This is a genomic window from Curtobacterium sp. VKM Ac-1393, assembly GCF_015350995.1.
Lineage (GTDB): Bacteria > Actinomycetota > Actinomycetes > Actinomycetales > Microbacteriaceae > Curtobacterium.
The window spans coordinates 486,111-599,650 of record NZ_JADKRW010000001.1; the positions used below are offsets into that span (position 1 = coordinate 486,111).

The 113,540-nt window shown below is 70.2% G+C and carries 110 protein-coding genes and 4 tRNA genes (1 of these 114 only partly in view); 55 read left to right on the top strand and 59 right to left on the bottom strand.

All coding sequences use genetic code 11. From position 1 onward, the window contains the following. Positions 1-38 precede the first annotated feature (38 nt). Positions 39-521, top strand: coding sequence for a redox-sensitive transcriptional activator SoxR (soxR, locus tag ITJ59_RS02295; protein ID WP_194649515.1), 483 nt, complete (start codon positions 39-41; stop codon positions 519-521). Here soxR and ITJ59_RS02300 read toward each other — a convergent pair. Then, entirely contained in the window at positions 518-958 is a 441-nt protein-coding gene (locus ITJ59_RS02300; RefSeq protein ID WP_228510760.1) for a MarR family winged helix-turn-helix transcriptional regulator, read from the bottom strand. The genes soxR and ITJ59_RS02300 overlap by 4 nt on opposite strands. Positions 959-1,004: 46 nt before the next feature. Here ITJ59_RS02300 and ITJ59_RS02305 point away from each other — a divergent pair, with 46 nt between their 5' ends. Then, positions 1,005-2,246 carry a multidrug effflux MFS transporter gene (locus ITJ59_RS02305; RefSeq protein ID WP_194649516.1) on the top strand — a complete coding sequence of 414 codons (1,242 nt, stop codon included), beginning with the start codon at positions 1,005-1,007 and terminating at the stop codon, positions 2,244-2,246. Positions 2,247-2,327: 81 nt separating this feature from the next. Here ITJ59_RS02305 and ITJ59_RS02310 read toward each other — a convergent pair whose 3' ends face one another. Continuing rightward, a complete protein-coding gene (locus tag ITJ59_RS02310) occupies positions 2,328-3,026 on the bottom strand; it encodes a phosphatase PAP2 family protein (protein WP_194649517.1) in 699 nt (232 codons plus the stop codon). 89 nt (positions 3,027-3,115) lie between these two features. On the opposite strand from ITJ59_RS02310, the gene poxB reads away from it, so the two are divergent. Then, positions 3,116-4,840 (top strand): ubiquinone-dependent pyruvate dehydrogenase, encoded by a 1,725-nt coding sequence (poxB, locus tag ITJ59_RS02315; protein ID WP_194649518.1) that lies wholly within the window; start codon positions 3,116-3,118, stop codon positions 4,838-4,840. Positions 4,841-4,906: 66 nt separating this feature from the next. Here poxB and ITJ59_RS02320 read toward each other — a convergent pair whose 3' ends face one another. Continuing rightward, positions 4,907-5,590 (bottom strand): SDR family NAD(P)-dependent oxidoreductase, encoded by a 684-nt coding sequence (locus tag ITJ59_RS02320; protein WP_194649519.1) that lies wholly within the window; start codon positions 5,588-5,590, stop codon positions 4,907-4,909. A 101-nt stretch (positions 5,591-5,691) separates the two neighbouring features. On the opposite strand from ITJ59_RS02320, the gene ITJ59_RS02325 reads away from it, so the two are divergent. The 4 genes from ITJ59_RS02325 to ITJ59_RS02340 all read left to right on the top strand — a co-directional run bounded on the left by ITJ59_RS02325 (position 5,692) and on the right by ITJ59_RS02340 (position 9,143). Further along, positions 5,692-6,534 carry a helix-turn-helix transcriptional regulator gene (locus tag ITJ59_RS02325; RefSeq protein WP_194649520.1) on the top strand — a complete coding sequence of 281 codons (843 nt, stop codon included), beginning with the start codon at positions 5,692-5,694 and terminating at the stop codon, positions 6,532-6,534. 80 nt (positions 6,535-6,614) lie between these two features. After that, positions 6,615-7,658 carry a type IV toxin-antitoxin system AbiEi family antitoxin gene (locus tag ITJ59_RS19530; protein WP_194649521.1) on the top strand — a complete coding sequence of 348 codons (1,044 nt, stop codon included), beginning with the start codon at positions 6,615-6,617 and terminating at the stop codon, positions 7,656-7,658. A 1-nt stretch (position 7,659) separates the two neighbouring features. Then, positions 7,660-8,172, top strand: a complete 513-nt coding sequence (locus ITJ59_RS02335; protein WP_194649522.1) for a hypothetical protein — start codon at positions 7,660-7,662, stop codon at positions 8,170-8,172. A gap of 8 nt (positions 8,173-8,180) precedes the next feature. Then, positions 8,181-9,143 (top strand): NAD-dependent epimerase/dehydratase family protein, encoded by a 963-nt coding sequence (locus ITJ59_RS02340; RefSeq protein WP_194649523.1) that lies wholly within the window; start codon positions 8,181-8,183, stop codon positions 9,141-9,143. A gap of 175 nt (positions 9,144-9,318) precedes the next feature. Here ITJ59_RS02340 and ITJ59_RS02345 read toward each other — a convergent pair whose 3' ends face one another. Both ITJ59_RS02345 and ITJ59_RS02350 read right to left on the bottom strand, forming a co-directional pair. Further along, on the bottom strand, positions 9,319-9,663 hold the full coding sequence (locus ITJ59_RS02345) for a Dabb family protein (RefSeq protein WP_194649524.1): 345 nt from the start codon (positions 9,661-9,663) through the stop codon (positions 9,319-9,321). A 17-nt stretch (positions 9,664-9,680) separates the two neighbouring features. Further along, positions 9,681-10,568: an SDR family oxidoreductase gene (locus ITJ59_RS02350; protein WP_194649525.1), complete on the bottom strand. Its 888-nt coding sequence runs from the start codon at positions 10,566-10,568 to the stop codon at positions 9,681-9,683. Positions 10,569-10,753: 185 nt separating this feature from the next. Between ITJ59_RS02350 and ITJ59_RS02355 the strand changes: the two genes are divergently transcribed. Together ITJ59_RS02355 and ITJ59_RS02360 are read left to right on the top strand one after the other, a co-directional pair. Continuing rightward, the gene (locus tag ITJ59_RS02355) at positions 10,754-12,520 is read left to right on the top strand and encodes a hypothetical protein (protein ID WP_194649526.1); all 1,767 of its coding nucleotides are present in this window, start codon (positions 10,754-10,756) and stop codon (positions 12,518-12,520) included. A 17-nt stretch (positions 12,521-12,537) separates the two neighbouring features. After that, positions 12,538-13,371 carry a family 16 glycosylhydrolase gene (locus tag ITJ59_RS02360; RefSeq protein WP_194649527.1) on the top strand — a complete coding sequence of 278 codons (834 nt, stop codon included), beginning with the start codon at positions 12,538-12,540 and terminating at the stop codon, positions 13,369-13,371. Positions 13,372-13,468: 97 nt separating this feature from the next. On the opposite strand, the gene ITJ59_RS02365 is transcribed toward ITJ59_RS02360, so the two are convergent. The 3 genes from ITJ59_RS02365 to ITJ59_RS02375 all read right to left on the bottom strand — a co-directional run bounded on the left by ITJ59_RS02365 (position 13,469) and on the right by ITJ59_RS02375 (position 19,220). Further along, complete coding sequence (locus tag ITJ59_RS02365; protein ID WP_194649528.1) at positions 13,469-14,200, bottom strand: S1 family peptidase; 732 nt, start codon at positions 14,198-14,200, stop codon at positions 13,469-13,471. Positions 14,201-14,340: 140 nt separating this feature from the next. Then, positions 14,341-16,362 (bottom strand): ArnT family glycosyltransferase, encoded by a 2,022-nt coding sequence (locus ITJ59_RS02370; protein ID WP_228510762.1) that lies wholly within the window; start codon positions 16,360-16,362, stop codon positions 14,341-14,343. Positions 16,363-16,436: 74 nt separating this feature from the next. Next, on the bottom strand, positions 16,437-19,220 hold the full coding sequence (locus ITJ59_RS02375; RefSeq protein WP_194649530.1) for a hypothetical protein: 2,784 nt from the start codon (positions 19,218-19,220) through the stop codon (positions 16,437-16,439). Positions 19,221-19,368: 148 nt separating this feature from the next. Here ITJ59_RS02375 and ITJ59_RS02380 point away from each other — a divergent pair, with 148 nt between their 5' ends. Further along, positions 19,369-19,845: a hypothetical protein gene (locus ITJ59_RS02380; RefSeq protein WP_194649531.1), complete on the top strand. Its 477-nt coding sequence runs from the start codon at positions 19,369-19,371 to the stop codon at positions 19,843-19,845. Between the two features lie 15 nt (positions 19,846-19,860). On the opposite strand, the gene ITJ59_RS02385 is transcribed toward ITJ59_RS02380, so the two are convergent. The 3 genes from ITJ59_RS02385 to ITJ59_RS02395 form a co-directional block, all read right to left on the bottom strand. Next, positions 19,861-20,898 carry a carboxypeptidase regulatory-like domain-containing protein gene (locus ITJ59_RS02385; RefSeq protein WP_194649532.1) on the bottom strand — a complete coding sequence of 346 codons (1,038 nt, stop codon included), beginning with the start codon at positions 20,896-20,898 and terminating at the stop codon, positions 19,861-19,863. A 362-nt stretch (positions 20,899-21,260) separates the two neighbouring features. After that, positions 21,261-23,396 carry an Ig-like domain repeat protein gene (locus ITJ59_RS02390; protein ID WP_194649533.1) on the bottom strand — a complete coding sequence of 712 codons (2,136 nt, stop codon included), beginning with the start codon at positions 23,394-23,396 and terminating at the stop codon, positions 21,261-21,263. Between the two features lie 114 nt (positions 23,397-23,510). Next, on the bottom strand, positions 23,511-24,788 hold the full coding sequence (locus tag ITJ59_RS02395) for a HupE/UreJ family protein (RefSeq protein ID WP_194649534.1): 1,278 nt from the start codon (positions 24,786-24,788) through the stop codon (positions 23,511-23,513). Between the two features lie 123 nt (positions 24,789-24,911). On the opposite strand from ITJ59_RS02395, the gene ITJ59_RS02400 reads away from it, so the two are divergent. Further along, the gene (locus tag ITJ59_RS02400; protein ID WP_194649535.1) at positions 24,912-25,628 is read left to right on the top strand and encodes a hypothetical protein; all 717 of its coding nucleotides are present in this window, start codon (positions 24,912-24,914) and stop codon (positions 25,626-25,628) included. Between the two features lie 12 nt (positions 25,629-25,640). Here the strand turns inward: ITJ59_RS02400 and ITJ59_RS02405 are convergent, their stop codons facing one another. From ITJ59_RS02405 to ITJ59_RS02425, 5 genes are all read right to left on the bottom strand, one after another. Beyond that, positions 25,641-26,564 (bottom strand): ROK family protein, encoded by a 924-nt coding sequence (locus tag ITJ59_RS02405; protein WP_323749372.1) that lies wholly within the window; start codon positions 26,562-26,564, stop codon positions 25,641-25,643. Then, positions 26,561-28,303: a dipeptide ABC transporter ATP-binding protein gene (locus tag ITJ59_RS02410; RefSeq protein WP_194649536.1), complete on the bottom strand. Its 1,743-nt coding sequence runs from the start codon at positions 28,301-28,303 to the stop codon at positions 26,561-26,563. Before ITJ59_RS02410 ends, ITJ59_RS02405 begins: the two co-directional genes overlap by 4 nt. Then, entirely contained in the window at positions 28,303-29,196 is an 894-nt protein-coding gene (locus ITJ59_RS02415; protein WP_194649537.1) for an ABC transporter permease, read from the bottom strand. The genes ITJ59_RS02410 and ITJ59_RS02415 overlap by 1 nt, the downstream gene beginning before the upstream one ends. After that, complete coding sequence (locus tag ITJ59_RS02420) at positions 29,193-30,152, bottom strand: ABC transporter permease (RefSeq protein WP_194649538.1); 960 nt, start codon at positions 30,150-30,152, stop codon at positions 29,193-29,195. Before ITJ59_RS02420 ends, ITJ59_RS02415 begins: the two co-directional genes overlap by 4 nt. A 96-nt stretch (positions 30,153-30,248) precedes the next feature. Continuing rightward, positions 30,249-32,042 carry a peptide ABC transporter substrate-binding protein gene (locus tag ITJ59_RS02425; RefSeq protein ID WP_194649539.1) on the bottom strand — a complete coding sequence of 598 codons (1,794 nt, stop codon included), beginning with the start codon at positions 32,040-32,042 and terminating at the stop codon, positions 30,249-30,251. Positions 32,043-32,259: 217 nt separating this feature from the next. Between ITJ59_RS02425 and ITJ59_RS02430 the strand changes: the two genes are divergently transcribed. The 3 genes from ITJ59_RS02430 to ITJ59_RS02440 are packed head-to-tail and all read left to right on the top strand — an operon-like array spanning position 32,260 to position 35,718. Further along, the gene (locus ITJ59_RS02430) at positions 32,260-33,444 is read left to right on the top strand and encodes an ROK family protein (protein WP_194649540.1); all 1,185 of its coding nucleotides are present in this window, start codon (positions 32,260-32,262) and stop codon (positions 33,442-33,444) included. After that, positions 33,437-34,981, top strand: coding sequence for a M81 family metallopeptidase (locus ITJ59_RS02435; protein ID WP_194649541.1), 1,545 nt, complete (start codon positions 33,437-33,439; stop codon positions 34,979-34,981). Before ITJ59_RS02430 ends, ITJ59_RS02435 begins: the two co-directional genes overlap by 8 nt. Next, positions 34,978-35,718 carry a copper homeostasis protein CutC gene (locus ITJ59_RS02440; RefSeq protein WP_194649542.1) on the top strand — a complete coding sequence of 247 codons (741 nt, stop codon included), beginning with the start codon at positions 34,978-34,980 and terminating at the stop codon, positions 35,716-35,718. The genes ITJ59_RS02435 and ITJ59_RS02440 overlap by 4 nt, the downstream gene beginning before the upstream one ends. 13 nt (positions 35,719-35,731) lie before the next feature. On the opposite strand, the gene ITJ59_RS02445 is transcribed toward ITJ59_RS02440, so the two are convergent. The 5 genes from ITJ59_RS02445 to ITJ59_RS02465 form a co-directional block, all read right to left on the bottom strand. After that, positions 35,732-36,919 (bottom strand): Fic family protein, encoded by a 1,188-nt coding sequence (locus tag ITJ59_RS02445; RefSeq protein ID WP_194649543.1) that lies wholly within the window; start codon positions 36,917-36,919, stop codon positions 35,732-35,734. A gap of 162 nt (positions 36,920-37,081) precedes the next feature. Next, positions 37,082-38,422: an ABC transporter substrate-binding protein gene (locus ITJ59_RS02450; RefSeq protein WP_194649544.1), complete on the bottom strand. Its 1,341-nt coding sequence runs from the start codon at positions 38,420-38,422 to the stop codon at positions 37,082-37,084. Positions 38,423-38,488: 66 nt separating this feature from the next. After that, positions 38,489-39,439 carry a carbohydrate ABC transporter permease gene (locus ITJ59_RS02455; protein ID WP_323749373.1) on the bottom strand — a complete coding sequence of 317 codons (951 nt, stop codon included), beginning with the start codon at positions 39,437-39,439 and terminating at the stop codon, positions 38,489-38,491. Beyond that, positions 39,436-40,347, bottom strand: coding sequence for a carbohydrate ABC transporter permease (locus ITJ59_RS02460; protein ID WP_194649545.1), 912 nt, complete (start codon positions 40,345-40,347; stop codon positions 39,436-39,438). The genes ITJ59_RS02455 and ITJ59_RS02460 overlap by 4 nt, the downstream gene beginning before the upstream one ends. After that, entirely contained in the window at positions 40,344-42,377 is a 2,034-nt protein-coding gene (locus ITJ59_RS02465) for a beta-galactosidase (RefSeq protein ID WP_194649546.1), read from the bottom strand. The genes ITJ59_RS02460 and ITJ59_RS02465 overlap by 4 nt, the downstream gene beginning before the upstream one ends. 215 nt (positions 42,378-42,592) lie before the next feature. Between ITJ59_RS02465 and ITJ59_RS02470 the strand changes: the two genes are divergently transcribed. From ITJ59_RS02470 to ITJ59_RS02485, 4 genes are all read left to right on the top strand, one after another. Next, entirely contained in the window at positions 42,593-43,615 is a 1,023-nt protein-coding gene (locus tag ITJ59_RS02470; protein ID WP_194649547.1) for a LacI family DNA-binding transcriptional regulator, read from the top strand. Positions 43,616-43,694: 79 nt separating this feature from the next. Further along, positions 43,695-44,714, top strand: coding sequence for a Gfo/Idh/MocA family protein (locus ITJ59_RS02475; RefSeq protein ID WP_194649548.1), 1,020 nt, complete (start codon positions 43,695-43,697; stop codon positions 44,712-44,714). Beyond that, positions 44,711-45,739 (top strand): Gfo/Idh/MocA family protein, encoded by a 1,029-nt coding sequence (locus tag ITJ59_RS02480; protein ID WP_194649549.1) that lies wholly within the window; start codon positions 44,711-44,713, stop codon positions 45,737-45,739. The genes ITJ59_RS02475 and ITJ59_RS02480 overlap by 4 nt, the downstream gene beginning before the upstream one ends. Positions 45,740-45,788: 49 nt before the next feature. After that, positions 45,789-47,030, top strand: coding sequence for an MFS transporter (locus ITJ59_RS02485; protein ID WP_194649550.1), 1,242 nt, complete (start codon positions 45,789-45,791; stop codon positions 47,028-47,030). A 15-nt stretch (positions 47,031-47,045) separates the two neighbouring features. On the opposite strand, the gene aztA is transcribed toward ITJ59_RS02485, so the two are convergent. After that, the gene (gene aztA / locus ITJ59_RS02490; RefSeq protein ID WP_323749374.1) at positions 47,046-47,678 is read right to left on the bottom strand and encodes a zinc ABC transporter ATP-binding protein AztA; all 633 of its coding nucleotides are present in this window, start codon (positions 47,676-47,678) and stop codon (positions 47,046-47,048) included. Between the two features lie 50 nt (positions 47,679-47,728). On the opposite strand from aztA, the gene aztB reads away from it, so the two are divergent. From aztB to ITJ59_RS02510, 4 genes are read left to right on the top strand one after another with little or no spacing between them, the layout of a single operon-like run. Continuing rightward, positions 47,729-48,619 carry a zinc ABC transporter permease AztB gene (gene aztB, locus ITJ59_RS02495; RefSeq protein WP_194649551.1) on the top strand — a complete coding sequence of 297 codons (891 nt, stop codon included), beginning with the start codon at positions 47,729-47,731 and terminating at the stop codon, positions 48,617-48,619. Next, positions 48,616-49,821, top strand: a complete 1,206-nt coding sequence (locus ITJ59_RS02500; protein WP_194649552.1) for an ABC transporter — start codon at positions 48,616-48,618, stop codon at positions 49,819-49,821. Before aztB ends, ITJ59_RS02500 begins: the two co-directional genes overlap by 4 nt. Continuing rightward, on the top strand, positions 49,818-50,726 hold the full coding sequence (locus tag ITJ59_RS02505) for a metal ABC transporter substrate-binding protein (protein WP_323749375.1): 909 nt from the start codon (positions 49,818-49,820) through the stop codon (positions 50,724-50,726). Before ITJ59_RS02500 ends, ITJ59_RS02505 begins: the two co-directional genes overlap by 4 nt. A 29-nt stretch (positions 50,727-50,755) precedes the next feature. Further along, positions 50,756-51,934, top strand: coding sequence for a hypothetical protein (locus tag ITJ59_RS02510; RefSeq protein ID WP_194649553.1), 1,179 nt, complete (start codon positions 50,756-50,758; stop codon positions 51,932-51,934). Positions 51,935-51,974: 40 nt separating this feature from the next. Here ITJ59_RS02510 and ITJ59_RS02515 read toward each other — a convergent pair whose 3' ends face one another. Beyond that, a complete protein-coding gene (locus ITJ59_RS02515; RefSeq protein WP_194649554.1) occupies positions 51,975-52,331 on the bottom strand; it encodes a VOC family protein in 357 nt (118 codons plus the stop codon). A gap of 177 nt (positions 52,332-52,508) precedes the next feature. Between ITJ59_RS02515 and ITJ59_RS02520 the strand changes: the two genes are divergently transcribed. After that, positions 52,509-52,967, top strand: a complete 459-nt coding sequence (locus ITJ59_RS02520; protein WP_194649555.1) for a DUF4383 domain-containing protein — start codon at positions 52,509-52,511, stop codon at positions 52,965-52,967. 181 nt (positions 52,968-53,148) lie between these two features. On the opposite strand, the gene ITJ59_RS02525 is transcribed toward ITJ59_RS02520, so the two are convergent. Continuing rightward, a complete protein-coding gene (locus tag ITJ59_RS02525; RefSeq protein WP_194649556.1) occupies positions 53,149-53,478 on the bottom strand; it encodes a hypothetical protein in 330 nt (109 codons plus the stop codon). A gap of 74 nt (positions 53,479-53,552) precedes the next feature. Then, on the bottom strand, positions 53,553-54,014 hold the full coding sequence (locus ITJ59_RS02530; protein WP_194649557.1) for a DUF4265 domain-containing protein: 462 nt from the start codon (positions 54,012-54,014) through the stop codon (positions 53,553-53,555). A gap of 294 nt (positions 54,015-54,308) precedes the next feature. On the opposite strand from ITJ59_RS02530, the gene msrA reads away from it, so the two are divergent. Next, complete coding sequence (gene msrA, locus ITJ59_RS02535; RefSeq protein WP_194649558.1) at positions 54,309-54,830, top strand: peptide-methionine (S)-S-oxide reductase MsrA; 522 nt, start codon at positions 54,309-54,311, stop codon at positions 54,828-54,830. A 144-nt stretch (positions 54,831-54,974) separates the two neighbouring features. On the opposite strand, the gene ITJ59_RS02540 is transcribed toward msrA, so the two are convergent. After that, complete coding sequence (locus ITJ59_RS02540; RefSeq protein WP_194649559.1) at positions 54,975-55,976, bottom strand: aldo/keto reductase; 1,002 nt, start codon at positions 55,974-55,976, stop codon at positions 54,975-54,977. A 175-nt stretch (positions 55,977-56,151) separates the two neighbouring features. Between ITJ59_RS02540 and ppk2 the strand changes: the two genes are divergently transcribed. From ppk2 to ITJ59_RS02600, 12 genes are all read left to right on the top strand, one after another. After that, positions 56,152-57,060 (top strand): polyphosphate kinase 2, encoded by a 909-nt coding sequence (ppk2, locus tag ITJ59_RS02545; RefSeq protein ID WP_194649560.1) that lies wholly within the window; start codon positions 56,152-56,154, stop codon positions 57,058-57,060. Positions 57,061-57,146: 86 nt separating this feature from the next. After that, the gene (locus ITJ59_RS02550; protein WP_194649561.1) at positions 57,147-57,728 is read left to right on the top strand and encodes a hypothetical protein; all 582 of its coding nucleotides are present in this window, start codon (positions 57,147-57,149) and stop codon (positions 57,726-57,728) included. Beyond that, positions 57,725-58,231 (top strand): DUF6611 family protein, encoded by a 507-nt coding sequence (locus ITJ59_RS02555; protein ID WP_194649562.1) that lies wholly within the window; start codon positions 57,725-57,727, stop codon positions 58,229-58,231. Before ITJ59_RS02550 ends, ITJ59_RS02555 begins: the two co-directional genes overlap by 4 nt. Positions 58,232-58,370: 139 nt before the next feature. Next, complete coding sequence (locus ITJ59_RS02560) at positions 58,371-60,011, top strand: APC family permease (protein ID WP_194649563.1); 1,641 nt, start codon at positions 58,371-58,373, stop codon at positions 60,009-60,011. Positions 60,012-60,026: 15 nt separating this feature from the next. Next, positions 60,027-60,866, top strand: a complete 840-nt coding sequence (locus ITJ59_RS02565; RefSeq protein ID WP_194649564.1) for an urea amidolyase associated protein UAAP1 — start codon at positions 60,027-60,029, stop codon at positions 60,864-60,866. Then, a complete protein-coding gene (locus ITJ59_RS02570) occupies positions 60,866-61,570 on the top strand; it encodes an urea amidolyase associated protein UAAP2 (RefSeq protein WP_194649565.1) in 705 nt (234 codons plus the stop codon). The genes ITJ59_RS02565 and ITJ59_RS02570 overlap by 1 nt, the downstream gene beginning before the upstream one ends. Before the next feature lie 32 nt (positions 61,571-61,602). Next, complete coding sequence (gene uca, locus ITJ59_RS02575; RefSeq protein ID WP_323749376.1) at positions 61,603-65,286, top strand: urea carboxylase; 3,684 nt, start codon at positions 61,603-61,605, stop codon at positions 65,284-65,286. Next, a complete protein-coding gene (gene atzF / locus ITJ59_RS02580; protein ID WP_323749377.1) occupies positions 65,283-67,049 on the top strand; it encodes an allophanate hydrolase in 1,767 nt (588 codons plus the stop codon). Before uca ends, atzF begins: the two co-directional genes overlap by 4 nt. A gap of 23 nt (positions 67,050-67,072) precedes the next feature. Further along, positions 67,073-67,765, top strand: a complete 693-nt coding sequence (locus ITJ59_RS02585; RefSeq protein WP_194649566.1) for a TetR/AcrR family transcriptional regulator — start codon at positions 67,073-67,075, stop codon at positions 67,763-67,765. Between the two features lie 45 nt (positions 67,766-67,810). Further along, positions 67,811-68,404: a biotin transporter BioY gene (locus ITJ59_RS02590; protein WP_194649567.1), complete on the top strand. Its 594-nt coding sequence runs from the start codon at positions 67,811-67,813 to the stop codon at positions 68,402-68,404. A 79-nt stretch (positions 68,405-68,483) separates the two neighbouring features. Beyond that, positions 68,484-68,909 carry a hypothetical protein gene (locus ITJ59_RS02595; RefSeq protein ID WP_194649568.1) on the top strand — a complete coding sequence of 142 codons (426 nt, stop codon included), beginning with the start codon at positions 68,484-68,486 and terminating at the stop codon, positions 68,907-68,909. A gap of 67 nt (positions 68,910-68,976) precedes the next feature. Further along, complete coding sequence (locus ITJ59_RS02600) at positions 68,977-69,396, top strand: MauE/DoxX family redox-associated membrane protein (protein ID WP_194649569.1); 420 nt, start codon at positions 68,977-68,979, stop codon at positions 69,394-69,396. A 64-nt stretch (positions 69,397-69,460) separates the two neighbouring features. On the opposite strand, the gene ITJ59_RS02605 is transcribed toward ITJ59_RS02600, so the two are convergent. From ITJ59_RS02605 to ITJ59_RS02620, 4 genes are all read right to left on the bottom strand, one after another. After that, positions 69,461-71,296, bottom strand: a complete 1,836-nt coding sequence (locus ITJ59_RS02605) for an acid phosphatase (protein ID WP_194649570.1) — start codon at positions 71,294-71,296, stop codon at positions 69,461-69,463. A gap of 148 nt (positions 71,297-71,444) precedes the next feature. Next, the gene (locus tag ITJ59_RS02610; protein ID WP_194649571.1) at positions 71,445-71,696 is read right to left on the bottom strand and encodes a hypothetical protein; all 252 of its coding nucleotides are present in this window, start codon (positions 71,694-71,696) and stop codon (positions 71,445-71,447) included. Between the two features lie 198 nt (positions 71,697-71,894). Next, entirely contained in the window at positions 71,895-72,059 is a 165-nt protein-coding gene (locus ITJ59_RS02615) for a hypothetical protein (protein WP_194649572.1), read from the bottom strand. Between the two features lie 125 nt (positions 72,060-72,184). Next, positions 72,185-73,347, bottom strand: a protein-coding gene (locus ITJ59_RS02620; protein WP_194649573.1) for an IS3 family transposase whose coding sequence is annotated in 2 segments (ribosomal slippage) — positions 72,185-73,065 and positions 73,065-73,347 — 1,164 coding nt in all. Because the reading frame shifts where the segments join, the coding sequence is not laid out codon by codon here. A 74-nt stretch (positions 73,348-73,421) separates the two neighbouring features. Here ITJ59_RS02620 and ITJ59_RS02625 point away from each other — a divergent pair. Continuing rightward, positions 73,422-73,733 carry a hypothetical protein gene (locus ITJ59_RS02625; RefSeq protein ID WP_194649574.1) on the top strand — a complete coding sequence of 104 codons (312 nt, stop codon included), beginning with the start codon at positions 73,422-73,424 and terminating at the stop codon, positions 73,731-73,733. A 213-nt stretch (positions 73,734-73,946) separates the two neighbouring features. Here ITJ59_RS02625 and ITJ59_RS02630 read toward each other — a convergent pair whose 3' ends face one another. Further along, on the bottom strand, positions 73,947-74,795 hold the full coding sequence (locus tag ITJ59_RS02630; protein WP_194649575.1) for a hypothetical protein: 849 nt from the start codon (positions 74,793-74,795) through the stop codon (positions 73,947-73,949). Positions 74,796-74,994: 199 nt separating this feature from the next. Between ITJ59_RS02630 and ITJ59_RS02635 the strand changes: the two genes are divergently transcribed. The 3 genes from ITJ59_RS02635 to ITJ59_RS02645 all read left to right on the top strand — a co-directional run bounded on the left by ITJ59_RS02635 (position 74,995) and on the right by ITJ59_RS02645 (position 76,898). Continuing rightward, positions 74,995-75,189, top strand: coding sequence for a hypothetical protein (locus ITJ59_RS02635; protein WP_194649576.1), 195 nt, complete (start codon positions 74,995-74,997; stop codon positions 75,187-75,189). A gap of 244 nt (positions 75,190-75,433) precedes the next feature. Further along, positions 75,434-76,081: a recombinase family protein gene (locus tag ITJ59_RS02640; RefSeq protein ID WP_194649577.1), complete on the top strand. Its 648-nt coding sequence runs from the start codon at positions 75,434-75,436 to the stop codon at positions 76,079-76,081. Between the two features lie 316 nt (positions 76,082-76,397). Further along, positions 76,398-76,898, top strand: coding sequence for a hypothetical protein (locus ITJ59_RS02645; RefSeq protein WP_194649578.1), 501 nt, complete (start codon positions 76,398-76,400; stop codon positions 76,896-76,898). A gap of 63 nt (positions 76,899-76,961) precedes the next feature. On the opposite strand, the gene ITJ59_RS02650 is transcribed toward ITJ59_RS02645, so the two are convergent. From ITJ59_RS02650 to ITJ59_RS02665, 4 genes are all read right to left on the bottom strand, one after another. After that, positions 76,962-77,606: a hypothetical protein gene (locus tag ITJ59_RS02650; protein ID WP_194649579.1), complete on the bottom strand. Its 645-nt coding sequence runs from the start codon at positions 77,604-77,606 to the stop codon at positions 76,962-76,964. Positions 77,607-77,682: 76 nt separating this feature from the next. Then, entirely contained in the window at positions 77,683-78,762 is a 1,080-nt protein-coding gene (locus tag ITJ59_RS19535) for a tyrosine-type recombinase/integrase (protein WP_323749378.1), read from the bottom strand. 16 nt (positions 78,763-78,778) lie between these two features. After that, on the bottom strand, positions 78,779-79,099 hold the full coding sequence (locus ITJ59_RS02660; protein WP_194649581.1) for a hypothetical protein: 321 nt from the start codon (positions 79,097-79,099) through the stop codon (positions 78,779-78,781). Between the two features lie 115 nt (positions 79,100-79,214). Beyond that, positions 79,215-79,304: transfer RNA gene (locus ITJ59_RS02665), tRNA-Ser, on the bottom strand. A 143-nt stretch (positions 79,305-79,447) separates the two neighbouring features. On the opposite strand from ITJ59_RS02665, the gene ITJ59_RS02670 reads away from it, so the two are divergent. Both ITJ59_RS02670 and radA read left to right on the top strand, forming a co-directional pair. Continuing rightward, complete coding sequence (locus tag ITJ59_RS02670) at positions 79,448-80,413, top strand: SGNH/GDSL hydrolase family protein (protein ID WP_228510766.1); 966 nt, start codon at positions 79,448-79,450, stop codon at positions 80,411-80,413. A 10-nt stretch (positions 80,414-80,423) separates the two neighbouring features. Continuing rightward, on the top strand, positions 80,424-81,785 hold the full coding sequence (gene radA / locus ITJ59_RS02675; protein WP_194649583.1) for a DNA repair protein RadA: 1,362 nt from the start codon (positions 80,424-80,426) through the stop codon (positions 81,783-81,785). A 4-nt stretch (positions 81,786-81,789) separates the two neighbouring features. Here radA and ITJ59_RS02680 read toward each other — a convergent pair whose 3' ends face one another. Then, positions 81,790-82,173 carry an SseB family protein gene (locus ITJ59_RS02680; RefSeq protein WP_194649584.1) on the bottom strand — a complete coding sequence of 128 codons (384 nt, stop codon included), beginning with the start codon at positions 82,171-82,173 and terminating at the stop codon, positions 81,790-81,792. Positions 82,174-82,454: 281 nt separating this feature from the next. Between ITJ59_RS02680 and ITJ59_RS02685 the strand changes: the two genes are divergently transcribed. Both ITJ59_RS02685 and ITJ59_RS02690 read left to right on the top strand, forming a co-directional pair. Continuing rightward, a complete protein-coding gene (locus ITJ59_RS02685; protein ID WP_194649585.1) occupies positions 82,455-82,661 on the top strand; it encodes a cold-shock protein in 207 nt (68 codons plus the stop codon). 74 nt (positions 82,662-82,735) lie between these two features. Further along, on the top strand, positions 82,736-83,467 hold the full coding sequence (locus tag ITJ59_RS02690) for a DUF3800 domain-containing protein (protein WP_194649586.1): 732 nt from the start codon (positions 82,736-82,738) through the stop codon (positions 83,465-83,467). A 93-nt stretch (positions 83,468-83,560) separates the two neighbouring features. On the opposite strand, the gene ITJ59_RS02695 is transcribed toward ITJ59_RS02690, so the two are convergent. Together ITJ59_RS02695 and ITJ59_RS02700 are read right to left on the bottom strand one after the other, a co-directional pair. Then, positions 83,561-84,241, bottom strand: coding sequence for a hypothetical protein (locus tag ITJ59_RS02695; protein WP_194649587.1), 681 nt, complete (start codon positions 84,239-84,241; stop codon positions 83,561-83,563). A 64-nt stretch (positions 84,242-84,305) separates the two neighbouring features. Continuing rightward, a complete protein-coding gene (locus ITJ59_RS02700) occupies positions 84,306-84,848 on the bottom strand; it encodes an amino-acid N-acetyltransferase (RefSeq protein ID WP_194649588.1) in 543 nt (180 codons plus the stop codon). A 98-nt stretch (positions 84,849-84,946) separates the two neighbouring features. On the opposite strand from ITJ59_RS02700, the gene ITJ59_RS02705 reads away from it, so the two are divergent. From ITJ59_RS02705 to ITJ59_RS02725, 5 genes are all read left to right on the top strand, one after another. Beyond that, positions 84,947-85,399 (top strand): SRPBCC family protein, encoded by a 453-nt coding sequence (locus ITJ59_RS02705; RefSeq protein WP_194649589.1) that lies wholly within the window; start codon positions 84,947-84,949, stop codon positions 85,397-85,399. Positions 85,400-85,611: 212 nt separating this feature from the next. Next, positions 85,612-86,055 (top strand): hypothetical protein, encoded by a 444-nt coding sequence (locus tag ITJ59_RS02710; RefSeq protein ID WP_194649590.1) that lies wholly within the window; start codon positions 85,612-85,614, stop codon positions 86,053-86,055. Further along, on the top strand, positions 86,052-86,510 hold the full coding sequence (locus ITJ59_RS02715) for a hypothetical protein (RefSeq protein ID WP_194649591.1): 459 nt from the start codon (positions 86,052-86,054) through the stop codon (positions 86,508-86,510). The genes ITJ59_RS02710 and ITJ59_RS02715 overlap by 4 nt, the downstream gene beginning before the upstream one ends. Beyond that, a complete protein-coding gene (locus ITJ59_RS02720) occupies positions 86,507-87,457 on the top strand; it encodes a hypothetical protein (RefSeq protein WP_194649592.1) in 951 nt (316 codons plus the stop codon). Before ITJ59_RS02715 ends, ITJ59_RS02720 begins: the two co-directional genes overlap by 4 nt. Next, entirely contained in the window at positions 87,454-88,476 is a 1,023-nt protein-coding gene (locus tag ITJ59_RS02725) for a hypothetical protein (RefSeq protein ID WP_194649593.1), read from the top strand. The genes ITJ59_RS02720 and ITJ59_RS02725 overlap by 4 nt, the downstream gene beginning before the upstream one ends. A gap of 255 nt (positions 88,477-88,731) precedes the next feature. Here ITJ59_RS02725 and ITJ59_RS02730 read toward each other — a convergent pair whose 3' ends face one another. Together ITJ59_RS02730 and ITJ59_RS02735 are read right to left on the bottom strand one after the other, a co-directional pair. Then, positions 88,732-91,251, bottom strand: a complete 2,520-nt coding sequence (locus tag ITJ59_RS02730) for an ATP-dependent Clp protease ATP-binding subunit (protein ID WP_194649594.1) — start codon at positions 91,249-91,251, stop codon at positions 88,732-88,734. Between the two features lie 222 nt (positions 91,252-91,473). Next, positions 91,474-91,968, bottom strand: a complete 495-nt coding sequence (locus ITJ59_RS02735) for a Clp protease N-terminal domain-containing protein (protein WP_194649595.1) — start codon at positions 91,966-91,968, stop codon at positions 91,474-91,476. 52 nt (positions 91,969-92,020) lie between these two features. On the opposite strand from ITJ59_RS02735, the gene ITJ59_RS02740 reads away from it, so the two are divergent. After that, positions 92,021-92,953, top strand: a complete 933-nt coding sequence (locus ITJ59_RS02740) for an NAD(+)/NADH kinase (protein ID WP_131844940.1) — start codon at positions 92,021-92,023, stop codon at positions 92,951-92,953. Positions 92,954-93,104: 151 nt separating this feature from the next. Here ITJ59_RS02740 and ITJ59_RS02745 read toward each other — a convergent pair whose 3' ends face one another. The 14 genes from ITJ59_RS02745 to tilS all read right to left on the bottom strand — a co-directional run bounded on the left by ITJ59_RS02745 (position 93,105) and on the right by tilS (position 105,742). Continuing rightward, complete coding sequence (locus tag ITJ59_RS02745) at positions 93,105-94,163, bottom strand: sigma-70 family RNA polymerase sigma factor (protein WP_194649596.1); 1,059 nt, start codon at positions 94,161-94,163, stop codon at positions 93,105-93,107. Between the two features lie 378 nt (positions 94,164-94,541). Next, positions 94,542-94,673 carry a hypothetical protein gene (locus ITJ59_RS19340; protein WP_267238334.1) on the bottom strand — a complete coding sequence of 44 codons (132 nt, stop codon included), beginning with the start codon at positions 94,671-94,673 and terminating at the stop codon, positions 94,542-94,544. A 139-nt stretch (positions 94,674-94,812) separates the two neighbouring features. Continuing rightward, positions 94,813-95,016 carry a hypothetical protein gene (locus ITJ59_RS02750; RefSeq protein WP_194649597.1) on the bottom strand — a complete coding sequence of 68 codons (204 nt, stop codon included), beginning with the start codon at positions 95,014-95,016 and terminating at the stop codon, positions 94,813-94,815. 29 nt (positions 95,017-95,045) lie between these two features. Then, the gene (gene lysS / locus ITJ59_RS02755) at positions 95,046-96,572 is read right to left on the bottom strand and encodes a lysine--tRNA ligase (protein WP_194649598.1); all 1,527 of its coding nucleotides are present in this window, start codon (positions 96,570-96,572) and stop codon (positions 95,046-95,048) included. 84 nt (positions 96,573-96,656) lie between these two features. Next, the gene (locus ITJ59_RS02760; protein WP_323749379.1) at positions 96,657-97,349 is read right to left on the bottom strand and encodes a Rossmann-like and DUF2520 domain-containing protein; all 693 of its coding nucleotides are present in this window, start codon (positions 97,347-97,349) and stop codon (positions 96,657-96,659) included. Next, entirely contained in the window at positions 97,346-99,118 is a 1,773-nt protein-coding gene (locus ITJ59_RS02765) for a PH domain-containing protein (RefSeq protein WP_194649600.1), read from the bottom strand. Before ITJ59_RS02765 ends, ITJ59_RS02760 begins: the two co-directional genes overlap by 4 nt. An 8-nt stretch (positions 99,119-99,126) precedes the next feature. Next, on the bottom strand, positions 99,127-99,648 hold the full coding sequence (locus ITJ59_RS02770) for a PH domain-containing protein (RefSeq protein ID WP_194649601.1): 522 nt from the start codon (positions 99,646-99,648) through the stop codon (positions 99,127-99,129). A gap of 58 nt (positions 99,649-99,706) precedes the next feature. Further along, complete coding sequence (locus ITJ59_RS02775) at positions 99,707-100,195, bottom strand: DUF3180 domain-containing protein (protein WP_194649602.1); 489 nt, start codon at positions 100,193-100,195, stop codon at positions 99,707-99,709. Continuing rightward, positions 100,192-100,779 carry a 2-amino-4-hydroxy-6-hydroxymethyldihydropteridine diphosphokinase gene (folK, locus tag ITJ59_RS02780; RefSeq protein WP_194649603.1) on the bottom strand — a complete coding sequence of 196 codons (588 nt, stop codon included), beginning with the start codon at positions 100,777-100,779 and terminating at the stop codon, positions 100,192-100,194. The genes ITJ59_RS02775 and folK overlap by 4 nt, the downstream gene beginning before the upstream one ends. Further along, entirely contained in the window at positions 100,776-101,165 is a 390-nt protein-coding gene (gene folB / locus ITJ59_RS02785; protein WP_194649604.1) for a dihydroneopterin aldolase, read from the bottom strand. The genes folK and folB overlap by 4 nt, the downstream gene beginning before the upstream one ends. Next, the gene (gene folP / locus ITJ59_RS02790) at positions 101,162-102,028 is read right to left on the bottom strand and encodes a dihydropteroate synthase (RefSeq protein WP_194649605.1); all 867 of its coding nucleotides are present in this window, start codon (positions 102,026-102,028) and stop codon (positions 101,162-101,164) included. The genes folB and folP overlap by 4 nt, the downstream gene beginning before the upstream one ends. Before the next feature lie 9 nt (positions 102,029-102,037). Next, on the bottom strand, positions 102,038-104,026 hold the full coding sequence (ftsH, locus tag ITJ59_RS02795) for an ATP-dependent zinc metalloprotease FtsH (protein ID WP_194649606.1): 1,989 nt from the start codon (positions 104,024-104,026) through the stop codon (positions 102,038-102,040). 135 nt (positions 104,027-104,161) lie between these two features. Next, positions 104,162-104,713, bottom strand: coding sequence for a hypoxanthine phosphoribosyltransferase (gene hpt, locus ITJ59_RS02800; RefSeq protein ID WP_111086933.1), 552 nt, complete (start codon positions 104,711-104,713; stop codon positions 104,162-104,164). Positions 104,714-104,722: 9 nt separating this feature from the next. Further along, entirely contained in the window at positions 104,723-105,742 is a 1,020-nt protein-coding gene (gene tilS, locus ITJ59_RS02805) for a tRNA lysidine(34) synthetase TilS (RefSeq protein ID WP_194649607.1), read from the bottom strand. Between the two features lie 64 nt (positions 105,743-105,806). Between tilS and ITJ59_RS02810 the strand changes: the two genes are divergently transcribed. Continuing rightward, positions 105,807-106,298 carry an inorganic diphosphatase gene (locus tag ITJ59_RS02810; protein ID WP_194649608.1) on the top strand — a complete coding sequence of 164 codons (492 nt, stop codon included), beginning with the start codon at positions 105,807-105,809 and terminating at the stop codon, positions 106,296-106,298. Positions 106,299-106,397: 99 nt separating this feature from the next. Here ITJ59_RS02810 and ITJ59_RS02815 read toward each other — a convergent pair whose 3' ends face one another. Together ITJ59_RS02815 and ITJ59_RS02820 are read right to left on the bottom strand one after the other, a co-directional pair. Continuing rightward, positions 106,398-107,870, bottom strand: a complete 1,473-nt coding sequence (locus tag ITJ59_RS02815; protein WP_194649609.1) for an NlpC/P60 family protein — start codon at positions 107,868-107,870, stop codon at positions 106,398-106,400. Between the two features lie 33 nt (positions 107,871-107,903). Continuing rightward, a complete protein-coding gene (locus tag ITJ59_RS02820) occupies positions 107,904-109,181 on the bottom strand; it encodes a M23 family metallopeptidase (protein ID WP_194649610.1) in 1,278 nt (425 codons plus the stop codon). A 257-nt stretch (positions 109,182-109,438) separates the two neighbouring features. Here ITJ59_RS02820 and ITJ59_RS02825 point away from each other — a divergent pair. From ITJ59_RS02825 to ITJ59_RS02835, 3 genes are all read left to right on the top strand, one after another. Beyond that, positions 109,439-109,511: transfer RNA gene (locus ITJ59_RS02825), tRNA-Glu, on the top strand. Positions 109,512-109,603: 92 nt separating this feature from the next. Beyond that, a tRNA-Asp gene (locus ITJ59_RS02830) sits at positions 109,604-109,680 on the top strand. Position 109,681: 1 nt separating this feature from the next. Further along, positions 109,682-109,754: transfer RNA gene (locus tag ITJ59_RS02835), tRNA-Phe, on the top strand. Positions 109,755-109,843: 89 nt separating this feature from the next. On the opposite strand, the gene ITJ59_RS02840 is transcribed toward ITJ59_RS02835, so the two are convergent. Beyond that, positions 109,844-110,854: an aldo/keto reductase family protein gene (locus ITJ59_RS02840; RefSeq protein WP_194649611.1), complete on the bottom strand. Its 1,011-nt coding sequence runs from the start codon at positions 110,852-110,854 to the stop codon at positions 109,844-109,846. Between the two features lie 126 nt (positions 110,855-110,980). On the opposite strand from ITJ59_RS02840, the gene ITJ59_RS02845 reads away from it, so the two are divergent. Continuing rightward, positions 110,981-111,973, top strand: coding sequence for an SDR family oxidoreductase (locus ITJ59_RS02845; protein WP_194649612.1), 993 nt, complete (start codon positions 110,981-110,983; stop codon positions 111,971-111,973). A gap of 84 nt (positions 111,974-112,057) precedes the next feature. Here ITJ59_RS02845 and rocD read toward each other — a convergent pair whose 3' ends face one another. Both rocD and ddaH read right to left on the bottom strand, forming a co-directional pair. Then, positions 112,058-113,281, bottom strand: a complete 1,224-nt coding sequence (gene rocD / locus ITJ59_RS02850; protein ID WP_194649613.1) for an ornithine--oxo-acid transaminase — start codon at positions 113,279-113,281, stop codon at positions 112,058-112,060. Next, a protein-coding gene (ddaH, locus tag ITJ59_RS02855; protein ID WP_194649614.1) for a dimethylargininase crosses the window boundary here: on the bottom strand, positions 113,281-113,540 show its 3' end. It continues 634 nt past the right edge of the window; only the last 260 of its 894 coding nucleotides appear in the window; its start codon lies beyond the right edge, outside the window — the gene reads right to left on this strand; its stop codon occupies positions 113,281-113,283. The genes rocD and ddaH overlap by 1 nt, the downstream gene beginning before the upstream one ends.

Here is a 113,540-nt window from a genome sequence, read left to right on the forward strand (position 1 = left end):
GTTCCGTCACCTGCAGCGCCGCACGTAGGATCTCGACCATGGTCGAGATCCAGCCGCCCCGCCCGACCGATCTGCTCCCGATCGGCGAGATCGTCCGACGCACCGGCGTCGCCGCGTCGGCCCTGCACTTCTACGAGCGCAAGGGCCTGATCCGGCCCGAGCGCACCGACGGTGGCACCCGGATGTACCCGCGGCACGTCGAGCGCCGGATCGCGATCATCCAGGTGGCGAAGCGCCTCGGGATCCCGCTGAGCGAGGTCGCCGAGCAGTTCGGCACGCTGCCGGCCGACCGGATGCCGTCCCTGCGCGACTGGAACCGGCTGAACGAGCGGTGGCGGGCACGGTTGCGGGCCCGTCAGCTCGAACTCGAGCGGCTGCAGCAGGAGATGACGCAGTGCATCGGGTGCGGCTGCGTCTCGCTCGGGGCGTGCTCGGTCGTGAACCCCGGTGACACGCTCGGTGACGAGGGACACGGTGCCCGGCGACTGCTGCCGATCGAGGACGACGCAGCACAGGACTAGACCCGTCGGAGCCCCTCGTCGATCCGGTCGAGCAGCGCGAGCGCTCCGGGCAACCCGGCGTCGTCGTCGCCGAGCGCGTCGCGGAGCTTGCCGGCCCAGTGCGCGCGGAGGCGTCCGATGCTCTCCCGTGCCACATCGGTCGAGTGCAGCTGCACGGTCCGCGCGTCGGCCGGGTCCTGCCGACGTTCGACCATCCCCTTCGCCACCAGGGACCGCAGCGCGACGCTGAGGTTGCTGCGCTTGAGTGCCGTCGCGTCGGCGGTCGCGCTCGGTGAGGTGCCGGGGTTGCGTTCGACCCAGCGCATCACGAGTGCCTCGGTCCCGGTGAGCGGCACGATGTCGAGCGCCCCGGCGCCGTGCGGGTCGATCTCTCGCGAGATCCGCAGCACGACGTCGGCGAACTCGGCGAGGACGTGGTCGGTCACGACGGAGGGCATGGCCGTACTGTACCGCCGGACGGCAATGAGTTATGCTTTCATAACAATGACCACGGACACCGGAACCATCCGCGCGCACGTCGCGACACCCACGACCAGGCAGCAGGGCATCACGACCCCGCTGCTGCTGGTGCTCGGCCTGCTCAGCGCCGTCGCCCCCTTCGCCACCGACCTGTACCTGCCGGCGTTCCCGCAGATGACCACCGAGCTCGGTGCGAGCGCCACGACCGTGCAGCTCACGCTGACCGCGTTCCTGGTCGGTGTGACCGCCGGGCAGCTCGTCTTCGGACCACTGTCCGACCGGTTCGGCCGCGTGCCGCCGCTGATCGCGGGGGCGGCACTGTGCGTGCTGGCGAGCGTCGCGGCCGTGTTCGCACCGAACATCGGCGTGCTCATCGTGGCCCGGCTGCTGCAGGGCCTGGGCGGCGCGGCCGGCATGGTGATCAGCCGTGCGGTCATCTCCGACCTGGCGACCGGCAAGCCCGCCGCCCGCGCGTTCTCGCTCATGATGATCGTCGGCGGGGTCGCACCCGTCGTCGCACCGCTGCTCGGCGGCCTGCTCACCGGCCCGATCGGCTGGCGCGGCCTGCTGTCGATCGTGCTCGGTCTGTCGGTGGTCATGCTCATCGCGGTCCTCGCCGTCATCCGCGAGACCCACCTGAAGGCGCACCGCGACGTGCTGCGTCTGGAGCGACAGGGGTCCGGTTCGCCGCTCCGCGCCCTGCGCTCCCGCACGTTCCTCGGCTACATCGCCGTGTTCGGCTTCGCGTTCGCCGTGATGATGGCGTACATCTCGGCCTCGCCGTTCCTGTACCAGGACATGATCGGGCTCGGCACCGTCGGCTACGGCCTGGCGTTCGGCCTGAACGCGCTCGCGCTGATGGGGGTGAGCATCGTCTCCGCCAAGCTCACCGAGACCCGCTCCGTGACCGGCGTGCTGTCACTCGGCATCGCCCTGGTCTTCGCGTCGACGGTCGCGTTCGCGTTGCTCGTCGTCTTCTCGGCGCCCGTGTTCTGGCTCGCCGTGCCGCTGTTCACCGCGGTCGGGTCGCTCGGCCTGGTGCTCGGCAACGCGACGGCGCTCGCACTCGGTGCGGTCCCCGCTGCTGCCGGCAGTGCTTCAGCCGTGCTCGGGGCGCTGCAGTTCGGGCTCGCGGCGCTGGTGTCCCCGCTCGTCAGCATCGGCGGGTCGGCGACGGCTGCGCCCCTGGCGATCGTGATGCTCGCGTCCGCGGTGGTGGCCGTCGTGGCGCTGCTCGTCGCCCGGGGGCGCACCCGCCTCGCCTGAGCCGGTCGGAGCCGACCCGGAACGACAACATCGACGTCGCACGACAACGAGGACGTCGTTCCGAGTCGGCGGCCCCGTCGACTACCGCCCCCGCAGGAACGGGATCCGCGGCATCAGCCAGTCGACCCACACCACCCGCGCGCCCGGGGCCACGGCGAGCGCCCACAGGATCGAGGCGGCGGCGTCGGTCGGGTAGTGCACGGCGTCGATCGACACCGAGAAGAACACCACGACGATCGCGATGACCCCGAGGGTCAGCGCCAGCCGGTGCCACCGGGTCTCGCGGAGCAGCCAGATCATCGCGACCACGAACGCCGTGATGTAGACGGTGTGCCCGCTCGGGTACCCGGGGTCCGGCTGCACCGCGAACGGGTGCGGCAGGACGGCCACGTCGGGGCGCGCACGGTGCACGATCTCCTTCACGACGGCGGACGGCACCCACGTGATCGCGATCGTGCCGCCGAACGCCAGGGCAGGACGGAGGCTCCGGGTGCGCCACCAGATCACGGCCACGACGACGACGGTGATCCCGATCGCCGGTGCCGGACTGATGACGTGGTAGACCGCCGTGGTGAACGCCCCGACGGCGCCGGTGTGCAGGGCGTTCAGCGCCTTCGACAGTCCGAGGTCGACGGTGCCGAGGGCGAACCCGACGAGCGTGATGACGACCACCGCGATGACCGCGATCGCGACCGAGGCGAGCGGGTACGGCGACGGCTCGAGGATGCCGTTCGCCTCGGGCTCTCGTCGGCGGGGGCGGAGCAGCGGCGCATCGGTCATCCGGCCATCGTCCCAGCCCCGACTGCGACCGCGGCCCCGGCGAGCCTCTGAAAGCACTCAGCGCAGCCGCCCCCGAGTAGACAGGAGGCATGCCAACCGTTGCCGAGAACATCGTCGCCACCCTCCGCAAGAACGACGTCGCCCGCGTCTACGGCCTGCCGGGGGACTCCCTCAACGGCTTCACCGACGCCCTGCGCAAGGACGGCACGATCCGGTGGGAGCACGTCCGCCACGAAGAGGCCGCAGCGTTCGCGGCGAGTGCCGAGGCCGAGCTCACCGGTGAGCTCGCGGTCTGCGCCGGCAGCTGCGGCCCGGGCAACCTGCACCTGATCAACGGCCTGTTCGACGCGAACCGCTCCCGGGTGCCGGTGCTCGCGATCGCCGCGCACATCCCCACCGCGGAGATCGGATCCGGCTACTTCCAGGAGACCCACCCGCAGGAGCTGTTCCGCGAGTGCTCGGTCTACGTCGAGTACGTCGCCGACCCGACCCAGATGCCCCGCCTGCTCGAGATCGCGATGCGCGAGGCCGTCGAGAAGCGCGGGGTCGCGGTGCTCGTGATCCCCGGCGACGTGCTGCTCGCCGAGGCGAAGGACGACCGCACCACCCGCATCGAGCGCACGACGCCGCGCATCGTGCCGAGCGAGGCCGAGCTGCTCCGCACCGCCGAGCTGCTGAACGGCGCCGACAAGGTCACGATCCTCGCCGGCGCCGGTGTCGCCGGGGCCCACGACGAGGTCATCGCGCTGGCCGAGCGCCTGCAGGCTCCGATCGTGCACGCGCTGCGTGGCAAGGAGCACATCGAATGGGACAACCCCTACGACGTCGGCATGACGGGTCTGCTCGGCTTCGCGTCCGGGTACCGCGCGATGGAGGACGCCGACGTCGTGCTCATGCTCGGCACCGACTTCCCGTACCAGCAGTTCTTCCCCGCCAAGGCGAAGCACGTGCAGGTCGACATCCGCGGTTCGCAGCTCGGTCGCCGGCACCCGGTCGACATCGGCCTGGTCGGCACCGTCAAGGACACCGCGCTCGCCCTGATCCCGCTGCTCACCGGTTCGCACCCGACGAAGCACCTCGAGGACTCGCTGAAGCGCTACCGGAAGACCCGCGAGAAGCTCGACGACCTGGCCGTCCCCGCGGGCAAGAAGAAGCCGCTGCACCCGCAGTACGTCGCCCGGGTGCTCGACCGGATCGCCGCGCAGGACGCCGTGTTCATCCCGGACGTCGGCTCCCCCGTCGTGTGGGCGTCGCGCTACTTGACGATGAACGGCAAGCGCCGCCTGATCGGCTCGTTCGTGCACGGCACGATGGCGAACGCGGTCCCGCAGGCGATCGGTGCGCAGACGGCGTTCCCGGACCGCCAGGTGATCGCGCTCGCGGGTGACGGTGGGCTGACGATGCTGCTCGGCGAGCTCATCACGATCGTGCAGAACAAGCTGCCGGTGAAGATCGTCGTGTTCGACAACTCGTCGCTGAACTTCGTCGAGCTCGAGATGAAGGCCGCCGGGTTCGTGAACTACGGCACCGAGCTGCAGAACCCGGACTTCGCCGCGGTCGCCGAGGCGATCGGCATCAAGGGCTTCAAGGTCGACGTGTCCGACGACTTCGAGGACGCGATGGCCGCCGCGCTCGCGCACGACGGCCCCGCGCTGGTCTCGGTGCGCGCGAACCGGCAGGAACTGTCGATGCCCCCGGCGGTCACCCTCGAGCAGGCGAAGGGCTTCACGCTCTACGCCATCCGCACGGTGCTGTCCGGTCGCGGCGACGAGCTGCTGGACCTCGCGTCGACCAACGCGCGCCAGCTGCTGTAGACGCAACCGGCTGACGGCCTGGAGGCCCGTGGCGACGCCGCCACGGGCCTCCAGGCCGTCACGACGTCACCACCCGAGCGGCTGGCCGTCCTCCAGGAACACGCCGGTCGGGCCCTCCGGGCCCACGCTCGCGGCAGCCGCGACGGTCGCCGCGCTCACCTCGACGGGGCGACCGTGCGGGTTCGGCACCCCACCGAGCTCGGTCGCCGTGTAGCCGGGCTCGAGGACCACGAAACGCACTTCGGGTGCGATGCGGGCGTACTGCACCGTGAGCATCGAGACGGCCGACTTGCTCGCGCCGTAGACCGCGGCCTGCACGGTCGACGCCGCGCTGTCCGGGTCGTGGACCGCCGTGAACGAGCCGAGCGCGCTGCCGACGTTGACGACGAGGGGGCGCTCCGAGCGGCGCAGGATCGGCAACGCGGCCTCGGTCGTGCGGACGATGCCGACGGCGTTCGTGTCGAAGACGGCGAGCGCGTCCGGACCGTTCAGACCCCACATCGCGATGCCGGCGTTGTTCACCAGGACGTCCAGGCCACCGTTCGCGTCGATGTGCGCGAACGCGGCGGCGACGGACGCGTCGTCGCGGACGTCGAGCTGCACGGAGCGTGCGCCGATCTCGGCGGCGACGGCCGCGCCTTGGGCGGCGTCGCGGGCGCCGATCCAGACGGTGTGGCCAGCTGCGACGAGTTGGCGGGCGGTTTCCTTGCCGAGGCCACGGGTGGCGCCGGTGATGAGTGTCGTTGTCATGGCCCCAGCGTCACGCTCGACGATCGTTGCAGGGAGTCGCCCGGTTGTCGTAGGACTGGTGGGGCCAGGACCCGGCGGCGGCGGGCGCGCAGACTGGTGGCATGGCGGACACGGACTTCGGGCACACCCTGCGACGGCTCCGCGACCACGTGACCCCGGCTGCGGCCGGCATGACCGTCGGGCCACGACGTCGGGCGGCCGGGCTTCGGCGCGAGGAACTCGCGAGCCTCGCGGGGATCTCCGCCGACTACCTGACCCGCCTGGAGCAGGGACGCGCGACGTCGCCGTCCGCCCAGGTGGTCGAGGCGCTGACGCGTGCTCTCCGGGTCTCGGACGCCGAACGTGAGCTGCTCTACCGGCTCGCCGGACACGCAGCGCCGGGTGCCGAGGTCGTGCCGTCGCGGATCCCGCCGAGCGTGCAGCGGCTGCTCGACCGGCTGGCGGACACCCCGGTCGCGGTGCTCGACGCCGCCGGGAACCTGCTCGTGGCCAATGCTCCGCACGAAGCCCTGATGGGGCCGATCGGCGGGATGCGTGGGAACGAGCGGAACACCGCGTGGCGGCACCTGGTCGGCGCGGGCAGCCGTGCGGTGCACACGCCCGCGGAACAGGCGGCGTTCGAGGAGAACCTGGTCGCCGGACTCCGGATGACCGTGGCCCGCTACCCGCTCGACCGGCAGTTGCAGCAGCTCGTGCGGGACCTGCGGGCGGCGAGCCCGCGGTTCGTCGAGCTGTGGGACTCGGGCGCGACCGCGCTGGGCGAGATGGCCCGCCGCAAGGTGATCGACCACCCGGACGTCGGGCGCATCACGCTCGACTGCGACACCCTGGTGGTCGGGCCGGAGGACCTGCGGATCCTGGCGTACACGGCGGTGCCGGGGTCGGTGGACGCCGAGCGGTTGGCCCTGGCGATCGTGCTGGGGACGCAGTCGTTGGTGGAGTAGCCGGAGCTCGGCGGGGCCCGGGAGTTCGGCGTGGCCAGGGTTTCTCAATCGAATGGCGTTTCTCACTGTACAGTGAGAAAGTGCCCTCGACTGAGAAACTCGCGCTGCAGCTCGTGCGATCCGCCTTGCCGCAGGCGGGTGTGCGTGTGCTCACCGGAGACTCACGCGCCAACGCGGTCATCGAGCTGCCGCCCGGGGCGAGCATCCCGATCCAGCTGCGGTGGGCCGGCGCCGGCTTCCCGCGTGACGTCGAGCGAGCGATGCGCGATGCGCGCCTCGACGGCGCCGTGCCGATCGTCGTCGCAGCACGGGCGATCTCCCCCGGTGCGCGCGCGATGCTCGACGCCGACGACGTCAGCTGGCTGACCGAGTCCGGTGGCGCCCACCTGCACCTCGGCAGCATCGTCATCGAACGGAACCAGACGGAGACCGCACGCCGTCCGACGCGGGACGACGACGCTCCACGGTGGACGCCGGCGATCGCCGCGGTGGCGGAGACGATACTCACCGGGTACGTGCACACGCGCGCAGAGGGCATCCCCCGGACCACGACGTTGGCAGCACGATCAGGACGGTCCCTGGGATCGGTGACCGCGGCGCTGCAGGAGTTCGACCGCATGCGCTGGACGCAGCCGCCGCCGGTCAGTCGCGGTCCGTCCGCACGACGCCACCTGCTCGATCCGACCACCATGCTCGACAGGTGGGCCGAACAGGCGAGCCGTGCGGATCAGGCCACGCGGTACCACTCCTTCCACCGCGCGTCGGAGCGGACGGCGCAATCCATCAGCGATGCGTTCGCCGGCGATGCGGCGTTCGGCGGTCGGTTCGCTGCGGATCTCATCGCACCGTTCTCGTCCGTCCTGGGACCGCTCCGCTGCTACGTCAGCGACGCGGTCGAGGGCCGAGACCTGCAGGACCGCCTCACCGCTGCCGGCCTCACGCGAGCCGACGAGTCGAACCGTGTCGAGATCATCCACGCACCGCAGAACGTCATGTCCGGGGTCGAGCAGCGCGGTGGTCACCCGATCGCATCGCCGGTGCGCGTCTACGCTGACCTGCTCCACGACGGCGTGTGCGGAGACGATGCAGCCCAGCACCTTCGTGACGTCGCCGTAGGGTTCTGAGATGGCATCGGACGAACTCCGCACACGGCGAAGCCGTGACCGTGCCGCCGAGGCCTACGCGCTGCTCCTCGACGCAGCCGGAGAGCGGTGGCGGGACATGGTGCTCGTGGGAGGGCTGGTTCCCGAGACCTTGGTCGACAGCGACGAACCCCATCAGGGCACGCTCGACGTCGACGTGCTGCTGCCGTTGGCGTTGCAGTACGACCGCGATGCGGATAGCTTCGGGTGGCTCGAATCCGCTCTGGGCCGGGCTGCGTTCGTGCCGGTCCACGAGAACACCGGCTGGCGATGGTTCGTCAGCATCGACGGAGCACCGGTCGTCGTGGAGTTCCTCGCCGCGGTCCGGGAGTACGTGGGGCCCGATTCCGCAGGTGCGGTCACCTACGCCACCGAAGCGATCACGGCCGGTTCAGAGGAGACACGGTTCGACCTCGCCGCTGATGCGGTCGCCGCCGTCGCCGCCTTCGCGGTGGCTTTCCGGACCGCCGCGCACCGCGCTCATCGAGACGGTTGACTGGCTCCATGCGACGCGTCCTGGTGCTCGGGGGAACCGGTTGGCTCGGACGAGCGATCGTCGATGCACTGATCGCCGAAGGCGCGGAGGTCGTGTGTCTCGCCCGGGGAACGTCCGGTGCGGTGTCGGACGGCGCCCGACTGGTCGGAGTCGACCGTCGATCGCCCGGGGCGTACGAACAGGTCCGCGGCGACTGGGACGAGGTGATCGAGCTCACCCACGAGCCCGAGATGGTCCTCCCCGCGCTCGATGCCCTCGCCGACCGCGCGGCGCACTGGACGCTGATCTCGTCAGTCTCGGTGTACGCACGGAACGACGAAGTGGATGCCGACGAGACCGCAGCGCTCGTCGACCCGCTCGACCTGGTGCAGTACGCCGACGCGAAGGTCGCCGCGGAGCAGGCGGCGTCCACCCACCTCTCCTCCCGACTGCTGATCGCGCGGCCCGGACTCATCATCGGTCCAGGAGACCCCAGCGACCGGTTCGGGTACTGGCCCGCGCGGTTCAGCCGGAGCGGCCCGGTGCTCGTGCCGACCACCGCGGGCCGCTTCGTCCAGGCCGTCGACGTCCGCGACCTCGCACGCTGGGTGGTGCGAGCCGCAGGTGCCGGGCGGGTCGGCGTTGTCAACGCAGTCGGGGCTGCGATCCCCATGGGCGACTTCTTCCGAATGGTGGTCGACGTGACTGGCCACGACGGCGAAGTCGTCGAGGTCGAGGATGACGCACTGCTCGAGCAGGACGTGGCCTATTGGGCAGGTCCTCGGTCGTTGCCGCTGTGGCTGCCGATGTCGGACGTCGGGTTCGCCCAGCGCTCGGGCCACGCGTTCCACCAGGCCGGCGGTCTGGTGCGACCGCTGCCGGAGTTGTTGGCCGACGTGCTCGCCGACGAGCGTGCACGAGGCGTCGACCGGACACGCCGTTCCGGCCTCACCGCGCGAGAAGAAGCGGCCGTCCTACGCAGCATCCGGTAGCGGACTGCGCGCTTTCCGCCGCTGCTGCCGACGCACCGCTCCGAGCATCCGCGCACCAGGCACTGGCTGTCGCCGACGCCCGACTCCGAGTCGACGGAGGGGGCATCGCTCCCACGACGCTCCCGGGTGAGGACGAACAAGGGCGTCTCTGACTCCGCCAAGATCGCCAGCGCGATCAGCCGGTGCTCAGCCGAGCGCACCGCGTGTCCGTGCCCGACGCCTCCGGCTCGTCCTCGACGTCGAACACCACGACCCGGGCACTCGCCCCACCGATGAACTCCGCGACCGGCTGGTGCTCCGGGTGCGGCAGGTACCCGGCAAGCGCCGCACGGTCGCGGAACCGGACCACGAGCATCCAGTGGAACCCGCCCTCGAGCCCTTCGGTGCTCACGCTCGTCCCCGACTGCACGGAATCCACACCGTCGATCCGCGGCAGATGCTCGCGCGAGAGCGCCGAAGCGTCGGAGGACCGGTCGGCACCGTCCCACTCCACCAGCACGGTGTGCGTCACTCCTGACACGTCAGTACCTCCGAGACTCAGAACGCGGGCGTTCCGCCGGCGATCGTGATCGTCGACCCGGACTGGTAGCTCGACTCCGGGCTCACCAGGTGCACGTACGCCGCACCGAGCTCGGCGGGCTGCCCCGGACGCCCGAACGGCGAACCCTCACCGAAGTGCGACACCGTCTCGGCGTCGTCCGACCCGGGCTGCAGCGGTGTCCACACCGGCCCCGGAGCGACGGAGTTCACGCGGATGCCCTTCGGCGCGAGCTGCTGGGCGACGGCCTCGGTGAAGAGCTTGATCGCGCCCTTCGACACGGCGTAGTCGATCTTGTCAGCCGAGGGCGTCGATGCCTGGATCGACCCGGTCGTCACGATGGTGGAGCCCGGCTCGAGGTGCGGCACCACGGCCTTGGTCAGCCAGAACAGCGAGTAGATGTTGGTCTTGAACGTCGAGTCGAACATCGACGTGTCGAGGGTCAGGATGTCTTCGTTGCTGTCCATCCGGCCGGCGACCATGACCAGGGTGTCCAGGCCGCCGAACTCGTCGACGCCCTTCTGCACCAGGTCCTTGCAGTACTGCTCATCCGAGATGTCGCCCGGGAACAGCACGGCGCGACGTCCCTCGGACTCGAGCAGGTCGCGCACCTGTTCGGCGTCTTCTTGTTCGTCGGGCAGGTACGACAGCACCAGGTCGGCACCCTCGCGCGACAGGGCGATGGCGGCGGCGCGGCCGATGCCGGAGTCGGCGCCGGTGATGATCCCGCGGTAGCCGGTCAGTCGCTCGCGGCCGACGTAGCTCTCCTCGCCGTGGTCGGGCTTCGGGTCCATCTTCCAGGCGGCACCCGGCAGCGACTGCTCCTGCTTCGGGTACGGCGGGGCGGGGTAGAGGGTGTTCGGGTCGCGCTTGTCGTACTGGCTCATGCCTCCACCATCGTCGTCCCACGTGGACGTGCGTTCAGCGTCGGTGACGGGGCCCGTCGGCCGCGCAACGGGGTCGCCGCTGGTCCCCATTTCGCCCGACTGTCTGTGCGCTCCGACAGGTCTACGGTCTGTTCCGTGCGGCAACGACGCCGCACGATGACGAATCGAGCATCATGCAACGACGGATGAAACAGCTCGTCGCGATCGCCTTGAGCGCCGGTGTCGTGGGGGCCCTCGTCCCCGCGGTCTCCGCCCAGGCGGTCACGACGAGCGACACCCCGGACTTCGGGAGCAACGTCAAGATCTACGATCCCTCGGTGCCCGCGTCGACCATCCAGGCCGACGTCGACGCAGCCTTCAACAGTCAGCTCCGCAGCACGAGCGCACAGTTCGGCGCGCAGCGGCACGCCTTCCTGTTCAAGCCCGGCAGCTACGGCCGCGTCTGGGCGAACCTCGGCTTCTACACGTCGGTCACCGGTCTGGGGAAGAACCCCGACGACGTGACGATCAACGGCGCCGTGAACGTCGACTCCGGGTGGAACGCAGGGGACGAGAAGAACGCGACGCAGAACTTCTGGCGCTCGGTCGAGAACGTGGCGATCGTCCCCGAGGGCGGCACCGACCGGTGGGCGGTGTCCCAAGCCGCGCCGATGCGACGGGTGCACATCAAGGGGAACCTGACGATGGGGCCCTCGAACCAGGACGGCGGTCAGGGGTACTCGTCGGGCGGCTACATCGCCGACACCAAGGTCGACGGCACGGTGACCTCCGGGTCGCAGCAGCAGTGGTACACCCGGAACTCCACGATCGGCTCGTGGCAGGGCGGCAACTGGAACATGACGTTCTCGGGCGTGAACGGCGCCCCCGCGAACGACTTCTCGAAGAGCTACACCACGCTCGCCACGACCCCGACGACGCGGGAGAAGCCGTACCTGTACGTCGACTCGTCGAACAAGTACCACGTGTTCGTCCCGTCGCTGCGGCAGAACTCGAGCGGTGTCACGTGGCCGAACACCGGCGGCACCGACATCCCGATGCGGAACTTCTACGTCGCCCACCCGGGCGACTCGGCGGCGACCATCAACAGCGCGTTGGCCCAGGGGCTGAACCTGTTCTTCACACCGGGCACCTACCAGCTCGACGCGGCGATCAACGTCACCCGAGCGGACACCGTCGTGACGGGAATCGGCTTCCCGACCCTCGTGCCGACCAGGGGCAACGCCGTCCTGACCTCGACCGACGTCGCGGGGGTGAACGTCTCGAACCTCGTCGTCGACGCGGGCACGCAGAACAGCGCGCAACTGGTCCGCCTCGGCACGTCCGGGTCGCACGTCGACCACGCCGGTGACCCGCAGAGCATCCAGGACGTCTTCTTCCGTGTCGGGTCGAGCGTGCAGGGCAAGGCCTCGACCACGCTGCAGGTGAACGCCGACGACACGCTCGTCGACCACATCTGGGCCTGGCGCGCGGACCACGGCGGCGCGGCGACCGGGTGGGCCGTGAACACCGGGGCGACCGGCGTCGAGGTGAACGGCAACGACGTCCTCGCCACCGGGCTGTTCGTCGAGCACTACCAGAAGTACGAAGTGCAGTGGAACGGCAACAACGGCAAGACGATCTTCTTCCAGAACGAGATGCCCTACGACGTGCCCGACAACGCCTCGTGGCAGAGCCCGACGGGCGCCGGCTACGCCGCCTACAAGGTGGCGGCGAACGTGACGAGCCACGAGATCTGGGGCGGCGGCGTCTACTGCTTCTTCAACACGAACCCCGCGGTGCACGCCGACCGCGCGTTCGAGGTCCCGCAGACCGCAGGCGTCCGCGCGCACGGCCTGGTCACGGTCTCGCTCGGCGACACCGGCACCATCTCGAGCGTCATCAACGGGGTGGGAGGTGCGGTGCCGACACCAGCCGGCAACACCGCCCCGAACCGCGTCGCCTCGTACAACTGATCCCGGGAGGATCGATGATGCACACCAATCGGAAGCGACGACTGGTCGCACTCACGGTCGCCGGAGCGGCTGCCCTCGCGCTCGGTGCGGGTCCTGTCCTGCAGGGAGCGGACCCCGCGAACGCTGCGAACGGCGACGTCGTCTGGTCGCAGGACTTCGACGGCGCCGCGGGCAGCGCACCGGATCGATCGGCGTGGACGAACGAGACCGGAGGCGGTGGCTGGGGCAACAACGAGCTCGAGGAGTACACCGACTCGCGTGACAACTCAGCGCTCGACGGGCAGGGCAACCTGGTCATCACGGCGAAGCGCGAAGCCGACGGCTCGTACACCAGCGCCCGACTCACGACGCAGGGCAAGTACACACCCCGGTACGGCCGCGTCGAGGCCCGGATCCAGATCCCGCGCGGCCAGGGCATCTGGCCGGCGTTCTGGATGCTCGGCGCCGACCTGCCCCAGGTCGGCTGGCCGAACTCCGGCGAGGTCGACGTGATGGAGAACGTCGGGTACGAGCCGGCGACGGTGCACGGCACGGTCCACGGGCCCGGGTACTCCGGCGACCAGGGCATCACGTCGAGCTACCAGCACCCGCAGGGGTGGTCGTTCGCGGACACGTTCCACACGTTCGCGGTCGACTGGAAGCCCGGATCGATCACCTGGTCGGTCGACGGTGTCGCGTACAAGACGGTCACGCCGGCGGACACGGGTAGCAACCCGTGGGTGTTCGACAAGCCGTTCTTCATCGTGCTGAACCTCGCCGTCGGCGGGAGCTGGCCGGGGTACCCGGACGGCACGACGCAGTTCCCGCAGCAGATGAAGGTCGACTTCGTCCGAGTGATCGACAACTCCTGACCCGACGCGGGTGGGCGACCAGCCGCTCTGGACACGGCTGATGACGGACGGGAGGCCCGTGGCGACGTCGCCACGGGCCTCCCGTCCGCCTCTTGGTTCAGACGCCGGCCGTGGTCTTGATCCAGGACGAGGCCTGCGACAGCAGGGCGTAGTTCGAGCCAGCCTTGGTGTTCGCGCCGGGGTCGGCGCTGTCACCGGTGGAGCAGACGGCGACGACCTTGCCGTTCACGAGCAGGGGGCCGCCGGAGTCGCCGTGGTTCGAGGCGCCCGTCACACCGGTGAGGTGCTGGGCACGACCGCTGTAGGCGTCCGTGCTCGCGCCGGTGAGCGAGACCGTGGCCTGGTAGAGGCCGTCCGACTGCGTGGCGTTCGCGCGGAGGCCGTAGCCCTGGATGGTGCCGGTGCCGCTCGACTTGGCGGTCGCGGTGAGGTCGAGCGGGGCGTAGGTGGACAGCGAGTAGGCGCTCTTCAGGTGGACGAGCGCGATGTCGCCGGCCGGTGCGGCGGAGACGCGGTCGACTGCGACGGCGGTGCCCCGGTTGGTGGTGGAGTTCGAGTGGTAGACGTTCATCGCACCGATGCCGTCGATGCAGTGACGGGCGGTGAGGATCCACGAGGCGTTGATCTGCTCGCCGGTGCAGTTGCTGACGTAGCCGGACGGGATGGAGCCGCCCGACGCTTCGAGCTGGACCGCCCACGAGGTGGTGGGGGCCTTCTCGCCGCCGACGACCTTGGTGCTGGCCGGCAGGGCCGAGGCGGGTGACGCGGCGAACACGCCTGCGGTGATGACGGCTGCCGCGGCGAACGCAGCTGCGATGGACTTCTTCATGACGACTCCTCTGTCGGGAAGCACCTGAACCGTTGCGCTGTGCAACTAGGCAGCATCCTGACCCTCGTTCGGGGGCTGCACCAGTCCGCACTTCGGCGGACGCCGCCCGACCCGACCCGCTCCGGACCGGAGCGGGTCGGTCACGAGGCGGCCGTGAGGTCGTAGAGGGTCACACCGTCCACGGTCGTCGACGTGAAGTTCGCCGCGACCCACGCCGTGATCTGGTCGGCAGTCGTGCTGTCCGAGGTGGTGGTCGAGCCGGACCCGGAGGACGAGCCGGCGATGAACCAGTGGATCGCCCCGGCGGCGACCTCGGACCGGAACTGCGCGAGCGTCGGGGCGGGGTCGGTGCCGTTGTAACCGCCGATCGCCATCACCGGGTCGCCGGTCGCCAGCTGGTAGCTCGCGGCGCTGTTGGATCCGACGGTCGCGGCGAGCCAGGTGGCGTCACCGGCGTCGGCGGACAGGGCGTCGACGAGCTCGCTCGAGACCTCCGTCGAGCCGCCGAGCAGGTTCGCGGCGCCTCCGGCCGGGGCGGCCCGGGTCGCGCCGCCCGTGCTCCCACCCGTGCTCGCGCCGGGCGGTGTACCACCGGGTCCGTTCGTTCCAGCCGATGTCCCGCCGGGGGTGGTTCCGCCGGGGGTGGCTCCGCCGGCACCCGTGCCGCGGGCGACGGCCGGGCCGGCCGAGGGGATCGCGCCGCTGTGCGCGACGGACGCCGTCTGCACCGAGAACGCCGTGGGTCCGAGGAGCGCCGTGACGAGCACCGCCGCCACGGTCGCTGCGCCGATGCTCCGTCGGCGGGGCGGCAGGAGCACCAGGACGGTAGCGACAGCCGCGGACGCCAGCACCACCCACCGGATCCAGGGCTGCCACGAGGCCGTCTCGTCGAGCAGCCGGAACGACCACGCTCCCGTCACCGCGACCGTGACGGCAGCCGTGATCCGCCAGGCGAGAACCGCACGGCGCTGCCAGAGCACCCCGGCCCCGATGCCCACCAGTCCGGCGATGTACGGTGCGAGCGCGACCGTGTAGTACGGGTGGAAGATCCCACCCATGAAGCTGAACACCAGGCCGGTCGTCAGCAGCGACGCTCCGAGGACCAGCACCGTGGCGAGCCTCGGGTCGGTGCGCTTCCGGACGCCGACCGCGACCACGGCGACGACGAGGAGCACCAGGGCCGTCGGCAGCAGCCAGGTGATCTGCGTCGCGAACTCCGAGCCGAACAGCCGGGTCAGACCGGTCGAACCCCACGACCCGGCCCCCGTGGTCCCTCCGCCCGGCACCACGCTGCCGTCCTCGTCGCCGGTGACCCGGCCGAGCCCGTTGTAGCCGAAGGTGAGCTCGAGGAAGCTGTTCGTCTGCGAGCCGCCGATGTACGGCCGGGACGACGTGGGCACGAGCTCGACGATGGCGACCCACCACCCCGCCGACACGACGACGGCGACGGCTGCCGCCAGCAGGTGGCCGATGCGTCGGAGCACCGGCCGCGGCGACGCGTACAGGTACACCCCGACCAGCGGCGGCAGCACGAGGAACGCCTGCAGCTGCTTCGTCAGGAACCCGAGTCCGACGAGCACGCCGGCCCAGACCACCCAGCGCATCCGTCCGGACTCGACACCGCGCAGGGTCAGCGCGATCGACCCGACCACCAGGAGCGTCAGGAGCGCGTCCGGGTTGTTGTAGCGGAACATCAGCGTCGCCACCGGGGTCACGGCGAGGGCGGCTCCGGCGACCAGCGCGGCACCTGCCGTGAACCGGCGACGGACGATCCGGTACAGGATCGCCACCGAGGCCACGCCCATCAGCGCCTGGGGGACGAGGATCGACCACGAGTTCAGCCCGAACAGGCGGACCGACACCCCGATCACCCAGAGGAACGCCGGCGGCTTGTCGACCGTGATCGCGTTCGCGGCGTCGGATGAGCCGTAGAAGAACGCCTCCCAACTCTGGCTGCCGGCCTGGATCGCGGCCGAGTAGAACGAGTTCGCCCACCCGTTCACGCCGAGACCGACGAGGTACAGCACCCCGGTCGCCACGAGCAGCCCGAGGAACGCCGGTCGCTCCCACCGCGCCCGGTCCGTCCGGCTGCGGCCGATCGATCGCAGCCGTGCGGACAGCAGGGTGGAACGGACGGGGGTGACGGTCGACGTGCCTGACATGGGTCCACCGTCGCGGTCGGGCATGGACCACACCCCGCCGTGGGCTGGGAGCCCGGTAAGGGTCCGGCGACGGGCTACCGGGTCGTGAACGTCCCCCGCCCACGCTGACCGGAGCCGTAGCCGAGGGCGTGCACGACGTGCGACCCGGTCGCCGATGTGCCCGCCTTCGTGGTCTTGAAGCGGAGCTTGCCGTTCGCGTCCGCCGTCGCACGGCCGAGGCTCGTGCGGTCGATGCTCACCGCGACCGACTCACCGGCTCGGTACCCACTGCCCGACACCGCGATCGTCCCGGGGCGGCTTGCGCTGCCGAGGGTCGTGGTGAGTGCGGTCGTGGTGGCCTGGGCCTCGGTGCAGGCGTCGCCCGGGGTGCCGACCGCGGGCGCCGATGCCGCGGGACGACCGCTCCAGGTGCGCACGCCGTCGTCCTCGCGGATCGTCAGTGCCCCGATCGAGTCGCCGATCACCGACCCGCCCTGGGTGTTGCTGAGCGTCATCGGGTACGCGGACGTGCGGGTCTCGGACGGCTGCCGGTCACCGTTCACGGCGACCCGGACCGCCTTGCACACCTCGCCCGGCTGGAAGGTCACCGGCTGCACGGTCGGTCGGATGCGGCTGTCGTAGCTCTGGTCGAGGTCGAAGAACACCGTGGTGGCCGTCTCGGCCGGTCGGGAGAGCACGGCGGCGGCGGAGACCCAGGCACGGCGACTGCCCTCGTCGACGAACCGGTCTGCGATCCGCGCGGTGGGTCGGTCCGTGACGGCGGGTGTGCCGAGCGTCGATGCGGGGAGCAGCGCCACGTCGCTCAGCAGGACGCCGCCGTTCTGCTTCGGGACGTCGATCGTGACCTCGCGCACCGTCGTCAGGTCGACGCCGGTGAAGGACGCGAGCGGGATCTGTGCCTGCTGCAGCAGGGTCTTCCGCGGGGAGTTCCGCGTGCCGGGCAGCAGCTGGCCGGCACGGCTGACGTCGGACAGCTTCCGGGTGGCGACCGCACCGGCCGCGTCGTGGATGCTCACCGAGACGTCGGCGTTCGTCGACGTGGTGTCATCGGGTGCGACGCGGAGCGACAAGGCACGGAAGCCGGAGAAGTCAGCGGACCCAGCGGCCACCGGGATGTGGAGCTGCCCACCGGACTTCGCGCCGATCGGCGTGACGTGCAAGGACGGCGTCGACGGGACCGAGGCGGCCAGCCACGCGGGCGTGTAGTCGGGCACGTTCGACGAGATCGACACGCACGCCGGCAGCCCCTGCTTCGTCGGCAGCGAGTCCGTGCTCGCGCACGTCGCCGAGGTGATCGACCCGGTCGTGGTGATCGCCGGGTCCTTGTGGTCGAACACGGCGAGGTCACGACGGCTCGAGCCGGGCAGCGATGCGCTGACGCGGAGGTCTGCCTTGCCGAGGGCGGCGGGCTGCCGGTTGCTGCCGTCGAACATCGGCAGGAACTGCTGCTCGTCGCCGAGGGTCAGACGGAAGAACCCGCTGATCAGGCTGGTGCCGACGGCGTACTGCGCGTCGGACGAGAGGCGTGTGGTCTTCTTCGCCTTCGAGCCGCACACGGCGTCCGACTCGTCCCACCAGTCGTCGGACGACGCCTTCGGGTACTTCCCCGGGGTCCACGTGGTGTTGAAGAAGTTGTGGTTGGCGCCCATCACCAGGACCGACGAGCGCAGGACGTCGTCGCCGAAGGCCGTGCGGGAGTCGTCGAAGAAGTGCTGACCCTGCAGATCGGAGACATCGCCGTCGCAGGCGGGCAGCACGACGGCCAGGTTCGTGTCGGGCAGGGTCATCCGCCCGAAGTCGGTGGGTGCCAGCGGCAGGACGGCCTTGATGCCGAACGGGTTCGTGCGCTGCATGTTGAGCAGCGCCGCACGGACGACGCCGTCGCCGCCCCGCGAGTGCCCCATCAGCCCGACGTCGGTCAGGTCGAGCTTGCCGGTGAGCAGCGGCGACAGCCGGGGCTCCTGGCCCGCGTCCGCACGCTGCAGCAGGCTGAGGTGGTCGAGGACGAGCTGTCCGCGGGCCGTCGCACCGCCGTCGTCGGCCAGGGTGCCGTCGAGCGAGTTGATCGCGTTCGCCGAGATCGAGACGACGACCGTGCCGTGGCTGGCGAGCACCGTCGCGGCGGCGTTGTACCCGAGGTAACTCGGGATGTCGGTCTGCCCCGGGCCGCAGGGCCAGGCCCGGCGGCTCGGGGTCCCGCCCACGCAGGCTTCGTGGCGGCCGTGCAGGAACACCGCCACCGGGCGCTTGCCCGGGGCGTCCTTCGGCAGGAAGACCGCGGCGCGCATCTCACCCTTGCGACCGCCGAAGCCGGCGAGGGTCACGGCTTCGTCGCCCAGGTCGTAGTCGGCCCGGACCACCGAGTACTGCCCGGCCGCGGACGGGTCGTCGGTGAGCGGCACGGGCGCCTCGGTGGGAGCAGCCTGCGGCGCGGTCGCGGCCTCGCCGGTCGCCCGTCGAGCGGCGTCGCCGGTCCACCCCTGCTCGACGGAGTCGGCATCGGCCACGGCAGGGTCGGTCGTCGTGACCGTGAGCTGCCGCTGGTCGAGGCTCGTCTGCGCGACACCGATGTCCTTGCCGTCGACGACGAGCACCGGCGCTGCCGCGCGGAGGGGCAGCGGTTCGTCGAGGTCGAGGGTGACGGTGTAGCCGCCGTCGGTCGTCGTGACCGTCCAGTCGTCGCCCTCGGCCACCGGAGCGGCGACGGTCGCGCCGTTCGCGGTCGCGCCGCTGTTCGCCGGTGCGGCACTCGCCGGCAGGGCGACGACGGCGCCGCCGACGGCGAGCGCTCCGGCGACCAGCGCCGAACAGGCGACGTGCAGTGCGACTGTGGAACGACGTCTCGGCGAACGGTTCACGGTGGTTCTCCCCCGGGTGCTGTGGCGTGCGCCACCGCACGCTCCGGTGCCAAGAGTAGGGACGCCGGGGGTCGCGGCAAATAGTCCTGGAGGATGACCTCGCGCTGGCTAGGATCGTGGTGCCCGCCCGGGCGACGAGGGGACAGCGATGGGTTCGGACACTGCACAGCACCGAAGGCCGACGATCGTCACGGTCGCGGTCGTCATCTGGTGGGTCACGACGCTCCTGCGGCTCGTCGTCTCGGTGCCGACCTTCGTCGAGGCCCTGCGCACGGCCGGCGGCGGATTCGTCGGCACGCTGCTCGGTGTCCTCCTCGGCCTCGGCTGGTCCGCGTTGATCCTGTGGCTGGCGTCGCGGATGGCTCGCGGCTCCGGCACCGCGCGACTGTGGCTCGCGATCATCGCGGGGTTCACGATCGTCAACGTGGCGTTCGGCGTCGCGGACGGTGCAGCGTTCTGGGTGCTCCTCAGCCCGGTCGCCGTCGTGGTCGCCGTCGTCCTGAGCTACCAGCCATCGGTCCGTGCGTTCTTCCCGAAGGCCGAGCGTCGCGCCCGCGCAGCCCAGCCGCGGACCCTCGGGTGGGACCCGGACACGGGCGAGCGCATCACGGAGCCCACGAACTGACACCGATCCCGGCCGTCAGCGAGTGCTCCAGAACGAGATCGAGCGACTTTCGTCGCGGATGATGATCGTGTGCGATGCTGCGCGGTCCGCGACCGGCCGATTGCCCTCGCCGCCGTACCAGTACGACACGTACCGACGTTGGCTCGGTGACCAGCCGACGACCTCGACCTTGTAGCGTCCGGCGCTCAGCACCGCACCGAAGGTGCCGCCGCGACCGGGCGACCAGTAGCTCAGGTGCGTGTCGAAGGTGCTGCCGATGGACTCGCCGTACACGTGGACGACGGCGCCGGTGAAGTCGGTGTCGAGCTGCGGGTTGAGGATCCCGGTGAGCGTGACCCCCTCGGTCGAGCTCGCGTCGATGCCGTCCACCACGGTCTCGGTGCGGCCGCCGGCCTGGTGTGCCACTCGGACGTAGGAACGCTCCGCCGTGGCACCCGGATCGCGGTGGAAGCCCCACGACTCGCTGCGGAGCGCCGGCCACGAGTCGAGCGTCTCGTCGTGCGCGTTGACCTGCACGCTGTAGTCGTCGCTCGGCAGCCCGTGCACCCAGTAGTGGCCGTCGGGCGAGGTGACCGCTCGCCGCACGGTGCCGGTGTTCCAGCCCCGCACCACGACCGCTGCGCCGGACAGGTCCGCCCCGTAGGGGTTGTGGGCCGTGCCACCGATCGAGGCACCCCGCCGCATCACGAGCACCACGGTGTCGTGTCCGCCGGCGGTGACCGTGACGCCGGTGCGCTCGGCCGGGATCACATCGTCGAACCCGTACGAGCCCTCGCGCTCGCCGTGCAGCCTCCACGTGCCGGCCGGGACGGCGTCGAACGTCAGCCGGCCGCGACGGTCGCTCGTCGCCGAGTCGGCGGTCCCGCCGTCCGGGGTGCGGAGGTCGACGACCACACCCTCCATCGCGAGCGGCCGCTTCTCCGGGTCGGTGAGCATGACGGTGAGCGCACCGTCGCCCGGAGTGGCCACCGCCGGGGTGACCGGCGTGACGAGCACGCCGATCAGTGTCAACGCGGTCGCGATCCCGACCGTCGTGCGTCGTCGTGCCGTCATGGTGTGCACCTGATCCCCTGGCGGGGCCACCCCTGGCCCCGGTGGAGTGGAGCGTAGCCGCGACGGGGCACGAGCGCGTGGCCGATGTCCGCTCAGTTCACCAACCGCGGCGCGTCGCGTTCCGCGCCGGCGGCGCTCTTCTCGAAAGCGCCGACCGGCACACCGTCGACTCGCACGAGCACCTCCGCTGTGAGCGTCCGGTTACAGGACGCGGATGTCACCGATCGCTCACGAGCGAGTCCAGTGACCGATCACGTACGCGAGCACCCGCTTCCTGACGCACGTGGCGATCACGATCGCACAGGCCTGACGCACGAGAGCCCCGCGACCGGAGTCACGGGGCCCTCGATGGTGCGCGAGTGCTACTTGATGACCACCGACTGCACCGGGCTGGTACTCGTCGTGAGCTCGTCGGTCCCGGCGAAGACGGCGTGCAGGTTGTGCGTGCCCTTCTTCAGCGTGAGCGTCGAGGTGACCGTGCCGTTCTGCACGGTGACGGTCGCCAGGCGCTTCGTGCCCTGGTAGATCCGCGCGGTGCCGTCCACGGTGAAGCCCGTGGCCTTGACCTGCACGGTCGCCTTGCCGCTGCTGTACTTGAGCGCCGTGCGGGACGGGGCCTTCGTGACGGTGACGGTGGCGGCCTTCGCGGTCGCCGAGTCGGTACCCGAGAACGTCGAGTCGGCGTTGACGAACTTCGCGGTGAGCGAGTGCGTGCCGACGGCCAGGGCGCTCGGCAGCACCATGGTGGCGGTGCTGTCCTTGACCGGGACGGTGCCGAGGACCTTCTTGCCGTCCGAGATCGTCACGGTGCCCTGCTGCTTGCCGATGCCACCGGCGATGGTCGCCGTGACCGTGACGGGCTTCGCCGCGTTGACGGCCTGCGAGGCGGCGGACAGCGACAGGCTGGTGGTCGTCGACGGCAGCGTGGCGTGCAGGTCGAACTGGTCGACCGTCGAACCGATCGCGGCCGGGTCGGCGGTGGCCGTCGGCTGGAGGGTCACGCCGCAGCTGTCGACGTTGCCGTGCTGGACCGCCGCGTTGAGCGTGGCGCAGTCACCGGCGCGGATGCTCTCGACGTTCAGCTTGTCGTCGGTGACCGAGACCTTCACGAACGTGCGGACGTGCTCCTGGTTCTCGACCGAGTTGGCCCAGTGACGCTTGCCCGTCGGGTCGAGCGGGTCCGCGCCGTACCCACCCTGGGTGGCGTCCGGTGCGGTCAGGTCGTAGTACTTCGAGCCGGAGGCCGAGTTCGCCGTCATGTAGATGACGCCGCCGGGGCCGGAGAAGACCTCGGGAGCAGCGGGCTGCTCGTTGACGTTGGCCTTCTTGCCGTTCTTGATCGCGTAGCTGCGCGAGTAGGAGTGGTCGTGGCCCTGCAGGACGAGGTCGACGCCCATGTCGGAGAACGCACGCGTGAAGTCGAACCGGCGCTGCTGGTTGTCCTTGTCGTTCGCGTGGTCGGCCGGCGAGTAGATCGAGTGGTGGTAGACGAGCGTGGTCCACTTCGCGTCGTCGCCGTAGCGGTTGATGACGTCGCGCACGTAGTTCACGTGGGCCGCGTCCGAACCGGCTGCGTAGGCGTTCGAGTTGATGTCGATGAACAGGACGCCCTTGTACATGTACCAGTAGTCACCGCCCGAGTTCGCGGTGGTGTTGCCGCCCGGGTAGAAGTCCGGCACCTTGAGCGAGTTCGGCACCTGGTTGTGCTGCTCGTAGGCCTTGCCGCCCACGTCGTGGTTGCCGATGGTCGAGGCCCAGGGGTACCGCTTGAGCACGTCGCTGCTGTCGGCGAACGCACCCCACTCGTACTCGTTGTTGGCGTGCTCGATCTGGTCGCCACCGGAGACGAGGAGCTCGGCGTCCGGCTCGGTCGAGGTGGCGTACTTCAGGGTGTCGGCCCAGCCAGCACCGTCGTCGTCGACGAAGCCCGACGAACCGATCTGCGGGTCGCCGAAGAACAGGAAGTCGAAGTCGCCGGAGAAGCTCTTCGTGGTGAACGTGTACGACGCCGACCAGGCCGAGCCGTCCGCCGCACCGACGTGGTACGTGTACGAGGTGTTCGGCTCGAGGTCCGAGATCGTCGCGTGGGCGTTGATGTAGCCCGACTCGGCGGCGATGCCCGCGATGTTCTTCGTGTTCGAGTCGGTCGTGCTCGTGTCGGCGGCGGTGTTCGCGGCCTTCGAGGCGGCGATCGTCGTCTTGGCGTCGGTGAAGACGCCGTCGGTCATCGACCCCGTCTTCTGGATCTCGAGGGACTGCGCGACGTTCGTCGGGAAGTACCACGAGGCGATGCGCTGGCTCTCGGTCGCGCCGACGCCCAGCAGGATGTGGATCGGGCCACCGGTCGAGATGTTGGTGGTGGGGGTGTTCGTCGCGGCGGACGCGACGTTCGTGCCGACCATCGAGGCACCGGCGATGAGCGCGGCTCCGAGGACGGCTCCGCAGACGCGGAGGGTGGTGGTTCTGCGCCGTGACGCGGCGCCGGACAGGAGACTCATGGTGGTCCGTTTCTCAGACGAGGGATGGTGCAGCACGGAAGACTCTGCATGCCCTGCAAAAAGTCTTGGTAAACGCTGAGTGACAAGTCGTCGCTGTTCAGGAACGGACCGCCGTCATCCCGCTGCGAGCCGCTCCACGAACCAGATCATCCCCATCACGAACACCCCGGCGGTGACCACACCCGTCACCCACAGCGAGACACGGTGCGCCTTCCGCCGCAGGAGCGACAGCGGCGGGAACACGATGACGATGATCGCGAGCTGCACCGCCTCGATGCCCACGTTGAAGATGAGCAGGGACACGAGGAGTTGCCACGAGAACGCCTCGTGGATGCCCAGCGCGCCGGCGAACCCGAGCCCGTGGATGAGTCCGAACGCGAACACCACGACCAGCCGCGTCCAGCCGGCACGGTCGAGCGAGAAGTGCCCGTGCTCGCCGACCACGAGTTCGTCGGCCTTGGACCGTCGCCGCCAGAGCCGCCACAGGTACCAGCCGGCCACCGCGGCGATCGACAGCGCGATGAGCGGTTCGACGACGATCGCGGGCGGACTGACCACTCCGAGCGCGGCGAGGATGAACGTGATGGAGTGCGCGATCGTGAAGGCCGAAGCGGTGAAGACCACCTCGCGCAGGCGCCGTGACCCGGCGATGAGCGCGACGAGGAACAGGATGTGGTCGATCCCGGACAGCAGGTGCTCGGCGCCGAGGCGGAAGAACTCCCAGAAACGCTGCCCGGCGGACTGCTCGGTCGAGAAGGACGGCTGCGAGGCGTCGAGCGTCGCCGACCCCTGCTTCGCGTCCACGTCGTAGGTGACGATCGTCTTCGTGTCGCGGACGAAGGTCTCGCTGTCCGGGAACAGCGTCGACGTCACGACGTGCCCGGTCTGTGTCTCCGACGGCTCCGGGCAGCTGAAGTCCGCCGACACGTGGGCGTACGGCACCTCGTCCTGCAGGTCGACCGTGACGCGGTCGCCGAGCACACCCGTGCATGCCTGCCCACCCGCGCCGGTCACCGAGAACCGGTCGAACACGTACTTCGCGATCGTGTCGGTGTGGGACTCGGCGGCCGACACCATGCCGGGGAAGTCCCCGTCGTCCCACGCCGTCTGGCCCTGCGTGTGGAGGGCGTCGTCGTGTTCGCTCGTGGCGACCGACACGAGCATCAGGTCGTACTCGAGCCCGAGCTCCGCGTGGACGACCGTCGGCTTCGTGGACGTCACCTTCGCGTAGACCACCGAGCTGAAGCCGTGCGCCGATGCCGGCGACGACCCGCCCAGCACGCCGACCACGACCACCCCGAGCAGCAGGAGCGCGGCGACGACGCGCGCGAACGGACGACGCGGACGGGCAGGGCGGGAGCGCAGCAGCGCGACGGTGGTTCCGGAGATCACCGAGCAGACGATGCGGCCCCCGGACGACCGGCAGGTGAACAGGTGGTGACCAGCAGCGGGCCAGGTCCCGCACAGCCACCGCGACCGGCCCGGCGGGCCACCCCGGCGTGTTTCGATGATCCGGTGACCCGCACCGCCCGGACGACCGCCCTGCTGACCGCCGTCGCCCTCGTCGGCGCCGGCACCGCAGTGCTGGCCGGCTGCTCGACCGGCGCAGGAGCAGGCACAGGCACCAGCAGCAGCACCGGCACCGGAGCGGGACCGTCCGCAACGGCGGGCACGCTCGGCGCGGGTTTCTCCGACCCGACCCAGCCGCCGGCTCCCGAGGCCACCATCCACCCGCAGCCGGGTTCGTGGTCCGGGGTGCATGCTCCGGCCGACTACGACGTCGTGCTGCTGTCCGATGCCGGCGACGCCGACGGTGCACCGACCCGCACCCTCGTCGACGCCGTGGAGTCGTGGGCGTCGGACGAGGACGTCTCCGTCACGACGGTGACGGCGAAGGACCCCGACGACCGCATCGCCGCCGTGACCCGTGCGGTCGCCGCGGAGCCCGACCTGGTCATCAGCGTCGGCAACCACATGGTCGACCCCCTCGCCGCCGTGTCACCGACGGCGCTGCACCAGCAGTTCCTGGTCGTCGGCGCCGAGGTCGCCGAGCCGACGTCGAACGTCACCGCTACCGACTGGACCGGCGGCGGCTTCCGCGGCGAGGGGCTCGGCCCGTCGAGCCACTACGACCCGTCGACCTTCACCGACGAGCGCGCCGACCGTGCGCTGCGCGCCGGCCTCGCGGCGGTCCTGCACGACCTGCGCGGCATCGTCGTCTGGGTGCGCTGACCCGGCACCCGCCTACGCCGGCTCGACCTCCGGCACCAGCGCCCGCACCTGCGCCGCCGCACCGAGCGCCACCGCGTCCGACCCGAGGGTCGACTGCGCCAGCCGGATCGTCGCGCCGCTGACGGGTGGCTCGGCCGCGATCGCCGCAGTGATCGCCGGTTCGAGCAGGTCCCACGACCGGGCGATGCCGCCGCCGATGACGATCGTGGTGACGTCGAGGATCCCCGCGGTGAGCAGGGCGGCGCGCGCCAGTCCCCACCCCGCGGCCTGGAAGACGGCAGCGGCGTCCGTGTCGCCGGCACGCGCCGCGACCGCGACGTCGCGGGCCGACAGCCGTCGCCCGGACCGTTCGGCGTACCGGTCGGCGATGCCGCGGGCGCCGGCGATGGTCTCGAGGTGACCGATCTGTCCGCAGGTGCAGGTCGCATCGCCGAAGCCCGGCACGTGGCCGATCTCGCCGGCGGCGCCGCGCGGCCCCGCGAAGAGCTGTCCACCGAGCACGAGGGCCCCGCCGACCCCGGTGCCGAGGGTCATGCCGAGCACGTCGGACTCCCCCACGACGGCGCCCGTCGCGATCTCGCCGAGCAGGAACGCGTTCACGTCGTTGTCGAGGGTCGCGGGAACGCCGAGGGCGTCGTGGACCGCGTTGGTCACGCCGTAACCGGCCCAGCCGGTGAACGAGTTGCCCGTCACCAGGACCGTTCCGGTGGTCGCGTCGACCACGCCGGCCGCGCCCACCCCGACACCCGCCAAGGAGGCCCGGTGCCGGACGAGCAGGCCCGTCACCGCCCCGACGGCGGCCGTCACGATCGCCGCCCCGCCCGAGTGGGCGGGCGTCGGCAGGTCGACACGGTCGATGACCTCGAGGTCGGGGGTCGTCAGGACGACCTTGGTGTTCGTGCCGCCCACGTCGACGCCGGCGATCACCCGGGTCACGAGGTCACCGCCGCGAGCGAGGCGAGGCGTTCGGTCCGGCGCTGCCGTTGCAGGATCGGGTCCGGCACGGGCACCGCCGCGAGCAGGCGTCGGGTGTAGTCGGTGGTGGGGTGCAGCAGCGTCGTGCCGGTGGTGCCCTGCTCCTCGACGACGCCCTGGCGCATCACGACGACGCGCTCGGCGAAGTGCTGCACCACGGCCAGGTCGTGCGAGACGAACAGGCACGCGAACCCCAGGTCGTCCTGGAGTTCGCCGAGGACCTCGAGCACGGTCTCCTGCACGCTGACGTCGAGCGCCGAGGTCGGTTCGTCGGCGACGAGCAACCGCGGCTCGAGCACCAGGGCGCGGGCGAGCGAGACCCGCTGACGCTGACCGCCCGACAGCTCCCGGGGCGCACGCGAGGCGAGCGACCGCGGCAGCCGGACGGCGTCGAGCACCTCGTCGATCCGGCGACGACGATCAGCCGACGGCATCCCGCGGCGGTGCACGGCGAGCGGTTCGGCGATGCACTCCGCCACGGACATCCGGGCGTCGAGCGAGGCCACGGGGTCCTGCAGCACGACGCCGATGCCGGACCGGAGGGCCCGCCGATCGCGCCCACGGGCACTGCGCAGGTCCTGCCCGAACAGCGACACGGTGCCGGACGTCGGTGTGACCAGCCCGAGCGCCACCCGGGCCGCGGTGGACTTGCCGGAGCCGGACTCGCCGACCAGGCCGACCGTCTCGCCCGCGTGCACGGCGATGTCGATCCCCTGCAACGCGTGGACGGCGCGCGCCCCGCGCCCGAACGTCACCGTGACGTCCCGCAGGTCGACCACCGGGGCCGCCCCGGGCCTCCCGGCCGCCGCACCCGACTCGTGCAGCTCGGAAGACGCCGGCGTCTGCGCATCACGCCCCTGAATCTGGAGGCGTCTCGCCGACTCGGCGGCGTCGGGCGAAGACGCCGGCGTCTCGAGCCGTGGCACCGCGGCGAGCAGCCGCTTCGTGTAGTCGTGCTCCGGACGGAGCAGGACGTCCTCGACGCTGCCGGTCTCGACGATCTCGCCCTGCAGCATGACCGCGACGCGGTCGGCGAAGTCCGCGACGACCCCCATGTTGTGCGTCACGAGCAGCACGCCGGTGCCGGTGTCGACGGCGAGCTTCCGGAGCAGCTCGAGGATCTCGGCCTGCACCGTCACGTCGAGTGCCGTCGTCGGCTCGTCGGCGATGAGCAGCTTCGGCGAGTTCGCGATCGCCATCGCGATCACCACACGCTGCCGCTGCCCGCCGGACAACTGGAAGGGGAACGACCGCGCCCGCTGCTCCGGCGACGGGATCCCGACGCGACGGAGCAGGTCGACGGCCTCGGTCGCGGCCTGCGCGGCGGTGACCGTGCGGTGGTTCCGGATCACCTCGGCGATCTGCGCGCCGACCCGGGTGAGCGGGTCGAGGGCCGTCGCGGGCTCCTGGAAGACCATCGACACCGTCGAGCCCCGCAGCGCGCGGAGCGACGGTTCGGGAGCGCCGACGACCTCGTGACCGGCGACGAGCGCGCTGCCAGTCGCGGTCGCGTTGCCGGACAGCAACCCCATCGCGGCGAGCGCCACCGTGGACTTGCCGGAGCCGGACTCGCCGACCAGCGCGAGCGTCTCGCCGGGTGCGACCGTCAGGGACACGCCCCGGACGGCCGACACGGTGCCGGACTCGGTGCTGAACGAGACGCCGAGGTCGGTCGTCTGCAGGATCGGTTCGGTGGTCATCAGCGGCCCCTCACGTCGAAGGCGTCCCGGAGTCCGTCGCCCACGGCGTTGAACGCGCAGACGATCAGGATCACGGCCAGACCCGGCGGCACGATGAGCCACCAGTGTCCGGAGTACGCGGCGGTGAGTCCCGCCGAGAGCATGCCGCCCCAGTCCGTCGCGGGCGGCTGCACGCCGAGCCCGAGGTACGAGACGTAGGCGACGAGCAGGATCGCGTCGGCCACCTGGAAGGTGGCGGCGACGACGATCGTGGACACCGAGTTCGGCAGCAGGTGCTTGCCGATGGCGCGGGCGTGCGAGCCGCCGATCGCGCGCAGGGTGAGCACGTAGTCGCGGTTCTTCAGCGTCAGGGTCTCCGCGCGGATCAACCGCGACGGCACCAGCCACGAGACCAGCCCGAGGATCAGGATGAGCCCGGCGACACCGGGGGTCGTGATCGCCGAGATGACGAGCAGGATGAACAGCGCCGGGATCGCGATGCCCGCGTCGACCACGCGCATCATCAGGGCGTCGACCCAGCCGCCGACGTAGCCGGCGACGGAGCCCCACAGGGTGCCGACGACGGTGGCCAGGACCCCGGCGGCGATGCTGACCATCAGGGACACCTTGCCGCCGTACATCAGCCGGCCGAGCACGTCGTGGCCGACGGCGTCGGTGCCGAGCCAGTGCGCCGCGCTCGGTCCCTGGTTCGCCTGCTCGAGCAGGGTGTGGGTCTGGTCGGTCGGGTACAGGAACGGTCCGACGAAGCAGAACAGGACGATGACGACGATCACGGCCAGGCCGATCACGGCGAGCGTGTTGCTCCGGAACCGGCGGGCGGCGAGCCGGAACCCGGTGGCCGCGACGGTGACGGGAGCGCCCGGGGCTTCCGGTGCCAGTTGTACGGCGCTCATGCGCGGTCCGCCTTCACTCTGGGATCGATCAAGGACTGCACCACGTCGGCGAGCAGGGTGCCGATGACGGTGGCGATCGAGATGACGAGGACGCAACCGAGCAGGGTCGGGTAGTCCGACGACTGCGCGGCGTTCCAGAACAGCAGGCCCATGCCGGGGTAGTTGAACAGCTGCTCGGTGACGAGTGCGCCGCCGAACAGCACGGGCAGGTAGTAGCCGAGCATCGCGACGACGGGCGTCAGCGAGTTCCGGAACACGTGGCGGCGCAGGATCGTCATCGTCGACGCTCCGCCGGCGCGCGCGGTGCGGACGTAGTCCTCTTGCAGGTTCTCGAGCGTCGAGGCCCGCATGTACCGGCTGAACACGGCGATCATCGCGAGCGCTCCGGTGACGACGGGCAGGACGAGCCCGGCCGGGTCCTGGAACACCTCGGCCAGCGTGGTGCCGCTCGGCGCCTGCGACGGCAGCCACGGCAGCTGCTGGCTGAAGACGATGATCAGGAGGAGCCCGAGGAAGAACGCGGGCGTCGAGTAGAAGACGAAGGCCAGCGCGGTGGCGGCGTAGTCGACGGCACCGTTGCGGCGGGCGGCCTGGAGCATGCCGACCGGGATCGCGATGACGAGCCCGAGCACAGCGGAGATGCCGGTCAGCACGAGGGTCTTCGGCAGGCGCTCGGCGATGAGCTGCGAGACCGGCTCGTTGAGCGTGTACGAGGTGCCGAGGTCGCCGGTGAGCAGGCGTCCGAGGAACCGCAGGTACTGCACGGGCAGGGCCTGGTCGAGTCCCTGCGACTGGTTGAACGCGGTGATCTGCGCGGGCGTCGCGGAGACGCCGAGGACGCCGCGTGCGGGTCCGCCGGGCAGCGCGTGCAGCAGGCAGAACACCACGATCGTGACGATGAGGATCACCGCGAGCGCCTGCAGGACGCGCCTGGTGAGGTAGAGGACTGTGGTCATGCTGCTTCCGTCGTTCGGATGGTTGCGTGAGCCGGTCGGGAGGCGCGGTGCGGGTCGGACCCGCACCGCGCCTCCGCGGATGGTCGCGTCAGCGACCTACTTGGTCCACTTCCACTGAGCCGGGTGGAAGTTGGCGAGCGAGTCCTGGTCGAACCCGGACAGGCCCTTCTTGACGACCGAGATCTGGTAGTCGGGGCTCGGCAGCCAGATCACCGGCAGGTCCTTCGCGACCGCGGCGCTGTAGTCCTGCACGGCGGTGGCGTCGGTCGAGGTGGTGGTCGCGTCGATCAGGTCGTCGACCTGCTTGTTCGAGTAGCTGCCGAAGTTCGCCGATCCGCCGGTCTGGAACAGCGACTCACCGGTCGGGTAGGCCGGGAAGTACCAGCTGCCCGCGGTGCCGAAGAACGACAGGTCCCAGTCGCAGCTGGCCTCGTCGCTCGTGCACGTCGGGGTCTGCGACAGGACGCTCGACACCGGCGCGGTCTTGATGGTGAAGCCGATGCCGGTCTTCGCGAGCGAGGACTGGATCGCGCTCATCATGTTGTCGGTCACGGTCGAGCCGGACTGCGACAGCACGCCCATGGTGAACTTCGTGCCGTCCTTCACACCCTCGCCGCACTGGCTGGCCGAGGTGCCGGGGTCGGTGCAGACCATGGTGCCGCCCTGCTCCTCCCAGCCGTGGCTGGTCAGCAGGTCCTTGGCCTTCGAGGTGCTGAACGGGTACGGGTTGTCCTTCTGCACGTCGGAGACGTAGTCGGACTCCTGCGCCTGCGGGATCGGGCCGTAGGTCGAGGTGGCGGTGCCGTTGAAGACGACCTTCGACAGCGACTTCTGGTCGATCGACATCTGCACGGCCTGGCGGGCGTACAGCTGCTTGAAGACGGCGCCCATGTCCGGGTTGTTGAAGTTGTACGGCATGTACGTGATGGCCCAGCCGGTCCAGGGCTTCACCTCGTAGCCCTTCGCCGTGAAGGACGACTCCTGGTCCATGTCCGTGGCGTTGATGTAGCCGTAGTCGACCTCGCCGGAGCGGACCGCGTTCACCTCGGCGTCGGCCGTCGTGAAGGGCAGCAGGTTGACGGTCGTGATGGAGGGCTTCTCGCCGCCGTCGTACTTCGTGTTCGCCGTCAGGGTGACCTTGCCGGCGGTGGTGAACGTCTTCACGCCGTAGGGGCCGGAGATGGTCTTCCACAGGTCGTCGGTGGCGTAGTCCGAGATCTTGCCGGCCGCGGTGTTCAGGTACTTCCAGACCTGCTTCGCGCCGGCCGTGGTCTCGTCGGCGTTCGTGACCTTCGCGCTCGCGCTGGTCTTGTCCCAGGCGTGCTGCGGCAGCGGGATGATGTGGCTCAGCTGGTTGGCGAGCATCCAGTCCGAGTTGTAGGCCTTGTCGAACGTGATCGTGAAGTGCGTGTCGTCAACGGCCTTGAACGACGTCCAGTTGTCCGGCGCCTTGCCCTTCGAGTACGAGCCCCACTGGTCCTTGTTCGCCTTGATCAGGTTGAACCAGAACCCGACGTCGCGGCTCGTGATCGCCTCGCCGTCGGACCAGTGCCGGTCGCCGAGCGTCATCGTGACGCTCTTGCCGTCGTCGGCGAACTTCGCGTCGGTGGCGACGGAGCCCGCCTTGTTCCACGCGATCTTGCCGGTCGAGCCGTCGTACGCGACGAGGGGTTCGTACAGCGACTGGGCGATGGAGCCGTTGTTCGTGTTGAGGTGCGCGGCGGTGCCGATCGGAAGGATCCAGTTCGGCGTGAAGTTCGCGGGCAGGGCGTAGTCGATCTCGTCCGTGTTGCTCGGGGCGGCGTTCCCGCCTCCGGAACAGCCGGCGAGCAGGGCGCTCACGGCGATCGCTGCGCCGGCGATGAGCGCCAGGCGGCGGGGCTTGGTCATGCGGTGTCTCCTAGTGCGTGGGAGTTCTGGGGAGGTGGAGCACACGTGCCGAGCGGCACGGACACAGTCAATGGCCAAAGCGGTTGGAAAAACAAACATGTTCGTGTAAAAACTGCGTTTCTGCCGTTCAGGCGAAAGGGTGAACCGGTCATTCCGCCGGTTAGGCTCCGGGTGTTCGGTCGGTTCGACCGTCGTTTCACCCGGATTGGAGAAAGTCGTGCCGGACCTCTCTGCACGCGTCCTGGAGCTCGTCTCGTCGGGCCAGGCCGCCAGCCGCACCGAGATCGCGACGCTGCTCGGCGCCGCGCCGTCGACGGTCTCCCACGTCGTCGCCCAGCTGCTGTCACACGGGCTCCTGGCGGAAGAGGGCACCGACGTCTCGACCGGCGGCCGCCCCCGCAAGGTGCTCCGCATCGGCGGCGTCGACGAGTACGCGGTCGCCGCGGACGTCGGTGGCGGGCACGCGCGGGTCGGGATCGTGCTTCCAGGAGGCGCGCTCGAGTCGGTCGCGAACGTCCCGTTCGCGCTCTCCGACGGTCCGACCGCCGGTCTGCAGCGCCTGGCGACGCTGCTCGAGCGGCTCGCCGACGACCGTGGTCGCGCCGGCCTGCGCGGGGTCGGCCTCAGCCTGCCCGGTCCCGTCGACGTCGAGGCCGGCGTCGTCGACCTGCCGAGCCGGATGCCGGGGTGGAACGGGTTCCCCGTGGCCGCCTGGTTGTCCGAACGCTTCGGCCTGCCCGCGATCGTCGACAACGACGCGAACTGCATGGCCGCCGGCGAGCAGAGCGTCCAGCCCGCCGGGCGCCGCCAGACCATCACCGTCAAGGCCGGCTCGGCGATCGGCGCGGGCATCGTCATCGACGGCCGGCTCTACCGGGGATCCACGGGGTCCGCCGGGGACATCACGCACGTGCGGATCGACGCCGCCGGGGACACCCCGTGCTCGTGCGGGAACACCGGGTGCCTCGAGACCGTCGCGTCCGGGGCCGCACTCGTCCGGATCCTGTCCGACGCCGGCGTCGACGTGTCCTCCACCGCCGACGTCGTCCGGCTCGCCTCGGACGCCCACCCCGAGGCCACCCGGGCCGTGCGCCTGGCCGGTCGGTACCTCGGCGAGGTGCTCGCTGCCAACGTGAACTTCTTCAACCCGGACGCCGTCTACCTGGGCGGCATCCTGTCCACCCTCGACCCGTTCATCGCCGCGGTGCGCAGTCAGCTCTACGAGAGCTGCCACCCGCTCATGACGCAGCACCTGGCGATCGAGCCGGTGTCGCTCGGCGCCGACGCCGGGCTCGTCGGCGCCGGGCAGTTCGCGTTGCAGCGGGGCCTCGCCGCCTCGCTCGAGGAACGCTCCGCCCCCATCCCGCAGTCCACCACCAGGAACAGGAGTGTCCGTGTCTGAGACCGTGTCCGCCACCCCCGCCGCCCGCCGCCCGGTCATCGCCATCGCCGGGCTCGCCATCGAGACGTCGACCTTCACTCCGACCCGCACCCACGCGCCGGCGTTCCACCCGGACCGCGGGGACGAGGTCGTCGCGCGGTACCCGTTCCTGGCGACCATGGCGGACCGCGCGGACTTCCGCGGGGCGCTCATCGGACACGCACTGCCCGGCGGCATCGTGGACCGGGCGTCGTACGAGGAACTCGCGGCCGAGATCGTCCAGCGCCTGCGCGCGATCGTCGCGGCCGAGCACGTGGACGGCCTCTGGTACGACATCCACGGTGCGATGGTCGTCGAGGGGCTCGACGACGCCGAGACGGACCTGCTCGGCCGCATCCGTGCAGTCGTCGGCCCGGACGTCATCGTGTCGGCGTCGATGGACCTGCACGGCAACGTCACGCGGGAGCTCGCCCACCAGGTCGACCTGGTCACGTGCTACCGGATGGCCCCGCACGAGGACACCCTCGAGACGAAGGAGCGCGCCGTCCGCAACCTGGTCGACGTGCTCACGACCCGGCCGGTCGGAGCGCAGCGCCCGGTGAAGGCCTGGATCCCGATCCCCGTGTTGCTGCCCGGCGAGCAGACCTCGACCCGCCTCGAGCCCGCGGCGTCGCTGTACGCGCAGGTACCCGTCGTCGAGGCGACCGAGGGCGTGCTCGACGCCGCGATCTGGGTCGGGTACGCCTGGGCGGACCAGCCCCGCGACCGCGCGGTCACCGTCGTCACCGGGTGGGACCAGGCCGCGGTGTCCGCCGGGGCCGAGCGCCTCGCCCGGGCGTTCTGGGACGTCCGCGAGGACTTCGTGTTCGTCGCGCCGACCGGCTCGTTCGACGAGTGCCTCGCCGCTGCGCTCGCACCCGACGCCGCCCGCCCGTACTTCGTGTCCGACTCCGGGGACAACCCCACCGCCGGTGGCTCGGGGGACATGACCTGGGGGCTGACGCAGGTCCTGGCGAACCCGGCGTTCACCAGCGCCGACGGCCCCACCCTGATCTACGCGAGCGTCCCCGGCCCCGCCGCGGTCGCCACGGCCGTCGCAGCCGGCGTCGGCGCGACCGTCACCGTGACCGCCGGTGCCGAGGTCGACGACGTCCACGCCGGACCGATCACCATGACCGGCCGCGTGCACGCGATCAAGCACGGCGACCGCGACGCCGAGACCGAGGTCGTGCTGCAGGTCGGCAGCGTGTTCGCGATCCTGACGAAGCTGCGCAAGCCGTACCACCACGAGCACGACTTCACCGACCTCGACCTGGCGCCACGGCAGGCGGACGTCGTCGTCGTGAAGATCGGCTACCTCGAGCCGGAGCTGTTCGACATGGCCGCCGACTGGATGCTCGCGCTCACCCCCGGTGGTGTCGACCAGGACCTGCTGCGCCTCGGGCACCACAGGATCGAGCGGCCGGTGTTCCCCTACGATCGAGTGTTCCCCGAGGCACCGGACCTGACCGCCAGGATCATCCCGGCCTCGGACCAGCCGCTCGGAGCCACTGCATGACCCACTCCCCCGTTGCCCTCGAGATCGCCGTGACGTCGCCGCAGGGCGCGATCGTCGCACGCGACGGCGGGGCCGACCGGGTCGAACTCTGCGTCGGCCTCGAGCTCGGCGGGCTCACCCCGTCGCAGGCGCTCGTCGAGACGACCCACGAGACCGGGATCCCGGCGCACGCCCTCGTCCGTTGCCGCCCCGGCGGGTTCGTGCACACCCCCGACGAGGTCGAGCTCATGGTGCGCGAGGTCCGCACGGTCCTGCGCTCCGGTGCCGCCGGCGTCGTCGTCGGTGCCCTGCGCCCGGACCGGACCCTCGACGAGGATGCCCTGCGCCGCTTCGTCGAGGCCGCCCGCTCGGTCAGCGCGACCGCCGAGGTCACCCTGCACCGGGCGATCGACCACGCGGTGGACCCGGTCGCCGCAGCAGCCACGCTCGCGGGCCTCGGGTTCACGCGCGTTCTGACCTCGGGCGCCGCGCCCACGGCCGGTGCGGGCGCGACGACGATCGCGCGCATGGTCGAGGCCGCCGGACCCGTCCAGGTGATGGCCGGCGCAGGTGTGACCCCGGCCGACGTGCCGGCCCTGGTCGCCACGGGTGTCGCCGCCGTGCACCTGTCGGCCAAGCGCGCTGCGCCGGGCAGCGCCCACGCCGGGGTCCCGATGGGCGGCGCCGACGACGGTTCCGCGCACTTCGTGACCGATGCCGAGGTCGTGGCGGCCGCCCGACGCGCCCTCGACGCCTGACACCGAGCCCGCGTCAGCCGCGACGCCCAGCCCGCCTGGCGAACGCGTCGAGCGCCGCCAGGACCTCGTCGTTGCGGTACAGGACCCCGTGCTGGTACTCGTTCTTCGACACCAGGATCCCTGCTCCGACGAGTTTCTGGAGGTGCGGGTACGCGTTCCGCGGTTCGATCCCCATCTGGGAAGCGAGGACCGTGGCGTTCAGCACCGGTTGGCGTGCGACGACGTCGAGCGCTGCCCACACCCCGGAGTCACGTCGAGCCTCGAGGCGGTCCCCCCACCCCTGACGGATCCGTTGGATGTCCTGCACCAGCTCGGTGGCGTTGCCGATCGCGACGAAGGACGCCTCGGCCACACGCCGGATGATCGGCTCGACCGTGCCGCGGCGGTACGCCATCAGCGCCTCGACGTACCCGTCGGTGTCGGTGAGGAGCCCGGCTGACACGGGGACCGTGACGTTCCGGGTCAGTTCGTTCGAGCGCAGCATCGCCTGCAGCAGGGCACGCCCCGTGCGCCCGTTGCCGTCGGTGAACGGGTGGACCGTCTCGAACTGGGCGTGTGCCACCGCGACCTGTGCCAACCGTGGCAGGTCGAGGCGCCGCGCGAACGCCATCACGTCGTCGATCAGCGCCGGCACCCGCTGCCAGGCCGGAGCGACGTAGTCCGCGCCGACCGGGGATCGTCCGTCCGTGCCGATCCAGACGGGCTCCTGTCGGAACGCTCCGGCGTCGTGGTGGGGATCCCCGTCCATCAGCACCTTGTGCATCGCGAGCACGGTGTCCGCGGTCAACTCGTCGGACAACTCGATCGCCGTGCGCATGGCTCGGGTGTTGGAGACGATCGCCGTGGCGTTGCGTTTGCCTGGAGCGCCGATCTCGGCAGTGAAGACCTGTCGGGCGCTGGCCGTCAGGTGCTCGATCTGCGAGGACGCCGCTGCCTCGGACCGCAGGAGGAGGGACGAGAACGGCGCCACCTCGCCACCGAGTTCGCCGTCGAAACGCACGAGGGCCGTCGAGGCCTCGTCGACCAGTGTCGCCACCTCGTCGCTCAGCTCGAGTGCAGCCGCGGCGATGTGCGGCGGCACCGCGGCGAGGTACGGTTCGCGCACCGTGCTGCGTCGAGCGGCACGGGGACCGTAATCGGCGTCGCGTCGCTCCCAGTCGAGTTGCTCGTACTCCAGCGCCGGCCAGGTGGTCGTGGACACGTCGGACTCCTGACCTCAGAACACCATCGCCAGATCTTCTGACTTGTGCCACTATCTCAGAAAATCTGGCCGCGCGCTTCTGACATCGCCCCGACCGCGAAACGGGAGGCGCGGTGCCAGCTGGCACCGCGCCTCCTGTCCGCCGTCAGCGCGTCAGCGCTGTCAGCCCTTGACCGGGATCGACTGCGCCTTGAGCGCCGCCACCGTCTTGGACTGACCGGACTGCAGCGCCTCGAGCAGCGTGCCGTCGCCGGACGACGCCGATCCGAAGCCGTCGGAAACGTCCGAGTAGGTCTGTGTCATCGTCGGACCCCAGGTGAAGGGCTGGATGTCCTTCGCCGCGGTCGCGAACTCCTCGTAGATCTTCTGGTTGCCGTAGAACGGGAGTCCCTCGGTCAGCGCGGGGAGCTCGGCACCGGTGGAGGACGCCGGGTAGAGGTTGGCCTCCTTGTTCAGTGCGGACAGCGCCTCGGTCGAGGTGTTCAGCCAGACCAGGAACTTCGACGCCTCGGCGGGGTGCTTGCTGCCGGCGAAGACGACGTTCGACGAACCGCCCCAGGCGGCCGACTTCGACTCACCCTCGCTCCACTGCGGCATCGGCGCCACGGCCCACTTGCCGGAGGTCGACGGCGCACCGCTCGAGATGGTGTTCGCACCCCAGACGGCGGAGACCCAGGTCCAGTCCTTGCCGCTGTCGTACGCGGCGTTCCACTGGTCGGTGAAGCTCGGCAGGGTGTTGACGAGCTTCTTGTCGATCAGGTCCTGCCAGTAGTCGGCGACCTTCTTCGACTTCGCGTCGGTCAGGTCGACCTTCCAGTCGGAACCGGAGTTCGAGAACCACTGGCCGCCGGCCTGCGAGACGAGCCCGGCGAACTGGTTGACGTCACCCTTGGCGAAGTTCGTGATGTTGCCGCCGAGCGCCTTGATCTTGACGGCGTCCTCGGCGTACTCCTCCCACGTCTTCGGGGCGTCGAGCCCGGCCTTCTCGAACAGGTCCTTGCGGTAGTACAGCGCCATCGGGCCGGAGTCCTGCGGCACCGCGTAGACGGACTTCGACTCACCGAAGGTGACCTGGTTCCAGAGGCCGTCGGAGAAGTCCTTCTTCGCCGCCGAGATGCCGGAGCACGCGCCGATGTCCTCGAGGCCGCCCTGCACCCGGAACGCCGGCAGGGTGTCGTACTCGACCTGGCCGATGTCCGGCGCCTGCTTCGCCTTGAGCTGGTTGAAGAAGTTCTGGTACGTGCCGCTGTTGCCGTTCGCGACGATCGAGGTCTTCACCTGGATGTCCGGGTTCGCCTTGTTCCAGATGGCGACGACCTTGTCCATGTTCGGCACCCAGGTCGTGAAGTCGAGCGTGACCTTGCCGCTCGAGGGCTTGCAGCTCGCGGCTGCGGTGTCGGAGGAACCGCCGCCGCTGCCGCTGCCGCCGGCGCTGCAGCCGGCGAGGGCGACGGTCGCGGCGACCGCCAGGGCGGCGACGCTGAGGAACTTCGTTGTCTTCATGCTGTTTCCGTTCGGGATGTGTGGTGTGGGGAGAGCTGGTGTGCGGAGGGAGTGCTGGTCGGGTGGCTACTTCAGACCGCCGGACCCGAGACCGGAGCGCCAGAAGCGCTGCAGGCTCAGGAACGCGATGAGCAGCGGGATGATCGAGACGAACGACCCGATGAGCACGAGGGTGCGCAGGTCGGGGTACTGGTTCACGCTCGAGTTCCACGTGTAGAGGCCGAGGGTGACGGGGAACAGCGACGAGTCGCGGAGCATCACGAGCGGCAGGAAGAAGTTGTTCCAGACGGCGACGAACTGGAACAGGAAGATCGTCACGAGCGCCGGCGACATGAGCCGGACGGCGACGGTGAAGAACGTGCGGACCTCGCCGGAGCCGTCGATGCGCGCGGCCTCGATGATCTCGTCGGGCACGCTCGACGCCGCGAACAACCGCGACAGGTAGACGCCGAACGGGCTGACGATGCTCGGCAGGAACACCGACCAGAACGTGTCGGTCAGGTCGACCTGGCTGAAGATCAGGAAGAGCGGCAGGGCGAGCGCGGTCGCCGGCACGAGGACGCCACCGAGGAACGTGTTGAACAGCGCCTCGCGACCACGGAACCGGTACTTGGCGAGGGCGTAGCCGCACATCGCGGACAGCACGGTGCCGAGCAGCCCCGCGACACCGGCGTAGGCGATGCTGTTGAGGAGCCAGCGCAGGTAGATGCCGTCCTGCCGCGTGAACAGCTCGGCCAGGTTCGCGAAGAAGTCCTGCACCGACGTCGCGCTGAACCACAGCGAGAAGGTGGTGTTGAAGTTCGCGGCCGTCTTGGTCGACGACACCAGCAGCCAGAAGATCGGCAGCAGGAAGTAGAGGGTGAAGACACCCATCACGATCATCGCGGCGCTGCGTGAGATGACGCTCTCCCGCGGCCCGCGTGCACCGTGCTGGTGCGGCCTGGAGGCCCGGTTCGGCTCGAGCGGTCGGCCCGCGTCGCGCACGGTGTCGCCCGAGGTGGGTGCGTGGACGGTCACTGGGAGGCCTTCCGCTGGGTCAGTCGGAGGAACCCGATCGACAGGATGAACGTGGCGAGGGCGAGGACGACCGAGAACGCGGCCGCCAGGTTGAAGTTCGGCACCGACGAGGTCGAGTAGACGAGCATGTTCGGCGTGAACGTCGACGAGATCGTCGAGGTGAACTGCCGGAACACGGTCGGCTCGGTCAGCAGTTGGAGCGTCCCGATCACCGAGAACACCGCGGTCAGGACGATCGCCGGCACGACCAGGGGGATCTTGATCGACAGCGCGATCCGGAGCTGCGAGGCCCCGTCGAGCTTGGCCGCCTCGTAGATCTCGGCCGGGATCGCCAGCAGCGACGAGTAGATGATGAGCATGTTGTAGCCGACGAAGACCCAGGTCACGACGTTGGCGACGGCCCAGAGCACGGTGCCGGACCCCAGGAAGTCGACCTTCGAGGTCACGGCGGAGAACGGCGACAGGTCGGGGGCGTAGAGGTAGCCCCACATGATCGCGGCGATGACACCGGGCACCGCGTACGGCGCGAAGAACGCCAGGCGGAAGAACCGCTTGCCGCGCAGCAGCGGGGAGTCGAGCAGCAGCGCGAACAGGAGCGCGAGCCCGAGCATCACGGGCACCTGCACGACACCGAACAGCAGCACGCGGAGCACCGAGTCCCAGAACGCGCTGTTCTGGAACACGAGCACGTACTGGCTGAGCCCGCCGAACACCTGCGTCGGAGCGCCGAACGTGCCCTGGCGCTCGATCTTCTGCAGCGACTGCCACACCGCGTACAGGATCGGGACGAGGTAGAACGCGGTGAACAGCAGGGCGAACGGGACCACGAAGATCGCGATCGCCAGACGGTAGCGGGAGCCCCCGCCCCGACGACGGACGGCGCGGGGCCGCTGGGTGGTGGTGGTCATGATCGGTTCCTGTCGGTGCGGATGATCTGGGTACTGCCGGCCTCGAGGACGGTGACGCCGTCGACGGGGCGGTCGGTGACGAGCTCGTGGCCCGTGACGGTGTGCGAGGCGGGCTGGTCGGAGTGGTTGAGCAGGAACACCCACTCGTGCTGGTCGTCGCGACGGCGGACGACCTCGACACCCGGTGCGGTGGCGGGGTCCGGGGTGACGCCGGCCTCGGCGAGCACGCGGCGGAGCAGGTCCCGCAGCGCGTCGGCCTCGAGCACGGTGGACGTGTACCAGGCCGACCCGGCGCCGTGGCCGTTGCGGGTGACCGCGGCTGTACCGGCGAGCGGGCCCTCGGCGTAGTCGACGACACTCGTCGCACCGCGGAGTTCGACGGGCTCCGACCACACGGTGCCGGTGGTGCCGTCGGACAGCGCGATCGCCTGGTCCGCGGCGAGCGGCAGGAACTCGTCGACCCGGATGCCGAGCAGGTCGCGGAAGGCGCCCGGGTAGCCGCCGGTCCGCACCCGGTCGCGCTCGTCGACGATCCCGCTGAAGAAGGTGACGACCGCGTGACCGCCGGCGGCGACGTGGTCGGCGATCACGGCGGCGTGCTCGTCGCGCACGAGGTAGAGCTCGGGCACGATGACCACGCCGTAGCCGTCGAGCGGGGCACCGGGCGCGACGACGTCGACCGTGACGCCGAGGTCGCGGAGTGCGGCGTGGAACGCGTGCACCTGCTCCAGGTACCGGAGCGCGGTGGTGGGGTGGGCCTCCAGGTCGGCGGCCCACTGGTTCTCCCAGCTGAAGACGAGCGCGACGTCGGCGACGACGCGTGAGCCGCGCAGTTCGCCGAGCCGCTCGACGAGCGAGCCGAGGGCGACGACCTCGTGCCAGGTGCGGGAGTCGGTGCCGGCGTGCGGCAGCAGCGCCGAGTGGAACTTCTCGGAGCCCTGCACCGACGCGCGCCACTGGAAGAAGCAGACCCCGTCGGCGCCCCGGGCGATGTGCGCGACGGTGTCCTGCAGCATCTGGCCCGGCGCCTTCGCGACGTTGTGCGGCTGCCAGTTCACTGCGCCGGTCGAGTGCTCCATGAGCAACCACGGGGCTCCGCCGGCGAGTCCGCGGGTGGTGTCCGCGGCGAAGGCGAGCTCGGCGTGCGGGCGGGGCAGGCGGTGGTCGAGGTAGTGGTCGTTCGCGATGACGTCCATGTCCGCCGTCCACGACCAGTAGTCGAGCGCCGTGATGTGCGCGGCGACCATGAAGTTCGTGGTGACGGGCTTGTCGCTCAGTCCGCGCAGGACGGCCGCCTCGGCGCGGTGGTGCCCGAGGAGCTCGTCGGACGAGAACCGGTCGAAGTCGAGCGTCTGGCCGGGGTTCGTGAAGGACAGCGTCGCCCGCGGCGGCAGGACCTGGTCCCAGGCGGAGTACCGCTGGCTCCAGAACGAGGTGCCCCACGCCGCGTTGAGCGCGTCGACGGTGCCGTACCGGGCGCGCAGCCACCCGCGGAACGCCTCGGCCGAGACGTCGCAGTAGCAGTGCGCGTTGTGGCAGCCGAGCTCGTTCGACACGTGCCAGAGCTGCACGGCGGGGTGGTCGCCGTAGCGCTCGGCGGTGGCGCGGACCAGGGCGAGGGCGTGCTCGCGGTAGACCGGGGAGCTCGGGCAGAACGCCTGCCGCCCGCCGGGCCAGCGGGTGGTGCCGTCGGCGACGACCGGCAGGACCTCGGGGTGCAGCGTGGTGAGCCACGGCGGGGTGGACGCGGTGCCGGTGCCGAGGTCGACGCCGATGCCCGCGCCGTGCAGCAGCTCGATGACGGTGTCGAGTGCGGTGAAGTCGTACTCGCCCTGGCGCGGCTCGACGTGCGACCAGCCGAAGACGTTGATCGCGACCAGGTTCACGCCGGCCTCGCGCATGAGCCGGACGTCCTCGACCCAGACCTCGGGGTCCCACTGCTCGGGGTTGTAGTCGCACCCGAAGGCGAGCCCGGTCGAGCCGAGCCCGAGCGCCCCGGTGGCGGGCGTCGGCAGGGTGGTCGTGGTCACGGGTGGTCCTCGCTGGTCGGGGCGACCGCTGCCGCTCCGGTCGTTGACGACCCCTTCGACGGCGAAGGTCACCCATGTTCTGGGAGCGCTCCCAGTCCAGCCGGAACGAACGATTTCGGATCGTTCTGGGAGCGCTCCCAGAGTGAACACCAGAAGCGCGGCGCTGTCAACAGGAGCCGTGCCGAGGTCGCCCACGGGACGGATATGGTTGCCGCATGTCCGAGGTCCGAACCGCACGCCAGCGCGCCACGATCCAGGACGTCGCCGACGAATCAGGACTGTCCCGGGGCACCGTCTCACGGGTCCTCAACGACGAACCGTACGTGTCACCCGAAGCCCGCGAAGCCGTGCAGGCCGCCGTCCGACGCGTCGGCTACGTCCGCAGTGCTGCGGCCCGGAGCCTGGTCACCCGCCGCTCCGGAGCGATCGCCCTGATCGTGCACGAGCCGTCCGTCCAGGTGCTCGACGACCCGAACATCGGCAACATCCTGATCGGCACCAACACCGTGCTGTCGCAGGCCGACCAGCAGCTCGTCACGATCATGGTGGACTCCGCCCGCGACAACGAGCGGGTCGTCGAGTACCTGCGCGGCGGGTTCGTCGACGGCGCGATCGTGCTGTCCGCCCGCGACGGCGACCCGATCACCCGGGCGATCGAGGAGATCGGCATGCCGGCGTGCTTCGTCGGCCACCCGTCCGACGCCGCGAACATCTCGTACATCGGCATCGACAACCGGGACGCCGCCGAGCAGATCACCCGGCGCCTGGTCGCCACCGGCCGGAAGCGGATCGGCATGCTCGCGTCCGGGCTCGACCGCGACTCCGGGCAGGACCGCCTGGCCGGCTTCACCGCGGCCCTCGGCGACCGCTTCGACCCGGAGCTGGTGGCCCGGAACCCCCTGTTCAGCTACACCGCCGGCGCCGAGGGCATGCGCGAGCTCCTCGACCGGGCCCCCGACGTCGACGGGGTGTTCGCCGCCTCGGACGCCGTGGCCGCGGGCGCGATGGACGTCCTGCAGCGCAGCGGCCGGTCGGTCCCCGGTGACGTCGGCGTCGTCGGCTTCGACGACAGCGCCTGGGCACTGCGCTGCGACCCGCCGCTGTCGACGGTCCGCCAGCCCGCGCACACCCTCGGCGAGAGTGCGGCGCAGCAGGTGCTCGCGCAGATCGCCGGCGTCGACGAGGGACCGCACGGGCTCATCCTGCCCACCGAGGTGGTCTGGCGCGGCTCTGCCTGAGCCCCCGGTGCCGGCCGTCGGATCGGTAGCATGGCGTCGTCCCCGTCACCGTCGACCGGTCCCCCACGAAGGAGCCCCGATGCCCCCGACCCCTCCCCGGATCGGCCTCGTCGGCGCCGGCGGCATCGCCCACGCGCACATGCCCGGCCTGCTCCGCCTCGGCCCGGTCGTCGTGTTCGCCCAGGACGGCGCCCCGGAGCTCGCGGCCGCGTTCGGTCCGGCCGCAGCCGCCGCGGGGTCGTCGATCACCGTCGCCGACTCGCTCGACGACCTGTTCGCCGCCGTCGACGTGGTGGACGTCGTGACGCCGACCTTCGCCCACGCCGAGGTCGTGCGCGCCGCACTCACCGCCGGCAAGGACGTCGTGTCCGAGAAGCCGCTCGCCCGGACCGATGCCGACGCTGCGGACCTGGTGGCGCGCGCTCGGGAGGCCGGCCGACAGCTCTACCCGGCCCACGTGGTGCGCTTCTTCCCCGCCTACGTGCGCCTGCACGACGCCGTCACCACGGGCCTCCTGGGCGACCTGGCGGTCCTGCGGTTCGTGCGGTCCGGGGCCTTCCCGATCCGCACCGCGTGGTTCGGCGACCGGGCGCTGTCCGGCGGCATCGTGCTGGACCAGATGATCCACGACCTCGACATCGCGCGGTGGATCGCCGGACCGGTCGCCACCGTGTCGGCGGTCGGCGTCCGCGCCGGCACCGAGGTCGAGCCGGTGGAGGCAGCGCACGTGCTGCTCACGCACGAGTCCGGGGCGATCAGCCACGTCGCCGGGATCTGGGGGCCGCAGCACCTCGCGTTCTCGACCGAGTACTCGGTGACGGGTACGCGCGGCAGCCTGGCGCACCGGTCGCTCGACGAACAGGACTACGTCGCCGACCTCGCGGTACCCGACGCCGTCGACGGATTCCTGCCCGAGGTCGACCCCGCCGACGACCCGTACGGGCTCGAGCTGGCCGAGTTCCTCGGGGCGTTCGCCGGCGGGGCCGAACCGCGGGTGACGGCGGCGGACGGAGCCGAGGCGGTCCGGATCGCGAACGCGGCGATCGAGTCGATGGACATGGGACAGCCGGTGTCCCTGACGACTGGGGCTCGCGCATGACCGCCCTGAAGATCGCCGTGATGTCGTTCGCCCACACCCACGCGATCGGCTACCTCTCAGCCCTCGCCGCGATGCCCGGGGTCGAGGTCCGCGGCTCCGACCCCGACGGTGTCAGCACGGGCGAGACGGTCATCGAGCTGCGCGGCCGCGACCTGGCCGACGAGCTCGGGGTCGACTACGCGGAAAGCTTCGACGATCTGCTCGCCTGGGGTCCGGACGCGGTCGTCGTCACGAGCGAGAACGCCCGGCACCGCGAACTCGTCGAGGCCGCGGCCGCCTCCGGCGCGCACGTCCTGTGCGAGAAGCCGCTCGCCACCACGTGGGAGGACGGCCTCGCGATCCGCGACGCGGTCGAGGCCGCCGGCGTCATGCTGATGGTCGCGTTCCCGGTCCGCTTCACCTCGGCGTTCGACAGGCTCCGCGCGGCGCACGACTCCGGAGCGCTCGGGCAGGTGTTCGCGGTGCGCGGTGCGAACAACGGCATGCTGCCCCTGACCCGGTCGTGGTTCACCGAGCCGGAGCTGTCCGGCGGCGGCGCGATCGTCGACCACGTCGTGCACATCGCGGACCTGCTCGAGGCGCTGATGGGCTCGGCGCCCGTCACCGTGACCGCGGTGGCGAACCGGACCCTGCACGCTGCCCGGGCGCAGGCGGAGACCGCCGGACTCGTCACGATCACCTACGCGAACGGTGTCGTCGCCGCGATCGACTGCTCGTGGAGCAAGCCGGACACCTCGGCGGCATGGGGTGGACTGACGCTCGACGTCGCCGGGACGGGTGGCACGGTGTCGCTCGACTTCTTCGGGGCAGCCGCGCGCGGGGTCGTCGCGGAGACCGGGCTGCCGATCGAGTCCCGCACCGGCGCCGACCCCGACGCCGCGATGCTCCGCACCTTCGTCGACGCGGTCCGCTCGGGCGAGCAGCCGCAGCCGGACGTGCACGTGGGACTCCGGACCCTGTCGATCGTGCTCGCGGCGCAGGATTCCGTGGCGTCCGGCCGCACGGTGCGCGTGGTCGGCGAGTAACGACACGACACGCGGGAATGGCCCGCGACCGGCACTGCTTGACGAACCCATGACCTCGTCAGCAGAGCGCCGCGGGTGGCTCGGTGTCACGTCCGTCGCACTCGGATCCTTCGTCCTCGTGCTCTCCGAGTTCCTGCCCATCGGACTCCTGCCCGCCATCGCCGCCGACCTCGACGTCGGGATCGGCACAGCCGGCCTGATGGTCGTCGCCACCGGTCTCGTCGGCGCGGTGGCGGCACCGGTCGTCACGGTCCTGACCTCGCGGGTGGACCGCCGCCTGGTGCTCGTGTCACTGACCGTGTTGCTCGTGGTGGCGGACGGGCTCGCGGCGATCGCACCGTCGTTCGGCGTGCTCCTCGTGGCCCGGATGCTCCTGGGCGTCGGCATCGGCGGCTTCTGGGCGATCGGCGCCGGCATCGCCGGGCGACTCGTCCGGCCGGCAGCGACGATCCGGGCCACCTCGCTCATCACCGCGGGCGTCTCGGTCGCGACGGTCGTGAGCCTGCCGCTCGGCGCCCTCGTCTCGTCCCTCGCCACCTGGCGGCTCGCGTTCGTCATCGGCGGCGCACTCGGCCTGGTCGCGCTCGTCCTGCAACTCGCGATGCTGCCGCGCATCCCCGCGCAGCAGCAGGTCCGGTTCGCGACGCTCGGCTCGTTGCTCCGCGTCCCCCGTGCCCGTGTCGGCCTGATCGCCGCCGCGTTCCTCTTCGCCGCACAGTTCGCCGCGTACACCTACATCGCGCCGTACCTGCAGGACCTGGTCGGGGTGGGTCCGGACACCGTCACGCTCGCGCTGCTGGTCTTCGGAGTCGCCGGGATCGTCGGCAACTTCGCCGCCGGCTTCACCCTGGGCCGGAGCGTGCTCGGGACGATCAGCGTGTCGAAGGTCGCCCTCGCCGTCGCCGTGGTCCTGCTCCCGCTGCTCGCGCACTCCGTCGTCGGGGTGTTCGTCCTGCTCGTGGTGTGGGGGCTCGTCTGGGGCGCACTGCCGCTCGGGATGCAGACGTGGATGTCCACGGCCTCGCCCGCCGGCTCCGAGACCGGGCTGGCGCTGTTCGTGACGACCATCCAGCTCGCGATCGCCGCGGGGTCGGTGCTCGGCGGCGCCGCGGTGTCGTCGTTCGGACTCGCCGCGGACTTCTGGTTGTCCGGTGGGGTCGCCGTGGTCGGTGCGGTCGTGCTCGTGTCGCTCGGCCTGCGGCGCTCGAGTGCCGCGCCGGCCGCCGACGAGGCTCCGGCACCGGTACCGGCGACCACGCCGACGGGTTCCGTGGCGGTCGCCTGCCCCTGACCGCCGCCCGCGCCGTCAGGGCGTGATCAGGGTGACCACGGCGTCGGCTGCGGCGATCGCCGCCGGGTCATGTGCCGCGTGCACGACGACCACGCCGTCGGCAGCCTCGGCGGCGAGCGCCGCCACCACGAGCGCCGCCGAGTCCGCATCGACCCCGGCCGTCGGTTCGTCGACGAGCAGCACCCGTGCCCGCTGCGCCAGCCCGAGCGCCACGAGCGTGCGCTGCCGCTGCCCACCGGACAAATCATCGAGGGGCCGGTCCGCCAGGTCGGCGATCGCCATCCGCTCGAGCTGCGCGTCGACGACCGCGCGGTCGTCGCGGCCGAGTGGCCGCCACCACGCTCGGTGCCGCCACCGTCCCATCGCGACCGTCGCGCGGACGGTGAGCGGGAGCGTGGTCGGTGGGACGGACTGGCTCACGTGGGCGACGCCGCCGACCGGGAGGCCCGTGATGCGTCCGCCGGTCGGCCGCAGCACGCCCGCCACCACGTCGAGCAGCGTCGACTTGCCGGATCCGTTCGGCCCGGTGAGCGCGGTGACCCGGCTGGCGGGGAAGGTCGCGTCGAGGCCGTCGAGGACGGTCCGCTCCCCGCGCAGGGCGGTCACCCGGTCGAGGCGGACGGCGGGCATCGGATCGGTGGTGGACACCTGAGCACGCTATCAGTATCGATACTCGTTTTCATGTAGCGTCTCCGATCGTGACCTGGCTGACCGACCCCTTCACCGTCGACTTCATGGTGCGCGCCCTGACCGGCGGTGCCCTCGCCGCAGTGCTGTGCGCCGTCGTCGGCACGTGGGTACTGGTGCGCGGGATGGCGTTCCTGGGCGAGGCGCTCTCGCACGGCATGCTGCCCGGCGTCGCGATCGCAGCGCTGACCGGCGTCCCCGCGGTGCTCGGCGCCGCGGTGAGCGCCGGCGTGATGGTGTTCGGGGTCGGGGCCCTGCGACGACGCGGTGGCCTGTCGTACGACACCTCGATCGGGCTGCTGTTCGTCGGCATGCTCGCGCTCGGGGTCATCATCGTGTCGGCATCGCGGTCCTTCGCCACCGACGTCACGGCGATCCTGTTCGGCGACGTCCTGGCGGTCACGCGCGCCGACCTCGGTGGCCTGGCGATCGCCGTCGGGGTCGCGCTGCTCGTCGCCGCCTTGTTCCACCGACCGTTCACGGCACTGGCGTTCGACGCCCGCAAGGCCGCGACCCTCGGACTCCGCCCACGGCTCGCCGAGGTGGTCCTGATCGGGCTGGTCACCCTCGCCGTCGTCGCCTCGTACCGCGCGGTCGGCACCCTGCTGGTCGTCGGGCTGCTGCTCGCACCGGCCGCCGCAGCCCGCGCCTGGACGAAGCACGTGGCCTCGACGATGCTCCTCGGCTCAGTGCTCGGCGTCGCCGCCGTGCTCGTCGGCCTGCTCGTCTCGTGGCACGCCGGCACCGCCGCCGGCGCCAGCATCGCCGCCGTCGCCGTCGCGGGAGTCGCCCTGTCCCGCGGGGCAGCGGCCGTCGCACGCAGCACCGTGCGCGTGCGCACCAGGCCCGTCGAGCACCGCCTCGAACACCCCGTCCGAGCACCAGCACGAGAGGCACCATGAACCACGACCCGACCACCGACCGCGCACGCACACGACGTCCACGGCTCCTGGGAGCCCTGGGCCTGACGACCGGCCTCGCGCTCACCGTGACGGCCTGTTCCACCGCGTCGACACCGCCGGCCGACGACTCCGGCGCGACCACGGCCCCGCACGGCTACGTGGCGGGGGCGACCGAGTCCCAGGAGCCGCAGCTGGGCCTCCTGGCCGTCTCCGCGACCGGCGAGACCGCGCTCCACGACCTGCTCACCGGCGAGACGACCGACCTGGACCGGGTCGACGCTCCCGAGCACTCCGCGACCGACGGCCGGTTCCTCGTGACGAGCGACGACGACCGCACCACGGTCGTCGATGGCGGGTCCTGGACCGTCGACCACGGCGACCACACGCACTACTACGCCGCCGAGCCGCGCGTCGTCGGGACCATCGCGGGCGGCGGACCGGTCCAGGTGCACTCGTCGGAGACGATGACCACGATCGCCTGGCCGGAGCGCGGCGAGGCCGTCGTCCTCGACCGCGAGGCGCTCGGGCAGGGCGAGCTCGACGAGACCCTCCGGCTCGACGCGACCGTGCTGCTGCCGTCGGGCGAGCACCTGGTGGCGGCCGAGGGCGACACCGTCCGGGTCTTCGGTGCCGACGGAGAGGCGATCGACCCGACCAGCACCGGACAGGCCTGCACCGACCCCGCCGGTGGCATCGTCACCCGCGCCGGCGCCGTGGTGGGCTGTGCCGACGGAGCGGTCGTCGTCGACGCCGCCGGCGAGGCCTCGTTCGTCGCGCTGCCCGACGATGCCGTGCGTCCGACCGCCTTCGCCGCACGGGCCGGTCGCCCCACGGTCGCCGGGCTCGCCGGCGACACGGGCTTCTGGCTGCTCGACGTCCGGCAGGGCTCCTGGCAGCACGTGCCGACCGAACGGCCCCTGCGCGCGGTGGTCGCCGTCGACGACGCGGATGAGCACGTCGTCGGGGTCGACGACAGCGGCCGGGTGGTCGTGGTGACCGCGTCGACGGGCGCCGTCGCGACGACCGACCCACTGGTCGACGGCGACACCGCGCCGCTGCTGCAGCTCGATGCGCAGCGTGCCTACGTGGCCGCCCCGTCCGAAGCCGTCGTCCACGAGATCGACTTCGCGGACGGCGCCCGAGTGGCCCGCACCGTCGAGCTGCCGTTCGCGCCCGTCGCGTTGGCCGAGGTGGGGCTGTGAGGGCGGGCAGGCGCACACTGACCGCGGCGCTCGTCGTCGCAGCCGTCGCCGTCACCACCGCCGGCTGCACCACCGTCGGGTCGGACCGACCACTCGTCGCCGTGACGACGAACATCCTCGGCGACGTCGTGACCGAGGTCGTCGGCGACGACGTCGACGTCATGGTCCTGATGCCCCCTGGTGGCGACCCGCACTCGTTCGAGGTGTCCGCGCAGCAGGCGGCACGACTCCGGAGCGCGGACCTGGTGGTCGAGAACGGCCTCGGGCTCGAAGAAGGGGTGGCCCACCACGTCCGTGCCGCGGCCGACGACGGCGTGCCGGTGTTCACCGCCGGCGACGCGGTCGACGCCCTGGAGTGGACCACCGACGACGACAGCGGCCCGGACCCGCACTTCTGGACGGATCCCGCGCGCATGGTCGACGTGGTCGAAGCACTCGGCGACGAACTGGACGCGGTCGGCATCGACGCCCCCGGTGCCGCTGCGTACGCCAACCGACTCGCCACCCTCGACCACGACATGACCGCAGCGTTCGACACGATCCCCGCCGAACGGAAGGCCCTCGTGACGAACCACCACGTGTTCGGGTACCTCGCCGACCGCTACGGGTTCCGCGTGGTGGGTGCCGTGATCCCGAGCGGCACGACCCTGGCCTCCCCGAGCGCCGCCGACCTGCGCGACCTGGCCGACGCGATCGACGAAGCCGGCGTCCCGACGATCTTCGCCGATGCCTCGCAGCCCGCCCGCCTGGCCGAGGTGCTGGCGGACGAGGTCGACGTGCGGGTCTCGATCCGCTCGCTGGCGACCGAGTCCCTGACCGAGGACGGCGCCGCGTCGACCTACCTCGGGATGATGCGCTCGAACACCGAGTCGATCGTCGCCGGCCTGTCGCGTCCGATTTCTTGATGAGAATGAGAATCAGTACAGTGTTGTCCATGACCAGAACCAAGACCCTCCGCGCCGCGGCACTGCCGGCCGCGCTGCTCGGCACCGTCGCCCTGGCCCTGACCGGGTGCGCCACGAACGCTGCCGACGCCGAGAGCACCTCGGCCCCGAAGGCCGACAGCACCCGCATCACGCTGACCTACGACGGCGGCCTGCTCGTGCTCGACCAGGACCTGCAGGTCGTGTCCGACGACGCCGTCGACGGCTTCACCCGCGTCAACCCCGCCGGCGACGGCCGCCACGTGCTCGTCACGGTGCCCGAGGGCTTCCGCGTGCTCGACACCGCCGCGAATCCGGCCCTGACCGACGCCGTCTTCCCGGCGGACACCGGAGGCCACGCCGTCGTGCACGGCGACCGCACCGCCCTGTTCGCGGACGGCTCGGGCGACGTCACGACGTTCGACAACACCGAGCTCAACGGTGACGCTCTGCCCGAGACCCGGACGACCGAGTCCGAGGCGGCACACCACGGTGTCGCGATCGAGCTCGAGGACGGCACGCTCCTGACCACCATCGGCACCGAGGAGCGCCGCACGGGCGTCCGAGCCCTGGATGCCGACGGCCAGGAGCTCACCCGCTCAGAGGCCTGCCCGGACGTGCACGGCGAAGGTGCGGTCAAGGACGAGGTCGCGGTGTTCGGCTGCACCGACGGCGCGCTCGTCTACGCCGACGGCGCCTTCGAGAAGCTCGACGCACCCACCGAGTACGGCCGCACCGGCAACCTGTTCACCACGGACACGTCGTCGGTCGCCGTCGGCGACTACAACGACGACCCGGACAGCGAGGGGTACCTGCTCGACCAGATCGCCCTGATCGACGCCTCCAGCGGGAAGTACACCGTCGCGGACATGCCCGACGGGGTCGGTTTCACGTTCCGCGACCTCGCGCGCGGACCCGGTGACGAGGCCGTCGTCCTCGGTGACGACGGCGCCCTGCACACCTTCGACGAGACCACGGGCGAGCAGCTCGACTCGTTCCCGGTGATCGACGCGTGGGAGGGGCCGGCCGAGTGGCAGGACGCCCACCCCGCCGTGAAGGTCACGGGCGACCTCGCCTACGTCACGGACCCCGCCGAGCGGAAGGTCCACGCGGTCGACCTGACCACCGGGAAGGTCGTCGCCTCCAGCGACACGCTGCCGGGCGTGCCCAACGAGATCGCGGTCGCGTAGCGCCCTGCAGGCGACCACGCGCAGACGCCCTGGGGTCGCGTCAGCCCTGCGGCGGTGCGTAGAACTGGAGGTCGTTGCCCTCGCTGTCCTTGAACGGGACGATCTTCCCCCACGGGTGCTCGCTGATCTCGCCCTGCACGTCCGCACCACGCTCGCGGACGCTCGCCAGCTCGTCCTCGATCGACCCGTCCGGCTGGAACGTGATGACCGCTCCCCCGCCGCTCGACGGGCTCGCCGACTCCCGACTGTTCAGTCCGATCATCAGGCCGTTCGCGTCGATCTCACTCCAGTCGTCGGACTCGTCGGTGACCGTCAGCCCGAGGGTGTCGCGGTAGAACGCGACCGCCCGGTGCATGTCGGTGACCGGGACCCATACCGCTGCGACTCCGCTTGCCATGGTGCTGCCTTCCGTCGGGTGTTGCCGTACGGCGGAGCGTAGGCAGCACGGCATGCGCACCGACTCAGCGGGCACACCCCGTTCGGAAAACGGATGGCACCTGCAATCCGACTGCGGATCGGCACCGAATACCCTGTGCGCAACATCCGTGGCGCGCTCGACAAGAGAGGTCTCACCATGACCAGCAACGCAGCAACCGCTCGCAACCGCACCGGCTCGACGTGGACCCAGAAGGGCGCACTCCTCTTCGGTGTCGTCTTCCTGATCGTCGGCATCGCCGGCTTCATCCCCGGACTCACGATGGACATGGGCTCGATGTCCGTGGCCGGCCACGGATCCATGGCCCTGCTCCTGGGCCTGTTCCAGGTGTCGATCCTGCACAACGTCGTCCACCTGCTCTTCGGCATCGTCGGCCTCATCGCGGCTCGCACGGCATCCGGCGCCCGCCTCTACCTGGTCGTCGGCGGCATCGTCTACGCGGTCCTGTTCGTCTACGGCCTGTTCACGGCCGGCATGGCGGACCCCGCGAACTTCGTCCCGCTGAACAGCGCGGACAACGTCCTGCACGCGTTCCTCGCCGTCGCGATGATCGTCCTCGGCTTCGTGCTGCCGCGCGTCGGCGCGCGCACGCGCTGATCGCTCCGGACGCGACCAGACGACGGACGGGAGGCCCGTGGCGACACCGCCACGGGCCTCCCGTCCGTCATCGGATCCGCAACCAACCCGCCGGGCGCTGGAAACGTATGCCTATTGAAGCGACGGCGTACTGTCCGTCCCATGCCCGCACTCACCGACACCGATGGCGAGGGGGCATCGATCAGGACACGACAGTCTCGACACGGAAGACGAGGTCGGTGAACGCGGCCTCTCCGAGTCCGTCACTGCACCGGAAGGACAAGCCACCTTCGTCGCGCTCGACGAGCATGCCGAAATTGCCGGTCCACGCGTCTCCAGCTCCATTGGGGTACTTCGGACTGCCCTTGGCTTCCAGTCCGATGCCCTGGGTGCGCTCCCCGTTCGCGCTCTGAAAGTGGATTCTGAGGAGCGGCACGGGAGGAAGGTCGTGGATTGCCCAAACGGTGTGCCCGCCGAACTCCACGAACGGCGCTGCGGCTTCTTGGAATCGCTCCTGCATGAGCATCGACATGTCGGCGTCCCTTCGATGATCGGTCCGTCGCCGGGTGCAAGGAGCACACGAACACCAGATGCTGTCACACGATTTCAGCGCTCTGCGGTGTCGTACTCGAGGAGTCCGTCGTCTTCGAGCTGCTGCAAGCGGTCCGCGAACTGGTCGGCAGCCGCGTCCCCTCGAATTGCCACTCCGGTGATCGAGCCCCACGTCTCGACGGCACCGCCGAATTCGTGGATGACGTCGTGCGCGATGCGAAGAGCGCCTTCATCGCGAGGACTGATCCTGAAGACCCAAGACTGTCCCCGGTCGATACGACCCCCGTACTCGAGCCGTCCGGTCGAAGGGTTCTCGACCGTCGTGATGATGTCACCGAGGTGCACGTTCCTCGCGAACAAGGGGACGCAGCTGACAACGTTGCGGCCGTCGTCGAGGACGATGATCGTCAGGTCCTCGTAGCGGATCGGGTCCCACGACGGATCGAGCTGCACCCGCACAGCCAACTCGACCCCGAGCACCGGGTTCTCGTGCGTGACGACGGTGTAGTCGGGCATCACCACGGTTCCTTTCGCATGAGCGGCGGGATCCGCTCCCAGGCACTCCGACTCGTCGTGCCGGGGCAAGCGAAGTCTCGCAGGTGCGAGACCTCGACCACGGTCGCTCCGTGCTCGGTGCTCGGTGTCGCGTGCACGCAACACCGAGCACGGAGTCGTACTGTCGAGGCCGACTGACCGGATACCCGGTGGGTCTGCAGCCGAGCGGGCCCGACGACGGGAACAGATCATCCCTGTTGCCGGTTGCACCGCACGGTGCCGCAGCCAGCGGCACGACGACCTCAGGAGGCCACCATGACCACCACCGAAACCGCCATCCTCGCCGGCGGCTGCTTCTGGGGAGCGCAGCAGCTCCTCCGCCGCCGTCCCGGCATCATCAGCACGCGCGTCGGCTACTCGGGTGGCGACACCCCGAACGCGACATACCGCAACCACGGTGACCACGCCGAGTCGGTCGAGATCGTCTTCGACCCGTCCGTGATCTCGTACCGCGACCTGCTCGAGTTCTTCTTCCAGATCCACGACCCGTCGACGAAGGACCGTCAGGGCAACGACGTCGGCCGTGCGTACCGTTCGGCGATCTTCTACACCTCGCCCGAGCAGGAGCAGGTCGCGCGCGACACCATCGCGGACGTCGACGCGTCGGGCATCTGGCCCGGCAAGGTCGTCACCGAGGTCGAGCCCGCTGGCGACTTCTGGCAGGCCGAAGAGGAGCACCAGGACTACCTCGAGAAGTACCCCGCCGGGTACACCTGCCACTTCGTACGCCCGGGTTGGAAGCTCCCGCACCGCGACGAGGCGACCGCGGCGGTCTAGAAGCGACCAACCATGGGACGGGAGGCGCGGTGCCCGCGGGCCCCGCGCCTCCCGTCCGTGGTTTCGGACTCAGCGACAGTCCACGCGGTCCAGAGCCGGTGAGGTGTCGCTCAGCGCGAAACGGCGCACCGCCTCCGGCGCACGTCAGCCGCGCGGCACCAGCGCGTCGATCGCCGCGAGCTCCTCGTCGGTGAGCGGGGCACTCGCGAGCGAGTCGAGCGTGCCGTCCAGCTGACGGACGCTCGAGGCCCCGACCAGCGCCGACGTGACAGCCGGCTGCCGGAGCACCCACGTGATCGCGAGCTGCGCGAGCGTCTGCCCGCGCGCCACGGCGATGTCGTTGAGCGCCCGCGCCGTGGTCAGGTACTCGTCGTCGATGCGGTCCGCACCGAACCAGCGGCCCTCGGCAGCACGGGAGCCGACCGGCACCGAACCGTCCAGGTAGCGGTCGGTGAGCAGCCCGCCGGCCAGCGGCGAGAACACGATCGCACCGGTGCCGAGTCGCGTCAGCTCGTCGAAGAGCCCGTCCTCGGGCACCCGGTCGAACATGTTGTAGCGCGGCTGGTGGATGAGCAGGTGCATGTTCTCGGCGGCGAGCGCATCGGCTGCCGCGGCGGTCTGCGCCGGGTCGTAGTTCGAGATGCCGGCGTAGAGCGCCTTCCCCGAGCGGACCGCGGTCACCAGGGCGCTGACCGTCTCCTCGATGGGGGTCTCGGGGTCGGGACGGTGCGAGTAGAAGACGTCGACGTAGTCGAGCCCGAGACGCCGGAGCGACTGGTCGAGCGACGCGAGCATGTACTTCCGGGAGCCGTGGTCACCGTACGGGCCGGGCCACATGTCGTAGCCGGCCTTGGTCGACACCACGATCTCGTCGCGGAAGGGGCGCAGGTCCGACTCGAGGATGCGGCCGAACTGCTCCTCGGCCGATCCGGGCGGCGGGCCGTAGTTGTTCGCCAGGTCGAAGTGGGTGATCCCGCGGTCGAAAGCGTGCAGGACGATGTCGCGCTGCGTGGCGAGTGCGCGGTCGGCGCCGAAGTTGTTCCACAGGCCGAGGGAGATCCGCGGCAGCTTGAGGCCGCTCCTCCCCACGCGCTGGTACGGGAGCTGCTCGTAGCGGTCGGCTGCGGGGCGGTGGACGTCAGGCATCGTTGCTCGATCCGGGTCGGGGACAGGCCGTCGAGAACGCTACCGCGTCCGGTGACGCAGCCGCTTGGACACCTGTGGGACACGTCCGGTTGGGCAGTTGTCGGGTCGCACAGGACAGGATGGGGGACGAACCGATCGACGGAACCGTCGACCGGTGGGCAGTGGAGGAGACACCGTGGACACAGCGCCGTACTCGCAACCGCTCCGGGAGTACATCGAGCAGCTCCGGACCGAGGGCTACAGCGTCGCGGACGGACACACTGCCGACCCGGACCTCATCGACCCGCACGGCAACCCCGTCCTGACGTGGCGCGACGACTACCCGTACGACGAGCGGCTGCCGCGGGACGAGTACGAGTACGCGAAGTACCAGCTGCAGATCGAGCTCCTGAAGTGCCAGTACTGGCTCGAGGACACCGGCCAGAAGGTCGTCGTGCTGTTCGAGGGCCGTGACGCAGCCGGCAAGGGCGGCACCATCAAGCGGTTCACCGAGCACCTGAACCCCCGGACCTCGCGCGTCGTGGCGCTGAGCAAGCCGAGCGAGCGGGAGCGCGGCGAGTGGTACTTCCAGCGCTACGTGCAGCACCTGCCGTCGGCCGGCGAGATGGTCCTGTTCGACCGTTCCTGGTACAACCGTGCCGGCGTCGAGCGGGTGATGGGCTTCTGCGACGACCACCAGTACGAGTCCTTCATGACCCAGGTGCCGCTGTTCGAGCGGATGCTCGTCGACTCCGGCATCCACCTGACGAAGTTCTGGTTCTCGGTCACCCGACGCGAGCAGCGCACCCGGTTCGCGATGCGACAGCTCGACCCGGTGCGCCGGTGGAAGCTGTCCGACATCGACCTGCTGTCCCTCGACCGGTGGGAGGACTACACCGAGGCGAAGATGCAGATGTTCACCCGGACCGACAAGCGGTACGCGCCGTGGACGATCGTGCGCTCGAACGACAAGAAGCGCGCCCGCCTGAACGCGATGCGCTACTTCCTGACGCAGTTCGACTACCCGGACAAGGCGGTCGACGTGATCGGCAAGCCCGACCCGCTCATCGTGCGGCGCGGCAAGCGGGACGTCGACATCGAGTGAGCGAGCCGTCAGGAGTCGGCACACGGGCGTAGGGGTTCCGTCAGGGCACCTTCCCTGCGACCCGCCCGCGCGGGACCGTGTCCGGTGTGACACTGACAGCGATCATGCCGACGCTCCGTGCGTCCCTGCCGGACCCGATGGACCCGTTCCTGTGGCCGGCCCACACCGTGGCGACCCCCGACGACCTGGTGGTCGCGGCGATCTCGATGGTCCGGCTCGCCGACCTGACCGGCACCCCGAGCGTCCACACCGCGGAGCAGTCGCCGCCGCGCTTCCGTCCCCGCAGCTGGACCCCCGGTGACGTGAGTGTCGCGGTGGCGTCGGTGACGCGGGTCCGACGGCCCCGCACCGGGGTGGTGCTCCTGGAACTGGACGCGGTCCTGCCGACCTGCGCCGTGCTCGACCAGGTGCGCCTGATCGGACGCCGGAGCACCGCTCCCCTCGCCACGATGTACGTCATCACCCGATGTGACGGTCAGGCCGACGGTCCGTTCCACCGCCTCCCGGCTCCGCTGCCAGCCGACGTCGGCGACGGCGACCTGGTCTGCTTCCCGTGCCTGACGACGGTCCGACACCGGGACGTCGTCGGCACGGCCGAACCGGGCGCCGTCGAACCGGACAGCACCGTCGTGCCGGTCCGCGCCGAGCTCCTGCCGGTGGAACGATGACCACGGCGACGGCCGTCCGCGACCGCCTGCTCGACGGGCCGCACCTGTGGGGCCGGTACACGATCCGGCCGGTGGGCCGCACGATGTGGACCTCGCGCACGCTCGTGGTGTTCCCGCCCGGTACCAACACGAGCGAACGACTGCTGCTCCGGGCGTGGCACGTCTGGCCCGCCGTCGGGGCGTTCACCGCGCTCGTGGTCGTCGTCCTGGCGGTCTCGGTGCCGGCAGCGGGCATGCCCGTCGGACTCGCCCTGTACGCCGCGGGGTTCGCGGTCCTCGCCCGTGCCACCAGGCGGTTGCGCCCGCGGGTGCGCTCGATCACCGTCACCACGTTCCTGGGCAACGGTCGGCCGGAGGTGCACGGCGACGAGCGGCTCCTCGCCGGGTCGCTCGACGCGCTCTCGATCCTGGAGCGGGCGGTGCGGGCGCACCGACTCACGCCCATCGAGTTCGAGCTCGTCTGGGCGGACGTGTGGGCCGCCCTCGACGAACACCGGCGCTGACGCGGACGCGGAACGTTTACACGCCGGCTGATTCCGTCACGCACCGGAAACAGACGGGCAACGACGACGACACAGGCCCGCACGACACTTGAGCGCACTACCTGTCACCCGACAGGTACTCCGCGAAAGGTCTGCAGCCATGCGCTCCTCAGAGTCACCGCTCCACGCACCGCGCGCCACGTCCAGCGTCGACCCCGTCGACCGGGTCGACACCCAGGGCCTCGCCCGACTCGGCTACGAGCAGGAACTCCACCGCGGAGTCGGCTCGTTCTCGTCGTTCGCCGCCGGGTTCTCGTTCGTCTCGATCCTGACCACCGTCTTCCAGCTGTTCGGCCTCGGGTTCGGGCTCGGCGGTGCCGCCTTCTTCTGGGCGTGGCCGCTCGTCTTCGGCGGCCAGCTGCTCGTCGCCCTGAACTTCGCGCAGCTCGCCGCTCGATGGCCGATCTCGGGCGCGATCTTCCAGTGGTCGAGCCGTCTGGCAGGTCCGCGGTTCGGCTGGTTCACCGGCTGGACGATGATCATCGGGCAGATCCTCACCGTCGCCGTCGCGGCCATCGCGGTGCAGGCCGTCCTGCCAGCGATCTGGAACGGGTTCCAGGTCGTCGGCGGCCCCGGAGCCGACCCCTCCCTCGCCTCGTCGACCGGTGCTGCGAACGCGGTCGTGCTCGGCATCGTGATGCTCGTCGTGACGACCCTGGTGAACATCACGAGCGTCCGGCTGATGGCACGCGTCACGAGCTTCGGCGTGCTCATCGAGATCATCGGTGTCGTCGTGCTCATCGGCGCGCTCTTCCTGCTGCCGCACCGCAGCCCTGCGGTGGTGTTCACGACCGCCGGCTCGACGAGCACCGAACCGTACGTCTGGGCGTTCCTGGCCTCGTCGCTGATGGCGGCCTACGTGATGGTCGGCTTCGACTCCGCCGGTGAGCTCGCCGAGGAGACCCACAACCCCCGCCGGACCACCCCGAAGACCATCGTCCGCGCGCTCACGGTCTCGGGCCTCGGCGGCGGGCTGCTCATCATCGGCGCCCTGGTCGCCGCCCCGAGCCTGACCGACGGCAAGCTGGCGACGCAGGGACTCGCCTGGGTCATCACCTCGACGCTCGGCGACGTCTTCGGCCGCCTGCTGCTCTGCACCGTCGCGGTCGCCGTGTTCGCCTGCACCCTCGCCGTGCAGACCGCGGGGGCGCGCATGGTCTACTCGATGGCCCGCGAGAAGGCGCTGCCCTTCCACCGCACGCTCGCCCGTGTGTCACCGCGCACGGGAACCCCGATCGCCGCCTCGATCGTCGTCGGGGTCGGTGCCGGACTGGCGCTCGCCGTGAACATCGGCCAGTCCGCGATCTTCACCGCGCTGTCCAGCCTGTGCATCGCGATGCTCTACCTGGCCTACCTCGGTGTCACCGGCCCGCTGCTGGTCCAGCGGATCCGGCTCCGGAAGACGGGGCTGCCGACCGGGGTGGACGAGGACGGCAAGCCGCTCTTCACCCTCGGCCGCTGGGGCATCCCGCTCAACGCCTTGGCCGTCGCGTTCCAGATCGGCATGGCCGTGAACCTCATCTGGCCGCGCCCGGAGATCTACGACCTGACCGGCACCTCGTGGTGGCTGCAGTACAGCGCGCTGCTCTTCATCGGCGGCGTCCTGGTCGTCGGCTGGGCGTGGTCGTCGTGGCGCCATCGTGCGCACGGGCCGATCACCCTCGCCGAGGTGCCGACGACCGCCTCCGTCCCCACGCCCGCAACCGTCTCGGCGCCCACCTCGGCGCCCGTCGAAGCCTGATCCGGAAGGACTCCCGTGCGCGACCTCCACCAGACCGACAGCGTCCTCGCCTCGCGTTCCGACGCCCGCGCGCAGGCCGGCTCGCAGTCCGAGTACATGCCGTACCTGCCGGCGTCGACGTCACCGTTCGCCCCCGAGGGCGTCGACCCCGCGCAGCTGGTGTGGGCCGAGACGGTGGCGCCGGGCGGGTACACGCACAAGGTGCTGGCCCGCGGCTCGCGGATCCGGTTCGACGACCCGACGGGCGAGGCCTGCGCGGGCGTCCTGGTGTTCAACGCGCTCGAACCGTGGGAGCGGCTCAACGTCGCCGACACGCAGAAGATCCCGTGGCAGGCGTACCTCGGCCAGGGCTCACCGCTCCTGAGCGGTGACGGCCGGGCCCTGGCGACGGTGGTCGAGGACACCTCCGGACACCACGACGCCTTCTGCGGCACGTCGACCGACGCGTGGAACGAGCGGAAGTACGACGGCGCGGCACCCGAGGGTCCGACGCCGAGCGGCCGGTCGCTCTTCGCCAAGGCCGCGGCCAAGCACGGCTTGACGAAGCGCGACCTGCCGCCGAGCGTCTCGTTCTTCCAGGGCGTGCGGATCGACGGCCAGGGCGACATGACCTTCACCGGGTCGGCCGGCCCCGGGCACCACGTCACCCTGGTCGCCGAGCTGCCGCTGCTCGTGCTCGTCGCGAACGTCGCGCACCCGATCGACCCCCGGCCGGACTACGCCGTCGGTCCGCTCCGGGTGCACGCCTGGCGCGGGGCACCGACGACCGACGCGGACGAGCGGTTCACGGCCACGCCGGAGCTCACCCGCGCCTACCGGAACGCGATCGACTACGCGGAAGCACGAGGCCTCTGATGACCGACACGACGACCCACACCCGCACCTCCACCGTGCCGGTCGGTACTGTCCACGCCCCCGACGTCACCCTCGACTGGAGCGAGTCCCTCGTGCCCGGCACGGTCGTCCGCGACGACCGGGTCGCACCCCTCGCGCCGTGGTCCGCCGTGGTGCGGGCCGGCCAGGTCCTCACCATCGTCGACGTCGGCGGCAACCAGAGCGCCGACTGCCTGGTCTACGACGCCCACGACCCCGACGAGCGCTACAGCGTGCCGGACACCCTGGCCGCGCAGGGCAACGCCTACGTCCGCACCGGCACCGTGCTGATGTCGAACGAGGGGCGACCGCTGATGACCGTCGTCGGCAACGAGATCGACCGGCAGGACACCATCGGCGGCGCCTGCTCGAAGGAGTCCAACACCCTGCGGTACGGCCACCACACGCAGTACCAGCACGGCTGCCGCGAGAACTTCCTGGCCGAGGCCGGCCGGCACGGCCTCGGCGCGCGGGACATCGTGTCGAACCTGAACTGGTTCATGAACGTGCCGGTCGAGGCCGACGGTGCCCTCGGGATCGTCGACGGCATGAGCGCACCGGGCAAGCGCGTCGCCGTGCGGGCCGAACGAGACGTGCTCGTCATCGTGTCGAACTGCCCGCAGATGAACAACCCGTGCAACGACTTCTCGTGCACCCCGCTGCGCATGATCGTGGTCCAGCCGTGACCGCCGCGCCCGACCCCACCGGGACCGCTACCGTGAACCAGACCCCTGTGCTCAGCACCGACACCGTCCTCGTCGCGAACCGCGGCGAGATCGCCCGGCGGATCATCCGCTCCGCCAAGGCCCTCGGCATGCGCACCGTCGCCGTCTACTCCGACGCCGACCGTGCCGCACCGCACGTCCGCGAGGCCGACGTCGCCGTCCGCCTCGGCCCGGCACCCGCACGTGACTCGTACCTGCGCGTCGATGCCGTCGTGCAGGCAGCCAAGGACACCGGCGCCGGGCTCGTGCACCCCGGCTACGGCTTCCTGTCCGAGAACACCGAGTTCGCCGCGGCCTGCGAGGCGGCGGGCATCCGCTTCGTCGGACCGACCGCCGACCAGATCGTCCGGTTCGGCGCGAAGCACACCGCCCGCGAACTCGCCGCCGCGGCCGGGGTCCCGATGCTCGCCGGCACCGGCCTGCTCGCGAGTGCCGACGACGCCGTCGAACAGGCGGAGCGCATCGGGCTGCCCGTCATGCTCAAGGCCACCGGCGGCGGGGGCGGGATCGGCATGCAGGCCTGCGCCACCCTCGACGAGGTGCGCGCGGCCTACGCGAGCGTCGAGCGGACCGCAGCCGCCGCGTTCGGCTCGACCGGCATCTTCCTCGAACGCCTGGTCCGACCGGCCCGGCACGTCGAGGTCCAGCTCTTCGGCGACGGGCAGGGACGCGTCGCCGTGATCGGCGACCGCGACTGTTCGCTCCAGCGCCGCAACCAGAAGGTCATCGAGGAGGCTCCGGCCCCGGCACTCCCCCAGCACGTCCGGGAGGCACTGCACACGTCCGCCCGTCGGCTCGCCGAGAGCGTCGGGTACCGCAGCGCCGGCACCGTCGAGTTCGTCTACGACCCGGTGCGCGAAGAGGCCTCGTTCCTCGAGGTGAACACGCGACTGCAGGTCGAGCACCCGGTGACCGAGGAGGTCTACGGCGTCGACCTCGTCGCACTCATGCTCCGGCTGGCCCGCGACGGCGCCGACGGCATCGACGACGACGTCTTCGACCGCACCTGGACCCCGAACGGCCACGCCGTCGAGGCCCGCGTCTACGCCGAGGACCCCGCCAAGGGCTCCCTGCCGTCGAGCGGGCTGGTGACGCAGGCCGTGTTCCCCACGGCGACCGACACGACCGGCACGAACGGCACGACCGGCGACTCCACCGGCCTCCGGGTCGACGGCTGGGTCGAGACCGGCTCCGAGGTCTCCGCGTTCTACGACCCGATGCTCGCCAAGGTCATCGCGACCGGCGAGACCCGTGACGACGCCCTCGACCGGCTGCGCGACGGCCTGGCCGCCACCCGGATCGACGGCATCGTCACGAACACCGGACTGCTCCGCACGCTGACCGACGACCTCGAGCTCCGCACCGCCACGCACTCCACGTCGACGCTCGACGAGACCGACGACCCCGACCCCCGGATCGACGTCGTCGCCCCGGGCACCATGACGATGATCCAGGACCTGCCCGGCCGGGTCGGCTACTGGCAGGTCGGTGTCCCGCCGAGCGGCCCGTTCGACGCCGCGTCCTTCGCCGAGGCGAACCGCGCCGTGGGCAACCCCGACGGCGCCCCCGCGCTCGAGATCACGGCGACGGGTCCGACGCTCCGCTTCTCGACCACGGGCGTCGTCGCCCTCACCGGCGCACCGGTGCCGGCCACCCTGGACGGCGACCCCGTGCCGCTCTGGGAGCCGATCGAGGTCGGTGCCGGACAGACCCTGACGATCGGGACGGCCCCCGGCCCTGGGCTCCGCACCTACCTGGCCGTCCGCGGCGGCTTCGACGTCCCCACCTACCTCGGCTCCACCGCGACCTTCACGCTCGGCGGCTTCGGCGGCCACGCGGGTCGCGCGCTGCTCGCCGGCGACGTCCTGCGCCCCGGCTCCCCGGACTCCGACGCGGCGCACCCTGCCTTCCCCACCGGCACCCGCCTGGGTCTGGTCGGCGGTCCGACCCCGGCCGCGCACCGCACCGCCCTGACCGACGTGTGGGAGATCGGCGTCACCGAGGGCCCGCACGCCGCCCCGGACTTCTTCACCCGCGCCGACCTCGACGTCTTCTACGCCACCGACTACGGCGTGCACCACAACTCGGCGCGCACCGGCATCCGGCTCATCGGGCCCCGACCTGAGTGGGCGCGGACGGACGGCGGCGAGGCCGGCCTGCACCCGTCGAACATCCACGACACCCCGTACGCGGTCGGCGCGATCGACTTCACCGGGGACACCCCGATCATCCTGGGGCCGGACGGCCCCTCGCTCGGAGGGTTCGTCTGCCCCGCCGTGGTCGCCAGCGGCGACCTGTGGAAGCTGGGCCAGCTCCGACCCGGTGACACGGTCCGGTTCGTCCCCGTCCGCGAAGCCGACGCCGCCGCGCTCGACGCGCACCGGGCCTCCCGGTCGGTCCCCCGCACCGGAGGCGACGGCGACGACGGCGTGCTCACGCGCCTGGAGGCGACCGACGTCCGACCGAGCGTCGCGTACCGACGCGACGGCGACGACAACGTGCTCGTCGAGTACGGCGACATGACCCTCGACATCGCCCTGCGGATGCGTGTGCACGCGCTCATGACGAAGCTGCAGGAACACACGCCGAAGGGTGTCCTCGACATCACCCCGGGCATCCGCTCGCTGCAGGTGCACACCGACGCGTCCGTGCTCAAGGCGCGCGACGTCGCCGGGCTGCTCCGCGAACTCGAGGACGAGATCCCGCCCACCGACCAGCTCGTCGTGCCGTCGCGCACCGTCAAGCTGCCGCTGTCGTGGGACGACCCGGCCACCCGGCTGGCGATCGAGCGGTACATGAACGGCGTCCGGAACGACGCCCCGTGGACCCCGTGGAACATCGAGTTCATCCGCCGGATCAACGGGCTGGAGAGCGTCGACGACGTCTTCCGCACCGTGTTCGACGCGAGCTACCTCGTGCTCGGCCTCGGCGACGTGTACCTCGGTGCCCCGGTCGCCACCCCGCTCGACCCCCGGCACCGGCTGGTCACCACGAAGTACAACCCGGCCCGCACCTGGACGGCCGAGAACTCCGTCGGCATCGGCGGCGCCTACCTGTGCATCTACGGCATGGAGGGGCCCGGCGGCTACCAGTTCGTCGGCCGCACCGTGCAGATCTGGAACCGGTTCCGCCGCGGCGGTCTGTTCCAGGAGCACCCGTGGGCACTGCGGTTCTTCGACCGGATCGAGTGGTACCCGGTCGGCGCCGACGAGCTGCTCGAACTGCGGGCCGAGACCGACGCCGGGCGGGGCTCGTTCGAGACCGTCGAGGGCGAGTTCTCGATCGCGTCGTACAACCGGTTCCTCGACGCGAACGCCGGGTCGATCGCCGACTTCCGGGCGCAGCAGGCGCGCGCGTTCGGCGAGGAGAAGGACCGCTGGCGGGCCTCGGGCGAGTTCGACGTGCGCGACGAGCCGGTCGCCGTCGCGGCGGACGAGATCGTCGTGCCCGCCGGAGCGACGGCGGTGACCGCGCCGTTCACCTCGACGGTGTGGCAGGTGGACGTCCGGCCGGGCGACCGGGTGGACGCGGGACAGAAGCTGCTGGCCGTGGAGGCGATGAAGATGGAGTCGATGGTGCACGCACCGGTGCAGGGGCACGTGTTGGAGGTCTACATCAAGCCGGGCGACCAGGTCGCACCGGGGCAGGTCCTGGCCGCGATCGGAGCGGGAGCGTGAGCGGGGCCTTGTCCGCGTCCGGCGCGTCCGGCGCGTCGGCCGCGTCCGTCGCGGCCCGCGTCCGCGACGCCTTCGCCCGCATCGACGCCGTCGACCGGCCCGAGGTCTGGATCACCCTGCGCGACCGCACCGCGGTGCTGGCCGAGGCACTCGCCGTGGACCCGGCCCTGCCCCTGGCCGGCCTGCTCTTCGCCGTCAAGGACAACATCGACGTCGCCGGCCTGCCGACGACCGCCGCGGCCCGCTCCTACGCGTACGAACCCGAGGCCGACGCGACCGCCGTCGCCCGCCTGCGCGCCGCCGGCGCGGTCGTGCTCGGCAAGACGAACCTCGACCAGTTCGCGACCGGCCTGGTCGGCACCCGTTCGCCGTTCGGCGCAGTCCGGAACGCCTGGGACCCGACCCGCATCTCGGGAGGGTCGTCGAGCGGCTCCGCCACCGCCGTCGCCCTCGGCATCGTCGACTTCGCGCTCGGCACCGACACCGCCGGCTCGGGCCGCGTGCCCGCGGCGCTCGGCAACCTGGTCGGCGTGAAGCCGACGAAGGGGCTGGTGCCGACCACGGGCGTCGTGCCCGCCTGTCGTTCGCAGGACTGCGTCACGGTCTTCGCCCGGTCGCTCGACCTCGCCCGCACCGCCGCCGAGTTGATGGCCGGCCCGGACGACGTCGACCCCCTCGCCCGCCCCGACCTGGCCCTCGCCGACCTGCCGGCCGTCCCGCGCATCGCGGTCCCGCTGCCGTCCCAGCTCGAGGGCCTCGCCCCCGGCTGGGCCGACGCCTTCGCCGCGGCCGTCGACCGGTTCCGCGCGCTCGGCCACGACGTGGTCGAGGTCGACATCGCGCCCCTCCTCGACGCAGCGTCGCTGCTCTACAACGGTGCCTTCGTCGCCGAGCGCTACGCCGCCGTCGGCGCACACGTCGAGGCGCACCGCGACCTGGTCGGCGACGACCTGGACCCGTCGGTCGCCACGATCGTCCTCGGTGGCGCCCGGCCGACCGCCGCAGAGCTCTTCGCCGACCAGGAACGCCTCGACGCCCTCGGTGCCGCCGGTCGCGCCGCCCTCGCCGGCACGACCGCCCTCCTCACCCCCACCACGACGTGGCACCCGACCCTCGAGCAGGTCGCGGCCGACCCGCTCGGCGCGAACAGCCGGATGGGCCGGTACACGAACTTCGCGAACCTGCTCGACATGGCCTCGCTCGCCGTGCCCGCCGGCTTCGTCGACGGGCTGCCGTTCGGCGTCATGCTCACCGGTCCGGCGTTCACCGACCGACGGCTCGCGGCGCTCGGCGACGCGTTCCTCGCGCCCAGCGTCGACCTGCTGGTCGTCGGAGCGCACCTGCGCGACCAGCCCCTGAACGGACAGCTGGTCGCGTCCGGCGGATCGTTCGTCCGGGAGGCCCGCACCGCGTCCGACTACCGGCTGTACGCCCTCGACACGGTGCCGCCCAAGCCCGGGCTGGTCCGGGTGGCGCCGGTCGCGTCCGGCGGTGGCGGGCTCGCGTCCGGCGGTGCTGCGGTCGCGTCCGGCGGCGCTGCGGCTGCGGCGCTCGGCGCCGGCATCGCCGGTGAGGTCTGGCGGCTGCCTGCGGCTGGGTTCGGCACCTTCGTGGCGTCCCTGCCCGCGCCGATGGCCATCGGCGCCGTGGCGCTCGAGGACGGCACCGAGGTCACCGGCTTCCTGGTCGAGCCCTTCGCCGTCGAGGGCGCACTCGACATCACGGCGTTCGGCGGCTGGCGGGCCTACCGCGAGCAGGCATGACGCCGCGCTGGGAGGATGACTCCATGCCCTCCGACGACCGACCGGCCAGACCCGGCCGCCCGAGGGCCGTCCCGAACGGCGACTCGGCGCTCAGCCCCCGCGACCAGATCCTCGACGCCGCCGCCGCCCTGTTCGTCGAGCACGGCATCAGCGCCACCTCGACCCGGGCCATCGCGGAGCGGGTCGGCATCCGCCAGGCATCGCTGTACTACCACTTCGCCGGCAAGGACGACATGCTCGTCGAGCTCCTGACGACCTCGGTCCGGCCGAGCCTCGAGGTCGTCCGCGGGCTCGAGTCGCGGGTGCCCTCGTCGGCATCGGCCGCCGGCGCCCTGGCCGCGCTCGTCGTGATCGACGTCGAGACCCTCGCCCGGACCCCGCACAACATCGGCACGCTGTACCTGCTGCCCGAGGTGCAGGGCGAGCGCTACGACGGGTTCCGGGCCGAGCGCACCGAGCTGCAGGACACCTACGGGCGGCTCGGGTCGCTCGCTGCCGACTCCGACGTCGCCGCCGCGATCTCGCCTGTGCGGCTCGGTGGGATCCTCATCCAGCTCGCCGAGACCGTCATCCAGCTCCGCCGCGACGGGGCCGTCGAGGACGCCGATCGCGACGCCATCGTCGCGACCTGCCTGCGGGCATGCGGGCTCGACACCGCTGCCGTCGCGGATGCTCGGCGTGAGGCCGCGTCGTTGCTCGCCGCCGTCGCGGTCTGACCTGCTGTTCCGTTCGTCTCCGTCGTCCCTTCTGGAGGTTCTGCCATGACCGCGCTCTCGCCCACCGCGCACCGGCCACTCGCCGATGCCCTGCTCCCCCGCACCGCGGTCGTGAGCACCGCGCTCGTCCTCGGTGGAGCGCTGCTCACCGCCGGCGCCGCCCAGGTGTCCGTCCCGCTCTGGCCCGTCCCGCTCACCGGGCAGACGCTCGCCGTCCTCCTGGTCGGCAGTGCCCTCGGCGCGCGCCGCGGTGCCCTGTCGATGCTCGTCTACGCGCTCCTCGGAATCGTCGGGCTGCCGGTCTTCGCGGGTGGCTCGGCCGGAGTCGGCGTGCTCGTCAGTCCCTCCGGCGGCTACATCGTGGGGTTCATCGCCGCCGCAGCCCTGGTCGGGTGGATCGCCGAGCGCTTCGGGGACCGCCCCCTCCGCAACTCGGTGCTGTCCTTCGCACTCGGCACCGTCGTGACCTTCGCGGCCGGCATGGCGTGGCTCGCGGTGTCGCTCGGGCTCGACCTGCAGCAGACGCTGGAGTACGGGCTGTACCCGTTCGTCATCGGCGGGGTCGCGAAGGCCCTGATCGGCGCCAGCGTGATCTCGCTCGGATGGGCCGTCGCGGGCCGTCGGCGCACCGGGCGCTGATCCGCCCGGGCGCCCGCGCAGGGTGCACACTCCGTGCGAGGCCGCCCACTGCGTGTTAGGTTGTGCACAACATGATTGGATGCAACAGATGACGCGGGTCGCCGGAGTACTCCTCGCCGCGCACGGTGCTGGCACCTTGCTCGTCGACCCCCTGCGGCAGCGAGCCCGACGGATGCAGGCGCACGGCTTCGCTCCCGGGCTGCCGCACGCGGTGCTGGTCCCGCTCCTCGAACTCGCGGCCGGCACCGCCATGACCCGCACCGGGGCGCCCGCCCTGTTCGGCGCTGCAGCGGCAACCGCGCTCGGAGCCGTCCGCACGGGCGCCGACCTCGACGACCGGACCCGTACAGCGGGTACCGTCGCCGCCGCCGGCCTCACCGCCGTCGGAGCCGGCGCCGTCATCACCGCGACACGGGGTCGGGCGCGCAGCGGCTTCCTCGTCGTCATCGGCGCGGTGGTCGCCTTCGAACTGGTCCGCCGCCGGCGCGTGCTCCACGCCACCTGATCGCAACTCCGCCTGACCGCCACTCCGCTCGTTCCCGCAGCAGTCCTGCACGAAAGGCACGCCACCGATGACCTCCCGCCACCGCACCACCCGCTCGACCAAGCCCCGCACCGTCGTCCGCATCCTGCTCGGTGCCGCCATGACCTGGGCGGGCATCAGCCACCTCACCGTCGCCCGCGAGGAGTTCCGCGCCCAGGTGCCGAAGTTCGTCCCCCTCGACCCCGACGTGACAGTCCTGGCCTCGGGCATCGCGGAGATCTCCCTCGGCGCCGCGCTCATGCTGCTCGTCCGCCGCCAGGCCACCGTCGGCTGGGTCGCAGCCGTGTTCTTCACCGCGATCTTCCCCGGCAACATCGCGCAGTGGATGCACCACCGCGACGGCTTCGGGCTCGACACCGACACCAAGCGTTTCGTCCGACTGCTGTTCCAGCCCGTTCTGATCGCCGTCGCGCTCTGGGCCACGAACGCCCTGCGCAAGCGCCGCTGACGCAGACGGGGCGGGGCGCGATCAGATCGCCCCGCCCCGCTTCGCCGTACCCGGCGCTCGTGCCTCAGGCGCGGTGGCCGTGCTTCGTCGCGTTGGCGTTGATCAGGTGGAGTTCGTTGCCCTGGCGCTGCAGCACCGGCTTGTACCCGGCGGGCAGGCCGGCGACGCGGAGGGTGCGGAAGTTCGCACCCTTCGCGATCCGGTCCGCCGTGATCAGCACGATGTCGTTCGCCACGGTCGTGCCCTTGGCGACGTGCACGCGCAGGGTTCCCCCGAACGACGCCGTGCCGGCAACGCGGACGGCCACACGCGGTCCCGAGACGCTCAGCGACAGTGCGGAGTCGGCGCGCTGCGTGAGGTCACCGCCGATGCGGATCGTCCTCGTGCTCGCTTCGGCGAGCGTCCCGGAGATGGTCGTCACCGATCCCTTGCCGAGCGCGCCAGCCGAGTCCGCGGCCAGCGTCCCACCGCGGATGACGGTGCCACCGGTGTAGCCGTTCGTTCCGGCGAGTGCGAGGGTGCCGGTACCCCGCTTGACCAGCGACCCGGTGCCGCCGATGTTGTTGCGCCAGGTGCCGGCGGCGTTCAGCCCCTTCGCGGCGGCGTCCATCGAGACCGACACCGCGCCGTCGAACGCTCCGTAGCCGGACGCTGCCGAGAACAGGTCGAGTCGTCCCCACCCTTCCGCGTCGTCCAGCAGCGGGTAACCCGACGGCAGTGCGGTCGTCCGGAGCACCTCCCGGATCTGGTCGTCGCTGAGGTACGGCAGGCGGGTACGGAGGAGCGCTTCTGCGCCCTTCGGCACCGTGGCGGGGACCGTCGTCGCGCCGGACCTGGTGAACCCGTACGTCAACCGCTTGCGGTACGCGGCCTTGTCCGCGGCGTAGTCGGCGTACTGATCGACCGCAGCCGGCGTGGCGGCGGCGAGCACCTTCTCCGCTTGCTCGTGCGCCTGCTGCGCGAGCTGCGTGTTGGCCGGGTCGTCCAGGATCGCTGCCGCCAGTGCGGTCGACAGGACTCGTCCTCCCATGACGTCGAGCGGCGAGTGCATCCCCGCGATGATGCGACTGTTGCCGATCTCGGAGCCGTTGGTGAGGAGCTCGGTGTACTTCTCCGGGTACGCGTACGCGAAGGCCAAGGACGCCAGGTAGCCGGCGTTGGTGTGTCCGCTCGGGAACCCGCCGTCGGTGGCGGGGGTCGGGGACTTCTCGGGGACGAGCTGCGGCAGGACCTGCACATCCTGGCTCTGCCGGTACGGCCGTGGGTACTGGTAGTACTTCTTCGCATTGTTGGCGGAGGACGTGTTGCCGCGCAGGGTGTTCACCAGCTGGACGACGTCGCCGAGCTCGGAATCGGTGTCCGCCCACGAACCGTTCGCGTTGCCCTGGTCGACGTACTGCTTCGTCGTGGCGTCTGCCGGGATCTCGTCCGGGATCGTGGTGCCCGCGTTCGTCGCGGTCTTCACCGTGCCGGACAGGTCACCGAAGCCCGCGATGGCAGAGTAGTTCTGGTTCCGTCGGTCGAACAGGTACGCCTCGTGCCCCTGCGCATCCGTCCGGGTGTGCGTGGCCCTCGCTGCCCGCGCAATGTTCGAGTCCAAGATGCGCTGTGCGGCGGCGTCGACGGCGACCCCGTTGTCCCACGACGATCCCGGGTGCCACAGGTTCCCGAACTGCGACAGCACGCCGATCGCGGCGTTCGTCTCAGGCGTGGTGGCCGCAGAGGTGTTCGTCGTGTAGGTGTCGACGAAGTACCCGTAGGCGCCCGGTCGCGGCGCGGTCTGCGGTGTCGCCGCAGATGCTCCCGCGGGAGCGATCAGGGACACGGTGCACGCCACCGCCAGGACACTCAGCACCGTGCGGGTTCGGCTACTTGGAACGGCGATCAGGGACGGGCGCATGGCGTTCTCTCCACTCGAAGCGTGGTCACACGGTCCGGTGACACAGAGAGGAAGCGTGGCGCAGGCTCGTGAACCGGAAGTGGCACAGGCGTGAACCGTTGCCGTACCCGCTGCTGCGGCGAGATCGCCCGTCCCGACTACGCAAGGGTCAGCGCAGCGCCGCCGCCTCTCTGCGGATGCGCTCGATGCACTCTCGGGCAGTGAGCTCGTCGCTCGAGATCGTCTCCGTCCAGCCGGACGTGCGCGCCATGTCCAGTGGGCCGAGCCACATCGGGAGGCCGAGGTCCTTGCGCCACCAGCGCTTAATGGCCGCTTCGACCTTCAGGGCGTCTGCGCCGACCTGGAACCACTCGAGGTTCAAGATCGTCCAGCCTTCGATCTGGAAGAGGTCGAGACGCACGGTGCCCTCGTTAGTGATGCCTACCTTGAACGAATGCAAGTCTGGGTGCTCGAGGAAGTAGACGAAGCCCGGCTTCGACTGCTGGAAGCCACGATCCGCACAGACCGGGCAGCCTTGGTCGTGCGAGCGGTTGTTTACGGTGGAGCGCCACTGACACGGCTTCCTCGGGCACCCAGCGTCCACGCCGGCGCACACCCATCAGCGACGCCCCTGCGGCTTCAGGGACCGCTTCTTGATCCGGTCCATCGGCAGCCGCACGTGGTGCACGAAGACCACGTCACCGTCCGCCTGCTCAACGAACCCGGGGCACGTCTGCAGGCCCGACCGGGTGAACTCGACCCGCACCGCCCGGTAGCCAGACACTCGCTCCGGCGCCGGCGGAGCGTCGATGCCAGGCGGCTGACCCTCGGGCGGATCAGGGTGGATCGGCGGCGCCCACCGGTTGGGTTGAAGGTTGGGACTGCTGCAGGTTTGGTTGACTCGTTCGTTTAGGCCGCAAGTGCGACCTGTGGATTGATGATCGTCTCGTACTCGATTGGGGTCAACTTCCCGAGACCACGTTGGCGTCGTTTCCGGTGGTAGGTGCCCTCGATCCAGGTGATGATCGCCAGCCGGAGTTCCTCCCGGGTGGACCAACGTTTCCGGTTGAGGACGTTCTTCTGCAGCAGGGCGAAGAACGATTCCATCGCCGCGTTGTCCGCGCACGCACCTACTCGACCCATCGAGCCGAGCAGCCCGGCACCATCGAGCGCCCGGATGAACTTCTTCGACCGGAACTGACTACCCCGGTCCGAGTGCACAACAGTTCCGGTCGGGTTCCGGCGCTGCACCGCCATCTGTAGAGCCGCGACAGCGAGCGAGGACCGCATCCGATCGCTGATCAAGTAGCCCACGATCCGGCGAGAGCACGCGTCCTTGATCGCACAGAGGTAGAGCTTGCCTTCCCCTGTCGGATGCTCCGTGATGTCCGTCAGCCACAACCGATCCAGATCCGGCGCCATGAACGCACGCCGGAACCGGTCGTCGTGCACCGGCGGCCCCGCCTTCCGTGTCAGGCCGCGCTTCTTCGCATGCAGCGACCACAGCCGCTGCGCCGAACACAACCGCCACACCCGCCGCTCGGACACCCGGTGGCCGGCAGCATGAAGGTCATCGGCGATGAACCGGTATCCGAACGTCGGATCGTCGCGGTGCGCATCGATCGCCGCGTTCGTCAGATGCGCGTCGTCCCGGTCCCGATCGCTCACCGGACTGGCGCGCCACCGATAGAACGCCTGCTTCGAGAAACCCAGCACCCGGCAGGCCACCGCGACCGGAATTCGATCGTCGGCGAGTTCGAGGACCAGCGGGTAGATCATTTTGGGAGTTGGGACTGGGCGAAGTACGCCGCCGCCCGGCGGAGGATCTCGTTTTCCTGCTCGAGGAGCCGGATCCGTTTCTGGGCTTCCCGCAGCTCGGCCTGCTCGACCGCCTTCGCCGACGGAGACGCTGCCGACCCGTTGCCGTCGTCGCGGTCCGCCAGCCGGAGCCAGCGGGCAAGACAGGTCTCGGAGATCCCGAAGTCCTTCGCGACCTGCCGCACCGACGTCTCCCCCTTCCGGGCCACCGCGACCACGTCGCGGCGGAACTCTTCCGGATACGCCTTCACCATGGCGCACATCCTTCCAGCAGGCGCCGATGCCCCTACCTCTCAGGAGTCAACCCAACCTGCAGCAGTCGCTTCCGATGTACCGAATCAAGCTGGGCGCACTGGCTCTGACCACTGCCCTCGCCATCACTGCTGGCGTGACCTCGCTCGTTGCGCCTGGGCCAGCAACCGCCGAGGCGCAGGCCGTCAACTGGGCGCGTAAGACTCGTACGCTCAGCATCTGGCCTTCGGAAGCGCCGCAGGCCGTGGGCGTCGGTGCGGTCCAGGTGCGCGTCACCTATCCCGGCACGATCACTCGAGTTTCAGTTAGTAAAGGCTGGAAGGTCGCGAGCCAGAACGCATCGAGCTTCGCACTCACCAACACCGCACCCTTCATTGCCCGCGGTTAGGACCGTGATGCTGTCTCGTCCGTGACCATCCGAGTCGATGGAAACTTCAAGGCTGAGCCGTCCGCCGTGGAGAAGCTTCGCGGTGGTTCAGCGCTGATGACTGGCGACGACCTCGATGTGGGGCGCTTGCGCTTCCGCTGAGTTGATCTGACACCACTGCTGAGCTGCGCTCCTACCGAGGGCGCGGCTCAGCCTTGTCTGGCGTGGACCGGGCTACCTTGCCGCAGTGGGGACGACTACTCCAGAGGTGAGCCACTGAACGAGCGTCGCGGCGAGGATCACTGCACCGCGGGCTTCTTCGAGTGTGGCGTCGGTGTACTCCGGCCGCCCGTGCCTGCTTTCGTGACCTCGCCAGAGCGTGCGCATCATGGCGGCGAGCGTCTTCGAGTTCGGCGCCCTGTCGCTGTCCCGGAAGATGAGCGTCCATTTGGGACTGTCCCCTTCGAGAAGCGAGAACACACTGGCGAGGGTCGGCTCCTCCTTGCCAGTCGGCATTAGTGAGAGCGCCGCTGTCTCGACGGCGACGACGGCGTGGCTGTAGGCCACTGAAGCACGGGGGTTGGTGCCGTATGCATCGAGCCAAGCCTCCCGCAACTTCGCGGACGCCACATCAGTCGCACTCAGGGCGTTACTTACTGCCTCTCGAACCCCGTCGGGTACCCGTTTTGTTAGCCGAGCATGCAGGCCATTCCACCGAGTGATCGCCCAAGCCGAACCTCCTTCGCTCAGCATGCGCTCGAGCGGGTGTTCAGTCCCAGGTTGGAACTGCGAGCGGCTCGCCAGGTAGTCGATGAGGTTGGTGAACTCGGCGTCGTCAACCTGGCGAAGGTGTGGCAGGACCTGGTTCTGCCAGTGGAGGAGTGTGTCGGCCTGGAAGCCGAGATCGGTGTGGGCTGCGTTCTGGAAGTCAACGAACTTGGTCGAGTAGGCGTACCCGCTACTGACCTTGATCTGGCCCTGCATCCACCCGAAGATTGCTTCGCGCAGGTACTCGGGGAAATCTTCCCGCAAGGCGTCTTCTCGACCCGTCGGGATCACCGGGCTCCAGGCTTCTTTGCTCACCCGAACATCATAGCTGCGGGTGCCGACTTTGTGGTGTCGCACACCTCCTGCCCCTCGGCAGGCAGTACGCCGGTCGAGCCGGCTTCCTGGAAAGTGTTCCTGATCTTCGGTTGGTGAACACGGGAGGAGTGAGCTGTTCCGATATTCGTCTGGTGGTTCTCGAACTGTGTTCATTGAACGCAACCAGGGAGACACCAAAATGAACGACTTCACGCCCGCTCAACGGGCCAAAATCAGGCGCCGGACCTACCAGCTCGCAATGCGCGCCGTCGACGAGGCTCGCTTCCCCGATCCCAATCGGACGAAGACCAAGAAGCTCGCTCGCTACCTCTTCGGCCATCGGGAGGAGTGGCCGGTGTACCTCAGCGATGAGGTCGGGGAGACGCTGCGATGAGGATCAGCGGCCTTCCCGAGGCGGTCCAGGTTACCGAGGAGCTGCTCTGGTCCGAAGCCGGCAAGTTGGTCCCGCCCCATCGTCTCCGCTTGGAGCTGACTACGGAGCCGGACCAGTACCGGGTGAGCTGGCTCAGTCCCGAGGACGGCTTCGAGTACCGCTCTCTCGTTACCCGCATCACGCTCACCGCTCATCAGTTCGAAGCCTGGCAAACATGGCTCGACTCGATCCTAGAAGGAAGATCATGACCGCATACCGACTCGATTACGCCCGAGTGTCCACCGTCAACCAGAGGAACGACAATCAGCTCGATCAGCTTCGCGGTGCGGGCTGCACCGAGCTGTTCTCCGATCATGCTGTATCCGGGTCGAAGAATCATGAGCGCAAGGAGTACCGCGCTCTCTTCGAGCGAGTGCGCGAGCTTCGAGTGCAAGGGCACGAGGTTACGGTCTGTGTGGTCAAGTTCGACCGCTTCAGCCGATCGCTTCAGGCGCTACTCACCGGAGTGGAGGAGCTAGGTCAGCTCGGGGCGAGCTTCACTGCTTTGGCTGACTCCTTCACCTACGACGCCAACTCGCCCATGTCCAGGCCCATGCTCCAGATGCTCGGCGCGCTGGCTGAGTTTGAGCGCTCGCTCGTCACGAGCCGGATGAGCGAGGGCATGGAGGCCAAGGTCGCCAAGGGATTGCGGTCGAGGTCAGAAGCTCAAGCTGAAGCTAGCCGAGGTCAGCGCGATCCGTTTCGCCTACGCCCAGAGTCTCACCTCGGAAGCGGACCCGTCCGAGCACTTGACTCCTGGCAAGCTCGCCAAAGATTGGGGAGTGTCCCGTTCCACCATCGTCCGGGCCCTGGAGCTACCCGCCTTCGAGAAGCCGTACTTCTCACTCGATGAGTGGCAGGCAGCAAAGGAGCAGGCCGATGCTGCATAAGATTCGCAGGCAGCTCATCCTCTGGAGCGTGGCAGTGATCGCTGTGATCTTCGCGCTCCGGTTAGTCGCTGACTTCTTCGATTAGAACCACCCACAGGAGAGGCCGGGGGCACAGGCCCACCCCTGGCCTTTCCTCATGTCGGAGTGACCGTAGCCTGCGGTGTGAGGCGCTTTCCGCCGTCTGTCGCACATGGTCATTGTCCTACTCGAGAAGCGCGCAGACGGGCCGCCACAACTCGGCCCGGTCGTCAACCGGAGCGACCCTCATATACTGCTGGCGTGGATCAGCAACCCGAGAGCCGCGAGTCCGCTGCTCAGGACAAGATTGACGAGCCGGCGCCAGAGGACGCTGGCGGCGGTAACGGCGCGAAGAACTGGCTTGCGGACTATGAGCGCTCAAACCGGCCCCCCTTCCGTGTCCGCGTCTGGGAGAAGCCGCAGCTCCTCCAACTAGTTGCGAAGAACCTCGACATTGCGTTCCGCCACGACGTCGGGACGAGCACGCTTCGCAGAGTGTCGGAGATCCTGAGTGCCGAAAGCGAGCTTGCGGATCGACTCTGGTACGAGCGTAAGCCTCTCGATGAGAATGTCGATCTCTACGATTGCGCCGATGACATCAAGGCCGGCATGCTTGCTGCGAAGCGCGAGATGGAGCAGCAGTACTGCGTCGAGGAGTTGGCGAAGGATGTGGAGTCCGACTGGAACTGGGGCTATCTGTCCGGCCGCATCTCAGCTCTGCGCTGGGTCCTCGGTGAGGACTGGGGCATGCTGGACAGCTAGCTTCGATTTGCGCACTCGAGATCCACACGCGCGCACAGCGCGTGGCCGTTTCGTCAGCAGTCGCTAGCTCGGGACGGGGATTACGCCGAAAATCTGCAGCGCGATGATCCCGACTGTCACGACAATCCCCGCTCCTAGCGAGACGATAATCCCGTCTCGGTTCTGTACGAACCACCGCCTGAAGCCCCACTTCACACCACCCACCTTGAGCATCGGCTCGCTCACGGTCGGACTCGAACCGGCGTTCGCGTTGTGGCGAACTGGTAAAACCTTCAGTGCAGCCTCACTCCATCGTTTGCGCCGCCGATAACTACCCAAGACACGCTCGACGCTGTATCGGAACGCTTCCGTGTCGACTAGGAGCGGGGTGCGCCAGGTGAAGCTGATCGAACTCGCCATACCATCCTTGATCCAGATATTGGCGTCACAAGACCTCATCTCGTGATTGGCCCAATGATTAGCATAGATCGAGATGTCACGCATTGGGCCGCCGTACTCTTCGACCCTGGCTTGGAGCTCCGTCAGGTCCTTACCAGTGAACCTGATATGGGATAGCGAAGACGCTTCGTATTCAACCTCCACCTGCTTCCAAAGCTCGCCGAAGCAAATCTCGAACAGAGCTCGAGTGTCCTCGGCTATTCGCCAAGGGCTCGCCGAAGCACTGGCCGCGAACGACACCGATGCTTCTTGAGAGAAGCTGTCACGCATGAGTTATTCCTCCGGGTCGGGTCGAGATCCAAAGGAACCTCTAGCGAATACTACTCACTCTTCCCTCCACCAGCATCTACGCCTCACCGTAAAACCCCTCCACATACTGGAGGCTGGTTTTTGAGGCACGGAGTGCAACATCTGCCGAGGAGTAAGTCGCGATCTGCGCATCGGCGTTCTTCGGACTCCAACCCATCATGGCAATGAGGTCGTCCCGATCCGCTCCCCCGTCGATGAGGACAGTTGTAGCAATGTGGCGGAGCGTGTGTACCGTGAGATCCATGGGCAGATGCTTGATCGAGGAGATCAGCTCCTCCAACGCTGATCGATCCCGTTGCGCATAGATCGGCTTACCGTCCTCCCTGATGAAGAGGAGTTCGTCCAGTCCGTCGCCGCTCTCGGGGTGGAAGGTCCGAAGCTTTCGCCGTGCTCGCTGCTTATTCCGGTGCTCAATGAGCATTTGCCAGGCGCGCTCCGAGATGACGATTTCCCGGTAACTGCTCTCGGTCTTGGTGCGCTGTAGGACCCAGCGAGTCTCCCCAATGCGCTTTGGGCAGTTACTCGTTTGCCGCCCACAGCTCCAGCGCCCGGTTGCATGGTCGAGAGTGCAGCCGTGTTCAGCGCTCACTCGCTGGAGCTGCTGCTTGACGATGATCCGGCGTCCCCGGTCCTTCGGCCTTGCTCCGTCGAGGCTGTCGTCCGTCAGACCGAGCACTTCTCCCTGGCGCATACCGAGCAAGCCGCAGAACCAGCGAGCTTCCTGATCTGCCTTCCGGGCTTCGACCATCAGATACTTGCCGAGGAACTTGGACGCTCGCCGGATCGCCTTCGTGCTCTCGATGGCCTTGCTCTTCTTCGCTGGCGGTTTGAGTCCCAGCATGGGATGGGTGGTGAGTTTGCCATCCCGCAGGTAGTAGTCCATGGCGCTCCGCAGACATACGAACACCTGGCGAATGGAGTCCGGACCCAACCCCTTGGCGGGCAGCGTTGTGTCGAAGAAGAGCCGGAGCTGATCGTAGGTGAGGAGCCGCACGGGAGCCGTGCCGAAGGCCGGAAGTAGGTGGTTCCTAATCCGAACGTCGTACATGTGGATCGAGTTGGGAGCCAGCCCCTGGGTCTTGCGCTCTGTGAGCCAATCGATGAGGCAGTCGCCCACAGTGAGCAGAGCGATCCTAGGATCGGGGGGGCAAGCGTTCGGCGGGTTCGAGTCCGTAGGCCACCCGGAGCTTCAGTATTTTGAGGTCGCGCCGATCAATGGCTTCCCGCTCCGTGCGCGCCTGGGCAGTGATCTTCTGGGTCTTGGGACCCAGTTCAATGGTCTTTGCGGCCCAGTAGTAGGTATCTGTCGAGCCGTCTTTCCTGGTCCGCTGCACTGCGAAAACGGTGCCCTCACCGTCGGCTCTCTTCTTCGGCCGCCTCTCGCCCTTGGGGCCGTGCTTCTTCAACCCCGAGCGATCGAGACGGTCCATCTCGTCCTGGTCGAACTCGTACACGATTTCGATGATCGTGACATCAACTCACGAAGTCAACTCGCGCCGTGGTGTCGCACCACGAAAAAACCGCATAGCCTCGCGAGATTTGACTTCTCGTCGAGGCTATGCGGTTTCTTGGCGGTACCGGTGGGATTTGAACCCACGGTGGAGTTGCCCCCACACATGTTTTCGAGACATGATCCTTCGGCCGCTCGGACACGGTACCGGGAAAGATCTTACACGATCCGGGAGGCCCGTCACGACACCCGACGCCGGCCCACCCTCCACAGGCGGTCACATCCAGGGCTCTTCCCACACCCACAGGCCGCCCACGTCAACGACTCGATGACCGGGCGTACCGTCCACGGCATGAAGACCCGCACCCTCATCGCTCTCCTGACGTCCGTCCTCGGTGGGGCCGGTGTCCTCGGCGCCGCTGCCGTCGGGGCCCGTGCCGGGGTCAAGGGGCAGCGGGCGGCTGCGCAACGCGTGGTCGACATGCTGCCGATCCACGCCGACTGGTGGCACGAGCGGCAGCAGCACGAGGGGCAGCTCCTCTACGTCGCGATCGGTGACTCGGCAGCGCAGGGCGTCGGCGCGACCGTTCCGTCCCGCGGGTACGTGGGCCTGTTGGCGCGACGGATCCGGCACCGCTCCCACGAGTCGGTGCGGGTCGTGAACCTCAGTGTCTCGGGGTCGACGACGTGGGGTGCCAAGCGCGACCAGCTGCCGAAGCTCCGGCAGCACACGCCGGACATCTGCACGGTGTCGATCGGGGCGAACGACATCGCCGACTTCGATCCGGACAAGTTCGAGCGGAACATCCGGGCGATCTACGGCGCGGTCCCGTCGCACGCGGTGGTGGCCGAGCTGCCGTGCATGTTCGTGCCGGACCGCGAGCGCAAGGTGGCGGTGGCGAACGAGATCGTGCACCGGGTGGCCGCCGAGTTCGGGCTGACGGTGGCCCCGCTGCACACGATCACGAAGCGGGTCGGGGTCCGCCGCACGTTCTTCAACAGCTACGGCGACCTCTTCCACCCGAACGACCGCGGCTACGAGGTCTGGGCGAGCGCGTTCGAGCCCGCGGTGGACGCCCGCGTCGACACGGTCGCGGCGATCCGGCACTACCTGTCCGCGCGCGAAGCGGAGAACCTCGGGCGCGAGGCCGGGGCGGTGGCGAACGCCCGTGCCGAACAGGACACCGACGGCGCCGAGGCGCTCGACCACGCCAACCGGCGGAGTCCCGTCGAACGGATCCGCGATCGGATGACCGGGTCGATCGCCCTGCCCGACGAGCCGGCGCACCGCTCCGGCGATGTCGGCGGCACGGCCTAGCCTCGACGACATGGCCCGCCCGCAGTCCCTCTACCGTTGCACCGAGTGCGGCTGGACCAGTGTCAAGTGGGTCGGCCGCTGCGGCGAGTGCCAGACCTGGGGCACGGTCGAGGACTCCTCGGCAGCGTCGGCCAGCACCCGTGGCACCGCGGCCGTCGCCGTCACGGGCGCCCGTGCCGCTCGGCCCATCACCGAAGCCCGCGGCACGTCGGTGCAGCGGTGGCAGACGGGCATCGGCGAGTTCGACCGGGTGCTCGGCGGCGGGGTCGTGCCGGGGGCCGCAGTGCTGCTGTCCGGTGAGCCCGGTGTCGGCAAGTCGACGCTGTTGCTCGAAGTCGCGTCGCGCGCGGCGGCTTCCGGCAAGCGCGTCCTCTACGTCAGCGCGGAAGAGTCCGTCGACCAGGTCCGGCTCCGCGCAGAGCGCACCGGGGCGATGCACGACGACCTCTACCTGGCGAGCGAGGTCGACCTCGGCGTCATCATCGGGCAGATCGACCAGGTCAAGCCCGACCTGCTCATCGCCGACTCCGTGCAGACCATCTCCTCCAGCTCGATCGACGGCATCGCAGGGGGCACGTCCCAGGTGCGCGAGGTCGCGTCGACCCTGATCCGTATCGCGAAGGACCGCGCCCTGCCCGTCCTCATCGTCGGGCACGTCACAAAGGACGGCACGATCGCCGGCCCGCGGCTGCTCGAGCACCTGGTCGACGTCGTCTGCCACTTCGAGGGCGACCGGCAGACGGCACTGCGGTTCGTCCGTGCGTTGAAGAACCGGTTCGGCCCCACGGACGAGGTCGGGTGCTTCGACATGGGCGGCGACGGCATCCACGAGGTCCCCGACCCCAGTGGCCTCTTCATGTCGAAGAACACCACGCCGGTGTCGGGTACCTGCGTGACCGTTGCGCTCGAAGGACGTCGTGCTCTGCCGGTCGAGGTCCAGGCGCTCATCGTCCCGAGCTCGGCACCGCAGCCCCGCCGCGTCGTGAACGGCGTCGATGCGTCTCGCGTGGCGATGCTGCTCGCAGTGCTCGAACGGCGCGCGGGGCTCAAGCTCTCGGATGCCGACGTCTACGTCTCGACAGTGGGCGGCATGAAGCTCACCGAGCCCGGAGCCGACCTGGCGATCGCCCTGGCCCTCGCGAGCGCTGCCCGCGACCGCCCGTACCCGCACACCCTCGCGGCCGTGGGCGAGATCAGCCTGGCGGGTGAGATCCGACCGGCCACGGGGACGAAGCAGCGCGTGAACGAAGCCAGCCGGCTCGGGTTCACGACGGTCCTCGGCGCCGACTCCGGGCACCTACGCGAAGCCCTGCGCGTGGCGTTCTCGATGACCCAGTCAGCACGCGAGCGCGAACTCGACCGCGCGTTCTGAACGCCTACGCGCGCAAAGCGGCCAGCAGGTCCTGCGGTGTCGCCTGCATCGTGTGCGGTCCGGCGATGTCGAAGAACACACCCTCGAGCATGTCGAGGTGTGCGGCCAGGAACTCCTCGAGCCGCGGCCCGTCGTAGACCATGACCTGCCGGATCTTCTCGTCCGGCACCATCGCCGTGTAGGCGTCCGCCGACGAGAACAGCAGCAGGATGCGCTGCTCGGAGCCCTCTCGACCGAACACGCGCACCTGCATGTCCTTCTTGCCGGTGACGAGTCGGGGGACGATCACGATGTCGTTGCGGAGCGCGAACGCCACCGCAGCGACGTCCTGCTGCGCGAGCGCCTCCTCGAGCTGTTCGCTCCGGAAGCGCTGTTCCTTGTCTGCCATCAGATCAATTTCATCAGATTTCCGTGTTCCGCGGCTCCCACCTAGCCGATCTGGCCTGAGCACGCTAGCCTGGTGGTACCGCTTCGGCGGCGCTCAACGTTCGGGCGAGGTGGTTTGCCCCTCAACTCGGACTACCAGGGTCTCTGGCCATCACGGTCTGACCCCGAACCCGTCCCGCCGGCACCTGCCCGCGTGGCGCATCACCCCCGTCGACGTACGTCGGGGCTCCGCAGGTGCGATCGCACCCGGGCGGAACGCAAGAAAGCTAAGGAAACGCCATCATGGCATCTACCGGTATCGTCAAGTGGTTCAACAACGAAAAGGGCTTCGGCTTCATCGCCCCGGACGACGGAAGCGCTGACGTCTTCGCTCACTTCTCTGCCATCGCTGGCAACGGCTACAAGTCGCTGGAAGAGAACGCAAAGGTCGAGTTCGACATCACCGAAGGCCGTAAGGGCCCGCAGGCGGAGAACATCACCGTCCTCTGATTCACATCAGCTTCGAACGGCCCCGTCGTCTTCGGACGGCGGGGCCGTTTGCTGTTCGCTGACATGTTGGGGCGGTGCGCAGCGGATACATCGTCTACGTTGACGAGAGCGGGGACCACAGTCTCACGCGGATCAATCCCGACTACCCGATGTTCGTCCTCGCGTTCTGCGTCTTCCCCGTCGATGTCTACGTCGACCGGATCGTCCCGCTCATCCAGCGCATCAAGTTCGACTTCTTCAACCACGACATGGTCGTCTTCCACGAACGTGAGATGCGGCAGTCGGCACCACCGTTCGACATCCTCTTGAACGCGTCGGTCCGCAGCGCGTTCATGGCTCGGATCGACGCGGTGTTCGACGAGCGGTTCGGCGTGATCGCATCTGCGATCCGCAAACACGAGTTCGTGCGCCGTGTCGGAGAGGACACGAGCCCGTACCACGTCGCTCTCGAGTTCGGTCTCGAGCGCGTCTTCCTCCAGCTCCAGGATCGGGGAGCATCACGGTGCGAGACCTTCGTGGTCTTCGAGAGCCGCGGCCGCGCCGAGGACCGGCAGCTCGAAGCTGAGTTCGACCGGATCATGGCCACGACGAGGATGCGCGGGATGGCCGAGACGTTCCGCTTCCGGATCGCGAGCAAGCAGACGAACAGCGCCGGTCTCCAGATCGCCGATCTCGTCGCCCGCCCGATCGGCACGCATCTCCTCAAGCCCGACCAGCCGAACCGCGCGTGGGACCGCATCCTCGAGCGGATGCCGAAGTCGCCGTCCGGCTCCGAGAAAGGGTGGGGCTTGAAGGTGTACCCGTGAAAAGCGAGAACCCCCGGGAGTCCGGGGGTTCGACGCCGATCGGGCATTCCCAATCCACTTGCCTCGAGGCTACCAGCCCGCACCACACCAGGGCTACTGGAGGATGAACTGCACCGAGCTCTTCGACTCGAGGTTCCCCACCGCGACCTCCAGGTGGTAGCTCGCCCCGTCGGCAGACACCGCCGGCCGAGACGCGTCGCACGTCGTGCTCGACGACCGGGTCCGGTCCCACGTGATCGCCGGCGTCGTCAGGGTCTGCCCGGCCTTGATCGTGACGTCCTGGTTCGTGCCGCCGGTCTGGCAGTCCTTCGACGACCAGTACTGCTCCTCGCCCGAGCTGATCGTCAACACCTGCTGTGCTGACCCGAGGTCGAGGTGGCACGAGTTCGTGCCGGAGTTCTCGATCGACATGGCGATCTTCGGGTCCTCGGTCGGGCCGTAGGCCTGCTTGTCGAGGACGGGCGTCAGGACGACCTGGTCCTTGCTGCACGTCGCGCCGTCTGCAGCGGCACCAGAGGGCGCAGCGGACGCAGAACGGGACGGACCAGCGGACGAACCCCCACCAGTTGACGAGCCACCGGCAGTCGAAGCGCCACCAGCCGAGGCCGACGGCGACTGCGTCGGAGCAGCCGTCGGGGTCGACGCGCTCCCCCGCCCGACGACGATGAGCACGACCACCACGACGATGACCACGAGCGCTCCGAGCACGAGTGCTCGACGGCGCCAGTAGACGACCGGCTTCTCGGGTCCGACGGGGTGACGCAACGACGACATGCGCACAGGGTAGACACCCGCGGAAGCCCGGGCCGGGAACCCCGCCGGGGCCCGCACGAAAGCGTCAGAGGATCTTCAGCATGCGGGTGTTGCCGAGGGTGTTCGGCTTGACCCGGGCGAGGTCGAGGAACTCCGCGACCCCTTCGTCCGACGAGCGGACCAGTTCGGCGTAGACCGCCGGTTCGACGACCTGCTCACCGATCTCGAGGTACCCGTGCTTCGCGAAGAAGTCGACCTCGAACGTCAGGCAGAAGATCCGGGCGACGCCGAGTTCACGGCCGTCGTGTTCGAGTGCTTCGAGCATCCGGTGTCCGACGCGCTTGTGGATCCAGTCGGCGTCGAGCGCCAGCGTGCGGACCTCGGCGATGTCGTCCCAGAAGACGGCGAGGGCGCCGCAGCCGATCGGCACACCGTCGGGGCCCTCGGCGATCCGGAACTGCTGGATCGAGCCGTACAGCGCGACGTTCTCCTTGCCGAGCAGGATGCGCCGGTCGACGTAGGGCGCGATGAGCCGCTGGATGTGCGGGACGTCCGAGGCGAGTGCCGGTCGCACGAGGATCCCGTGCTCGTCACGGACGTCGAACGCGTGCTTCCCGTGCTCTGTCATCCCGACAACCCTAGCCGGGCGCGGTGGAACAGAACCCGACCGCTCCGGGGGACACCCTGCTGGACCGCGCCCAGGCAGCGCCGCCTACCGTCCACACCATGCCTCAGATCATCGAAACCGTCGACGTCAACGTCCCCGTCTCCGCCGCCTACGGCCAGTGGACCCGCTTCGAGGAGTTCCCGCACTTCCTCGACGAGGTCGAGAAGATCGTCCAGGTCGACGACAAGACCACCGACTGGACCGTGAAGGTCGCCGGCCAGGAGCGCGAGTTCCGCGCCGTCATCACCGAGCAGCACCCCGACGAGCGTGTCGCCTGGACCGTCAAGGACGGCGAGACCGACCACGCCGGTGTCGTCACCTTCCACAAGCTCTCCGACAACGAGACGCGCGTGACCGCGCAGATCGACTGGCAGCCCTCCGGCTTCCTCGAGAAGCTCGGCGCCGCGGTCGGCGTCGGTGGCCACGCCATCAAGAAGGACCTGCAGAACTACAAGGAGCGCGTGGAGTCGGCCCCGACCGACACGGGCTGGCGCGGCGACGTGCAGGCGTGATCACGGCCTGACACGTCCGCAAGCGGAAAGACGGGAGGCCCGGTGCCAGCTGGCACCGGGCCTCCCGTTTCGTCCGTGCACCGGTTTCGTTCGGCATCCCCCCACGACATGCCGACCTGCCGGACCGGCGCGACCCTGGCAGAGTGGTCGCACTGGCTGTTGTGCTGGTTCAGTTTTATCATGTCTGAGACAGATGTACAGGGCGGGGAGACGTGATCGAGTACAACGACGACGACGCACACCGACGAGAACTCTCGCGGAAGCTGCAGTTGTTGATGGACGTCGTCGAGGCGAATGCCGGGCAGCGACCGTCCTACAAGGAGATCGCAGCCGAGATCGAGGCACAGGGTGCGTCGATGAGCCGGCCGCGGTGGGGCTACATGCTCGGGGGCAACGGTCCGGCAGTCCGCGACCAGCGCCTCCTCGCGGCACTGGCCGGCTACTTCGGCGTGCCGGCGGAGTACCTGACCGACGCTGCGGGCAACACCGACGTGCCCGAGCGGGTGCAGGCGCAGCTCGAACTCGTCCTCGAACTCCGCAAGCGCGAGGTCGTCGCCTTCGCGACCCGTCGGCTGGGCGAGTTCGCCTCCGCCGGCGAGATCCGCGACTTCACCGAGCACCTCCGCCGGCTCGACGAGTCGGGGTCCGCGCCGTGAGCAGCGTGCGCGAGCGGCTCGGTGCCCGACGTCGGCAGGCCACGGCCCGGCGGAGCGTGCGACGGCTCGGTCTCCCCCGGCGCCTGACGCTGCCCGCCCTCCTCGCTCGCGCGGAGTCCACCCTCGGCAAGCCGATCCGGCTGCGGACTACCGACCTGCCCGGTGACCTCTCCGCGCGCTTCATCCAGCGCGCCGACCACGCAGTCCTCGAGACCCGTCCGGACCTGTCCGAGCGCTCCCGCGTGGCGTGCGTGCTCCACGAACTCGCGCACGTGTTCCTGGCGGATCCGGGCTGCGACCACCAGGCCTACACGGGGCTGCTCACCGGCCGGACGGCGTTCACGCGGTCGCTGGACACCCCGCACGAGCAGGCGGTCGAACTCGTCGCCGACGAACTCGCGCTCCGGATCGGGCTGCTCGACCCGGACGACCGCGAGCCCGGGATCTTCCGGTGACGCTGCACGTCTGGGGGTCGATCCCGGTGTGGGTCATCCTGACGGTGCTCGTCGTCCGGCTGCTGCTCGTTCGGACCCAGTCGGCGAGCGTCACGTGGCTCATGGCCTGCTGCGGCTTCGTCGCCGTCGGCCTGACGATCAACCAGCCGGACGTCACGACCTTCCTCGCGGGCATCACGCACGTACCGAACATCGCCGACCTGGTCGGCCGGTGCCTCATGGTGTGCGGCATGTTCGCACTCGCCCAGTCGGTGGAGGCCGCGGCACGCTCCGCGAAGCTCCTGCGCGCGAGCCGGATCATCGTCTGCGTGGCCGTGCTCCTCACGCTCGTCGTGCTCTTCACGATGGTCGACGCCCCGACCCCGACGGCGCAGTTCATGACCGTCTACGGCGACCAGCTGCCGACCGCGCTGTACTCCGCGGTCGAGATGACGTACATCGCGGTCGTCATCGCCCGTTCCGCGACCGCCGTGCTGCGCGGGTTCCGGAGCGGCGACGGGCTCGGCCGGATGTACTGGCTGTTCGTCGTCGGGGCCGTCGGGCTGGTCCTGCTCGCCGCCATCGCGATCGCGCTCGACGCCGCCCACGTCGCCGGGGTCGACGGTGCGATCCACGCCCTCTCCACCGTGTACGCCCCGGTGTTCCTGCTGTCCATGGTGCTGCTGGCCGTCGGGGCCGCCGGGGGCGTGCTGCCGGACGCGGCACGGGAGTTCCGCGACTGGCGGGACACCCGGCACCGGTTCCGCACCCTGGAACCGGAACTCCGACGACTCGAGGCGGCCTCGGGCAACACCGGGCTCTACTTCACGATCGGCTGGCAGCGTCGCCAGTGGCGGAGTCGCCTGCACCGGCTGGCCGTCGAGATCGAGGACCGCGCACGCGAAGCCGGACAGGACGTGCCGGCGGCGGCGACGATCACCACCGCACGACTCAGGGAGCTCTCATGACAGCTGGCCGCACCACCGCACTCGGAACCGCAGCCGGCGCCGTCGGGACGCTCGGACTGGGCGCGTTCGTCGCACGACGGCTGCTCTTCCCCACCCCGTACACGGCGACCGCCACCGTGCGGAGCAGTACGGGAACGGACGTCGAACTCGACGCGACGCGCGACACCCGGTTGCCGGGGACGTACGACCTGCAGCGTGACGACGCCCGCGTCCAGGTCGGCGCGATCAGCACCACGGGCACCGGATCCGACAGCAGCGGCCCCGGTGACACGGTCCGTCGCAGCGTCGCCGACACCGTGGCGCCCGGCGAGTGGGGCTGGGACGCCCTGCGGTACGACGGTCCGGCGGACGTCCCCGGCACCGAGCCCGAAGCCGCCACCACCCACGTCGTCCACGTGCACGGGCAGTCCCTGGGGCCGCGACAGGTCCTCCGCGGCGTCGGTGTCTGGCGCAGCCTCGGCGCGACCTCCGAGGTCGTCGACACCACGGACCTGCCGCTGCGCTCCCTCGACCCGCAGGCGGCGGACCGCATCGTCGCCGCGGTCCGGGCCGCTCGTGCCCGCGGCGCTCGGCGCGTGGTGTTGCAGGGCTGGTCCGCCGGCGCACTCGCCTGCTCGGTCGCGGCCGGCCGGGTCGCCGTCGATGCGATCGTGGCCGTCTCGCCACTGCTCGACGTCGCGTCGGCGCTCCGGGGAGCGGTCCGTGGGGCACGCCTGCCCGCCTTCGTCGGCACGATCGCTGCTCGCATCGTCACGACCCCGGTGCTGTCCCGCCTGGCCGGGGCGCCGGCACCGGTCACGACCACGACCTGGCAGGACTCGACGACGCCGACGCTCGTGATCCACTCCACCGCCGACGCACTGGTCGCTCCGGACGACGTGGCCGCGCGCACCGCTCGCCAGCACACCACGGCGGTCGCGTTCCGCACGGCGCCGCACACGCTCGAGTGGAACGAGGACCCGGAGCGCTGGGAGGACGCGGTCCGCCACTTCGTCGGGGCACTGCCCGCCGTCGACTAGCGAACGTGCAACGGCCCCGGTCTGCGAACAGACCGGGGCCGGCAGCGACTCGATCCGTTGGGGGGAACCGATCGAGTGCGACGCGCGAGGAGTTGGGGGGAACGTCTCGCGCGCTGGTTCCACCGTACCCCCGGACGGGGGTGCGCGGACGCGGGACGCGCGTATCGGCGAGCCGGGTTCTGGACCCGACGTGGAGACGGACGGGAGGCCCGGTGCCAGCTGGCACCGGGCCTCCCGTCTGTCTGGTGTCGGGTCCTAGGACTCGATCTCGCTCTGCGGCGCCTCCGGCGCCTTCTCGAGCGACGGCGCTCCGGTCAGGACCTCTTCGCGGCCCGGCTGACGCCCGGTCTCGAAGTGGAACGCACCGTCGACGAAGTCGACCTTCACGTGGTCGCCCGCGGTGAGCTCACCCTGCAGGATGTGCTCGGACAGCTGGTCCTCGACCTCGTGCTGCATCGCGCGACGCAGGGGGCGAGCACCGAGGGACGGGTCGAACCCGACCTTGATGAGCTGCTCCTTGGCGGGGAGCGTGAGCTCCACCGTCATGTCGCGGTCGAGCAGACGGTCGGCCAGACGCTTCACGAACAGGTCCACGATCTGCAGCAGCTCGGGCTGCGACAGCTGCGGGAACACGATCGTGTCGTCGACACGGTTCAGGAACTCGGGCTTGAAGTGCTTCTTGAGCTCCTCGTTGACCTTGCCGCGCATGCGGTCGTAGCCGACTGCCGAGTTGCCCTCGACCTGGAAGCCCACCGGGCCACCGGCGATGCCCTGCGAACCGAGGTTCGTGGTCATGATGATGACGGTGTTCTTGAAGTCGACCACACGGCCCTGACCGTCGGTGAGACGGCCTTCCTCGAGCACCTGCAGCAGCGAGTTGAAGATGTCCGGGTGGGCCTTCTCGATCTCGTCGAACAGCACCACGGAGAACGGCTTGCGACGCACCTTCTCGGTGAGCTGGCCGCCCTCTTCGAACCCGACGAACCCGGGAGGGGCACCGAACAGCCGCGAGACGGTGTGCTTCTCGCCGAACTCCGACATGTCGAGGGAGATCAGTGCGCCCTCGTCGTCGAACAGGAACTCGGCGAGCGCCTTGGCGAGCTCGGTCTTGCCGACACCCGTGGGGCCGGCGAAGATGAACGACCCCGAGGGGCGGTTCGGGTCCTTCAGGCCGGCGCGGGTACGGCGGATCGTCTTGGACAGGGCCGAGATGGCTTCTTCCTGACCGATGACGCGCTGGTGCAGTGCCTTCTCCATGAAGACGAGACGCGAGGTCTCCTCTTCGGTGAGCTTGAACACCGGGATGCCCGTGGCCTGCGCCAGGACCTCGGCGATGATGCCCTCGTCGACGGTGCCGGACGCGGCGACGTCACCGGCACGCCACTGCTTCTCGAGGCGGAGACGCTCACCCAGGAGCTTCTTCTCCTCGTCACGCAGGCTGGCGGCCTTCTCGAAGTCCTGCTCCTCGATGGCGGCTTCCTTCGACCCGCGGACCGTCGAGATCTTCTCGTCGAACTCGCGGAGCTCCGGCGGTGCCGACAGGATCGACAGCCGCAGGCGAGCGCCGGCCTCGTCGATCAGGTCGATGGCCTTGTCCGGCAGGAAGCGGTCCTGCACGTAGCGGTCGGCCAGGTTGGCGGCCGAGACGATCGCGCCGTCGGTGATGGACACCTTGTGGAACGCCTCGTACTTGTCCCGCAGGCCCTTGAGGATGTTGATCGTGTGCGGCAGCGACGGCTCGTTGACCTGCACCGACTGGAAGCGACGCTCGAGTGCGGCGTCCTTCTCGAAGTGCTTGCGGTACTCGTCGAGCGTGGTGGCACCGATGGTCTGGAGCTCACCGCGGGCGAGGAGGGGCTTGAGGATCGAGGCGGCGTCGATCGCGCCCTCGGCTGCACCGGCACCGACGAGCGTGTGGATCTCGTCGATGAAGACGATGATGTCGCCGCGGGTGCGGATCTCCTTCGTGACCTTCTTCAGGCGCTCTTCGAAGTCGCCGCGGTAGCGGGACCCGGCGATGAGCGATCCGAGGTCGAGCGAGTAGAGCTGCTTGTCCTTGAGCGTCTCGGGCACGTCGCCCTTGACGATCGCCTGGGCGAGGCCCTCGACGACGGCGGTCTTGCCGACGCCGGGCTCACCGATCAGGACGGGGTTGTTCTTGGAGCGGCGGGAGAGGATCTGCATGACCCGCTCCATCTCCTTCTCGCGCCCGATGACGGGGTCGAGCTTGCCGTCGCGTGCGGCCTGGGTGAGGTTGCGACCGAACTGGTCGAGGACCTGCGAACCCTGCTGCGCGTTCTGCTGCTGCTCGCCGCCGACGGCGACCGCTTCCTTGCCCTGGTAGCCGGACAGGAGCTGGATGACCTGCTGGCGGACCCGGTTCAGGTCGGCGCCGAGCTTCACGAGCACCTGGGCTGCGACGCCCTCGCCCTCGCGGATCAGGCCGAGCAGGATGTGCTCGGTACCGATGTAGTTGTGGCCGAGCTGCAGCGCCTCGCGCAGGGACAGCTCGAGCACCTTCTTGGCGCGCGGCGTGAACGGGATGTGCCCGGTCGGCTGCTGCTGGCCCTGACCGATGATGTCCTGGACCTGCTCGCGCACGGCGTCGAGCGAGATGCCGAGCGACTCCAGCGCCTTGGCAGCAACGCCCTCGCCCTCGTGGATGAGGCCGAGGAGGATGTGCTCGGTGCCGATGTAGTTGTGGTTGAGCATCTTCGCTTCTTCTTGAGCGAGGACGACAACACGACGGGCTCGGTCGGTGAATCTCTCGAACATGTGCTCTCCCTTGGCCCTTTCTGACGGAGCCGACAGCTGGTCCGGTCTCGTCTGAGTCCGGTCACGTACTCCGAGAGTAACCAGCGCTCCCCGTGCGGGCTGCCCCTGTTCGCCGTGGGCGTGACCTCACTGCGCGATGTGCGCAGTGAGCGAACGGAACAGACGACGGGAGGCCCGCGGCGGCGTCCGCCACGGGCCTCCCGATCGCTCCTGGGTTGCGTGTCAGGCGCGGCGAGCTGCCCGACGCAGGGCACGCCGGAAGCGGCGCGGCTCGACGCCGAGGGCGTCGAGGACGTCGTGGGCCGACCCCATGAAGGGGTCGTCGACGCCTTCGAGGACGGCGAGCACGACGTGGACGGGTCGGACGCGCTCGGCGGGACCGGCGAGGACGGCGGCCCGGGCGAGGACGCGAGCGGCCGCCGGGGTGCAGGCGACCCGGTCGTGCTCAGCGGTGCAGGCGGTCCGGGCGCCGACGAAGGCACTGATCTCGGAGCGGACGGCTTCGGGGGTGACCCCGTGCGCCTCGAGGACGGGGCGGAACCGGGGCATCCCGCTGCAGAGGGTGACGGCGGCGAGCAGGAGGTGCTCCGCGTCGACGAAGCCGAAGCCCGTCTCGTGGGATTCGAGGTCGGCGAGCAGCACGATCTCGCGCCCCTGCCGGACGGTGGGAAGGGCGACGGACAGCTGCGCGATCTGCATGTATTCAGAATATCGCATGCAAGGACAATTGAACAGTGCTCGTCCCAGCGCCGCTCGGTACGATCCGGTCATGGATCAGCCCGTCGTCGGACTCGTCGTCCACCCGACCAAGAACGTGCAGGAGTCGGTCACGACCCTGCAGCGCTGGAACGCGTCCGGTCTCGGCGAACTCGTCGCCCGTCGCGCCGACGCCCAGCGGATCGGTGGTGGCATCACGGCGGTGGAGGACGACGACTTCACCGCGCGGGTCGACCTCGTCGTCGCACTCGGCGGCGACGGCACCATGCTCGGCGCGATGCGACTCGTGGCGAAGCGCCCGGTCCCGGTGCTCGGCGTGAACTACGGCAACGTCGGGTTCCTGGTCGAGATCGAACCGCCCGAGCTCGAGGCGGCGCTCGACCGCCTGTCAGCAGGCGAGTACCAGCTCGAACCGCACCACGCGCTCGAGGCCCGGCTGTCCTGGAGCGGCGCACGCACCGACTACCTGGCCTTCAACGACCTGACGATCGTGCGGCGCCCCGGCTCCGGCCAGGTGTCGGCCGACCTCAGCGTCGGCGGGCTCGGCTACGGGTACTACCGCGCGGACGCCATCGTCGCCGCGACGCCCGCCGGGTCCACCGCGTACAACTACGCCGCAGGTGGTCCGGTGCTGTCCCCCGCACTGTCCGGGTCCGTCGTGACCCCGGTCGCACCGATGGCCGGGATCGACCGTGCCGTGGTGCTCGCCGCGCGGGAGCGCTACCGCTTCGACATCGCCGAGGGCACCCGGAGCGCCGCACTCGAGGTCGACGGACTCGTCGTCGGCGAGGTCGCCACCGGTGCGCAGATCGACGTCCGACTCCGGAAGGACGCCGGCAGCGTCGTTCGCCTCGATGCCGAACGGCACGGGCGCACCGGGCGGGTGAAGCTCAGCCTGCTCGACTTGCCGGTCCGCCCCGACCAGCTCATCGAACTGATCCCGAGCGACCTGCGGCAGAAGCTCGGGCGCGAACTCGACCAGTAGCGATCCGGGCAGGTGCCCCGCCCCCACGAACGTGAATGGCCCGCTCGAGCAGTGCTCGAGCGGGCCTTCCCATCACCCCACCGGATCGTCTTCCCACAGAACGACCCGGGTTCCCCTGCCGACGCGTGCGCCGGCCGAAGCCCTGCTGACCTCAGTCGGTCAGGTACAGCTGCATGTCCTGCGAGACGGCCTTGGCGAACAGGCGCAGCTTGGCACGCGACTCGACCCGGCTGACGGCCTGGCGGGTCGTGTGCACGATCTTCGAGATCTCGTCGAGCGTCATCGGCTTGTCGTCGTCGAGGCCGTAGCGCATGCGGATCACGTTCGCCTCTTCGCTCGGCAGCTCGGCGACGATCGAGCGGATGTCGCGGTGCAGGAGCGTGGTCTCGGTGAGCTCGTTCGGGGACGCAGCATCCTCGTCCTCGATGAAGTCGCCCAGCTCGCTGTCGTCCGAGTCGCCGACGACGGTGTGGATCGACACCGGCTCGTGCGAACGGCCCTTGAGGTCGACGAGCTCCTCGACGGTCATGCTCAGTTCGGCGGCGACCTCGTCGGGCATCGGCGCACGGCCGAGGTCCACGGTCAGGTCGCGCTCGGTGCGGGAGATCTTGTTGATCAGCTCGACGGTGTGGACCGGGATGCGGATCGTCCGGGCCTTGTCGGCGAGACCACGCGAGATCGCCTGGCGGATCCACCAAGTCGCGTAGGTCGAGAACTTGTAGCCCTGCGTGAAGTCGAACTTCTCGACCGCACGGACCAGGCCGAGGTTGCCCTCCTGGATGACGTCCATGAACGGCAGGCCACGCTGCGAGTAGCGCTTCGCGATGCTGACGACCAGGCGGAGGTTCGAGGTGATCATCCGCTCCTTGGCGCGCTCACCGTCGCGGACGAGCCAGCGGAGTTCGCGCTGCAGGGTCTTGGCGAGGCCCTTCTCGGTCGCGAGCTTCTCTTCTGCGAACAGACCGACCTCGATGCGGCGGGCGATCTGCGCTTCTTCCTCGGCGGTGAGGAGCGAGAGACGACCGATGTGGCGCAGGTAGTCGCCGACCTGGTCGACGGAGGCACCGCGGACGCCGGCGAGCTGCTCGTCGGCCTCGACGTCGGTGTCGAGGGACGTGGTCGTGGACTCGGCGCCCTGGGTCTTGGAGGCCGCTGCCTTCTTCGTGGTGGCGCGGCGGGTGGTGCTCGGTGCAGCCGTTGCGATCGTCATGGTGTTGCTCCCTGCGTTCGGCGGTGATGGCTTCGTGCGGTGGTGCTGGGGGGTGTTGCTTCTGGGTACTGCTTGGGGTGTTCACGAGTAAAGCGGTCCGGAGGTGTACCCCACAAACCCATCGGAATGATTCTCAGGCTTCTCCGTGCTTCGTCATCGAAACGGCCCGTTGCGGGGTACAGCACACCGACGTTCTCGTCCCCCGATTGGCCCCCGATCACGGGTATGACGTGATGTTTCCGGCGTTGCAGGCGTGTTTCTCACGCGTTTCCGAACCTGTACCCCGAGCGCCTGCGTCCTCCGGACATGCAAAAGGGGTACGTCCGACCGGATCTGTGCGATCTGGTCGTCGTACCCCGAACACCGAACGAGTGGGGGTCACCAGGAGGGTTCGAGCCACCCGTCCCGGCGCTTCGACACCTCGAGGTCGGCGTCTCGGTCGAACTCGTCGTACTCGCTCTCGATGTCACCGACGAGGCTGCGGCCGACGAAGGGATGTGTGGTTGCCATGCGGACGATGCTCACCCCGGCGGGCGACCGCGAGGTGAACGGTGCGTGGCCGGTCGCGGGCGCGCAGGAGTCCAGGGCGCTGACCCTGGTGGGGTCGGCGTCCTGTGGGGGCGGCGGTGCGGCGGTGCGGTGCGGCTGGCTACTCGGCGGAGGCCGGTGCCGGCGCGGGGCGTCCGTGCTCGCGCTCGAAGCGGGCACGCTCCTCGGCCTCGACCTTGGCGTACGCGGCACGCTCGGAGCGGTCGGCCCGCATGATGGCGCGCATCACGAACCAGAAGATGAGGCCGACGACGATGGTCGGCGTCAGGGCGAAGATGATCCCGGTCACGACTCCATGCGGCACCCGAGCATCGTACCCCGGGGAACCGGGGGCTACTTGACCAGGGGGAACAGGATCGTCTCGCGGATCCCGAGGCCGGTGATCGCCATGAGCAGGCGGTCGACGCCCATGCCCATGCCACCCGACGGGGGCATCGCGTGCTCGAGAGCCCGCAGGAACTCCTCGTCGACGCGCATCGCCTCGGGGTCGCCCCCGGCCGCGAGCTTCGCCTGCTCGACGAACCGCTCGCGCTGCACGACGGGGTCGACGAGCTCGGAGTACGCCGTGGCGAGCTCGAAGCCGCGGACGTACAGGTCCCACTTCTCGACGATGCCCGGACGGGTGCGGTGCTCGCGGGTGAGCGGCGAGGTGTCGACCGGGAAGTTCATCACGAACGTCGGGCGGTCGAGCGAGTCGATGACGAAGTGCTCCCAGAGCTCTTCGACGTACTTGCCGTGCGTGGCGTGCGCGACCTCGACACCCTCGGCCGCGGCGAGCTCCTGCAGCTCGGCCAACGGCGTCTCGGGCGTGATCTCGCGGCCGGCAGCTGCGGACAGCGAGCCGTACATGTCGATGCGGGGCCACTCGCCGCCGAGGTCGTACGCGCTGCCGTCGGGCAGGGTGACCTCGAGCGAGCCCCCGGTCACGGCTCGTGCGGCGTTCTGCACGAGTTCCTGGGTCAGGTCGGCCATCTGCTCGTAGTTGCCGTACGCCTGGTACGCCTCGACCATCGCGAACTCGGGCGAGTGCGACGAGTCGGCGCCCTCGTTGCGGAAGTTCCGGTTGATCTCGAACACCCGGTCGATCCCGCCGACGACGGCACGCTTCAGGAAGAGCTCCGGCGCGATGCGCAGGAAGAGCTCGGTGTCGAAGGCGTTCGAGTGGGTGACGAACGGACGGGCAGAGGCCCCACCGTGCTGCGTCTGCAGCATGGGCGTCTCGACCTCGAGGTACTCGTGGGACGTGAACGTCTGGCGCAGCGACGACATGACGGCGGCGCGGGCGCGGACCGTGGCGCGCGCTTCGTCGCGGACGATGAGGTCGAGGTAGCGCTGGCGGACCCGCGTCTCCTCGTTCAGTTCGTTGTGCAGGTTCGGCAGCGGCAGGATCGCCTTCGCCGCGATGGCCCACTCGTCGACCATGATCGACAGCTCGCCACGACGCGAGGAGATCACGCGACCGTGCACGAACACGTGGTCGCCGAGGTCGACGAACTCCTTCCAGCGCGCGAGGGACTCGTCACCGACCTCGGCCAGGGACACCATCGCCTGGATGCGGGACCCGTCGCCGGACTGCAGCGACGCGAAGCAGAGCTTGCCGGTGTTGCGCGAGAACACGATGCGGCCAGCGACGCCGACGACGTCCTGCGTCTCCTCACCGGTCTCGAGGGACGCGTACTGGTCGCGGACCGCCGGGATCGTCGTCGTGATCGGGAGCTCGGCGGGGTACGCCTCGATGCCGGACTCGAGCAGCTTCGCCCGCTTGTCGAGCCGGACCTGTCGCTGCTCGCTGGTCTCCTGCTCGGCCAGTGCGGCGGCGTCGGCGATCGCGGTGTCGGTGGTGGCGGTCTCGTCGGTCATGCGGGTGCGGCTCCGATGGTCGTGGGGGTCGGGGGAAATGCTACCCGCGCCGCGCTCCTGCCCCCGAACCGGCGGCCGCCCGCGCTACAGCGTCGACTGCCCGTCGGCCGCCGTCAGCGCGTTGTCCACGGCCGACCGGACGAGCGCACCGAGCACCCGGCCGGGGTGGTCGACCCCGATGCCGGACAGGGTGCCGGCCGACTGGTCGACGATCGCCGTCGAGAAGCTCACGGCAGCCCGCACGGCGTCGGCGTACGCGGGTCGGTCCCCCTCGGCGATGACGAACGGCTCGGCACCCATCTCGACCACCAGGGCCTGCGCGATGGGCAGCACGGGCGACGGTGCGGTCACCGCGCAGTAGGCGTCACGCAGCCGCGACAGGTCGACGCTCGTGCCCGTGAACGCCATCGCGGGGTGGATGGCGAGCGGGATCGCCCCGGCCGCCATCGCCGGAGCGAGGACACCGACGCCGTGGTCCGGGCTGGTGTGCACGACGAGCTGCCCCGGCTGCCAGATGCCGGCGTCCGCCAGGCCCTGCACGAGTGAGGCCAGCTGGTCGTCCGGCACCGCGAGCAGCACGAGTTCGCTCCGCTCGACCAGGTCGGGCGTCGCGAGCACGGGCGCGCCGGGCAGCATGGCCTCGGCGCGGTCGCGGCTCTCCTCCGACACGGCGGTCACCCCGACGACCGCGTGCTCCGCGTTCGCCAGGGCCGCGCCGAGGACGGGTCCGACCCGTCCGGCGCCGACGATGCCGACGCCGAGCCGTCCAGCCCTCACCGGACGGCTCCGGTGGGCGGCACGTCGTCCCACCCGGGGCCAGGAGACACGGTGCCGGGAGGCACGGTGCTGGGCCGGTGCGCCGCGTCCGGTCCGGCAGGGGCCCGGGTCTCGAGCCCGGGCACGTCCGCAGCGTGCGTGGCGGACGCGGGGCGGGCCTCCCGTTCGCGCCACCGGTGGGTCGTGTCGACCGCAGCGGCCTCGACGGCGCGCTGGGTGGTCTCCGCCCACAGACGCTGCGCGTCCCGCGCGTCGAGCGCGCCGACACGCGCCGACACCGGCCCCGCGACGGTGTGCACGTGCACGGCGGCGAGCCGCAGCACACGCTCGAGCGGTCCCTGCTCGACCTTGACGCTCTGCACCCGCGGCAACGGCACGATGACGAGCGAACGCCAGACCGCGCCCAGCCGCAGCAGCACGGCGCCCTGCACGAACCGGTACCCGTTGCGCCGGAACGCGAACGGACGGAGCCAGGCGCCACGGCGGGGCGAGTGCACGAACCCACCGGCGTCGCCGCTGGTCGTCAGGCTGTCGTCGACGACGCTGACCGCCTCGGCGGACCCTTCGCGCAGGGCGTCCTGCGAGGCCTCCGGGCCGGCGACGACGGTGCCGACGAGCCCGGGCAGGATGATGTCGAGGACCTCGCGGACGTCGGCCGCGGTGCCGACGGGCAGCACGATCGCCGAGGCCTGCTGGTTGGTCGACGCACCGTTGCCGGCGTTCGTCGCACGGTTGATCCGGATGTCCCACCACCCGAACGGCCGCCAGAGCAGTGGCTGCGCGACGCTCACGGCGTGGATGCGACCGGGCGGGAGCGTCTCGTTCGAGGTGGAGACGAGCCCGAACCCGATGCGGATGCCGTCGCGGGTCTCGGCGATCGTGTACTGCAGCGACCGTGAGAACTTCCGGACGTAGTAGCTGCCCGCGCCGATCACGGCGGGGAACAGGCCGAGCAGGATCCCGTACTCGCCGGTGAGCGCGACGCTGACGATCATCGCCGCCACGACCAGCAGGATGACGACAGTCGTGCCGGAGAGCAGCATCGACGCGATCAGCCGACCGGGCTTGACCTTGACGATCCGGGTGGCCTGCACCGCGGCGGGGTCGAGCTCGGGCGAGAACACCTCGTCGACGCGGTCCTGCAGCAGCCCGTTCGACGCGCGGGACGGACCACTGCCGCGGTCGTCGTCCTTCGCACCCGAGGCGAGCACGAGGATGCGCAGCCGCAGGTCGTCGGCGGCCTTCACCCCGAGGTAGGCGAGCTGCACGTTGGCGTCGTTGCCGGCCTGCGCGATCTCGAGCTTCGCCGTGCCGAACAGCCGCGGGATGAGCGGACGCGAGATGTTGATGCCCTGGATCCGGTCGAGTCGGGCCTTGCGGTGGTTCCGGAACAGCACGCCGGACCGGACCTCGACGATCTCGCCCGTGACCCGGAACTCGTGCATCCGCCAGGACAGGTAGAAGAGCCCGATCAGCACGAGCAGGAACACCGCGACGCCGAGCAGCACCCAGCCGACGACGCCGTGCTCGTAGACGTAGCGGACCGGGTCGCCGTCCTGCTGCTCACCACCGGGGATGAAGAACTCGACGAGCTGGTCGCGCAGGCTGTTCAGCACGTAGCCGAGGATGACGATCAGGAAGATCCCGCCCTTGAGCAGCGGGGTCAGCGGGTGCAGGCGGTGCCACTCACCGTCGGTCAGGGGCGCGGCGGCCGCGGCGTTCCCACGCGTGGGCGGGGCGGGCGGCGGCGGGCCGGGTCGGAAGGTCACCGCGGGTCCTACAGGCCGGCGCGGCGGGACTCGGCGAGCTCGACGAGCCGGTCGCGCAGCTCGTCGGCGTCGGTGGCGGGGATGCCGGGGATGCGCACGTTCGTCGCGGCTGCAGCGGTGACGAACTTCAGCTCGCTCATGCCGAGCGCCCGGTCGAGCGGACCGCGAGCCACGTCGACCAACTGCATGCGCCCGTACGGCACGGCCGTGAAGCGTTGCCACATCAGGCCGCGTCGGACCACCAGGTCGTCGTCGCGCAGGGCGTAGCCGATCGCGCGGACCCGGCGGGGCGTCAGCGCAGCGGTGATCAGCGTGGCGACGAACGCCGCCGCACCGATGAGGATCCAGACGAGGCCGGCACCGGAGTTGAACCCGTCGTTCGCGACCCCGATGAGCACCAGGCCGGCGCTCACCACGACCCCGATCACCAGGGTCGTGATGAGCTCGGTCCACACCAGCTTCGACGACACCCGCGTCCAGTCGATGCCGGTCAGGCCGAGGCCCGACTCGTCGAGTCGTTCACGCGCCATCGCGGGCCTCCAGGTGGTGTGCTCGGGTCAGTTCGCCGTCGTGCGGGGTGCGCTCGGGTCAGTTCGCCGTCGTGCCGCCCCGGGGGCCACCCGGCTCGTCGTCGTCACCCGGGGGTGCGACGCACATGCGCTCTGCCACGAGTGCGCAGACCGTCAGGACGATCCCGCCGGCGACGGCGATCACGTTCGGCAGGGTCGAGCCTAGCGAAGGCGTCACGGAGCGGGTCAGCAGGTACACGACGAGCCCGACGGAGAAGCCGCCGAACAGCGAGCCGCAGATGCTCGAGGCCTTCGCGAGCACGACCACCCGGGTCGCGTAGAGCGGGTCGACCGGGCGCAGTCGTCCGACGCCGTCACGGGCGTGCCGACGGACCGGTCGCGCCATGAGCACCACGGCGACGCCGATGAACGCGAGCGTGATGCCCAGCGGCACCGACAGCAGCAGCGTCGGCGACTGGTGCGAGGCCAGCACGGCGTCGACCGCGAAACCGGCCACCGCGGTGACGACGGCGATGCTGAACAGGGTGGAGAGACGGGTCGGCTTCACGGGCTGGTCACGGCCCCTTCGCTCACGGCGGTCGCGCTGGTCGCGGTGTCCGTCGTCGACCGGGAGGCCCGGTGCACGTCCGCGAACAGGCGCGGCTCGTCGACACGCTCGGTGTCGTCCCCCACGGCGGCGAGCAGGTCGGCCACCGGTCCGGCGCCGGGCAGGACGGCCGCGGGGTCCGCGTCGAGCCACGGTGCGAGCACGAAGGCCCGCTCGGCGGCGCGGGGGTGCGGCACGGTCAGCGTGGCGGTGTCGATGCGCAGGTCGCCCACGGCGACGACGTCGAGGTCGAGGGTGCGGTCGCCCCAGCGGACGTCGCGGGTGCGGCCGTGCTCGTCCTCGATGCCGTGCAGGGCGTCGAGGAACGCCTGCGGCTCGAGGTCGGTGTCGACGACCACGACGGCGTTGCGGTACCGCGGCTTGGAGTCGTCGCGCCCGTCCAGGGTGACGGCGACCGACTCGACCTCGTGGCTCGACGCCACCGGGTGCACGCCGGGCAGGTCCGCGACCGCCTGGGCAGCCGCGCGGAGGGTGCTCCCCCGGTCGCCGAGGTTGGCGCCGAGCGCGACGACGACGCGGCTCACGCTGCTTCCTCGTCGGGACCGGTCGCGCTCCGGACCCGCCGGATGGTGATCGAGACGTCGGTGAACGGCACGGTGATGGGTGCCTGCGGCTTGTGCACGGTGACCTCGGTCGCCAGGGCCGCACGGTGGGTGAGCACCGCGGCCGCGATGCGCTCGGCCAGGGTCTCGATCAGGTCGACCGGGTCGCGTTCGATCTCGGCGACGACCTGTTCGGCGAGCACGCCGTAGTGGACCGTGTTGTCGAGGTCGTCGCTGCCCGAGGCCGCTCGGGCGTCCAGCTCCACGGCGACGTCGACGACGAAGTCCTGACCGTCGGCACGCTCGTGGTCGAAGACCCCGTGATGGCCGCGTGCGCGGACCCCGACGAGGCGGATGATGTCGTTCACGAGCGAGCTGCCCTCCAGGCGTCCCAGACGTCGAGCACGGCACGGGTCGGTGCCGGATCGTGCACGCGCACACCCCACGCGCCGCGTTCGGCGGCGAGCAGGCTGATGGCGGCGGTGGCGAGGTCGCGGTCCTTCGGCGGGGCGCCCTCGGGGCTGCCGACGCCGTCCAGGAACCGCTTGCGTGATGCGGCGACGAGCACGGGGAGTCCGATCGAGGCGAACCGCTCGTACCCGGCCAGGATTTCCCAGTTCTGCACGCCCTGCTTGGCGAAACCGAGGCCCGGGTCGATGACGACCTGCTCCTGGCGCACACCGAGCACGATGAGTTCGGCGACGCGCATCTCGACCTCGCGCCGGACCTCGTCGACGGCGTGCACGTACTCGGCGTTCCGGTACATCCGGTCGCTGTGGCCACGCCAGTGCATGACCACGAACCCGGCCCCGGTCGAGGCCACCACGCGGGCCATGTCCGGGTCGGCCAGGCCACCGGAGACGTCGTTCACGATCGCGGCGCCGAGCTCGACGGCCCGTTCGGCGGTCGAGGCGTTCATGGTGTCGATGCTGACCGGGATGCCCTCGGCGACGAGCTGCTGCACGACCGGCAGCACCCGTTCCTGCTCGACGGGCACGGGCACGCGCTCGGAGCCCGGCCGCGTCGACTCACCACCGACGTCGACGATGTCGGCCCCCGCGGCGACCAGGTCGCGTGCGTGCTGCACCGCGGCGTCGTAGGCCTGGTGCAGGCCGCCGTCGCTGAACGAGTCCGGCGTGACGTTGAGGATGCCCAACACCCGCGTGCGGTCCTGGACGGGACCGCCGCGGGTGTCGAGCTGACGAGCACGCCTCGTCGGCAGGTCGGTCATGCCGGCCCCCTACGCCGGGGCGATACCCGGGTTGCCGAACGGGCGACGACGGGTCTTCGAGGTCGACTCGCTGTCCGTCTGGTCGGCTGCGGTCGAGGCGGCCTGTCCGGGCACGTCGATCGCGGGCAGGTTGCTCACCGGACGCTTGTCGCTGGAGAGCCACTGCGGGCGCTCCGGCAGCTTGCGGACGTCCTTGAAGATCTCCACGAGCTCCGGGGCGTCGAGCGTCTCCTTCTCGAGGAGCTCCCCGGCCAGGCGGTCGAGGATGTCGCGGTTGTCGTTGAGCACCTGGTAGGCCTCGTTGTGCGCGGCCTCGAGCAGCGCACGGGTCTCGGCGTCGACGGTCTGGGCGATGTTCTCCGAGTAGTCGCGCCCGGTCCCGCCGCTCATGTCACGGCCGACGAACGGCTCGCTCGACCCGGAACCGAGCTTGACGGACCCGACGGCCTGGCTCATGCCGTACTCGGTGACCATCTTGCGTGCGGTGCCGGTGGCCTTCTCGATGTCGTTCGAGGCGCCGGTGGTGGGGTCGTGGAACACGATCTCCTCGGCGACGCGACCACCCATGGCGTAGGTGAGCTGGTCGAGCAGCTCGTTGCGGGTGACCGAGTACTTGTCCTCGAGCGGGAGCACCATCGTGTACCCGAGGGCACGGCCGCGCGGCAGGATCGTGATCTTCGTGACCGGGTCGGTGTGCCGCATCGCCGCAGCCGCCAGGGCGTGGCCGCCCTCGTGGTACGCGGTGATGAGGCGTTCCTGGTCGGACATGATCCGGGTCCGGCGCTGCGGTCCCGCCATCACACGGTCGACGGCCTCGTCGAGGGCACGGTTGTCGATGAGCTGCGCGTTCGACCGGGCGGTCAGCAGCGCGGCCTCGTTCAGGACGTTCGCCAGGTCGGCACCGGTGAACCCGGGCGTCTTGCGGGCGAGCAGTTCGAGGTCGACGCTCGCGGCGAGCGGCTTGCCCTTCGCGTGCACCTCGAGGATCTGCTTGCGGCCGGCCATGCCGGGGGCGTCGACACCGATCTGACGGTCGAAGCGGCCCGGACGGAGCAGGGCGGGGTCGAGCACGTCGGGACGGTTCGTCGCCGCGATCAGGATGACGTTCGTCTTGCCGTCGAAGCCGTCCATCTCGACGAGCAGCTGGTTGAGCGTCTGCTCGCGCTCGTCGTTGCCACCGCCGATGCCGGCACCACGGTGGCGGCCGACGGCGTCGATCTCGTCGATGAAGACGATGGCCGGCGAGTTCGCCTTGGCCTGCTCGAAGAGGTCACGGACACGGCTCGCACCGACACCGACGAACATCTCGACGAAGTCCGAACCGGAGATCGAGTAGAACGGCACGCCGGCCTCGCCAGCGACGGCGCGGGCGAGCAGGGTCTTGCCGGTTCCGGGAGGGCCGTACAGCAGCACGCCCTTCGGGATCTTGGCGCCGACGGCCTGGAACTTCGCCGGCTCCTTCAGGAACTCCTTGATCTCGTGGAGTTCCTCGATCGCCTCGTCGGAGCCCGCGACGTCGGCGAACGACACCTGCGGGTTCTCCTTGTTGTTGATCTTGGCCTTCGACTTGCCGAACTGCATGACCTTCGAGCCGCCGCCCTGGGCGCTCGAGAGCAGGAACCAGAACAGGGCCCCGATGATCAGGAAGGGCAGCAGGATGCCGAGGAGCGACAGGAACCAGTTGCCCTGCTGCACGCGGTCGTCGTAGCCCTTGGGCAGGTTGGCGTCGTTGACGGCCTGGATGACCTCTTCGCCACGGGGCGTGGAGTAGTAGAACTGCTCCTGCTTGTCGCCGTCACGGAGCGTCAGGTCGACCCGCTGCTCGGTGGAGTTGACGATCGCGGACGACACCTTGCTGTCGGCGAGCTGCTCGAGGCCCTTCTGGGTGCTGATCTCGGTCGTGCTGCCCTGGCTGATGACGCTCCAGCCGATGAAGATGCCCGCCAGCGCGATCAGCACGTAGAGGTACGGGCCGCGGAAGATGCGCTTGAAGTTCATGTGATCCGGGCGCAGATGCCCGACACCTTTCTCTGCCGAAGTTGCGTGCAGGTCAGCATACGGCTGCGACTCTGTGGCGAGAATGGGTGTCCTCTGCGGGCGAACTCAACCCGAGGCAAGCACACCCTGAACGGGTTACGAGTACACGTGGGGCGCCAGGACGCCCACGCCGCGCAGGTTCCGGTAGCGCTCGTCGTAGTCCAGGCCGTAGCCGACCACGAACTCGTCCGGGATGTCGAAGCCCACGTACTTCACGTCGACCTCGACCTTGGCGGCCTCGGGCTTGCGCAGCAGGGCGACGATCTCGACGCTCGCAGCACCGCGGGACTGCAGGTTCTGCTTCAGCCACGACAGCGTCAGGCCGGAGTCGATGATGTCCTCGACGATCAGGACGTCACGGCCGTGCAGGTCGGTGTCGAGGTCCTTGAGGATCCGCACCACACCGGACGACTTCGTGCCGGAGCCGTACGACGACACCGCCATCCAGTCCATCCGCGCCTGCATCTTGAGGTGCCGCGAGAAGTCCGCCATCACCATGACGGCGCCCTTCAGGACACCGACGAGCAGGGGGTCACGACCCGCGTAGTCGGCGTCGACGACCGCCGCGAGTTCGGCGAGCTTGTCGTCGATCTGCTCGGGGGTGAAGAGGACTTCGGACAGGTCTGCCTGGACGTCGGAGAGTTCCACCGGTCCAGCCTAACCGGCACTGAACGACAGGCGGTCACCGGATCGCGACGCCCGGACGCCCGGCAGGTCGATCGGCCCCTGCCCGCTCCAGTCGGTGACGAGCCGGCAGACCTCGAGCGTCTGCACGCGCGACAGCGTCACGCCGAACTCGCTCTCCACCGCCAGCCGCACGAGTCGCTGCCGGAGCGCGGGCGGGTTCGCCCCGAGAGCGCGCACGGACAGCGAGATGCCGGCCTCGGAGTGTTCGGCGATGTCCTCCGCCATCTCTTCCGCGAAGTGGTCGAGGGCCGCCGAGTCCTCGCGCAGCTGGTCGGCCGTCCGCGCCAGCGCCTCGGGGACCCCCGCGCCGAGTTCGCGCTCCAGCACCGGCATGAGCGCGTTCCGCACGCGGACACGAGCGTACGTGGGGTCGTCGTTCTGCGGGTCGTGCCACGGCGCCAGCCCGGCAGCGGCGCACGCCTGTCGCGTCGTGTGCCGCCGGACGGCGAGCAGCGGCCGCCCGTAGGCGGGCCCCTCGGTCCGTCGCGCCAGCGGCTGCATGCCGGACAGGCTGTCCGGCCCGCTGCCGCGCAGCAGGCCGAGCAGCACCGTCTCGGCCTGGTCGTCCAGGGTGTGTCCCAGCAGCACGAGACGCGACCCGGTGGCGGAGGCGACCTGCGCGATCGACGCGTGGCGGGCCTCCCGGGCGGCGCCCTCCGGACCACCATCGGAGCCGACCGCGACCCTGCGGACCTCGACCGGGTCCAGTCCCAGCTCGGACGCCTGCCGGGAGGCGCGGCTCGCGACCGCCTCGGAGCCCGCCTGGAGCGCGTGGTCGACGACCACCGCCCCGGCTCGGAGCCCCTGCTTGCCCGCCTCGAACGCGGTGGCCGCGGCGAGCGCGAGCGAGTCCGGCCCGCCGCTCAGCGCGACCAGGACGAGGTCACCCGCGGCGACGACGCCGTCGTCGAGCGCGGTGGCGAGCAGGTCGCGGACCGCCAGCCGGGTCTCGGCGACGGCAGGGTCCAGCCGGGGACGCGGAGAGTTCACCCGGTAACGTTAGCCGCGCTCTCGGGACCACCGACAGCCCCACCGACACACCAGGAGTGCAGACATGGCCGCGTACGACGTCGTCGTCGAGATCCCCAAGGGCAGCCGCAACAAGTACGAGGTGGACCACGAGACCGGTCGTGTCTACCTCGACCGCGTGCTGTTCACGTCGTTCGTCTACCCGACCGACTACGGCTTCTTCGAGAAGACCCTGGCCGACGACGGTGACCCCGTGGACGCGCTGCTGCTGCTCGAGTTCCCGACGTTCCCCGGTGTGGGCGTCAAGGTCCGTCCGGTCGGCGTCTTCAAGATGAGCGACGAGGCCGGCAAGGACGAGAAGGTCCTCGTGGTCCCCGCGAAGGACCCGCGCTGGACGCACATCCAGGACATCTCGGACGTCGACGACCAGACGAAGGCCGAGATCGCGCACTTCTTCGAGCGCTACAAGGACCTCGAGCCGAACAAGTGGGTCAAGGCCGAGGGCTGGGGCGACGCCGCCGAGGCCGAGGCGATCGTGCAGGCCGGCCAGGCAGCCTACGTGCCCGCCGGTCACTGACGCTCCTCTGACACAGAACGGCGCCCGCTCTCCATTCGGAGGGCGGGCGCCGTTCTGTGTTCTTGCTCGTGTTCGTGCTCGTGCTCGTGCTCGTGCTCGCTACAGGGAGCCGCTCGGGCGGGCGACGTAGGGCAGGAGCTGGCTGGGAGTCCAGACCGCACGCTCGACGACGCCGACACCCGGTCGCGCCGCTTCGACCATCATCCCGTTGCCGGTGTAGATCGAGTCGTGGTAACCGCCTGAAGCGGTTCCGTTCGACGAGTAGAAGAGGATGTCGCCAGGCTGGCGCTGCGAGAGCGGCACGAGGCGGCCGATCGAACCGAAGTAGTTGTACTGCCAGACGACGTTGTGGCCGCCGGTCGCGATGCCCTGCGAGCTGTACGCCATCATCACCAGACCGGAGCAGTCCCAGGTGTTCGGGCCGGCGCCACCGAGGACGTAGGGCTTGCCGAGCTGGCCACGGGCGTACGAGATCGCGCCGGCGGCCTTCGAGGGGCTGCTCGGGGCGGGTGCCGGGGTCGTGGGCGCCGGGGTGCTCGGCTTCGACGGGGTGGGGGTGCTGGGCTTCGCGGGAGCAGGAGCGGGAGCCGGAGCGGGTGCTGCCGGGGTGCTCGGCTTGGACGGGGTGGTCGTGCCGCTGCCGGAGCCGGTGTTCGGGCTGGTGCTCGTGCCGCCGCCGGTGCTCGGGCTCGTGGAGGTGCCGGTGCCGCCGCTGGCGCTGCCGCCGCCCGTGTTGCCGCTGTCGCTGCTGCTGTTGTTGCTGTTGCTGTTGCCGCCGCCGCTGGTGCTGCTCGTCTGCGCGGCCAGGGCGGTCTCGGCCGCCTTCGCCTGCTGGGCACTCCAGTACGCGCTCTCCGTCGCGACGCTCGTGCCCTTGAGGTACGCGAGCTGACGGAGGACCTCGTCCTGCTGGTCCTGCTGCTTCTGCACCCGGGCCTGGGCGTCGGCGGAGACGTCGTTGGCGGTGGCGAAGGCGGTCTTGGTCGCCTCGGTCGCCTTGCTCAGTGCGGTCGTCGCGACGGCCTGCTGGTCGGCGAGCGAGTCCACCGTCTTCTGGTCGGACCGGGCCTGGGCCAGGATCGTCGCCGACCGCTCGGACAGGTGCGACATCGTGCCGACCCGGTAGAGCAGGTCCCCGGAGTCGGACGCGTCCGTGAGCATCGTCGTCGACAGGTCGCCGCCGCCGGTGCGGGACAGCTCGACCACGAGCGCTGCCACCTGGCCGGCGGAGTCGTCCGCCTTGCCCTTCGCGCGCTTCGACTGCGCGGCGAGGTCGGCGAGGGTGTCCTTTGCCTCCTGCTGCTGCGAGGCGGCCAGGGCGTACGCCTGCCCGGCCTGCTGCTCGACGACGCCGGCACGGTCCGCGGTGGCCTGCAGCGAGGTCAGGCGGTCGCTCAGCTCGTCCACCGTCTGCTGCGCGTCGGCGGCATCCGACTTCGCTGCCTTGACGTCGTCCCAGGACGGTGCCGACGGCGCAGCCTGAGCGGGTCCTGCGACGACGACCGACAGCCCGATGCCGAGCACGGCGACGGTGACGATCCCGCAGGAGAACGAGCGAGCGGACAGGATCATGGCGGGGTCAACGCATCCCGGCTGCGCTGATGCTCATACCGAGATCCCCCGCGCTGCCATGAAGGGGACCGGGTCGACGGCAGCACCGTTGATCCGGGTCTCGAAGTGGAGGTGGCACCCGGTCGACCAGCCGGTCGAACCGATCTTGGCGATCTGCTGCCCGGCGGTGACGTGCTGGCCGTTCGCGACCATGATGCCGCCGTCGACGATGTGCCCGTAGGCCGTCGAGATGTCGCCGCCGTTGTCGAGGATGACCTCGTTGCCGTAGCCGCCGCCGTTGCCCGCGAAGGTCACGGTGCCGTCGTGTGCCGCGTAGATCGGGGCGTAGCAGGCGGGGGCGAGGTCGACGCCGGCGTGCAGTGCCGTGTAGTGCGTGTACGGGTCGACGCGGATGCCGTAGCCGCTGGTCTGGAAGCCGCCGGCCGGCCGGACCCACCCGGCGGAGTTCGCGCTGCCGCCGCCGGTGCCGCCCTGGCTCGTCGCCGCGGCCTTCGCGGCTGCCTTGGCTGCTGCGGCCGCGATGCGGGCCTGTCGTGCCTTCTCGGCGGCGACGCCCTTGCGGTAGTCGGCCTCGACGCCGCGCTGCTTCGTGGTGAGGGCGGTGAGCTGCGCCTCGAGCCGCGTCTGGTTGTCGTTCTGCGCGTCGACGGCGGTCTGTGCCGCGTCGGCAGCGCCCTGGGCCTGCTGCATCTTCGACTCCGCCGCCGCAGCGAGGTCACCGAGAGCGTTCTTCGCACGGTCGGCCTTGTCGGCGAGACCCTGCGCGACGCCGCGGTCCTGCGACGCCTGTGAGTAGATGCCGTCGGCCTGTTCGCTGAGCTTCGACATGGCGCCGAGTTCGTAGAGCAGGTCACCGGAGTCCGACGGGTGGGTCAGGATGTCGGTCGTCACGTCGTTGGCGCTGGCCCGACCGAGCTGCGCGGCGAGCTGACCGGCCTGCTCCTCGGACTGCCCGGCGGTCTGGTCGGCCTCGTCCGCCTGGGACTGCAGCGACTTCTGCGTGAGGGTCGCCTCGTCGTACTTGTTCTGCGCCGCTTGGTACGCCTCGCCCGCGGCCTGTGCGGCCTTCTGCTTGGCGGCGGCCTCGGACTCCAGCGACGAGATGAGCGACTTGATCTCGGAGACCTTCGCCTGCTGCGCGCTCGTCGAGGACTTGGCCTTCTGCACCTCGGCCCAGCTCGGGTAGCTCGCTGCGCTGGCCGACGTCGCCGGGGCGAGGACCGCGAGGGTACTGCCCGCGAGCGCGATGGCGACCGCGGCGGCGACGAGGCGGCTGCGGTTGCGGAGGGAGAGCGAAGGTGAGGTCGACATGTATCTCGATTTCGTAACAGCGCGGCAAGGCTCACGCACGTAACACTGTTAACAGACGCAACAGTAACAACAGGAGTCGCAGCACCACAGCCCCTCGGACGAGGGACGGCGGCCGACGACGATGCTCGCACCGCAACCTCGGCGCCCCGTGCCGAGTGGGTGCGACACGCCGGGGATTCCGGGCGAACGCGGCCCGATTTGTGAAACCCCGGGGGCATCCGTATGCTTGTCAACCGGTAGCGCGAAGCACCACTTGCGGCCCTATCGTTTAGTGGCCTAGGACACCGCCCTTTCACGGCGGCAGCACGGGTTCGAATCCCGTTGGGGTCACTCTCCGAGTGAGCGAGCAAGTAGTACTGAGCAACACCACAGCAAGACACAACACGCAGTACCCACAACACGCAGTACCCACAACACAACATGGCCCTGTAGCGCAGCTGGTTAGCGTGCCGCCCTGTCACGGCGGAGGTCGCGGGTTCAAGTCCCGTCAGGGTCGCCACGGCTGGATAGCTCAGTTGGTAGAGCGTTCGACTGAAAATCGAAAGGTCCACGGATCGATGCCGTGTCCAGCCACCGGTGAAGGCCCCCTGCTTCGGCAGGGGGCCTTTTCCGTTGTCTGAGCGGTGCGGCGTGGGCGCGCGCCCGCCTGCCGGCCGCCGGACTCAGGCCTCGCGGGTCTTCGGGCTGCTGTCGTTCGTCTTCGCCGGGTCACGCTCGACCACGGCGCCGAGGGCATCGTCGATCCGACTGAGCAGCTCCGCCGGGATCGTGACGCCGGCAGCACCCGCGTTGTCGTGCACCTGCTCCGGGCGCGACGCCCCGATGATCGCACTCGCGACGTTCTCGTTCTGCAGCACCCAGGCGACGGCGAGCTGCGCCATCGACAGGTCGAGCTCCTTCGCGATCGGCTCGAGCTCCTGCACCGCGGACAGCACTTCGTCGCGCATGAACCGCTTGATCATGTCGGCGCCGCCCTTGTCGTCGGTGGCACGTGAGCCCTCGGGCAGCGGCTGACCCGGCTGGTACTTGCCGGTCAGCACACCCTGGGCGATGGGCGACCAGACGATCTGCGAGATGCCGAGCTCCTTCGAGGTCGGCACGACCTCGTCCTCGATGACCCGCCACAGTGCCGAGTACTGCGGCTGGTTCGAGATGAGCTGGAAGCCGAGCTCCTTCGCCAGGGCGGCGCCGGCACGCAGCTGGTCCGCGGTCCACTCGCTGACGCCGACGTACAGGACCTTGCCCTGACGGACGATGTCGGCGAAGGCCTGCATCGTCTCCTCGAGCGGGGTCTCGTGGTCGAACCGGTGTGCCTGGTACAGGTCGACGTAGTCGGTCTGCAGGCGGCCGAGCGAGCCGTCGATCGACTCGAGGATGTGCTTGCGGGACAACCCGGTGTCGTTGTGCCCCTTGGGACCGGTCGGCCCGAAGACCTTCGTGGCGATCTCGAGGGACTGGCGACGCTCCCCTTTGAGGGCTTCGCCGAGGACGGTCTCCGCGCCGGTGTTGGCGTAGACATCGGCGGTGTCGAACGTCGAGATGCCGACCTCGAGGGCTGCCCGGACGCAGGCGATCGCCGCGTCGTTCTCGACCTGGGAGGCGTGGGTGAGCCAGTTGCCGTAGGTGATCTCGGAGACCTTGAGGCCCGAGTTGCCGAGGTAGCGGTACTCCATGTGCGTGTCACTCCTGTCGTGGGGCGCATCGGTGCGACCCGAACCGTGACGGTAGTCGGCCGGGACGGTGCAGGATCACATGGGACGACGGCGCAGTGCTGCGCCGCGGAGAGCGAGGGAGCATCCATGACCGGAGCGAGCGTGTTGTTCATCGGCGGGAGCGGCGTGATCAGCGCCTCCTGCGTGCGGGAGGCGACGGAACAGGGCCACGACGTCACGGTCCTGAACCGGGGGACCACCGGGGGCAGGCCGATCCCGGAGGGTGTGACGCGCCTCCAGGCCGACGTGTCGGACCGCAGCGCCCTGGCGGACGCACTCGGCGACCGCCACTTCGACGTGGTCGTGAACTGGATCGCCTTCACGCCGGACCAGGTGCAGGCCGACATCGACTTCTTCGCCGGGCGGACGCGGCAGTACGTGTTCATCAGCTCGGCCTCGGCCTACCAGACGCCGGCGACGCACCTGCCGATCACGGAGTCGACGCCGCTGAAGAACCCGTACTGGCAGTACTCGCGCGACAAGATCGCGTGCGAGGAACTGCTGATGGAGGCGTACCGGGAGCAGGACTTCCCGGTGACGATCGTGCGGCCGTCGCACACCTACGACGAGACGAAGCTGCCGTTGACGGGCGGGTGGACTGCGGTGGCACGGATGCGTGCCGGCAAGCCGATCATCATCACCGGTGACGGCACTTCGCTGTGGACGCTGACGCACAGCCGTGACTTCGCGGTCGGGTTCACCGGGCTGCTCGACAACGCGTCGGCGATCGGTGAGGCCTTCACGATCACGAGCGACGAGGCGCCGACGTGGAACGCCATCGCGCACGAGATCGCGGCGGCGGCGGGTGTGGATGACCTGCGGATCGTGCACGTGCCAGCGGACGCCATCGCTGCCGCCGATTCTGAGTGGGGTGCGGCACTGCTCGGCGACAAGGCAAACAGCTCGGTGTTCGACAACAGCAAGGTCCGGTCGTTCGTGCCGTGGTACCGGCCGCGGACCCCCTACCGGCAGGGCGTGCGCGAGGTCATCGCGTGGTTCGAGGCGCACCCCGAGGAGCAGGTCGTCGACGAGCGGCTTGACGGCCTGATGGACGAGTTGGCGGCGCGCTGGGCGGTGTGACGGCCGGAACCAGGTTCCGGACACAGCACCACGGAAGAACGCGGTGTCGTGTCCGGAACCTGGTTCCGAAGTCGGACGGGAGCGTCAGGCGCGCGCGGCGAGGACGTCCGCCAGGGTCCCGATGGCCGTGCGCAGCTCGTCGTCGGTGACGACCAACGGCGGGGCGAAGCGGATCGTCGAGCCGTGGGTGTCCTTCACGAGCAACCCGCGGTCGGCGAGGTCCTTCGAGATCGCCTTGCCGGTGCCGAGCGCAGGGTCGATGTCGATCCCCGCCCAGAGTCCGGCGACCCGGTGCGAGACGACCCCGTTGCCGAGCAGGTCGTCGAGCAGGCCACGCAGGAGCGGTTCGCCGTCGAGGGCACGCTGCTGGAACGTGCCCTCGCCGAGCATCGCCACGACCTCGGCGCCGACGGCAGCGGCGAGCGGGTTGCCGCCGAAGGTCGAACCGTGCTCACCGGGACGCAGCACGCCCAGGACGTCGCGCGAGCCCACCACGGCGGACACCGGCACGATGCCGCCGCCGAGCGCCTTGCCGAGCGTGATGAGGTCGGGGCGGACCCCGACGCGCTGCACCGCGAGCGTGTGCCCCGTGCGGCCGAGGCCCGACTGAATCTCGTCGGCGACGAACAGCGCGCCGAACTCGTCGCAGATCGTGCGGACCTCCGGCAGGTAGGACTCCGGCGGGATGACGACGCCGCCCTCGCCCTGGATCGGCTCGAGCAGCACGGCGACGACGGTCTCGTCCATCGCCGCACGCAGGGCTTCGGCATCGCCGTACGGCACCGTGCGGAACCCCGGCGTGTACGGCCCGAAGTCATCGCGGGCGGACGGGTCGTCCGAGAACGAGATGATCGTGGTGGTGCGGCCGTGGAAGTTCCCCGACGCCACGATGATCGTCGCGCGGTCCGCGGGGACCCCCTTGACGCGGTAACCCCAGGCGCGGGACACCTTGATCGCGGACTCCACCGCCTCGGCACCGGTGTTCATCGGCAGGACCATCTCGGTCTCGGTCAGCGCGGCGAGCGCCGACGCGAACGGGCCGAGCTGGTCGTTCACGAAGGCACGACTGGTCAGCGTGACCCGGTCGAGCTGCGCACGGGCCGCGCCGAGCAGCCGCGGGTTGCCGTGGCCGAAGTTCACCGCGGAGTAAGCGGCGAGGCCGTCCAGGTACTGCTTGCCGTCGACGTCCGTGACGGTCGCGCCGGAGGCCGACGCGATGACGACGGGCAGCGGGCTGTAGTTGTGCGCGAGCGAGCGCTCCTCGACGGCGAGCGCGGCGGCCGTGTTCGTCCCCAGCGCGCTGGGCATCAGGCGCCCCGCGCGACCGAGGTGCCGGTGCCGACCGGGTGCAGGTCGAGCGTGCAGCACTTCACGCCGCCGCCGCCGAGCAGGAGCTCGGACAGGTCCACGCCGATCGGGTTGTAGCCCTTCTCCTTGAGCTGCGTCGCGAACGTGGTCGCGCGTGCGGCGATCACGACGTTGTACCCGTCGGAGTACGAGTTCAGGCCGAGGATCGCGGCGTCCTCTTCCGTCGCGATGATCGCGTCCGGGAACCGCTCGCGCAGGA

Coding starts and splice junctions, on each gene's coding strand:
- ITJ59_RS02485 (WP_194649550.1), top strand. CDS start 45,789: ATGACCTCGTCAGCAGAGCGCCGCGGGTGGCTCGGTGTCACGTCCGTC.
- ITJ59_RS02700 (WP_194649588.1), bottom strand. CDS start 84,848: ATGACAGAGCACGGGAAGCACGCGTTCGACGTCCGTGACGAGCACGGG.
- ITJ59_RS02595 (WP_194649568.1), top strand. CDS start 68,484: ATGCAACAGATGACGCGGGTCGCCGGAGTACTCCTCGCCGCGCACGGT.
- folP (WP_194649605.1), bottom strand. CDS start 102,028: ATGACCGACCTGCCGACGAGGCGTGCTCGTCAGCTCGACACCCGCGGC.
- ITJ59_RS02305 (WP_194649516.1), top strand. CDS start 1,005: ATGACCACGGACACCGGAACCATCCGCGCGCACGTCGCGACACCCACG.
- ITJ59_RS02355 (WP_194649526.1), top strand. CDS start 10,754: ATGAAACAGCTCGTCGCGATCGCCTTGAGCGCCGGTGTCGTGGGGGCC.
- ITJ59_RS02745 (WP_194649596.1), bottom strand. CDS start 94,163: ATGACGATCGCAACGGCTGCACCGAGCACCACCCGCCGCGCCACCACG.
- ITJ59_RS02340 (WP_194649523.1), top strand. CDS start 8,181: ATGCGACGCGTCCTGGTGCTCGGGGGAACCGGTTGGCTCGGACGAGCG.
- ITJ59_RS02335 (WP_194649522.1), top strand. CDS start 7,660: ATGGCATCGGACGAACTCCGCACACGGCGAAGCCGTGACCGTGCCGCC.
- ITJ59_RS02515 (WP_194649554.1), bottom strand. CDS start 52,331: ATGGCAAGCGGAGTCGCAGCGGTATGGGTCCCGGTCACCGACATGCAC.
- ITJ59_RS02325 (WP_194649520.1), top strand. CDS start 5,692: ATGGCGGACACGGACTTCGGGCACACCCTGCGACGGCTCCGCGACCAC.
- ITJ59_RS02560 (WP_194649563.1), top strand. CDS start 58,371: ATGCGCTCCTCAGAGTCACCGCTCCACGCACCGCGCGCCACGTCCAGC.
- ITJ59_RS02540 (WP_194649559.1), bottom strand. CDS start 55,976: ATGCCTGACGTCCACCGCCCCGCAGCCGACCGCTACGAGCAGCTCCCG.
- ITJ59_RS02740 (WP_131844940.1), top strand. CDS start 92,021: ATGGATCAGCCCGTCGTCGGACTCGTCGTCCACCCGACCAAGAACGTG.
- ITJ59_RS02310 (WP_194649517.1), bottom strand. CDS start 3,026: ATGACCGATGCGCCGCTGCTCCGCCCCCGCCGACGAGAGCCCGAGGCG.
- ITJ59_RS02625 (WP_194649574.1), top strand. CDS start 73,422: ATGTACCGAATCAAGCTGGGCGCACTGGCTCTGACCACTGCCCTCGCC.
- ITJ59_RS02685 (WP_194649585.1), top strand. CDS start 82,455: ATGGCATCTACCGGTATCGTCAAGTGGTTCAACAACGAAAAGGGCTTC.
- ITJ59_RS02475 (WP_194649548.1), top strand. CDS start 43,695: ATGCCCCCGACCCCTCCCCGGATCGGCCTCGTCGGCGCCGGCGGCATC.
- ftsH (WP_194649606.1), bottom strand. CDS start 104,026: ATGAACTTCAAGCGCATCTTCCGCGGCCCGTACCTCTACGTGCTGATC.
- ITJ59_RS02450 (WP_194649544.1), bottom strand. CDS start 38,422: ATGAAGACAACGAAGTTCCTCAGCGTCGCCGCCCTGGCGGTCGCCGCG.
- ITJ59_RS19340 (WP_267238334.1), bottom strand. CDS start 94,673: ATGGCAACCACACATCCCTTCGTCGGCCGCAGCCTCGTCGGTGACATC.
- ITJ59_RS02730 (WP_194649594.1), bottom strand. CDS start 91,251: ATGTTCGAGAGATTCACCGACCGAGCCCGTCGTGTTGTCGTCCTCGCT.
- ITJ59_RS02680 (WP_194649584.1), bottom strand. CDS start 82,173: ATGGCAGACAAGGAACAGCGCTTCCGGAGCGAACAGCTCGAGGAGGCG.
- ITJ59_RS02420 (WP_194649538.1), bottom strand. CDS start 30,152: ATGACCACAGTCCTCTACCTCACCAGGCGCGTCCTGCAGGCGCTCGCG.
- ITJ59_RS02650 (WP_194649579.1), bottom strand. CDS start 77,606: ATGCGTGACAGCTTCTCTCAAGAAGCATCGGTGTCGTTCGCGGCCAGT.
- ITJ59_RS02510 (WP_194649553.1), top strand. CDS start 50,756: ATGACCAGAACCAAGACCCTCCGCGCCGCGGCACTGCCGGCCGCGCTG.
- ITJ59_RS02380 (WP_194649531.1), top strand. CDS start 19,369: ATGGGTTCGGACACTGCACAGCACCGAAGGCCGACGATCGTCACGGTC.
- radA (WP_194649583.1), top strand. CDS start 80,424: ATGGCCCGCCCGCAGTCCCTCTACCGTTGCACCGAGTGCGGCTGGACC.
- ITJ59_RS02585 (WP_194649566.1), top strand. CDS start 67,073: ATGCCCTCCGACGACCGACCGGCCAGACCCGGCCGCCCGAGGGCCGTC.
- ITJ59_RS02385 (WP_194649532.1), bottom strand. CDS start 20,898: ATGACGGCACGACGACGCACGACGGTCGGGATCGCGACCGCGTTGACA.
- ITJ59_RS02820 (WP_194649610.1), bottom strand. CDS start 109,181: ATGTCGACCTCACCTTCGCTCTCCCTCCGCAACCGCAGCCGCCTCGTC.
- poxB (WP_194649518.1), top strand. CDS start 3,116: ATGCCAACCGTTGCCGAGAACATCGTCGCCACCCTCCGCAAGAACGAC.
- ITJ59_RS02530 (WP_194649557.1), bottom strand. CDS start 54,014: ATGCCCGACTACACCGTCGTCACGCACGAGAACCCGGTGCTCGGGGTC.
- ITJ59_RS02635 (WP_194649576.1), top strand. CDS start 74,995: ATGAACGACTTCACGCCCGCTCAACGGGCCAAAATCAGGCGCCGGACC.
- ITJ59_RS02360 (WP_194649527.1), top strand. CDS start 12,538: ATGCACACCAATCGGAAGCGACGACTGGTCGCACTCACGGTCGCCGGA.
- ITJ59_RS02370 (WP_228510762.1), bottom strand. CDS start 16,362: ATGTCAGGCACGTCGACCGTCACCCCCGTCCGTTCCACCCTGCTGTCC.
- ITJ59_RS02415 (WP_194649537.1), bottom strand. CDS start 29,196: ATGAGCGCCGTACAACTGGCACCGGAAGCCCCGGGCGCTCCCGTCACC.
- ITJ59_RS02640 (WP_194649577.1), top strand. CDS start 75,434: ATGACCGCATACCGACTCGATTACGCCCGAGTGTCCACCGTCAACCAG.
- ITJ59_RS02570 (WP_194649565.1), top strand. CDS start 60,866: ATGACCGACACGACGACCCACACCCGCACCTCCACCGTGCCGGTCGGT.
- ITJ59_RS02320 (WP_194649519.1), bottom strand. CDS start 5,590: ATGACAACGACACTCATCACCGGCGCCACCCGTGGCCTCGGCAAGGAA.
- msrA (WP_194649558.1), top strand. CDS start 54,309: ATGACCACCACCGAAACCGCCATCCTCGCCGGCGGCTGCTTCTGGGGA.
- ITJ59_RS02300 (WP_228510760.1), bottom strand. CDS start 958: ATGCCCTCCGTCGTGACCGACCACGTCCTCGCCGAGTTCGCCGACGTC.
- ITJ59_RS02705 (WP_194649589.1), top strand. CDS start 84,947: ATGCCTCAGATCATCGAAACCGTCGACGTCAACGTCCCCGTCTCCGCC.
- ITJ59_RS02480 (WP_194649549.1), top strand. CDS start 44,711: ATGACCGCCCTGAAGATCGCCGTGATGTCGTTCGCCCACACCCACGCG.
- ITJ59_RS02410 (WP_194649536.1), bottom strand. CDS start 28,303: ATGACCACCGAACCGATCCTGCAGACGACCGACCTCGGCGTCTCGTTC.
- ITJ59_RS02605 (WP_194649570.1), bottom strand. CDS start 71,296: ATGCGCCCGTCCCTGATCGCCGTTCCAAGTAGCCGAACCCGCACGGTG.
- ITJ59_RS02670 (WP_228510766.1), top strand. CDS start 79,448: ATGAAGACCCGCACCCTCATCGCTCTCCTGACGTCCGTCCTCGGTGGG.
- ITJ59_RS02810 (WP_194649608.1), top strand. CDS start 105,807: ATGGCCGCGTACGACGTCGTCGTCGAGATCCCCAAGGGCAGCCGCAAC.
- ITJ59_RS02555 (WP_194649562.1), top strand. CDS start 57,725: ATGACCACGGCGACGGCCGTCCGCGACCGCCTGCTCGACGGGCCGCAC.
- ITJ59_RS02520 (WP_194649555.1), top strand. CDS start 52,509: ATGACCAGCAACGCAGCAACCGCTCGCAACCGCACCGGCTCGACGTGG.
- ITJ59_RS02390 (WP_194649533.1), bottom strand. CDS start 23,396: ATGAGTCTCCTGTCCGGCGCCGCGTCACGGCGCAGAACCACCACCCTC.
- ITJ59_RS02725 (WP_194649593.1), top strand. CDS start 87,454: ATGACAGCTGGCCGCACCACCGCACTCGGAACCGCAGCCGGCGCCGTC.
- ITJ59_RS02600 (WP_194649569.1), top strand. CDS start 68,977: ATGACCTCCCGCCACCGCACCACCCGCTCGACCAAGCCCCGCACCGTC.
- ITJ59_RS02590 (WP_194649567.1), top strand. CDS start 67,811: ATGACCGCGCTCTCGCCCACCGCGCACCGGCCACTCGCCGATGCCCTG.
- ITJ59_RS02695 (WP_194649587.1), bottom strand. CDS start 84,241: ATGTCGTCGTTGCGTCACCCCGTCGGACCCGAGAAGCCGGTCGTCTAC.
- ITJ59_RS02365 (WP_194649528.1), bottom strand. CDS start 14,200: ATGAAGAAGTCCATCGCAGCTGCGTTCGCCGCGGCAGCCGTCATCACC.
- lysS (WP_194649598.1), bottom strand. CDS start 96,572: ATGACCGACGAGACCGCCACCACCGACACCGCGATCGCCGACGCCGCC.
- ITJ59_RS02470 (WP_194649547.1), top strand. CDS start 42,593: ATGTCCGAGGTCCGAACCGCACGCCAGCGCGCCACGATCCAGGACGTC.
- ITJ59_RS02770 (WP_194649601.1), bottom strand. CDS start 99,648: ATGGCGCGTGAACGACTCGACGAGTCGGGCCTCGGCCTGACCGGCATC.
- ITJ59_RS02425 (WP_194649539.1), bottom strand. CDS start 32,042: ATGACCAAGCCCCGCCGCCTGGCGCTCATCGCCGGCGCAGCGATCGCC.
- ITJ59_RS02350 (WP_194649525.1), bottom strand. CDS start 10,568: ATGAGCCAGTACGACAAGCGCGACCCGAACACCCTCTACCCCGCCCCG.
- ITJ59_RS02500 (WP_194649552.1), top strand. CDS start 48,616: ATGAACCACGACCCGACCACCGACCGCGCACGCACACGACGTCCACGG.
- ITJ59_RS02735 (WP_194649595.1), bottom strand. CDS start 91,968: ATGCGATATTCTGAATACATGCAGATCGCGCAGCTGTCCGTCGCCCTT.
- rocD (WP_194649613.1), bottom strand. CDS start 113,281: ATGCCCAGCGCGCTGGGGACGAACACGGCCGCCGCGCTCGCCGTCGAG.
- ITJ59_RS02525 (WP_194649556.1), bottom strand. CDS start 53,478: ATGTCGATGCTCATGCAGGAGCGATTCCAAGAAGCCGCAGCGCCGTTC.
- ITJ59_RS02845 (WP_194649612.1), top strand. CDS start 110,981: ATGACCGGAGCGAGCGTGTTGTTCATCGGCGGGAGCGGCGTGATCAGC.
- ITJ59_RS02460 (WP_194649545.1), bottom strand. CDS start 40,347: ATGACCACCACCACCCAGCGGCCCCGCGCCGTCCGTCGTCGGGGCGGG.
- ITJ59_RS02440 (WP_194649542.1), top strand. CDS start 34,978: ATGACCCACTCCCCCGTTGCCCTCGAGATCGCCGTGACGTCGCCGCAG.
- ITJ59_RS02840 (WP_194649611.1), bottom strand. CDS start 110,854: ATGGAGTACCGCTACCTCGGCAACTCGGGCCTCAAGGTCTCCGAGATC.
- ITJ59_RS02815 (WP_194649609.1), bottom strand. CDS start 107,870: ATGATCCTGTCCGCTCGCTCGTTCTCCTGCGGGATCGTCACCGTCGCC.
- soxR (WP_194649515.1), top strand. CDS start 39: ATGGTCGAGATCCAGCCGCCCCGCCCGACCGATCTGCTCCCGATCGGC.